Consider the following 103,639-nt stretch of genomic DNA (forward strand, 5'->3'; position numbering starts at 1 on the left):
CGCGAACAGGACCAGGACCGCGCGGCTATGAAGCGCTGGGCATGTCGCAGTCGGCCGTGTCCCGCCTGGAGAAGCGCGGTACGGGTACCTACAGCACGAGCGCCCTGGCTGCGGCGGCTGCACACCTGGAGATCCCGCCGTCACTCGTCGGTCTCTCCAGCGGCCTCCCCCAGGAGCATGCGAGAGACGACGACGATATGCACCGAAGAACCGTCCTCGGCGGCCTCGCGCACGCCGGGGCCGCGCGGAACGCGGAGAGGGGCACGAACCATCGGTTCGTGCCCCTCTTTCGGCTTCGTTCCGGGGACGTGCCACAGCCGCGACGGCTCCCCCTCCGTGCCGCCGCGGCCCCGTCGAATGAGGTTCAGGCTTTCTCGGAACCCGCGTGGTTCTCCTGCGTCTTGAGGAGGTCCTTCGGCGTGCTGCCGGCGTGGTTTTCCAGAGTCGTGATGTCTTCGCTCACGCTGCCGGCATGGTTCTCCAGCGGCTTGACGGAGCCGCTGCCGTTGCCCGGGCTGCCGGCGTGGTTCTCCTGCGTGGTCGCGGCACCGGTCTTCGGCTTCAGTGCGTCGCTCATGCCTGTCAACTCCCAGAGATTTTGCTTGTGTGGTCGGCGATGCCCGTCCGGCTGCTCCCCCGTGGGCTGCCGGACGGGCATGTCAGGGCCGTTCACCCTAGCGGTGTGGTCCCCCGTACGATCCGCCTGCCCCCCGACGCGACGGATCGATGGAGTTAAGACTGACGAGTGGCGATAAACGTTCGATGAACGCCGCCGGTTCTCTGCCGGTTCCGGTGCCTCAGGCGGCGTTGACCGGGGTGAGCAGGGCCCGGACCTTGTCGGCTTCCGCAGCCCCGAACTGTTCGTGAATGGCGAGCGCTTCGGTCCAGCATGCATGCGCCCGGTCGATCTGGCCGAGACGTTCGAGGGCGTGTCCCAGGGTGATCAGAACATTGCCCCGCATCCATTCGCCTCCGATGACACGGAGAGCCAGTGCCTGCTCCGCGTGCTGAGCCGCCCGCGCGGGGCGCTTGTCGGCCAGGTGCGCCTCCGCCATCCGGAAATGGGTCGAACCCTCCCAGAGCCGTTGACGGTTGCCCTGGAACACGCGCAGTGCCTCGTCGAGTTCCTCCAGGGCCTCCGCCGACCTTCCGGCCTGGGTGAGCGCGATGCCCAGCGCGAACCGGCCGTTGGCCGTGCGGAGGCTGAGTCCCATTCCGTCGAAGATGGCTGTGCCCTGCTGGGCGAGCTCGACCGCGCTGGCCGTGCGGTTCATGTTCACGTGGATGCGTGAGAGATTGCACAACGCGGATGCCTCGCCGACCAGATTCCCGTCCGCGCGGTAGTTGTCTATCGCCTCCTGCAGGAACTTCTCGCCCTCCTCGTGCCGCTCCTGGTAGAACGCGATGATGCCTCGGTCGTTGGGCGCCCAGCATGCGGGGATCGGGTCCTTGGTGCTCTTGGCCAGATCCATGGCGTGCCGGGCTTCCTCGTCGGCCAGCGTGAAACGGCCGGAGACGAGATAGACAGTGGACAGCGAGGCGCGGGCCCGTGCCTCGGAGCGGGGGTCGGCGGCGGCCATCGCCGCGTCGCGGAGGGCTACGCCGGTGGTCTCGTACTGGCGGGAGTTCGCGCCCGACTCTGCAAGGTCCTTTGCCGCGCAGAGCAGGTCCACGGCGCGCTGCAGCATTCCGCTCGACGCGCTCTGATGGGCGCAGGCGAGCAGCGAATCGGCCTCGCTGTACAGCCAGTCCACCGCCTCGTGCCCGTCGGTGAATTCGATTCCGGGGTGCTCGGTGGCCACCAGGTGGGCGACGGCGCGATCCCCCGGCCGCTCCAGCGCGTACACCCCCGCCGCCGTCGCCAGGTAGAAGTCCAGCAGCCGCGACAGCGCCGCCTCCCGCTCCTCCGGGGGCTCCTCGTCGCGTTCGGCGCACGAACGCGCGTAGAGGCGCACGAGGTCGTGGTAGCGGTAGCGGCCGGGGGCGGCCGACTCCAGGAGGCTGGTGTCGACCAGGGCCTCCAGGAGGTCCTCCACCGCGTGGGCCTCCAGGTTCAGCAGCGCTGCCGCCGCGGCCAGAGAGATGTCCGGGCCGTCGGCCAGTCCCAGCAGGCGGAACGCCCGGGCCTGGGCGGGCTCCAGCTGCCCGTAGCCGAGTTCGAAGGTGGCCTTCACCGCGAGGTCCCCGGCCTGGAGTTCGTCCAGGCGGCGGCGTTCGTCGGCGAGCCGGGCGGCGAGGGCGGAGACCGTCCAGGTGCGGCGGGCGGCGAGGCGGGAGGCGGCGATGCGGATGGCCAGCGGGAGGAAGCCGCAGGCGGCGACCACGTCGAGGGCGGCCTCGCGTTCGGAGTTGATGCGCTCCTCGCCGACGATGCGGGTAAAGAGCTGGAGCGCCTCCTCCGGGGACATCACGTCCAGGTCGACCAGGTGGGCGCCGGCCAGGTCGACCAGTCGGACGCGGCTGGTGACCAGTGCCGCGCAGCCCGCGGTGCCGGGGAGGAGTGGGCGCACCTGGGCGGCGTCGTGGGCGTTGTCGAGGAGGACCAGGATGCGGCGGCCGTCGAGCGTGGAGCGGTAGAGCGCGGCGCGTTCGTCCAGCGAGTCGGGGATGGCCGAGTCCGCCGTGCCCAGGGCGCGCAGGAACACGCCGAGGACCGTCTCCGGTTCGGCGGCGCGGGCGCCCGCGCCCTGGAGGTCCACGTACAGCTGGCCGTCCGGGAAGTGCTGGCGTGCCTGGTGGGCGACGTGTACGGCGAGGGTCGTCTTGCCGACGCCGCCGATGCCGGCCAGCGCGGAGACGGCCATGACCGAGCCCTCGGCGGTCGCCAGCCGCTCGCCCAGTTCGCGGACGAAGGAGGCGCGGCCGGTGAAGTCCGGGACAGTGGCCGGGAGCTGGGCCGGGCGCACCGGCACGGGGGCCGGGACCGGTTCGTCGGCCGGGCGGGCCAGTTCCTCGTCGGCCTGCAGGATGCGCTGCTGGAGCTGGGAGAGTTCGGGGCGCGGGTCGACGCCCAGTTCGTCGGCGAGCAGCCGGCGGGTGTCCGCGTACACCGCGAGCGCCTCCGCCTGACGGCCGCTGCGGTACAGGGCGACCATGAGGAGTTCGCGCAGCCGCTCGCGCAGCGGGTGCGCGGCCGTGAGCGCGGTCAGTTCGGAGACCGCCTCCGCGTGGCAGCCGAGGTCCAGGTCCAGATCCAGCCGGGCCTCGGTGAGCTGGAGCCGCCATTCCTCCAGGCGGGTGCGCTGGTTCTCGGCGTACGGGCCGGGCACGGAGGCCAGTGCCTCGCCGTCCCACAGGCCGAGCGCCTTGTCGAGCAGGTCACGGGCCTGGGCACGGTCGCCGCCGGCGCGGGCCTTCTCCGCCCCGGCCGCCAGTTCCTGAGCCACGGTCAGGTCGACGGCGTCGTGAGTGGTGCGGATTGCGTATCCGCCGGCGTCGCTGACGAGCGTCTGCTGGTCGAGGACCTTGCGGAGCCGGGAGGCGTACGTGCGTACGGCGGCGAGCGCCTGCGAGGGCGGATCCTCGCCCCAGATGGCGTCGATGAGTTCGGCGGCGGTGGCCGTACGGCCGGCCCGCAACAGCAGGGCGGTCAGCAGGGCGCGCTGCTGCGGGGAACCGGACGGCAGGGCCTCGCCGCCCCGCCACGCCCGTACCGGACCGAGGACGGAGAAGCGCAGACCGCCGTCGTCGTCGGCGGCGGACCGCTGTCGCGGAGCGCGTTGCTCCGGAACCCGCGCTCGCGGTCCGTTGTCACGGTCCATTGCCGCCTCCTTGTCCTTGCTCGCCTTGCCGGTCCTGCCGATCGTGCCGGTGTGCCGTCCCGGACCGCCCGCCGTCCCATGTTCCGGTCCGGGGCGCATCCGGATTGCCGCGTACCGCTGGTATCGCGCTCAACAGTCTGCCTTGTCACGGGCGGGGACGTCAGCAGTGGGTGACGCTCTGCACAAGCCCTCGACAACGATCGCAGAACGGGGACCGGTCGAGATAGCTGACGGTTCGTCAGATCGACGCTACCGTGGTGTGCATGGAGACCTTCCCGAAGATCATCTCGGTGGACGACCACACGGTGGAGCCCCCTCATGTCTGGCGGGACCGGCTCCCGTCCAAGTACCTCGACCGTGCTCCCAGGATCGTCCGCGCGCCGCTCAAGGAAATGACCTTCATGGGTGGAAAGTTCGCGCCTGTGATGGGTGCCGAGGGGGACGACGGCCCGATCGGCGACTGGTGGGTGTACGAGGACCTGCACCGGCCGCTCACCCGGCTGGACACCGCGGTCGGCTACGACCGGGACGAGATCAAGCTGGAGATCATCACGTACGAGCAGATGCGTCCGGGGTCGTTCTCGGTGCCGGACCGGCTCGCCGACATGGACGCCAACCACGTCCAGTCCGCCCTCTGTTTCCCCACATTTCCCCGCTTCTGCGGCCAGACCTTCACCGAAGCGAAGGACCGGGAACTGGGCCTGCTCGGCGTGCGCGCGTACAACGACTGGATGGTGGAGGAGTGGTGCGGGCCCGAGGCGCGCGGCCGGCTCGTCCCGCTCACGCTGATCCCGCTCTGGGACGCGGAGCTGGCCGCGGACGAGGTCCGGCGCAACGCGGCACGCGGGGTGCGCGCGGTGGCGTTCTCCGAGATACCCCCGCATCTCGGGCTGCCGTCCATTCACACGGATGAGTGGGACCCGTTCCTGCGCGCCTGTGACGAGACGGGGACGGTGATCGCGATGCACATCGGCTCGTCCTCGCGGATGCCGTCCACCTCGGCCGACGCCCCGCCCGCCGTCGGTTCCACCATCACCTTCGCCAACTGTTGCTTCTCGATGGTCGACTGGCTGATGAGCGGCAAGTTCGAGCGGTTCCCCAACCTCCGGATCATGTACGCGGAGGGGCAGATCGGCTGGATCCCGTACATCCTGGAACGCGCCGACGTGGTCTGGGAGGAGAACCGGGCCTGGGGCGGCGTCGCCGACAAGGTCCGCCGCCCGCCGTCGGAGCTGTTCGCGGACCACGTTTATGGCTGCTTCTTCGACGACGCCTTCGGGCTCAGGAACCTGGACTCGATCGGCGTCGGGAACGTGCTGTACGAGACGGACTACCCGCACTCCGACTCCACCTGGCCCAGGTCCCGCGAGGTCGGCGAGGCGCAGATGGGGCATCTGGCCGCCGACGTGGTGGAACGAATCGTCCGCCGCAACGCGATCGAGCTGCTGGGGCTGACGGACGAGGGGCTGTGGGCCGGGCCGGGAGGGCGTTAGCGGTACGAGGAGAAACGCCGGAGGGGCACAGGAGGCGGCCGAGGCGCGAAGAGGGCGTGACAACCCGGAGCGCGGGCGTCCGGAGCGTGGGCGTCCGGCATACGGGCGCCCTGGACACGAGGTGTCGGGGCGGCGAGGCGTCACCTCCGCCGCCCCGCTGCCCCGCCGCCGCGGGACCTGAAGCGGGCCCGGCCCCCGAGGCGTACCGGGCCGACGCGAGGCCGGGCCCGCGGTGCGCCAGGCCCTGGGGCCCACCGGCACGGCCGGGCCCCGCCGCGCGTCAGGCCCTCGCGATCGGCTCCTGGAGTTCGGTCACCCACGCGTCCCGGTCCTCGGGGCACTCCAGGTTGACCTCGCGGGCGTACCCCGCCGACCGGTAGCCGTTGGCGTCGATCCAGCGCGCCAGGGTCTGTGCCGTGGACAGCACGTCGTCCATCGATCCGCGGTGGACCACGGTGGCCGCCTCGACCGGGGGCAGCTCCACCACCGTGATCCCGGTGTCGCCGATCGGCCCCGGCGGGGCGGAGACCGCCACCCCCGCGTGTACGACGACCGCGCCGCCGCCGTCCGGAGCGGCCTCGTAGTGCGCGATCCCGGGGCCGCTCGGGCTGACGCCCGCCGCCGCCAGCAGCGGGAAGAGCCGGTCGTACAGCGGCCCGATCACCGGAGAGATGTCCTCCGGCCCGTAGCCCGCCGCGACACCGGTCAACTCGGCCACCCGCACCGCGGGCACCTTCCGTACCACCACATCGTCCACGGACATGCGTCCCTCGCTCTCGATCGACCGGAGTCTCGCCTCGACCCGTGCCAGCCGTGCCGCCGTCGCCGCCATGGCTTCCTCCAGTTCCGCCCGCCGCAGTCGCAGCATTCCGCGCAGCTCCTCCGTGCTCACCCGCTCGTCGAGGACGGCGCGCACCTGCTGGAGCGTGAAGCCGAGATCCTTCAGGGCGATGACGCGGTTGAGACGGGCGAGCTGGGCGGCGGTGTAGAAGCGGTACCCGGTGGCGGGGTCGGTCCGGTCGGGGCGCAGGAGCCCGATGGCGTCGTAGTGGCGCAGCATCCGGGCCGACACCTGCCCGTACCTGGCGAAGTCTCCGATGGTGAACATGATGTCTCCCAGTGCAGGGCTTCACACGGTGTCAAGGTCAAGTGCGGTTCGCCGCCCGGGTGGGACGCCGGCCGGTGGGATTCGCCGCAAGCACGAGTCCGTTCACGCAGGCGGGTCCGTTCGCGGGGCGGGTCCGTTCGCGGGGCGGGTCCGTTTCACGGGGCGGGTCCGTTTCACGGGGCGGGTTTGTCGCGCGGCGGAGGATTCCGACGCGAAAAGGCAGGAGCTCTGTTCCCCGGTGAGACGGGGAACAGAGCTCCTTGGGTACTGCTAGTCGGCCGCGATCGGCCGACCCGGGCAACTAGGCCGGGGTGACGTTCTCAGCCTGCGGGCCCTTCGGACCCTGGGTGACGTCGAAGTTCACGACCTGGTTCTCCTCGAGGGAGCGGAACCCGGACGCGTTGATCGCGGAGTAGTGGACGAAGACATCCGGGCCGCCGCCGTCCTGGGCGATGAAGCCGAAGCCCTTTTCAGCGTTGAACCACTTGACGGTTCCGGTAGCCATAAGCCCTCCTTGGGCCAAAGGGTTGCCCTGCTCCAGAACCTGCAAAGAAGTCTGAAAACTACAAAAGCCTGCGGGTCACATGCTCCGCAGGCTCTGTACTGCAAGGGAAACCAAACTGCAACTTGCGTCGAGCCTAGCACGCAGCGTGTACGGAAGGGTAGAGGGAAAGATCACTTCACTCGGATGTTTCATTGCTGTGCGGATGAGCTGATGAAGTGCGCGTCCGGGAGGGTGACGCGCAGGCGTCCCCGAGGCGTCTCGGGAGCGTCTTCGGAGGCAACTTCGGGGGTGACTTCGGGGGGCGCGGCCGAGGCGGCGACTTCAAGAGGCGCGAAGGGGCCCCGGAGCGCTTCCGGAGCGCTTTCGGGGCGGTTCCGGGGTGCTTTCGGGGTGCTTTCGGGGTGGTTCCGGCGCGCGCCGGGGCGGGGACCGGGTCGTGCCGCGCACCCGGTGCCCCTCGGGCGGCGTCTCGGGTCTAGCCTCGCGGCGTGGACAATTCAACCGTTTCAACCGCCGTGCGCGACGACCGTCGCAGTCGGCCGCGCGTCGGTCACATCCAGTTCCTGAACTGTCTCCCTCTCTACTGGGGCCTGGCCAGGACCGGGACCCTGCTCGACCTGGAGCTGTCGAAGGACACCCCCGAGAAGCTCAGCGAGCAGCTGATCCGGGGCGATCTGGACATCGGCCCGGTCACGCTGGTCGAGTTCCTGCGCAATGCCGACGACCTGGTCGCCTTCCCCGACATCGCGGTGGGCTGCGACGGACCCGTCATGTCGTGCGTGATCGTGTCGCAGGTGCCGCTGGAGCAGCTGGACCGGGCCCGGGTGGCACTCGGTTCGACCTCGCGGACCTCCGTGCGGCTGGCCCGGCTGCTGCTCGCCGAACGGTACGGGGTCAGCCCGGACTACTACACCTGCCCGCCGGACCTCGGCGTGATGATGCAGGAGGCGGACGCCGCCGTGCTGATCGGCGACGCCGCGCTCCGGGCCAACCTGCACGACGCCCCCCGTCTCGGCCTCCAGGTCCACGACCTGGGGCAGATGTGGAAGGACTGGACCGGGCTGCCGTTCGTCTTCGCGGTCTGGGCGGCCCGCAAGGACTTCCTCGCCGGCGAGCCCGACCAGGTGCGCAAGGTGCACGAGGCGTTCCTGGCCTCGCGGGACGTCTCCCTGGAGGAGGTCACCAAGGTCGCGGAGCAGGCGGCGCGCTGGGAGGCGTTCGACGCGCGGACGCTGGAGCGGTACTTCACCACCCTGGACTTCCGCTTCGGCCCCGAGCAGCTCGCGGGTGTGGCGGAGTTCGCGCGCCGGGTCGGCCCCACGACCGGGTTCCCGGCCGATGTGAAGGTCGAGCTGCTCGGCGGCTGACCGGACGGGATGGGGCGCGGGAAGGGGCGCTTGGGAAGGGGGCCGGGCGGCACCGCGGACGGATGCCGTGCGCGACGGCGCGGAATGGGTTCGAGAAAGTGGATGAATCTCGAACTTTCGGGGCGGAAAAATCTCTATGCCGTTCTCGTCGGCCTCTCCCGTTCTTCTCCGCGCCTTCTCCTCGCCGGCTATCGGTTCGGGTTAATACGCGGCGAATAGCCGATTCCTGGAAGCTGTCCGGACACAGTCGCGGTTCTACGCCGGAATCGCTCGCGTGAACGACGTATTCACGCCTTTTGTTGTGTCGAAAGCCGTTCTTCGTTCCCTTGGGAGCGAAATCGGCGGATGGTTTCCTCTGGGAACCGATGACCTTCGCCGCCTAGGCTTCGACCGGAGATCCGGCCGTACACAGGGGGAGTCACGTATATGCAGCCGCTGGAAGCCGGCGAACCGCTGACCATCGGTGCCTACCGATTGCTCGGCAGGCTCGGTGCGGGCGGCATGGGCCGGGTGTATCTGGGGCGCAGCGCCGGGGGCCGCACCGTCGCGGTCAAGGTCGTGCATCCCCACTTCGCCCTCGACGAACAGTTCCGGGCCCGCTTCCGGCGGGAGGTGGACGCGGCCCGGCGCATCGGCGCGCAGTGGACGGCGCCGGTGCTGGACGCCGACCCGGATGCTCCCATTCCGTGGGTCGCCACCGGCTATGTGGCCGGCCCGCCGCTGTCCACCGCGATCATCGAGCACGGGCCGCTGCCCGAGCACGCGGTGCGGACCCTGGGCGCCGGGCTCGCGGAGGCGCTGGCCGCGGTCCACGGACTGGGGCTCGTCCACCGCGACGTGAAGCCGTCCAACGTGCTGCTCGCCCTCGACGGCCCCCGGCTGATCGACTTCGGGATCGCCCACGCCGTCGGCGCCACCTCCTCCCTCACCTCCACCGGGGTCTCCGTCGGCTCGCCCGGCTACATGGCGCCGGAACAGATCAGGGGCACGGAGGACATCTCGGGGGCGGTCGACGTCTTCTCGCTCGGCGCGGTGCTCGCCTACGCGGCGACCGGCAGCGCCCCCTTCCTGGGCGACTCGTCCGCCGTACTGCTCTACAAGGTCGTGCACGAGGAGCCCGAACTGGGGGAGTTGGAGGGCGAACTGAGGGAGGTCGTCGCCGGGTGCCTGGAGAAGTACCCGGAGGACCGGCCGACCCCCATGGAACTGGCCCGTCGGCTGGCGCCGGGCGGGGCCGAGGGGCTGGTGGCGGGAGGCTGGCTGCCCGGTCCGCTGGTGCGCCAGGTGAGCCGGGCGGCGGTGGCGCTGCTGGACCTGGAGCCGCAGGACGCCCCGGCGCAGTCGGGCCCGGTGCCGTTCAGCGCGGCGTCCTGGGGCTCGGGCGCCGCGAATGCCGCGGACGCCTCGGACGGCGGGCGCGGCGCGCGGGGCGGGCCCGGCGGGGAAGGCGCGGGAGGCGTGTACGGCGGGCGCGGCTCGAAGGGCGCGGGAGGCGTGTACGGCCCGCCGGGCGAGCCGTCTTCGCCCTCGTCCTCGTCCCCGTTCCCGTCATCGTCCCCCGCCCCGGATGCGTACGAACCGACCCGGCCGCCCTTCTGGACCGCGACCGCCGCGGACGGCTCCGCGGCGCGCGGCCCCGCGCGGCCGGACACGCCCGGAGCCCCGGGGCTGCCGGGGCAGCGGACGCCGGACCCCCGGTTCTCCGTCACCGTCGGCGCGGAATCCGGCCCGTCGCGGTCCGACGGCCACCGCGGCCGACGGCTCAGCTGCACCGTGGCCCTCGCCGTGGCGGGCGCGCTGGCCGCGGTCACCGTCGGCGGCGCGTTCCTCTTGGACCTGATGCCGGGCGGGGGCGGCCGGGACGCCGCCGAGCACGGCGTGGGCGCCACCCCCTCCACCCGGCCCTCGAACCCCCCGGCGTCCGAAACGGACCCGGGCCAGGGCGGCACCGAACAGGTCACCGAGGTGCCGAAGGCGTTCGTCGGCACCTGGAGCGGCCCGCTCACCGAGAAGACCACCGGGCAGCCGCACGGCACGCTCACGGCCGTGTTCACCGAGGGCCGGAAGGGCACGGACGTGGTCCGCATGACCACCAAGGTCTCCGCCCTCGGGCTGTCCGTCCGCTGCAACAGCGTCGCCGCCCTCACCTCCGGCACCGACGAGGAACTCGTCCTCCACGAACGCTCCGACCCGGACCGCCCCGACGACCGCGCCTTCTGCACCTCCACCGAGACCGACGTGCACTTCACGCGGAACGCGGACGGCACCCTGCGCTTCAGGTCCGAGGAGAGGGGCGCCGGGCTCCCGTACGGCACGCTCACCCGGTCCGGCGGCTGACGCCGACAAGCGCTGGCGTACGCTGAACCGGTCCGTGGATCCGTTGAAAATCCGCCGAAAATCCGCCGAAAGGTGACAAGCCCGGTGACCGAGAAGGCCGCTCTCCAGCCCATCCTCGACCGCGCCGCCGAAGGCGGCCGGATCACTCCGGAGGAGGCCCTCGACCTCTACCGGTCGGCGCCGCTGCACGCGCTGGGGGCCGCCGCCGACGCCGCACGCCGCCGCCGTTACGCCGGTACGGAGCACATCGCGACGTACATCATCGAGCGCAACATCAACTACACCAACGTGTGCGTCACGGCCTGCCGGTTCTGCGCCTTCTACGCGGCGCCCAAGGACACCGCCAAGGGCTGGACCCGCGACCTCGACGACATCCTGCGCCGCTGCGCGGAGACCGTCGAACTGGGCGGCACGCAGATCATGTTCCAGGGCGGGCACCACCCGGACTACGGCGTCGAGTACTACGAGAAGCACTTCTCCGCGATCAAGGAGGCATTCCCGCAGCTGGTCATCCACTCGCTGGGCGCCTCCGAGGTCGAGCACATGGCCCGGATCTCCAAGGTGTCCGTCGAGGAGGCCGTCCAGCGGATCCACGCGGCCGGCCTCGACTCCTTCGCGGGCGCGGGCGCCGAACTGCTGCCCGCCCGCCCGCGCAAGGCGATCGCCCCGCTCAAGGAGTCCGGCGAGCGCTGGCTGGAGATCATGGAGATCGCGCACGGCCTCGGTGTCCAGTCCACCTCCACCATGCTGATGGGCACCGGCGAGACCAACGCCGAGCGCATCGAGCACCTGCGGATGATCCGTGACGTGCAGGACCGTACGGGCGGCTTCCGCGCCTTCATCCCGTACACGTACCAGCCGGAGAACAACCACCTGAAGGGGCGGACGCAGGCGACGCTCTTCGAGTACCTGCGGATGATCGCCATCGCCCGCGTCTTCCTCGACAACGTCGCGCACATCCAGGGCTCCTGGCTGACCACCGGCAAGGAGGTCGGCCAGCTGTCGCTGCACTACGGCGCCGACGACCTCGGCTCGATCATGCTGGAGGAGAACGTCGTCTCCTCGGCCGGTGCCAAGCACCGCTCCAACCGCCTGGAGATCATCGATCTGATCCGCAAGGCCGACCGGGTGCCCGCGCAGCGCTCCACCACCTACGAGCACCTCGTCGTCCACGACGACCCGGCGAACGACCCGGTCGACGACCGCGTCGTCTCGCACATCTCGTCCACCGCGATCGAGGGGGGCACGGCGCACCCCGAGCTGAAGCTCCTGGACGCCAACTGAGGCCGCTTTGCTGACTGTTCACGCCGCGCCACTGGTCCTTCCGGTCGGCGCGGCGCCCGTCGCGCGGGGCGCGGTCGCCGTGGACCGCGACCGGATCGTGGCCCTCGGACCGTACGACGAGGTCGTCGCCGCCCACCCGGCGGCCCGGGTCCGCACCTGGCCGGGCGTCATCACACCGGGGCTGCGGCAGTGGCACGGGCTGTGGCTGCTCACCCGCTGCTACCACCCCGACCCGCGGGAGGCGGACGCACTCGGCGACCAGCCGCTGTGGGGCGAGGAGTTCGAGCGGCTGGCCGCCGGGATGGACGCGACGCGCCGGGCGGGCAGCGTACGGCGCGGGCTGCAGCAGATGCTGCGGTACGGCACGACGCACCTCGCGGGCCGCTTCCACGACCCCGCCGTCCGCACCGCCGTGGCCCGCTCGGGTCTGACGGAGATCTCGCCCGCCGGCGCCCCGGGCATCCTGGTCGGCGAACCGAGCCTGGACCCGTTCGTGGAGGGGTACGACCTGCCCGGTTCCGTGCACGGCCCGCTCACCGTCGGCTCCCGCGCCGACCTCGCGGTCTTCGACGTACCCGATGAGGCGGCGCTGTGCGCGGCGGGGGCGGGGCGGTGCGTGGCCACGGTGCTGGGCGGGCGGCTGGTGCACCGGCGGCGTTAGGGCCTGTCTGGAGTTGTGATCTGGGCTCGCGGGGCGTGGCACACACGCTCGCCGCGTTGCCGAAATGCCCTGGTAGCTCCGCTACGAGGGCCTTCCGGCGTCTTGCGATCGCACGCACCACGCCCCGCTCCCTGATCCGGATCACAACTCCAGACAGGCCCTGGGGCGTGCTTCGAAAGTCCCGTCCGGCCCGGGGCGTCCGCGCTGTCACGCGACGGACGGGCCGCGCAGGTACGTGCCCGCGGACGTGTACGGCCACGCGTTGGCGACGCACCCCTTCAGCCCGTCGATCTGCTGCATCATCGCGGGCGCAGGGCGTCCCGGCCCCGGGCAGGTCTCATGGCCGTGGCCCAGCCAGTGGCCGACCTCGTGGTTGATGATCAGCGCCCGGTACTCGGCCAGCGGGCCGTCGAACTGCGGCGATCCCCGCATCCATCGCTTCAGGTTCACCACGACCGTGGCGCCGACGCGGCAGTTGACCTCGCCGTGGGTGTTCAGCCCGTACGCTCCGCAGAGCCGGTCGACGGTGTCCGGTGTCGCGATCCGGATCACCAGACCGGCGGTGCCCGAGTCGACCTGCTGGAACGCGTCGTGCCCCGTGCGGGTCCAGCCGCGCGGGTCGGCGAACACCTCGGAGACCGCGGTCGCGGCGGGACGCGTGGCCAGACCGGTGCCCCGCTCCACCTCGACGCGGTAGCGGTGGACGGTGCCGGTGCCGTGGCTGCCGGTGTGCACCGGGGCAGCGGTGACGAACTCACCGGAGCCGTGCACGGGCACGGACCCGGACGAGCTCCGGGACTCGTCCGACCGCTTTCCCGACTCGGGCTTCTTCCGCGCCGTGCGCCTGTTCCCGACGTCGGTACCGGCGTCGTCGGCCGAGGCGGAGCGGCGCGGACCGCCGGGCGTGGAACGGGAGCCGGGCTCGATGTCCGGTCCCGGGGACGACGACCCCGCCACCCGGTCCGACGATTCGCCCGTCGACGCCGACGCCCCTTCACCGCCACCCCACGGCCCCCATACCAAGGCCCCGCAGAGCAGCAGCGCACCCGGCACCAGCACGGCGCCCGTCACCCGTATCCGGGTCCTCCGGCGGCGGGCCCGCCGGACCGCACCACGGCCGCGGCCACGCGCCCGGCGGCCCCGCTCTTCACCCACCATGGCCGGACTCCTGCTTCGGTTCCATCGGGAATGCTTCGGCGTAGCGCACCAGGCGCAGGAATCGGGGGTCCCGTGCGACGTGGAGCAGCTGTTCGGCGGTGACCGGCGCCGAGACCATGGCGGAGTCGTCGACGTCCGCCGAGAGGACGACGGTGCTGTCCTCGAACGTGAAGTCGACGCCGACGCCGACGATGTCCTTCCCGCCCTTCGAGGTCCTGGTCGCGGTGACGACGCGGGCCGCGATCCCGTCCCGCAGGGCCGCCTCCTCGCACCGGTACTTCGTCTTCGAGTCGTACGGGCAAGGCTTCCGCGGGTCATCGGTGGGGCGTACGGAGAAGACGACGGGGAAGACATGGCCCCCGGACCCGCCCTGGTACCGGCTGACGGCCAGGTCGACCGGGCGTACCGTACCGAACGCCGGGGGCAGCAGCTCGTCCAGCACGGCAGCCGCCTGCTGCTGGAACTCCTCCTGCCGCTCGCGCTCGGGCGCGGACAGGTCGGCCATGGACGACTCGCCCGGAGTGGGCTGGATGTGGACGGGCGCACGTGACGGCCCGGTGTGCGAGGGGGTCGGCATCGGGAAGCCGGGCGTGGGGCTGGTGGATGCGGGGGAGGGGGTCCCGTGACTCATGCCCGGTACGGGCGAGGACGCCCCGACCTGGGCGGTGTCCCCGCCGGCGCCGGCGCCCGTGCCCCAGGAGGGCAGCGTCGCGCCGAGCACCCCGAGCGCCACCACTCCCATCACCCCGCCGCCGATCGCCGCCCGCGCCCTGGCGCGGCGTCTGCGGCCCGCGGCCAGGGCGACCGGCACCAGGTCCGGCAGCGGAGGCGCCCCCTCGGCAGCCTCCGCCATGGCCTCCCTGATCAGTCGTTCCTCGGTCTCCTGTGGCGCGCTTTCCGGAAACATGTCCATGACGTTCTCCTCAGCTGCGGGTGGTGTAGAGGTGCGGGTCGCCCAGCCGCGTACGCAGCGTGGCGAGCGAGCGTGAGCACTGGCTCTTGACGGTGGACTCGCTGCAGCGCAGCAGCTCGGCGACTGTCCGCACGCCCAGGTCCTCCCAGTAGCGCAGGACGACCATCGCCCGGGCGCGGGGCGGCAGTTCGGCGAGCGCGGTCAGCAGCGTCACCGTCAGCTCGGGGCCCACCGAGGGGGCCGGGGCATCGACAAGGCTGTGGGCCAGGAAGTCGCGGAGCCGGCGCCGGCGCTCGGCGAGATACGTCCGGGTGAGGACGGTGCGCGCATAGGCGGCCAGATCGTCGGCCACGCTCGCCCGGTGCCAGTACTGGAACAGCTTGGCCAGCGTCGTCTGAGTCAGGTCGCGGGCGCTCTCCGCATCGCCGCACAGCAGATATGCGGTCCGGTACAGACGCCGTTGGTACACCCGGGCGAACTCCTCGAATCCGGTGGAGTCCCGGCTGCCGTCTGCGGTCATCTGTCCCCCTCTCCGGGATCTCGGTGGTCCATCACCCCTGTACTGAGTGGTGGCGCGGCCAAAAGGTTGAAGACGAGTTCGGGAATGTTCCGGCGCGGCGCACGACCGGCGCGAGGTGCCGCGGACCGGGCTGCTTGAATGGACGGGTGATCCGAGCTTCCCTGGACAAGCAGCCGCACGAAGTCGCCACGATGTTCGACGACGTGGCGGCCAACTACGACCTCACCAACGACGTGCTGTCCCTCGGCCAGGCCCGGCTCTGGCGCAAGGAGGTCGCGAAGGCGGTGCACGCCCGGCCCGCGGAGAAGATCCTGGACCTGGCGGCGGGCACGGCGACGTCCTCGCTGCCGTTCGCCGCGACCGGCGCGTACGTGGTGCCCTGCGACTTCTCCCTCGGCATGCTGCGGGAGGGGAAGCGGCGCCACTCGTGGCTGCCGTTCACCGCGGGCGACGCCACGAAGCTGCCGTTCCGCGACGAGGCCTTCGACGCCGTGACGATCTCCTTCGGGCTGCGCAACGTCCAGGACACGGACGCGGCGCTGCGCGAGCTGTACCGGGTGACGAAGCCGGGCGGCCGGGTGGTGATCTGCGAGTTCTCGCAGCCGACGTGGACGCCGTTCCGCACGGTGTACACCGAGTACCTGATGCGGGCGCTGCCGCCGGTCGCGCGCGCGGTGTCGTCCAACCCGGAGGCGTACGTGTACCTCGCCGAGTCCATCCGCGCCTGGCCCGACCAGCCGGGGCTCGCGGCGAAGCTCCAGCGGGCCGGCTGGTCGAAGGTCGCCTGGCGCAACCTCACCGGTGGCGTGGTGGCCCTGCACCGGGGCGTGCGCGCGTAGGGCGTGCTTCGAAAGTAGCGTCGTCCGCCCGGTCCTTGTGTGCCGGGTCTTCGGAAGGGGGCGTTCCGCACGGCCCCCCTGGACCGGCCCCCTGGACCGGCCCCCCTGGACCGGCCCCCGGGACCGGTCGTCCGGCCTGCCCCTTCGGAACCGGCCCCGGCCCCGGCCCCGATCGAGGAGCCCTCCGGGAGCCGGGCGAGGGCCCCCCATAGACTGCATGGGACAGGTGCCGCGCGGCACGCGCTTTCGAGCCTCCGGGAGATCCGACCGTGACCGAGCCCCTCTCCGAGCACAGCGCGGACGTGATCGTCGTCGGGGCAGGCCCGGCCGGTTCCACCACCGCGTACTACCTCGCCAAGGCCGGGCTGGACGTCCTGCTGCTGGAGAAGACGGCCTTCCCCCGCGAGAAGGTCTGCGGCGACGGCCTCACCCCGCGCGCCACCAAGCAGCTCGCCGCCATGGGCATCGACATCTCCGAAGAGGCCGGCTGGCTGCGCAACAAGGGCCTGCGCATCATCGGCGGCGGCATGCGCCTCCAGCTCGACTGGCCGGAGCTCGCCTCCTACCCGAACTACGGACTGGTCCGCAAGCGCGACGACTTCGACGAGCAGCTGGCCCGGCAGGCGCAGAAGGCGGGCGCGCGGCTGCACGAGCGCTGCAACGTCGGCGCCCCGGTCATCGACGACCGCACCGGCCGCATCACCGGCGTCCACGCCAAGCTCGGCGAGGAGAAGACCCCGGTCACCTTCCACGCCCCGCTCGTCGTCGCCGCCGACGGCAACTCCTCCCGGCTGTCGCTCGCCATGGGCCTGCACCGCCGCGAGGACCGCCCGATGGGCGTCGCCGTGCGCACGTACTTCACCTCGCCCCGGCACGACGACGACTACCTGGAGTCCTGGCTGGAGCTGTGGGACCGGCGAGGTCCGCAGGACCGGCTGCTGCCCGGTTACGGCTGGATCTTCGGCATGGGCGACGGCACGTCCAACGTCGGTCTCGGCATCCTCAACTCCTCATCCGCGTTCAAGGAACTCGACTGGCGCGAGGTCCTGAAGGCGTGGTGCGCCTCGATGCCGGAGGACTGGGGCTTCACCCCGGAGAACATGACGGACCCGATCCGCGGCGCCGCCCTGCCGATGGCGTTCAACCGCCAGCCGCACTACACCCGCGGCCTGTTGCTCGTCGGCGACGCGGGCGGCATGGTCAACCCGTTCAACGGCGAGGGCATCGCGTACGCCATGGAGTCGGGCCAGATCGCCGCCGACGTCATCGTCCAGGCGCATGCCCGTACCACCCCGGCCCAGCGCGAACTGGCCCTCACCAACTATCCGAAGGTGCTCAAGGAGACCTACGGCGGCTACTACACGCTGGGCCGCGCCTTCGTGAAGCTGATCGGCAACCCGAAGGTGATGAAGGTCGCCACCCAGCGCGGTCTGACGCACCCGCTGCTGATGAAGTTCACGCTGAAGATGCTCGCCAACCTGACCGACCCGACGGGCGGCGACGCCATGGACCGGATCATCAACGGCCTCTCCAAGGTGGCCCCGAGGGCCTGATCCGCCGCCCCCGGTCCTCCCCGGCCTCTCTCCTCCCTCCCCGGCCCTTCCCGCCCGCCCGCTTCCCGTGGCCGCCGGGCAGGCTCCGGAACCCCGGTCAGGCTCTGGCCGGGGTGGTCTGCGGTGCCGCGGGCGAGGTGCTCGCCCTCCTGCTCGCCTTCATCACCTGAGGCCGCTCCTGGCGCCGGCCCCCGCCTTCACGCGGTCGTCCTCCGTCTGCGGCAGCGGCCGTTCGGCGTCCGTCTCCGTGTGCCGTTCGACGCCGGAGTCCTTGGGGGCCAGGTGTGCCCGTCCCTTGCGGTACCAGCGCGGCGTGAGCGAGCCCAGCCGGCGGGCGAGGGCGGTCTCGTAACGGGGCTGGAGCAGCAGGACGAGCCCCAGCGCGCACACGCACGTGACGCCGTACAGGATCCACGACTTGGCGCCGCGGGCGGAGAACGCCACGATCCCGAACGAGAACAGCGCCGACCAGAAGTACATGAGCAGCACGGCCCGCCGGTGCGAGTGGCCGAGCTGGAGCAGCCGGTGGTGGAGATGGCCCTTGTCGGCGGCGAACGGCGACTTCCCGTTCCACGTGCGCCGGACGACCGCGAGCACGAGGTCGGCGATGGGCAGCGCGATCACGGACAGCGGCAGCAGCAGCGGAATGTAGACCGGCACCATCGCGGCCGACCCGGCCGTGCCGTCGACCGACTGGTTGAGGAGGCTCGGGTCGACCTCGCCCGTGACCGAGACCGCGCAGCCCGCGATCAGCAGCCCGAGCAGCATGGAGCCCGAGTCGCCCATGAAGATGCGCGCCGGGTGCGAGTTGTGGACCAGGAATCCGAGGCACATGCCCGCGAGGATCGCGGAGATCAGGGTGGTGGAGGCGGCCGACTCGATCCCGTAGCCGTACCAGAGCCGGTACGCGTACAGGAAGAACGCCGTCGCCGCGATGCCGACCGTGCCGGCGGACAGCCCGTCGAGTCCGTCGACGAAGTTGACCGCGTTGATGGTGACCAGGATCAGACCCACGGTCAGCAGCGTGCCCTGCCAGTCGGCGAGGTAGAACCCGTCGGTGCCCGGCACCGGGAGCCAGAGGATCGTCAGGCCCTGGAACACCATCACCCCGGCGGCGAGCACCTGCCCGCCGAGCTTGACCAGCGAGTCCAGCTCCCACTTGTCGTCCAGGACGCCCAGCAGCCAGATGATCGTGGCACCGGACAGCAGCGCCCGGGGCGTCGAGCTCTGGGTGAAGATCTCCTCCATGTACGGCAGATGGGAGCCCACCAGATAACCCGTCAGCAGCCCGCCGAACATGGCGATCCCGCCGAGACGCGGAGTGGGCTCGCGGTGGACGTCGCGCGCCCGGATCTCCGGCATCGCGCCGATCGCGATGGCGAACTTCCGCACCGGGCTGGTCAGAAGATGGGTCACCGCCGCCGTGATGAACAGCATGAGCAAGTAGTCCCGCACGGGCGGCCTCACATCCCGGCCCGTCGGGCCGATTCCTGAACAGCTTCTTCCGGTTCCGCTTCTCCGGGGCTGCTGCTCAGGGTTGGGACGGGCCGATCGGCGAGTCCGATGCGCGGCGGCACTGGATCCTGGCTCCGGATCCCGGTCGAGGCCCCTCGCTGCGCCCCGGCGAGCCTAACCCATGCGTATTCCGGAATCGCGGGGTGCCCGGCGGGGATGGCCGGATGCAGAACCTCCGCGGGCGGCGGCCGGACGGCCGGTGCGGGGCGAGCCGACGGGCTCGCCGGGCCCGGTGGGGTGGTCGGCTCCGACGGGTGGCGACGCGCGGTGACCCCGGCGTCATGCCGTACGCCGGGAGCAACCCTGCTCCTGGGCGTACGGGGCCGTCGCATACGAGAGCCCCTGTCCGGAGGGAGAAAAGGGGCAGGGGCTCTCGTATGACGGCGGAGCGTACTAACGGACGAAGTGGTCGAACTCGCCCGCCTTGACGCCCTGGACGAGCGCGGCGAACTCGTCACGGCCCGTCCGGGTGACCACGCGCGGGTCGTCGCTCTCGCGCAACAGGATCTCCCCGGCGTGCCGTGCGACCTCGACGCACTGCTCTCCGCCGCCGCCGGAGAAAGACGACTTCTGCCAGCTGATCTGAGTGTCCATGGCGCGGATTATCACAGGTCGCGAGCGAGGTGGTGAATGAAGCTGCGCGACTCCTCGGGGTCGAGACCGGCCTGTTCCGCGAAGTCGAGCTGCACGCGATACCGGTTCAGATCGGCCACGGCGTCCAGCTGGCCCCCGCCGAACGGGGCATCGATGTGGACGGTGTCCAGCTGCGGCGTCACACCGCCCGCGTACAGCACGGTCTGCGTCGCCTCGACGAACTGCTCGCTGGCGAACGGGATCACACGCAGGGTCACCGCAGGCCGGTCCGCCGCCTCCAGGAGGCGTTCCAGCTGGGCACGCGCCACCTTGCGGCCGCCTATCCGCATGCGCAGTCCGGCCTCGTGGATGACGACGTCGAACTTCGGCGGCACCTCGCGGTCGAGCACGGTCTGTCTGCGCATCCGGTGCTCGACCCGCGCCTCGACCTCGTCCTCGGGCAGCTTGGGAAGGACACCTCCGAAGAGCGCCCGCGCATACTCCGGGGTCTGAAGCAGCCCGGGTGCCATCACGGGCTGGAGGCAGCGCATGTAACGGGCGTGGTGCTCCAGCTCCGCGATGTTCAGGAAGCCGGGCGCCAGCACACCGCGGTACTCGTCCCACCAGAACTGTCCCCGGTGCTCCCGCGCGATGGCGCACAGCGCGTCGGTCAACGCGGAGTCGTCGCACGAGTAGAAGCTCGCCAGGCGGCGGATCCGGTCCTCGCTCACGCCGATGCGGCCCGCCTCGATATGGCTGATCTTCGCCTGATCGGTGGAGATCAGCCCGGCGGCCTCGCGCGCGGTCATGCCTGCCTGCTCGCGCAGCTTTCTCAACTCGCGGCCCAGGCGCACCTGTCGTGCGGTGGGGTTGTCCCTCGGTGGCATGTCACCTTCCTCTGATCGCGCACAGTCTCGCGCGGTGCGGACGGTCCGGTCCACCCGGTCGTGCGAGGCGCTGACGACAAGCCTGCTCCGGGGTACTCATGTGCCTCAGAGTTCGTGCGCCGATGCCGCCCGGCAGCCGTCGTGGTGCGAAGTGCCGTCCTGAGCGGGCGAGTTGGAGGGGCGGGGGGTCAGGACCACCACTGCGGAAGGGTGAGCAGCAGGCCCAGTCCCGCCATCAGGGCGGCCATGGCGAGATTGACGGTCCGGTTCTCCCAGAGCACGGCCACGAACTCGCGGATGGTGGCGCTCGGCCAGAAGTACCGGGCGGTGGGGGAGCCCAGCACCTGTCCGCGTACTCCCTCCCGGCGGGCGGTCATCGCGGCGCGGAACGCGTGAAAGTTGTTGGTGACCACCACACAGGTGTAGTCCGGCTTCTCCGCCTCCATGATCATGCGGCTGAAACGGAGGTTCTCCTCCGTGTCGCGGGAGTGCTCCTCGGTGAGCACGTGGGCCGCGGGCGCGCCGTTCCCGACCAGCCATCCGGCCATGGCCGTGGCCTCCGGCACCTTCTCGTCCGGTCCCTGGCCGCCGGACGTGAGCAGCCGTGGCGCCCGCCCGCCGCGTGCCACCTGCCGGTCGTGGATCCGCAGCCCTTCGCGCAGGCGCGAGGCCAGCAACGGGGAGACCCGCTCACCGCCGAGCAGCCCCGACCCCAGCATCACCACGAAATCCACGTCCCCGCGCACGACGATCCGGCCGTAGAGGAAGGCGTAGCCGAGAAAGCAGACGAAGAGGAAGGAGACGTAGGCGCAGAGCATGAGCAGGATCGCCAGAACAAGTGATGTGAGGGCCGAGGGATTACGGCCCAGGACGTTCAGTACGAAGTACAGGGCGATGATCGCCAGCCCGGTCAGCAGGGACAGGAGGTTGCCGGGGCTGCGCCCTTCCTTGCGCACCATCGTCAGGCCGTTCGCGATCAGGAACGCCGACAGGACGAGGCTGGCGAACGCGGGAAGGACGAGGTACAGCATCAGCAGCACCCCGGCGTGCTCCGGCCGGCTCAGCAGCAGACCGGCCCCGGCGCTGATGACGGTCAGCCCCAGGAGCACGGCATTGCGGAACATCCTGCGGTCCTGGCGCACGCTGATCGCAAAGGCGGAGAGAAACACCAGAGCGGGGACGAAGCTGAGCATGACGCTGATCATAGGCATTTCCGCCCTGCCGGATCGGGGTCCAGGGCGGGGCCCCGATCCCGGCACAGGACGCCGCTCCGGCCGAAGGCGGCTCGGGCGGACCCGGGCGCCGGCGGTGCACCGGGCCTTGACGAAGGAGGCGACGGACGGCGGCGGAGCCGGTCGCGCCCAGAGCCTGTCGGGTGACCTTCGATCGGAGAGCGGGCGCGGCTTGGTGCGTGCGGTTCCAAGGCGCCGGGATGGCCTCGTAGTGGGGCTACGAGGGCATCCCGGCAATGCCGGAAGAGTGCGTGCCAGGGCGTGGCCGCCCGGTCAGAGGTCGCCGGACAGGCTCTCAGGGCGCGAGGCCCTTGCCCCCTGCCTTTGCCGTGAGAGCCCGGGCGCCGTCACGGCGGACACCCGCATGAACGGGTCCCGTGCGGAACCATCGCACGTCGACGGCTCCCGGGATGCTCTTCTCCCGCACGAGGAGCAGTCCTGACAGCACCATCAGCACCCAGACCACCGGACCCAGCGGATTTCCGGGGGACATGAACCCCTGAGCCGCGAGCCCGAGGAGCCCGCAGGAGGAAAGCACGGCCGCGAGAACGACCCTGTGGAGACTCGTGCGCGGCGTCCTGCCGGGCCCGCGGCGGATCTCGAACCGGCCGAAGAGTCCGGTGAAGCATCCCAGGAAGATCCCCGCCACGCCGACCCACACCGGAGCCCCGGCGAACCACATCGGGCTGCCGGGCGTCGGTGATGCGAAACCGAGCCCGACGACCGAGATTCCCGCGGTGACCACGAGCGCCGGCATGTGCCAGAGGTACAAGGTCATGAAACGGGCCCCGCACCACCGCAGGACAGTGACGGCGAACGGCCGTTCAGCGAGCCGCGTCATCACAGGCTTGAGCGTCAGCCACAGTCCGAGTTGGCCGATCGTCAGCGACAGCATCAGCGCGGTCGGAGGGCTCATGTTGGAGACGGGGGCGCCGGGCATCCCGATCATGGACGCCGGGTAGGGCCCGAGGAGAACAGCGGTCGCGGTGAGTCCGAAGCCGACGACGGCCAGACCCGACGATTTCCAACCGGTCCACATGCGCAGGCCGCCGTCGGCATAGTGGAATCCGAATTGATGGGCCGCCAGCCAAACGAACAAGGCATTCAGGTAGCCGATCGCAGGGCTGACCTCGAAGCGCAATACGTCGACGGCCAGGGAACAGGCGGCGAGAATTCCGATCACGCGCCATCCATGCCGGTGATACAGCTTGAACATGACCGGAGTGGCTGCGATGACAAGCAGGTAGACGGCGAGGAACCAAAGCAGCTGACCGGCGATCTTTCCGGCTATCAGCACCGGCTGAACAGGCACACCTTCACTCACCAGCACATGGGGCAACAGCAGCCATACGGCCGCCAACGGGACGACCGGCGCCAGGAGGCGGGCGATCCTGCTCCGGAGCCAGTCGCGCACCGAGTCCACGGATCGGAACGAGAAGAAATTGGCGGCTCCGCCGGCGAAGAACACCATGGGCATGACCTGTGTCAGCCAGGTGAGAATCCACCATCCAGGACTGGCGAGGGCATTCCCGGTGCTCAAATGCCCATGCTCATAGGAAAGGACCGGCATCAGCCAGTGCTGGGAAATGACAGCAAGCACACACAGCGCTCGGATGATGTCTATGAATGAGTCGCGACCGTGACTTGATGAATGAGCTCGCGTCGACTGCATTCAATTATTGTGTGATCAGCGGCGGATACGCACAGTAAAGAGGGCACCCGAATCCTTCCGGGGGTCAGCACCGGGTGCCGTGGTGGGGTCTTCCCCACCGGGGCCTGCCCACCCGTGATGCCCGGTGCGGTCACGGCCGGGCCGGAGGCGGGGGAGGGGGAGGGGCCGACCCGCTCATGGCGAAGGGCCGTCGCCCCGGGCAAGGAGGGGAGCGACGGCCCTTCGCACGTATCGCGCTTGTGAATCAGAGAACGCGGATCGCGCCGGACGGCGGGTCGTACGAAAGGGGGCGCTGCACCACGCCGGTGCTGGAGTTCTGCGCGCCGACGAACTCGCCGCCGCCCACGTACACCGCGACGTGGTACGCGCTGCCCGCGCCGCCCCAGTACAGGATGTCGCCCGGCTGAAGGTTGCTCAGGGAGACCTGGGTGCCGGCGGTGGACTGGGCCTGCGAGATGCGCGGCAGGTCGACGCCCACCGTGCGGAACGCGGCCTGGACGAGGCCGGAGCAGTCCCACGAGTTGGGGCCGGTGCCACCGGACACGTACGCGTCGCCGACCTGGGCCTTCACGAAGGAGACGACGGACGCGGCGGAACCGGTCGCGCTCGACGAGGAGGAGGAAGAGGAGGAGGACGAGGACGAGGAGGCGACGGCCATGCTCGCGGGGGAACCGCCGGTGGGCGCGCTGAGCGTGGTACGGGCCTGGGTGCGCGAGGCGCGCAGCGCGGCCTCGGCCTTCGCCTTGGCGGCGGCCTCCGCCTTCTTCTTGGCCTCGGCCTTGCGGACCGCCTCGGCCTTGGCCTTCTTGGCGGCCTTCGCGGCGGAGGCCGCGGCCTCGTCCTGCTGGGCCTGCGTCCGAAGGTTCTGGGCGACCTGCTCGGTCGCCTGGGCGGAGGCGGCGACGGCGGTGGAGAGGCCGTCGGTGATGGTGGGCATCTCGATCGTCCGGGCCACCGGCTCGGCCTGGGCCGGACCGGCCGCGCCCGCGACCGCGATGGTGCTGAGGACGCCACCGGCAACTCCGGCGCGCAGCGCCGTCTTCGGCGCGCTGCGGCGGGGCTTCCGGTGGCTGGGTATGTGAGCGGTGTGGGACATGAGTACTAGCGCTATCAGGGCGTCGGGGCTCCCATCAAGAAACGTGTGTTGCGACACAATTACGTTCGGAATCTCTGAATCCGCTTTCCGGTGAGCCTTATTGACGCCGTAACGGACAAAACGGGCACGCCTGATCACCGCTGTGATCACGGACTTTCGCTAATTCGTCCGAAATGCCCGCCACTTACCATCCACTCGTACTGGTGGCCAAGCCCGCTTTCCTTGGGGTGGCTGGTGAGTGGTGCAGGTCACATCCCGATCGCCGCGTGCGGGGCATGCGCGATCCACGCGGGCGATCCGTGCGGGGGTTGTGCGGGTGATCGCGTGGACGGTCGTGCGAACCGCACGTGCGGCGAGGTGGTGCGCGGGGGTGTGCGGAGGGTTCGGGGCGACGCCGGCCGAGGGGTGCGCGGGCGGCCCGGGGAAGTGGTCGCGCGGGATCTGCCGCGAGCGCCCGGCCGGCTCACGGGCGCTGCGCGCCCCGCGTCCGGAAGATCGTGAATGTGTGCACACGTCCACTTCGCTCCGCACGGGCCCCCTCGCACGGGTGAGTCCGGAGTGGGATGGATGCCCATATCATGCATCGCTGTCCATTGCCAATTTGCATGCAGAGGCGTTCCATTGTTAATGGAACAACGCTTTGACCAGCGATGACAGCACCAGATGTCACATCTCGTAACGGCACTGCCGCTTTGAGTGAAAAGATCGGCCCTCATCCGGCTTCATGATCGTTCGCCTGGTGGTGGAGATCACAAACTCCGTCTACTACCCCGTGTCGCAGATCACAGGACGGCGGGCATAGGATGCGGGGCAGTCGGGCTTGTGAACTGCCTCACATGTGCACGATCTTGATGGGGTGGCGAGCCGGAAACGCCCGATGCGGTCCAACGGTCAAGGACGACTGGAAGGAGCGAGGAGCGTGAATGCCTACGCGCCCATCCTCGTGCTCGGCGCCCTCGGGGCAGGGTTTGCGATCTTCTCCGTGGTCATGGCCACGCTTATCGGCCCCAGGCGATACAACCGGGCGAAGCTCGAAGCGTACGAGTGCGGGATCGAACCCACCCCCACTCCGGCCGGCGGCGGCCGCTTCCCCATCAAGTACTACCTGACGGCGATGCTCTTCATCGTCTTCGACATCGAGATCGTCTTCCTCTATCCCTGGGCGGTCACCTTCGACGCGCTGGGGATCTTCGGGCTCGTGGAGATGCTGCTCTTCGTGCTCACCGTCTTCGTCGCCTACGCGTACGTATGGCGTCGCGGCGGCCTGGAATGGGACTGAGGGGCTGAGGGGCACACCATGGGACTCGAAGAGAAGCTGCCCAGCGGCTTCATGCTGACCACCGTCGAACAGGCCGCGGGATGGGTGCGGAAGTCCTCCGTCTTCCCCGCCACGTTCGGTCTCGCCTGCTGCGCCATCGAGATGATGACGACCGGTGCGGGGCGCTACGACCTGGCCCGATTCGGGATGGAGGTCTTCCGTGGATCTCCGCGCCAGGCGGATCTGATGATCGTGGCGGGACGGGTCAGCCAGAAGATGGCGCCCGTCCTGCGGCAGGTCTACGACCAGATGCCCAACCCCAAGTGGGTGATCTCCATGGGGGTTTGCGCCTCATCGGGCGGAATGTTCAACAATTATGCCATTGTTCAGGGTGTTGATCATATTGTGCCGGTTGACATCTATTTGCCCGGTTGTCCGCCGCGGCCCGAGATGCTGATGGACGCGATCCTCAAGCTCCACCAGAAGATCCAGAACACCAAGCTCGGGGTCAACGCGGAGGAGGCCGCCCGCGAGGCGGAGGACGCGGCGCTCAAGGCCCTTCCCCTGATCGAGATGAAGGGGCTGCTGCGATGAGCGAGAACCACGGCCACGAGCGCGGCGGCGCGGACGGCCTGCCCGCACCGCGCGACGAGAGCGGCGAGGTCATCGGCGTACGCAGGGGCATGTTCGGTGCGAACAACGGCGGCGACACCTCCGGCTACGGCGGCCTCGTCCGCACCGTGGCGCTTCCCGGCGCCTCGTCCCGCCCCTACGGCGGCTGGTTCGACGAAGTGGCCGACGAACTCGAAGGGGCCCTGGAGGAGCAGGACCTGCTGCCCGCCAACGCCATCGAGAAGACCGTCGTCGACCGCGGCGAACTCACCTTCCACATCGCCCGCGAACACCTCGTCCGGGTGGCCCGCACGCTGCGCGACGACCCGGCGCTCCGTTTCGAGCTGTGCACCGGCGTGAGCGGCGTCCACTTCCTCGGCGACAAGGGCCGCGAGCTGCACGCCGTCTACCACCTGCGCTCGATCACCCACGGCCGGCTGATCCGCCTGGAGGTGTCGGCCCCGGACAGCGACCCGCACATCCCGTCGCTCGTCACGGTCTACCCGACCAACGACTGGCACGAGCGCGAGGCGTACGACTTCTTCGGGCTCGTCTTCGACGGGCACCCCGCCCTCACCCGGATCATGATGCCGGACGACTGGCAGGGCTTCCCGCAGCGCAAGGACTACCCGCTCGGCGGCATCGCCGTCGAGTACAAGGGCGCCCAGATCCCGGCTCCGGACCAGCGGAGGTCGTACTCCTGATGTCTACTCCCCACGCGACACCCCCCGGGACGCCCCTGTCGGACGCCCGTGCCACCACCGAGGGGACCGTGTACACGGTCACCGGCGGCGACTGGGACGAGATCGCCGAGTCCGCGGTCAAGTCCGACGACGAACGCATCATCGTCAACATGGGCCCCCAGCACCCGTCCACGCACGGGGTGCTGCGGCTGATCCTGGAGATCGACGGCGAGACCGTCACCGAGGCCCGCTGCGGCATCGGCTACCTCCACACCGGCATCGAGAAGAACCTCGAATTCCGGAACTGGACCCAGGGCACCACGTTCGTGACGCGCATGGACTACCTGACGCCGTTCTTCAACGAGGCGGCCTACTGCCTCGGCGTCGAGAAGCTCCTCGGCATCGAGGACCAGATCCCCGACCGGGCCACCGTCCTGCGCGTGCTCCTGATGGAACTCAACCGGATCTCCTCGCACCTGGTGTGCATCGCCACCGGCGGCATGGAGCTCGGTGCCACCACGATCATGATCTACGGGTTCCGCGACCGCGAACTCGTCCTCGACCTCTTCGAGCTGATCACCGGCCTGCGCATGAACCACGCGTTCATCCGGCCCGGCGGACTCGCCCAGGACCTGCCGCCCGGCGCGATCGACCAGCTCCGCGAGTTCGTGAAGACCATGAAGAGGAACCTGCCGGAGTACGACAAGCTCGCCACCGGCAACCCCATCTTCAAGGCCCGCATGCAGGACGTCGGTTACCTCGACCTGACCGGCTGCATGGCACTCGGCGCCACCGGCCCGATCCTGCGCTCCGCCGGACTCCCGCACGACCTGCGCAAGACGGATCCGTACTGCGGATACGAGACGTACGAGTTCGACGTCCCCACCGCCGACAGCTGCGACGCCTACGGCCGCTTCCTCATCCGCCTGGAGGAGATGCGCCAGTCGCTGCGGATCGTCGAGCAGTGCATCGACCGGCTCGAACCCGGACCGGTCATGGTCGCCGACAAGAAGATCGCCTGGCCCGCACAGCTCGCGCTCGGCCCCGACGGGCTCGGCAACTCGCTCGACCACATCAGGAAGATCATGGGCACCTCCATGGAGGCCCTGATCCACCACTTCAAGCTGGTGACCGAGGGCTTCCGCGTCCCCGCCGGGCAGACGTACACCGCCGTCGAATCGCCCAAGGGCGAACTCGGCGTGCACGTCGTCTCCGACGGCGGCACCCGCCCCTACCGGGTCCACTTCCGCGATCCGTCCTTCACCAACCTCCAGGCCATGGCGGCGATGTGCGAGGGCGGCCAGGTCGCCGACGTCATCGTCGCCGTCGCGTCCATCGACCCCGTGATGGGAGGCGTCGACCGGTGACCGAAGCACGCCAGGAAATCAGTCTGGGGATGCCACAGCTCCCCGCCCCCGCCTACCCCGACGAGGTACGCGCCAGGCTGGAGGCGGACGCGAAGGAGGTGATCGCCCGCTACCCCGGCAGCCGGTCCGCACTGCTGCCGCTGCTGCACCTCGTGCAGGCGGAGGAGGGCTACGTCTCCCGCACCGGCATGGCGTTCTGCGCCGAGACGCTCGGCCTGACCACCGCCGAGGTCACCGCCGTCGCCACCTTCTACACCATGTACCGGCGCGGGCCGAGCGGCGACTACCAGGTCGGTGTCTGCACCAACACCCTGTGCGCGGTGATGGGCGGCGACGCGATCTTCGAGCGGCTGGTGGAGCACCTCGGCGTCGGAAACGGCGGGCCCGATATGACAACTGCGGACGGCAAGGTCACCCTCGAACACATCGAGTGCAACGCCGCCTGCGACTTCGCCCCCGTGGTGATGGTCAACTGGGAGTTCTTCGACAACCAGACGCCCGAGAGCGCGACCCGCCTGGTCGACGACCTCATCGCCGGGCGCGGTGCCGAACCCACCAGGGGCGCGCCCCTGTGCACGTACAAGGAGACCGCCCGCATCCTGGCCGGCTTCCCCGACGAACGCCCCGGCGCCGTCGAGGCGTCCGGCGGCGCCGGGCCCGCCTCGCTCGCCGGGCTCCGGCTCGCCCGGGGCGAGGAACCGCACCCGCGCGTCGTCGCCCCCCGCGGCGAGAGCCCACACGGTGACCAGCCGCACGACCCGTCGCCGTCCGAGCACCTCGGCTCCCACGACGCACCGCAGCCGACCTCGGCCTCCGACCCGGACCACCCGGCAGGCCCCACGGCCGAGGAGGGAGCGTGATGACGTTGGCCACCCAGCTCAGCGACAACGGCAGCGGCGGCGGGGGAGACCCCGAGAAGCTGCTCGCCCCCGTCCTCTCCGCTTTCTGGGACGAACCGCGCTCCTGGACCCTGGAGACCTACCGGCGCCACGGCGGCTACGAAGGGCTGCGCAAGGCCCTCGCCATGTCCCCGGACGACCTCATCGCGTACGTGAAGGAATCCGGACTGCGCGGACGCGGCGGGGCCGGCTTCCCCACCGGCATGAAGTGGCAGTTCATCCCGCAGGGCGACGGCAAACCCCACTACCTCGTCGTCAACGCCGACGAGTCGGAACCCGGCACCTGCAAGGACATCCCGCTCCTCTTCGCCAACCCGCACGCCCTCATCGAGGGCATCGTGATCGCCTGTTACGCGATCCGTTCCGCGCACGCCTTCATCTACCTGCGCGGTGAGGTCGTCCCCGTACTGCGGCGGTTGCACGAGGCCGTGCGCGAGGCGTACGCGGCGGGATACCTCGGCAAGGACGCCCTCGGCCCCGGGCTCGACCTGGAACTCACCGTCCACGCGGGCGCGGGCGCGTACATCTGCGGCGAGGAGACCGCCCTGCTCGACTCGCTCGAAGGACGGCGCGGCCAGCCCCGGCTGCGCCCCCCCTTCCCCGCGATCGCCGGTCTCTACGCCTGCCCCACCGTGGTGAACAACGTCGAGTCCATCGCCTCGGTTCCCGCGATCCTGAACAACGGCAAGGACTGGTTCACCTCCATGGGGACCGAGAAGTCTCCGGGCTTCACGCTGTACTCGCTCAGCGGACACGTCGCGAGCCCCGGACAGTACGAGGCTCCGCTCGGCATCACGCTGCGCCAGCTGCTCGACATGAGCGGCGGCATGCGCCCCGGGCACCGGCTGAAGTTCTGGACCCCCGGCGGCTCCTCCACCCCGATGTTCACCGACGAACACCTCGACGTACCGCTCGACTACGAGGGCGTCGGCGCCGCCGGGTCCATGCTCGGCACCAAGGCGCTCCAGTGCTTCGACGAGACGACCTGCGTGGTGCGGGCCGTCACCCGCTGGACCGAGTTCTACGCCCACGAGTCCTGCGGAAAGTGCACGCCCTGCCGCGAAGGGACGTACTGGCTCGTCCAGTTGCTCCGCGACATCGAAGCGGGCAAGGGCCGGGCGGACGACCTCGACAAGCTGAACGACATCGCCGACAACATCAACGGCAAGTCCTTCTGCGCCCTCGGCGACGGCGCCGCCTCGCCGATCTTCTCCTCGCTGAAGTACTTCCGCGAGGAGTACGAGCAGCACATCACGGGCAAGGGCTGCCCCTTCGATCCCGCCAGGTCGACCGCCTGGGCCGACGACAAGACCGCTCACCAGGGGGTGAACGCATGACCGTCACCACGGGCGCGCCCACCGGGGGCGGCGAGGCGGCCGTCCCGCCCGAGGACCTCGTCACACTGACGATCGACGGCATCGAGATCAGCGTGCCCAAGGGCACCCTGGTCATCCGCGCCGCCGAACTCCTCGGCATCGAGATCCCGCGCTTCTGCGACCACCCGCTCCTCGACCCGGCCGGCGCCTGTCGGCAGTGCATCGTCGAGGTCGAGGGCCAGCGCAAGCCGATGGCGTCCTGCACCATCACCTGCACCGACGGCATGGTGGTGCACACCCAGCTCACCTCGCCCGTCGCGGAGAAGGCGCAGAAGGGTGTGATGGAGCTGCTGCTCATCAACCACCCGCTGGACTGCCCGGTATGCGACAAGGGCGGCGAGTGCCCGCTGCAGAACCAGGCGATGTCGCACGGCGACGCCGAATCCCGCTTCGACGGGAAGAAGCGGACGTACGAGAAGCCCGTCCCGATCTCCACCCAGGTGCTGCTGGACCGCGAGCGGTGCGTGCTCTGCGCCCGCTGCACCCGGTTCTCCAACCAGGTGGCGGGCGACCCCATGATCGAGCTGATCGAACGCGGTGCGCTCCAGCAGGTCGGCACGGGGGAGGGCGACCCGTTCGAGTCGTACTTCTCCGGGAACACCATCCAGATCTGCCCGGTCGGGGCGCTGACCTCGGCCGCGTACCGGTTCCGCTCCCGCCCCTTCGACCTGGTGTCGTCGCCGTCGGTGTGCGAGCACTGTGCGGGCGGCTGCGCCACCCGCACCGACCACCGGCGCGGCAAGGTCATGCGGCGGCTCGCCGCCGACGACCCCGAGGTCAACGAGGAGTGGATCTGCGACAAGGGCCGCTTCGCCTTCCGCTACGCGCAGCAGCGCGACCGGCTCACCACCCCGCTGGTGCGCAGCGCCGACGGGGTGCTGGAACCGGCGAGCTGGCCCGAGGCCCTGGCCGCCGCGGCCACCGGGCTCGCCGCCTCGCGCGGCCGGGCGGGCGTCCTGGCCGGCGGCCGGCTGACCGTCGAGGACGCGTACGCCTACGGCAAGTTCGCCCGGGTCGTCCTCGACACCAACGACGTCGACTTCCGGGCCCGCGCGCACAGCGGCGAGGAGGCCGACTTCCTGGCCGCCCGCGTCGCCGGACGCGGCCGGGACCTGGACCGCACCGGCGTCACGTACGCCTCGCTGGAGAAGGCCCCGGCGGTGCTGCTCGTCGGCTTCGAGGCGGAGGAGGAGTCGCCCGGCGTCTTCCTGCGGCTGCGCAAGGCGATGCGCAAGCACGGCCAGCGCACCTGGTCCATCGCCTCGCACGCCACCCGCGGCCTCACGAAGGCGGGCGGCACGCTGCTGCCGGCCGCGCCCGGCACCGAGACCGAGTGGCTGGACGCCCTCGCGGGCGGTGTCGGACTCGACGGCGACGGGGCCGCGGCGGCCGAGGCGCTGCGCGGCGACGGGGCCGTGATCGTGGTCGGCGAACGGCTGGCCGCCGTGCCGGGCGGGCTGACCGCCGCGGTGCGGGCCGCGACGGCGACCGGGGCGAAGCTGGTGTGGATCCCGCGCCGGGCCGGTGAGCGCGGCGCGATCGAGGCGGGCCTGCTGCCGTCGCTGCTGCCCGGCGGGCGCCCCGCGACCGACCCGCGGGCCCGGGACGAGGTGGCGGCCGTGTGGGGCGTCGCCGAGCTGCCCTCCGGCTTCGGCCGCGACACCGGCCAGATCCTTCAGGCCGCGGCCACCGGCGAACTGGGTGCGCTGCTCGTCGCCGGGGTCGAACCGGCCGATCTGCCGGACCCGGCGCGGGCCCTGGAGGCCCTGGACGGGGTCGGCTTCCTGGTCTCGCTGGAGCTGCGGCCGAGCGAGGTCACCGAGCGGGCCGACGTGGTCCTGCCGGTCGCCGCGGTCGCCGAGAAGACCGGGACCTTCCTCGACTGGGAGGGCAGGGCCCGGCCGTTCGAGGCGGCGCTGAAGCCCGAGCAGATGACGCGGACGCTCCCGCCGGCCGACGCCCGGGTGCTGCACATGCTGGCCGACGCGATGGGCACCCCGCTCGCGCTGCCGGACCTGAGGTCCGTACGCCGCGAGCTGGACCGGCTCGGCGGCTGGAGCGGCGCACATGCCGAGGACCCGGACGAGCCGAACCGGCCGCTGCCCCGGCCCGGTGACGGCGAGGCGGTCCTGGCGGGCCACCGGATGCTGCTCGACCTGGGCCGGCTCCAGGAGGGCGACGACGCGCTGGCCGGCACCCGGCACGCCTCGGTCGCCCGGCTCTCCGCCGCCACCGCCGCCGAGACCGGCGTCGAGGACGGCGACCTGCTGGCCGTGAGCGGCCCGGCGGGCCGCGTCGAACTCCCGTTGAAGATCACCGACATGCCGGACCGGGTGGTCTGGGTGCCGCTGAACTCCGTCGGGCGGGGCGCCTGGGCCGACACCGGCGCCCGGCCCGGCGGCCTGGTCCGGATCGGCCCCGCCGCACCGGGCACCGACCACACCACACCGGAGGTGGGGGAGTGACTGCCTTCGCTCAACTGGCCGCGGCACCGCACGAACCCGTGCTCGCCGCCGAGAACCTGTCGATGTTCGGCACCGACCCGTGGTGGCTGGTCGTCGTCAAGGCGGTGTTCTGCTTCGCGTTCCTGATGGTGACCGTGCTGTTCTCCATCGTGTGGGAGCGCAAGGTCGTCGCCTGGATGCAGCTGCGCATCGGCCCCAACCGGAACGGGCCCTGGGGCATGCTCCAGTCGCTCGCCGACGGCGTGAAGCTGATGCTGAAGGAAGACGTCGTCGTCAAGCGCGCCGACAAGATCGTGTACGTGCTCGCGCCGATCGTCGCCGCCATCCCGGCGTTCATGGCGATCGCCGTGATCCCCTTCGGCCCGCCCGGCAACGAGGTCTCGATCTTCGGGCAGCGCACGGCGATGCAGCTCACCGACCTGCCGATCGCGATGCTCTACATCCTCGCGGTCGCCTCGGTCGGGATCTACGGCATCGTGCTGGCCGGCTGGTCCTCCGGTTCGACGTACCCGCTCCTCGGCGGGCTGCGCTCCTGCGCCCAGATGATCAGTTACGAGATCGCCATGGGCGCCGCGTTCGCCTCGGTCTTCCTCTACTCCGGGTCGATGTCGACCTCGAAGATCGTTGAGGCGCAGCAGGAGCGCTGGTTCATCCTGCTGCTGCCGGTGTCGTTCCTCATCTACATCGTCACGATGGTCGGCGAGACCAACCGGGCCCCGTTCGACATGCCGGAGTCCGAGGGCGACCTGGTCGGCGGGTTCAACACCGAGTACTCGTCGATCAAGTTCGCGATGTTCATGCTCGCCGAGTACGTGAACATGGTGACCGTCTCCGCGGTCTCCACCACCCTGTTCCTCGGCGGCTGGCGGGCCCCGTGGCCCATCAGCACCTTCTGGGAGGGCGCGAACCACGGCTGGTGGCCGATGCTCTGGTTCGTCCTCAAGGTCCAGCTGCTGCTGTTCTTCTTCATCTGGCTGCGCGGCACGCTGCCCCGGGTCCGCTACGACCAGCTGATGAAGCTCGGCTGGAAGGTCCTGATCCCGGTGTCCGTGGTCTGGCTGATGCTGGTCGCCACCGTGCGGGCGCTGCGCAACGACGGCTACGACTTCACGCGGATCGTCCTGTACGTGGCCGGGGCCGTGATCGCGGTCCTGCTGCTCTCCTTCGTCGCGGACGTCTTCCGCGACAAGAAGGGCCGGGCCGAGGCGGCGAAGGCCGGGCCGGAGCCCGAGTTCGACCCGATGGCGGGCGGATTCCCGGTGCCGCCGCTGCCCGGACAGACCCTGCCGCCGGTGCCGCGCCGCAGGCCGCGGGGCGAACGGCAGCTCGTTGTCAGTGGCGGAACGGATACTGAGAGTGACGGAGATTCGAGTGACGGAAAGGAGGCTGACGGTGTCTGAGTCGAAGGAGCCCTCGGGGGAGAAGTTCCAGAACCCCGTCGCCGGCTTCGGCGTGACCTTCAAGGCCATGTTCAAGAAGCGGCTGACGGAGCAGTATCCGGAGACGCGGAAGGTGACGGCGCCGCGCTTCCACGGCCGGCATCAGCTCAACCGTCACCCGGACGGCCTGGAGAAGTGCGTCGGCTGCGAGCTGTGCGCCTGGGCCTGCCCGGCGGACGCCATCTACGTGGAGGGCGCGGACAACACGGACGAGGAGCGCTACTCCCCGGGCGAGCGCTACGGCCGCGTCTACCAGATCAACTACGCGCGCTGCATCCTGTGCGGGCTGTGCATCGAGGCGTGCCCGACCCGGGCGCTCACGATGACCAACGAGTTCGAGCTCGCCAACACCTCCCGCGCGAGCCTCATCTACACCAAGGACGAGCTGCTCGCGGGCCTGGAGGAGGGCATGGTCGACACCCCGCACGCGATCTACCCGGGGATGGACGAGCAGGACTACTACCGGGGCCTGGTCACCGAGGCCGCGCCGGGCACGGTGCGTCAGACCGCCGTCTCCAAGGGCGAGAAGCCCATCGACGAGGCGTCCGGGACGAGCGGCGACCGTGAGAACGACGGCTCGGCGCGGGAGGTGGACGCATGATGCTCCTGGCCGCGGCGGCCTCGCAGACCTCGACCGGTGAGGCCGTCCAGTTCTGGCTGCTGGGCATCGTCGCCGTGATCGGCGCGCTGTCCACCGTACTGATGAGAAAAGCCGTGCACAGCGCGCTGAGCCTCGCCGGGACCATGATCGTCCTGGCGGTGTTCTATCTCGCCAACGGCGCCTACTTCCTCGGCGTCGTCCAGATCGTCGTCTACACCGGCGCGATCATGATGCTGTTCCTCTTCGTCGTCATGCTCGTCGGCGTCACGGCCGCCGACTCGCTGAAGGAGACCATCAAGGGGCAGCGCTGGCTGGCCGCGGCCTGCGGGATCGGCTTCGGCGTCCTGCTGATCGCGGGCATCGGCAACGCCTCGCTGAACAGCTTCAACGGGCTCGGCGCGGCCAACTCCGCGCACGGCGGGAACGTCGAGGGGCTGGCCGCCCTCATCTTCACCAAGTACGTCTTCGCCTTCGAGATCACCGGCGCCCTGCTGATCACGGCGACGGTCGGCGCGATGGTGCTCACCCACCGGGAGCGCGCCGAACGCGCCCGCACCCAGCGGGAGTTGTCCGAGGCCCGGGTGCGCGGCGGGGCGCAGTTGCCGCCGCTGCCCGCCCCCGGCGTCTACGCCCGGCACAACGCCGTGGACATCCCGGGTCTGCTCCCGGACGGTACCCCGGCCGAGCTCACCGTCATGCGGACCCTGCGCGAACGCGGCCAGATCCGCGATGTTTCGGGCGAATCCCTGGAGCAGCTCAGGGCACTGGAGCAGCGCTCCGAGGAGCGGCTCGGCCGCGGGGGCGAGGGCCGCGGCGGTGAGTCGCGCGGACGGAACAACGACGGCAGCGACAACGAAACAGAGGAGGTCGCCAAGTGAATCCGGTCAACTACCTCTATCTCGCGGCCCTGTTGTTCACCATCGGCGCGTCCGGGGTGCTGATCCGGCGGAACGCGATCGTGCTGTTCATGTGCGTGGAGCTGATGCTCAACGCCTGCAACCTCGCGCTGGTGACCTTCTCCCGGATGCACGGCAACCTCGACGGCCAGATCATCGCGTTCTTCACGATGGTCGTCGCCGCCGCCGAGGTCGTGGTGGGGCTCGCGATCATCGTGTCGGTGTTCCGTTCCCGCCACTCGGCCTCGGTCGACGACGCCGGCCTGATGAAGCTGTAAGGGGACGTTGAATCGTGGAGAACCTGATTGCGCTGCTCGTCGCGGCGCCTCTGCTCGGAGCGGCGGTCCTGCTCTGCGGCGGCCGACGACTCGACCGCTCCGGACACTGGATCGGCACCCTGCTCGCCGCCGTGTCCTTCGTCATCGGCGCGGTGCTCTTCACCGACATGCTGGGGCGGGCCGCCGACGAACGGGCCCTGCACCAGAAGCTGTTCAGCTGGATCCCGGTCGAGGGCTTCCGGGCCGACGTGGCCTTCCAGCTCGACCAGCTGTCGATGACCTTCGTGCTGCTGATCACCGGCGTCGGCACCCTGATCCACCTCTACTCGATCGGCTACATGGCGCACGACGAGCGCCGGCGCCGCTTCTTCGCCTATCTGAACCTGTTCCTCGCGGCGATGCTGCTGCTGGTCCTCGCCGACAACTACCTGCTGCTGTACGCCGGCTGGGAAGGCGTCGGCCTGGCGTCGTACCTGCTGATCGGCTTCTGGCAGCACAAGCCCAGCGCGGCCACCGCCGCCAAGAAGGCGTTCCTGGTCAACCGGGTCGGCGACATGGGCCTGTCGATCGCGATCATGCTGATGTTCACCACCTTCGGCACGTTCGCGTTCGGGCCCGTCCTGGCGGCGACGGGGGAGACCGGTGAGGGCAAGCTGACGGCGATCGGCCTGATGCTGCTGCTCGCCGCCTGCGGCAAGTCGGCCCAGGTGCCGCTCCAGTCCTGGCTCGGCGACGCGATGGAGGGCCCGACCCCGGTCTCCGCGCTCATCCACGCCGCGACCATGGTGACCGCGGGCGTCTACCTCATCGTCCGCTCGGCCGCGATCTTCGACGCCGCGCCCGACGCGCAACTGGTCGTGGTGATCGTCGGCGCGGTCACGCTCCTGTTCGGTGCGATCGTCGGTTGCGCCAAGGACGACATCAAGAAGGCCCTCGCCGGTTCGACGATGTCGCAGATCGGCTACATGGTGCTCGCCGCGGGTCTCGGCCCGATCGGCTACGTCTTCGCGATCATGCACCTGGTGACGCACGGCTTCTTCAAGGCCGGGCTCTTCCTCGGCGCCGGTTCCGTCATGCACGGCATGAACGACGAGGTCGACATGCGCAGGTACGGCGGCCTGCGCAAGCACATGCCGGTCACCTTCGTCACCTTCGGCCTCGGCTATCTGGCGATCATCGGCTTCCCCGGACTGTCCGGCTTCTTCTCCAAGGACAAGATCATCGAGGCGGCCTTCGCGAAGGGCGGCGCCGAGGGCTGGATCCTCGGCTCGGTCGCCCTGCTCGGCGCCGCGATCACCGCGTTCTACATGACGCGCGTGATGCTGCTGACCTTCTTCGGCGAGAAGCGCTGGCAGCCGGACGCGGACGGAAACGAGCCGCACCCGCACGAGTCCCCCAGGTCGATGACCATCCCCATGATCGTCCTGGCCTTCGGGTCGGTCTTCGCGGGCGGCCTGTTCTCCGTCGGCGACCGCTTCCTGAAGTGGCTGGAACCGGTCACCGGACACAGCCACGGAAACGCCCCGGTCAGTGCCACGACCGTCACGACGGCCACCATGGTGGTGCTCGCCGTCGGCGTCGCCATCGCCTGGGCGATGTACGGGCGCAGGCCGGTCCCGGTCACCGCCCCGCGCGGCTCGCTGCTCACCCGGGCGGCCCGCCGCGACCTGCTCCAGGACGACTTCAACCACGTGGTCCTGGTCCGCGGCGGCGAGCACCTCACCCGCTCCCTGGTGTACGTCGACCACACCCTGGTCGACGGCGTCGTCAACGGCACGGCCGCCACGATGGGCGGGCTCTCCGGCCGGCTGCGCAAGCTGCAGAACGGCTACGCCCGCTCCTACGCGGTCTCGATGTTCGGCGGTACGGCGATCCTCATCGCCGCGACCCTGCTGATGAGGGCGGTCTGATCACCATGTCCTTTCCCCTCCTGACAGCGACGGCGGCGCTCCCGGCGATCGGCGCGATCGCCACCGCCGCCGTCCCGGCCGCCCGGCGCACCGCCGCCAAATGGACGGCGCTGGTGTTCTCGCTGGCCACGCTCGTCCTGGCGGGCGTCGCGCTCGCCCGGTTCGAGCCCGGCGGCGACCGCTACCAGCTCACCGAATCGCACGCCTGGATCAAGGACTTCGGCGTCCGGTACGAACTGGGCGTGGACGGCATCGGGGTGGCGCTCATCGGGCTCACCGCCCTGCTCATCCCCTTCATCGTCCTGGCGGGCTGGCACGACGCCGACCCCCTGGTGACCAAGTCCTCGCGCTGGCGCCCCACCCAGGGCTTCTTCGCCCTGATCCTGATGGTCGAGGCGATGGTGATCCTCTCCTTCGAGGCCACCGACGTCTTCCTCTTCTACGTCCTCTTCGAGGCCATGCTCATCCCGATGTACTTCCTCATCGGCGGCTTCGGGGACCGGGCGCACACGGGCAGCGACGAGAACGCGGCGGCGCAGCGCTCGTACGCGGCGGTGAAGTTCCTTCTCTACAACCTGGTCGGCGGGCTGATCATGCTGGCCGCCGTGATCGGGCTGTACGTGGTCGCGGGGACGTTCTCGCTCTCCGAGATCGCCGAGGCCCGTGCCAATGGCTCGTTCTCCATGGCGACGAGCACGGAGCGCTGGCTGTTCCTCGGGTTCTTCTTCGCCTTCGCGGTGAAGGCCCCGCTGTGGCCGCTGCACACCTGGCTGCCCAACGCGATGGGCGAGGCGACCGCCCCGGTCGCCGTCCTGATCACCGCGGTCGTCGACAAGGTCGGCACGTTCGCGATGCTCCGCTTCTGCCTCCAGCTCTTCCCGGAGGCCAGCAAGTGGGCGACGCCGGTGATCGTCGTCCTGGCCCTGGTCAGCATCGTGTACGGGGCGCTGCTCGCCGTCGGCCAGCGCGACATCAAGCGGCTGATCGCCTACGCGTCGATCTCGCACTTCGGCTTCATCGTCCTGGGCATCTTCGCGATGACCAGCCAGGGCCAGTCCGGCGCCACGCTCTACATGGTCAACCACGGGATCTCGACCGCCGCGCTGATGCTGGTGGCGGGCTTCCTGATCACCCGGCGCGGTTCGCGGCTCATCGCCGACTACGGCGGCGTGCAGAAGGTGGCGCCCGTCCTGGCCGGCACGTTCCTGATCGGCTCTCTGGCCACCCTGTCGCTGCCCGGGCTCGCCCCGTTCGTCAGCGAGTTCCTGGTCCTGGTCGGCGCGTTCAGCGCGTACCCGGCGGCGGGCATCATCGCCACGACCGGCATCGTGCTCGCCGCGCTCTACGTCCTCGTCCTCTACCAGCGGACGATGACCGGCCCGGTGAAGGCGGAGGTCAAGGGCATGGCGGACCTCAAGGTCCGGGAGATGGCGGTGGTCCTGCCGCTGATCGCGCTGCTGCTGTTCCTGGGCGTCTACCCGAAGCCGCTGACCGAGATCGTCAACCCGGCGGTGCAGCACACCATGTCGGACGTCCAGAAGAAGGACCCCCAGCCTGAGGTGGAGGCCGCCAAGTGAGCGCAACAGCTGTCCACAGCCTGTGGGCGACGGCGGGCGGGGTGACGTCGGCCGCCCCGGGCGAGAAGTTCCAGGCACCCGTCATCGAGTACACCCAGCTCATGCCGGTCCTGATCGTGATCGGCGCGGCCGTCGTCGGCGTGCTCGTCGAGGCGTTCGTGCCGCGCCGGTCCCGCTACTACACACAGGTCTTCCTGACCGTCGTCGCCCTCGCCGCCTCCTTCGCCGCGATCATCGGCCTCGCGGCCGGGGGACACGGCACGACGAAGGCGGGCATCGTGGCGATGGGCGCCATCGCGATCGACGGCCCGACGCTGTTCCTGCAGGGCACCATCCTGCTGACCGCGCTGGTCGCCGTCTTCACCTTCGCCGAGCGCCGGCTCGACCCCTCCTCGCACGGCAACCTGGTGGACTCCTTCGCCGCGCAGGCCGCGTCGGTCCCCGGCAGCGACAGCGAGAAGGCCGCGGTCCGGGCCGGGTTCACCACCACCGAGGTCTTCCCCCTGGTCCTCTTCTCGGTGGCGGGCATGCTGGTCTTCCCGGCGGCCAACGACCTGCTGACGCTGTTCGTGGCCCTGGAGGTCTTCTCCCTCCCGCTCTACCTGCTGTGCGCCGTCGCCCGCCGCAAGCGGCTGATGTCGCAGGAGGCGGCGGTGAAGTACTTCCTGCTCGGCGCCTTCTCGTCGGCGTTCCTGCTGTTCGGGATCGCCCTGCTCTACGGGTACGCGGGCTCCGTCTCGTACGCCGGGATCGCGCACGTGGTCGACGGATCCGTCACGAAGGTCGACCCGGCGCTCGCCGCCACCATGGGCAACGACGCGCTGCTGCTGATCGGCGGCGCGATGATCCTGACCGGTCTGCTCTTCAAGGTCGGCGCCGTCCCGTTCCACATGTGGACCCCGGACGTCTACCAGGGCGCACCGACCCCGGTCACCGGGTTCATGGCCGCGGCCACGAAGGTCGCCGCGTTCGGCGCGCTGCTGCGTCTGCTGTACGTGGTGCTGCCGGGCCTCACCTGGGACTGGCGGCCGGTCATGTGGGCCGTCGCGATCGTCACGATGCTGGGCGGTGCGATCGTCGCCATCACCCAGACCGACATCAAGCGGCTGCTCGCCTACTCGTCGATCGCGCACGCCGGGTTCATCCTCGCCGGTGTCATCGCGGCCACCCCGGACGGCGTCTCGTCGGTCCTCTTCTACCTGGGCGCGTACTCCTTCGTGACGGTCGGTGCGTTCGCCGTCGTCACCCTGGTGCGCGACGCGGGCGGCGAGGCGACGCACCTGTCGAAGTGGGCGGGGCTCGGACGCCGCTCCCCGCTGGTCGCGGCGGTCTTCGCGGTGTTCCTGCTGGCCTTCGCCGGCATCCCGCTCACCTCCGGGTTCGCCGGGAAGTTCGCCGTGTTCAAGGCAGCGGCGGACGGAGGCGCGGGCGGGCTGGTCGTGGTCGGTGTGATCTCGTCGGCGATCGCCGCGTTCTTCTACATCCGGGTCATCGTGCTGATGTTCTTCAGCGAGCCGAAGGCGGACGGCCCGACGGTCGCCGTCCCGTCCCCGCTGACGATGACGACGATCGCGGTCGGCGTCGCGGTCACGCTGGTGCTGGGCCTGGCCCCGCAGTACTTCCTGGACCTGGCGAGCCAGGCGGGGGTCTTCGTGAGGTAGCGCACACGCGCACGGCCGGCACCCCCGGCCGGGACGGCGCCGGACGGGCCCGAGAAGTCAAGCCCGTCCGGCGTTGTCGTACGCGGCGCCTATCGTGGCAGGGAGCGGTGGCGGCACGACGCGTACGGCACCGGGGCCAGGCGGATGAGCACGACGGGCGGGACCATGGATGTGACCGAGAGCGAAGCACGGCGGACCCTGCACCGCGTGTTCGGGTACGAGGTGTTCCGCGGCGAGCAGGAAGCCGTCGTCGACCACGTGGTGGCGGGCGGCGACGCCGTCGTGCTCATGCCGACCGGTGGCGGGAAGTCCCTGTGCTACCAGATCCCGGCCCTGGTCAGGTCGGGTACGGGCGTGGTCGTCTCCCCGCTGATCGCCCTGATGCAGGACCAGGTCGACGCCTTGCGGGCGCTGGGCGTGCGGGCCGGTTTCATCAACTCCACGCAGGACTTCGACGAGCGCCGCTCGATGGAGGCGCAGTTCCTCGCGGGCGAGCTGGACGTGCTCTACCTGGCCCCGGAGCGCCTCCGGCTGGACTCCACGCTGGGCCTGCTCGCGCGGGGCGAGATCTCCGTCTTCGCGATCGACGAGGCGCACTGCGTCGCCCAGTGGGGCCACGACTTCCGCCCCGACTACCTGGCCCTCTCGGTCCTCGGGGAGCGCTGGCCCGACGTCCCGCGGATCGCCCTGACGGCCACTGCGACGAACGCCACGCACGAGGAGATCACCCGGCGCCTGGGCATGCCCGACGCCAAGCACTTCGTCGCCAGTTTCGACCGGCCCAACATCCAGTACCGGATCGTGTCCAAGGCCGATCCGAAGAAGCAACTGCTGTCCTTCCTCAAGGAGGAGCACGCCGGGGACGCGGGCATCGTCTACTGCCTGTCGCGCAACGCGACCGAGAAGACCGCCGAGTACCTGTGCCGCAACGGCATCGAGGCCGTCCCGTACCACGCGGGTCTGGACGCGGGCACGCGCGCCGCGCACCAGTCCCGGTTCCTGCGCGAGGAGGGCCTGGTCGTCGTCGCGACCATCGCCTTCGGCATGGGCATCGACAAGCCGGACGTCCGTTTCGTCGCCCACCTCGACCTGCCGAAGTCGGTCGAGGGCTACTACCAGGAGACCGGCCGCGCGGGCCGCGACGGGCTGCCGTCCACGGCGTGGATGGCCTACGGGCTCCAGGACGTCGTCCAGCAGCGCAAGCTCATCCAGGGCGGCGAGGGCGACGAGGCTTTCCGCCGCCGCGCCGCCTCCCACCTCGACGCGATGCTGGCCCTGTGCGAGACGGCCGCGTGCCGTCGTGGCCAACTGCTGCGGTACTTCGGCCAGGAGCCCGGCGCCGCGGCCTGCGGCAACTGCGACACCTGCCTCACCCCGCCCGAGACCTGGGACGGCACGGTGGCCGCGCAGAAGCTGCTGTCGACGGTGGTACGGCTGAAGCGGGAGCGCGGGCAGAAGTTCGGCGCGGGCCAGATCACCGACATCCTGCTCGGCCGCAAGACCGCGAAGATCATCCAGTTCGACCACGACCAGCTCTCGGTCTTCGGTATCGGCGGCGAACTGTCCGAGGCCGAATGGCGGGGCGTCGTACGGCAGTTGCTCGCCCAGGGCCTGATCACGGTCGAAGGCGAGTACGGCACGCTGGTGCTGACGGAGGAGAGCGGCGCGGTCCTCGGGGGGCAGCGCCAGGTGCCGCTGCGCAAGGAGGCGGCGAAGCCCGCCTCGCGTTCCGGCTCCGCGAAGGGCGAACGCAAGGCGAAGTCCTCGCAGGCCGCCGCCGAGCTGGCGCCGGAGGCCGTCCCCGTCTTCGAGGCGCTCCGGGCCTGGCGCGGGGGCCGGGCGAAGGAGCAGGGCGTCCCGGCGTACGTCATCTTCCACGACGCGACGCTGCGCGAGATCGCGACGGTGCGGCCGGACTCGGTCGCCGCGCTCGGCGGCATCAGCGGCCTGGGCGAGAAGAAGCTGGCGACGTACGGGGAGGGGGTGCTGGAGGTGCTGGCGGAGTTCACGGACGCGGCGGACCCGGCGGGCGAGCCGGACGCGGCGGGGGAGCCGGATGTGGCGGCAGGGCCGCGGCAGGACGTGTTCCCGCAGGCCGGTCCGGCGGCGGAGCCGGGACCCGCGACGGCGTCCGGCCCGGCCGCGCCCGCCTCAGCCCCGGCCCCGGTCTCCCCGGCTCCGGCCGCTCCCGCGCGGGCCGCTTCGACTCCGGCCGCTTCGGCCGCGCACGACGACCCGGGATTCGACTGGGACGAGGAGCCGCCGCCCGAGTACGAGTGAGCCGGACGGGGCGGTGGCGCCGGGGCTACTCCGGGGCCGCAGCCCGGCGGCGAGCGGTGATGGCGGTGAGATCCAGGTCGACGGGGAAGGGGACCGAGACCTTCATGCGGTCGTGGAAGATTCCGGTGGAGGTGTAGGCGTAGACCCCGGTCGACGGCTCCAGTTCGAAGACGTAGACCACCGCCCTGCCGTCCTGGTTCTCCACTCGCCAGTAGTGGGGGATACGCGCTCGTGCGTACTTCACGGGTTTGGTCTCCCGGTCCCGGGTCAGGGACTCCTCGGACACGACCTCGATGGCGAGTCGCACGGACGCGGCCGGGAAACGTGTCTGGCTCGGATCCTGGACGATCTCGCCGTCCACGACGATCACATCGGGTTCGGGCCGGTTGTAGCGGTCGATGTCGATGGTGAACTCGCGCACGACCTCCAGACCGGAAGGCGCCAGTGACTCAAGCTGCCAGTTGAAGAAGTCAACTGCCCGAGAATGGAACAGGGTCTGCGGACTCACGAAAACAAGACTCCCGTCGATCAGCTCCGTGTGCGGAGGCAGATTCGGGAGTGTGTCCAGGTCATCGGCGGTCCAGCCGCCCACGGGCGGAACCGCCCACCTCGGCTCGTTGGCCTCGGGTTCGACGCTCATCAGGGCTCCCATGCACGGAGTCTCGCGGGTCTGTCCAGCGTATCGATCAGAAACCCATTCGGGACCGCGCGAACGAATGAACCCATTGGTAGACGTTGACGGCCGGGACCCTCGCGAGGGTCCCGGCCGTCAACGCGTACGTCACACCGACGGAACGATCCGCCCCGTCACCTCGCCGAGGCCCACCCGGGTGCCGTCCGGTCCCGGGGCCCAGGCCGTCATCGTGACCGTGTCGCCGTCCTCCAGGAACGTCCGCTTGCCGTCGGGGAGGTCCAGAGGGTCGCGGCCGTTCCAGGTCAGCTCCAGGAGCGAGCCGCGCAGGCCGGGCTCGGCGCCGCTGACCGTGCCCGAGCCGTACAGGTCGCCGGTGCGCAGCGACGCGCCGTTCACCGTCATCTGGGCCAGCATCTGGGCCGGGGTCCAGTACATGGTGGCGAACGGCGGCTCGGAGACGGTCTGCCCGTTGATCGCGACGGAGATCCGCAGGTCCAGCCCGCCGTCCCGCTCCTCGCCGCCGTCCTCCAGATAGGGGAGGAGCGGGAAGTCCCGGGCGGGGGGCGCGGTCCAGGCCGCCTCCAGGGCCTCCAGCGGGGTCACCCACGCCGACACGGATGTGGCGAAGGACTTGCCGAGGAACGGGCCGAGCGGCACGTACTCCCACGCCTGGATGTCCCGCGCCGACCAGTCGTTGAGCAGCGAGAGCCCGAAGACGTGCTCGCGGAAGTCGCCGAGCGGGACCGGGCGGCCCTGCTCGGAGCCGACGCCGACGACGAACCCGACCTCGGCCTCGATGTCCAGCTTGACGGACGGGCCGAAGACCGGGGCCGCGTCGGTGGGCGCCTTGCGCTGGCCGGACGGGCGCACCACGTCCGTTCCGGAGACCACGACGGTGCCGGACCGGCCGTGGTAGCCGATCGGGAGGTGCTTCCAGTTGGGCGTCAGCGGGTCGCCGTTCGGCCGGAAGATCTTCCCGACGTTGGTGGCGTGGTGCTCGCTCGCGTAGAAGTCGACGTAGTCCGCGACCCGGTACGGGAGGTGCAGCGTGACGGACTCGACGGGGTGCAGCAGCGGTTCGATGTCCGGGCGGTGCGCCGGGACCGTCACCCACGCGGTCAGGGCCCGTCGGACGTCCCGCCAGGCGGTGCGGCCCGCGGCCAGCAGCACGGTCAGGTCCGGCTGGGCGAGAAGGCGCGCGTAGGGGGAGCCGAGCGCGTGTGCGGCGGCCCCGGCGTCCAGCACGTGGTCGCCGACGCGGACGCCGACCCGGCGGTCCTCGGGGTGGCCGGGAGTGGAGAACACACCGTACGGAAGGTTGTGCGGGCCGAAGGGGTCGCCCTCGGCCAGATCGAGCGGGCTGCTCTGCTCGGGCATGTGTTGCCGCCTCGCTTTCCAGGTCGCTTGCGGGACACGTTACGTCGGCGCCGCCGCCCGTGGGAGTGTCCCGAGCGTGTCCCAACTGTCCGCGAGGACCGGAAAGTTCCGCCGTGCCCCGGGGTACGGGACACGGCGGAAGCTGTCGCCGGCGGCGCCGGGCCCGTGCACTCGGCAGCGCCCGTGCGCTCGGCAGGGCCCGTGCACTCGGCAGCGCCCGTGCGCTCGGCAGGGCCCGTGCGCTCAGCCGGCCGTGCGCGGGATCCGCTTCTCCCAGGTGCGGTGGAAGACGACCTCGCCGCCGTCCCGGCACACCACCTCGTCGGACGTGATGAAGTCGGTGGCGTCCGCGCTGATCTCGGAGCGGGTCTCGATCCGCACGTCCCAGGCCATCTCGGGCCGGTGCAGCCGGATCGACCAGTCGGAACGGGTGCGCGCCGAGAGCGGGTCGTCCTCCTGGATCGTGTACGTCTCCAGGGCGTCCTCGGTGAACTCCAGACCGTCCGGGTAGACGCGGGTGCCGCCGTAGCGCGGGTCGACCTCCAGCCGCCACTCGCCCGTGGCGATGTCGCGCACCACCAGGCGCTCGGGGCGCTGCTGCCCGTCCAGCTGCACCGGCTGGACGACGCCCAGCGGCGGGGACTGTTCCGGTTCCTCGAACCGGATCTCCGGGTCCTCGGTGTGCCGGCGCACTGGCAGTTCGAGGAAGCTGCCGTCGGCGTCCAGGGTGAAGCCCACCGACCCCGGCTGCGGCCAGATCCACGGCCAGTACGCGGAGGAGACCGCGAGCCTGATCCGGTGGCCGGGCGGGAAGGTGTGGCCGATGCCGTTCAGCTCGAAGCCCACGTCCTCGGTCGCCCCGGCCGGCCACTCCACCGCGCGGTCGCGGCCCTGCCGGGCGGAGAGGTTGAGCGCGCCGCGGGTGACCAGCGTGGACGAGCCGTCCGGGGCCACGTCGCAGAGCCGGGCGATCGCCTGCCCGCGCGGCGCGTCCATGCGCAGGCGCAGCCTCACCCGCGGCCGGCCCAGGATCTCGATCGGGGCGTCCTCGACCGGGAACTCGAAGCACACCGACGCGGCGTCCTCGTCGCGCTGGTCCGGCGGCAGGTCGGCGTCGTTGCCGAACGGGAAGAACCGTCCCGCGTCCAGCCCGGTGCGCTGCGGCGAGTCGACGATCCGCGGGCCGCCCCGGAGGGCGTAGGCGACGGTCGACACGTTCGGGGACGGCCAGACGCCGTCGCCGACCCAGCGGCCCGGCAGCGTCTCGTACGTGGTGGCGGGCCGGTGCGACTGGCTGATCCAGGACCGCAGCAGCGGCTCGGCCATGACACCGGTGTCCTCGCCCTTGAGGTGCTGGTCCCACCAGCGCAGCGTCTCCTGGAGGAAGCCGATCGCCGGTCCGGGCGGCAGCCCCCGGTCCGGGTACTGGTGCGACCAGGGGCCGATCAGCCCGCGCACCCGGTCCTGCGGCAGGTGCTCGACCAGCCGCAGCACGGTGTCGCGGTACGGGTCGTGCCAGCCGCCCACCGCGAGGACGGGCGCCCGGATCGCGGAGTAGTCCTCGCAGACGCTGCCGTGCTTCCAGTAGTCGTCGCGGGTCTGGTGCGCCAGCCAGGTGTGGATGAACGGCTCGACGCCCTCCAGCCGCTTCAGCCACATGTCCTTCCAGCCCTCGCCGACCTGCGCCGGGTCCGGGGGCCGGCAGACGAAGGCCAGCATGGTCGCCGCCCAGGCGTGCATGTCGACGCCGAGGACCGAGCCGCCCATGTAGTGCACGTCGTTGTCATAGCGGTCGTCGGTCGAGCAGACGGTGACGACCGCCTTCAGCGGCTCGGGGGCCAGGGCGGCGATCTGGAGCGAGTTGAACCCGCCCCAGGAGATGCCGAACATGCCGACCCGGCCGGAGCACCACTCCTGCTGGGCCAGCCAGTGGACGACGGCGACGCCGTCGGCCAGCTCCTTCGCGTCGTACTCGTCGCCCGGCATCCCCTCGCTGTTGCCGTGGCCGCGCACGTCCACCCGGACGGAGGCGTAGCCGTGGCCCGCGTACCAGGGGTGGCGCTGCCAGTCGCGCGGGGCCGTCCAGTCGCTCAGCCGGTACGGCAGGTATTCGAGGAGCGCGGGGACCGGCTCGTCGGTGACCGGCCGCCAGATCCGGGCGTAGAGCCGGGTGCCGTCCGGCAGCGGGATATGGACGTCCTCATGGGTGGTGTCGTACGGGAACGTGGTGCGGATGTGCATGGCGGTACCTCGGTCGACGGGGCGCGTGGCGCGTCGGTGGACGGGGGCGCGCGTGGTCTGTGCGTCGGCGCGCGGGGCGCGTGCGGTGGTCAGCGGACGGGGTGCATGGTGCGCCTGAGCCAGGGGGCGGCGGCGATGACGGCCACCCCGGCCACCACCGCGATCGCGCCGTTGACACCGAAGTAGGCGGGGGTGGAGACCTCGCCGTACAACTTCACGACCTGGGCCTGGATGCCGTTGGCCAGGGCCAGCGAGAGGAACCAGAGCGCCATCGTCTGACCGGAGAACGCCTTGGGTGCGAGTTTCGTGGTCGCCGACATGCCGGAGGTCTCCAGCAGGATGTCGCCGAGCCCGAGCAGCAGGTACGAGCCGACGATCCACCAGGCGGCCATCCGGTACGTGTCGCCGGAGTGGCCGGACGTCGGCAGCACCATCACCAGGAACGACAGCCCGCCGAGGATCACGCCTATCGCGATCTTGTTGGAGGCGTGCGGCTGGCGGGGCCCCATCCGGGCCCAGACGGTGGCGACCACCGGGGCGAGCGCGACCTCGAACGCGCCGAGCGCGGAGGCGTACCAGCCGGCCGGGAAGTGGAAGCCCAGGATCTCGGTACGCGCGTTGGTCGACGCGAGCAGCATCATCGTCGAGTACGCCTGGAAGAGGATGAAGTTGAACACGACGGAGGCCAGGAACAGCACCACGTACGGGCGCAGCCTGCCGCGCTCCTCGGCGGTGACCCGCGGGCTGCGGAACATCACCACGAAGTACACGACCGGGGCGATCACCGAGACGAGGGTGAGCACGTCGACGAACCGGCCCATGGTGAGCCAACCCGCCAGGGACAGCGCGGTGGCGAGGGCGGCGACGACGACCGCGCCGGCCGCGATCAGCCGTACGGCGCGCCGCATGGCCTGCGGCGCCAGCGCGAATTCGGCGCCGTGCTTTCGGCCGATCAGGTGACGCCGGCCCAGCACGTACTGGATCAGGCCGAGCGTCATGCCGATGGCGGCGGCGGAGAAACCCCAGTGCCAGCTCGCGTGGTCGCCGAGCCAGCCGGTGACCAGCGGGCCCAGGAACGCGCCGATGTTGATGCCCATGTAGTACAGGGCGAACCCGGCGTCCCGGCGCTCGTCGTCGGTGCGGTACAGCTTGCCGACCATGGACGCCACATTGGGCTTGAGCAGACCCGTCCCGGCGCTGATCAGACCGAGGCCGGTCCAGGTCATGGCGTCGGAGGGCACCGCCATGGCGTAATGCCCGCAGGCGATGAGGATCCCGCCGTACAGCACGGCCCGGTACGAGCCGAGAATCCGGTCGGCCAGCCAGCCGCCGGCCACGGAGACCAGGTAGACCAGGGTGCCGTAGGCGGCCGAGACGGACGCCGCCGTGCCCGCCTCCATGCCCATGCCGCCCCGGGCGACGGTGTCCGCGAAGTACAGGACCAGGATCGCCTGCATGCCCAGGAACGAGAATCGCTCCCAGACCTCCAGGCCGGAGAGTGTCATCAGCCCCCGTGGCTGGCCGAAAAAGGCATGGTCGCCGCTGGGCGGGGACTGAGTCGGTTCGGTATCGGTTGTCGTGCGAGACAAAGGGAGTACTCCTGATCGTATGAGCTGATCTCGAACATACCGGCGGTGGCGGGAAGCCGCCCACGTTGATCCAAAGGGGACCGGATACGCTGAGTTGAGTGATGGCAGCGACACATCGACATTCCGTGTGATCGTCAGCAGACAGGAGATCCCCTCGTGACCGTCGTCGGGCCGTTCGGACTGAGCGTGCGGGACCACGCTCTTGAGGCCGATGTCCAGGCCGGATTGGCTGCTGTCGAGTCCGGGCTGCTCGATGCCACCAAGAGCGGCGTGCCCTTCATCACGGAGGCCGCGCAGCATCTCGTACGTGCCGGGGGCAAGCGTTTCCGGCCACTACTGGCGATGCTCGCCTCCCAGTTCGGGGACCCGGACGCGCCGGGCGTGGTGCCCGCCGCCGTCGTCGTGGAGCTGACCCATCTCGCGACGCTCTACCACGACGACGTGATGGACGAGGCGGACGTGCGGCGCGGCGTCGACAGCGCCAACAGCCGCTGGGGCAATTCGGTGGCCGTGCTGACCGGCGACTTCCTCTTCGCCCGTGCCTCGCACATACTGGCCGACCTCGGACCGGAGGCCGTGCGCATCCAGGCGCAGGCGTTCGAGCGGCTGGTCACCGGCCAGATCCTGGAGACCGCGGGCCCGGACGGCCGCGACCCGGTGGAGCACTACCTGGACGTGATGCGCGGCAAGACCGGCTCGCTGATCGCCGTGGCCTGCCGGTTCGGTGCGCTGATGGCCGGTGCGGACGAGCCGGCCGTCGACATCCTCACCCAGTACGGGGAGCGGCTCGGCGTGGCCTTCCAGCTCGCCGACGACGTGCTCGACATCGCCTCCGACTCCCACGAGTCCGGCAAGACCCCCGGAACCGACCTGCGCGAGGGCATCCCCACCCTGCCGGTGCTCCATCTGCGGGCCCGGGCGGAGGCCGAGGGCAGGCCGGAGGACCTGGAGCTGGTCGAACTCCTCGACGGCGACCTGGGCGACGACGCCCGGCACGCCGAGGTGCTGCGCAGGCTGCGCGCCCACCCGGCGCTGGAGCAGGCCCGGCGGGACACCGTCCGGTACGCGGAGGAGGCACGCCGCACGCTGGCCCCGCTGCCCGACTGCTATGCGAAGGCCGCGCTGGCGGAGATGTGCGACGCGGTGGTGCACCGCGCGGGCTGATGGCCGGGATGTGACAGGGCGCGCGACGGGGTGATGCACCGAGCGCCAGGACCACTGCCTGTACCGGGGCGCGGGCCGAGCGCCGGGGCACGGCCTTCCCCGTGCCGAGCGCCGTGGCGCACCGCGCGCCCGCGGGCGCGTATGTCTTTGGTCATTGACTGCCCCTACGGGGTCGGGCGGGGTCGGTGCGAGCCCTGTCATACCGAAGAGGTAGGCGGAGTTGCTTCCACGGGCTGACGCCTTCGCGCCGTCGATTTGGTCGGATGGAGCACATCCACTCCTGAACGAATCGGGTGAGAATGGCGGCGCGGAGTGGACGCGTGCATCCGGACGGAAGCCGCCGATCACGGAGGTAGGGCATACATGGCACCGAACGACAACGCCGCGACCGAGGGCGGGGCGGCGGACACCACGGTCCGCCGCAAGGCGGCACGCTACATCGTCCCGGTCGCGGTGGCGGGGGTGGCGGCCGCGACGATCGGGCTGGTCCCGGCACTCGCGAGCACGGGTGACCCCGATCTGCCGGAGATCACCGCACAGCAGCTCATCGAGAAGATCGCCGCGTCGGACACCCAGCAGCTCTCCGGCACGGTGCGGATCAGCACGGACCTCGGCCTTCCCTCGCTCGGCGGCCTGGCCGGCTCCTTCGCCCAGGGCGGCGGGACCGGCGGCAAGGGCGGTTCGAGCGCCGATCCGCAGGAGAAGCTGACGGAGCTGGCGTCCGGCACGCACACCCTGCGGATCGCCGCCGACGGCCCCGACCGGCAGCGGGTCTCCATCCTGGAGGACGCGGCGGAGTACAGCCTGATCCGCAACGGCGACGAGGTCTGGGCGTACGACAGCGGCAGCAACCAGGCGTACCACGCCGAGGAGAAGCGCGGCGCGGCGGACGGGAAGGGCGCCGCGGGCGAGCACGGGCGTCGGGCCCCGGCTCCCGGTTCCACCGTGCCGACCACGCCGAAGGCGCTCGCCGAGGAGGTCCTGAAGGCGGCCGGCCCCACCACATCGGTGACGGTCGACGGCACGGCACGGGTCGCCGGGCGGGACGCGTACAAGCTGGTCGTCAAGCCGAAGCAGAGCGGTTCCACGGTCGGCTCGGTCACGGTCGCGGTCGACGCGAAGAACGGCGTGCCGCTCAAGTTCACCCTGCTGCCGAGCGGCGGCGGCAAGGCCGTCGTCGACGCCGGGTTCACTCAGGTCGACTTCGCGAAGCCGGCCGCCTCCTCGTTCACGTTCACCCCGCCCAAGGGCACCGAGGTGACCGAGGCGGACGACGCGAAGGCGCAGCGGAAGGCCGACGGGCCCCTGGGCCTCGGCATCCTCCCGGGCGCCGGCGTACCCGGTGCCGGTGCCGAGGGCACCGACGGGATCGAGGGCGCCGAGGGGTTCAAGGAGCCGAAGGTCATCGGTGAGGGCTGGAACGCGATCGCCGAGATCAGCGTTCCCGGCGGCACCGGGCTTCCTTCGAAGGCGTCGGGCGACGACATGCCGCCCGAGGCGCAGCAGTTCCTGGACGCGCTGGGCGACAAGGTCTCCGGCAAGTTCGGCTCGGGCACGGTCTTCAAGACCCGCCTGGTCAACGCGCTGATGACCGAGAACGGCAAGGTGTACGTCGGCGCGGTCACGCCGGCCGCCCTGGTCGAGGCGGCCAACGGCGCCTCCTGAGAGCCTGTCGGGTGGCCTCGGACCGGAAAGCGGACGCGGCTTGGTGCGTGTGATGCCAAGGCGCCTATATGTCCTGGTAGCGGCGCTACCGGGGCATATGGGCAACGCCGGAAGCGTGCGTGCCAGGGCGTGGCCGCCCGGTCAGAGGTCACCCGACAGTCTCTGAGCCGCGGGGCGCGGCGCGCCGCCCCCGTCGTCGTTCACCGTTCACCCGCCCCGTCGTACGCTCCGTACGGCGGGGCGGTCCTTCCGTACGGGCCCGTTCGCACATCCGGGGCCGTCCGGTCCCGGTCCGCCGGTCCCGGTCGGCCCGACCGAGGGGAGCACGCATGACACGGCCCGGAAACACGCCCGAGCCGGGCCCGGTCATCGAGACACGGGGCCTCACCAAGCGCTACGGCGGCGGCAGGCCCGCCGTCGACGGCCTCGACCTCGCCGTCCCCGCGGGCAGCGTCTTCGGCTTCCTCGGTCCGAACGGCTCCGGCAAGACCACGACGATCCGGATGCTGATGGGCCTGATCGAGCCGACGTCCGGCACCGCCCAGGTGCTCGGCCGGGCCATGCCGGGCGCGGCCCGTACGGTGCTTCCGCAGGTCGGGGCGCTGATCGAGGGGCCCGCGCTGTACGGCTTCCTGAGCGGCCGGGACAATCTGCTGCGCTACGACTCCGCCGACCCGACCGCCGATCCGCGCACCCGCAGGGCCCGGGTCGGACAGGCCCTGGACCGGGTCGGGCTGGCCCCGGCGGCGGGGAAGAAGGCCAGGGCGTACTCGCTCGGCATGAAACAGCGCCTCGGTCTCGCGGCCGCCCTGCTCCGGCCGCGCCGTCTGCTCGTCCTCGACGAGCCGACCAACGGCCTCGACCCGCAGGGCATGCGCGAGATCCGCACCCTGGTCAGGGAACTGGCGGCGGACGGCACCACGGTCTTCCTCTCCTCCCACCTCCTGGACGAGATCGAGCAGGTCTGCACGCACGCCGCGGTGATGGCCGGCGGGCGGCTGGTCACGCAGGGCCCGGTCGCGGAGCTGGCGGCGGGTGCCCGGGGCCGGCTGGCCGTCACGAGCCCCGACCCGGACGAGGCCGCCCGTGTCCTGAAGGAACGGGCCCTCACCGGCATCGCCGTCGACGGCGAGCGGGTGAGCGCCGACGCGCCGCCGGGGGACGTCGAACTCGCGGACCTCAACGCGGCGCTGGTGCGTGCCGGTGTGCGCGTGCGGTCGTTCGGCGTCGAACGGGCGTCGCTGGAGGACGCCTTCGTCGCACTCACCGGAGAGGGATTCGATGTCGTGGGCTGAAACAGGAACCGTACGCGCCGGAGCGGCAGAGGCCACCGGAGCGGCAGAGGCCACCGGAGCGGGTGAGGCCGCCGGGGTCGGGGAGACCACCGGGGTGAACGGGACCACCGGGACGACCGGGGCGGCGAACGGGGCGGGCGGAGCCACCGGGGCGAACGGGGCGCGCGGGCGGCTGTGGACGCTCGGACTCCTCCGTTCCGAACTGACCATCACCTTCCGCCGATGGCGCACCCTGGCCCTGCTCGGGGTGCTGGCCGCCGTTCCCGTACTGATCGGGATCGCGGTGCGAATCGAGACCGGCCACGGTTCCTCACCCGGGCCGGGCGACGGCGCGGGAGGGCCCGCGTTCCTCTCCCAGGTCACCAACAACGGCCTCTTCCTGGTCTTCGCCGCCCTCGCCGTGACGCTCCCGGTCTTCCTGCCGATGGCCGTCGGGGTCGTCGCGGGCGACTCGGTCGCCGGGGAGGCGGGCGCGGGCACGCTGCGCTATCTGCTGGTCGCCCCGGCGGGCCGGACCCGCCTGCTGCTGACGAAATACGCCTCCGTCCTCGCGTTCTGCCTGGTCGCGACCCTGGTCGTGGCGCTCTCGGCACTCGCCACGGGTGCCCTGCTCTTCCCCGTCGGCGATGTCACCACCATCTCGGGGACCCGGATCGGCTTCGGCGAGGGGCTCCTGAGGGCGGGGCTGATCGCGTTGGCGGTCGCGGCCTCGCTGGTCGGTTTCGCGGCGCTCGGGGTGTTCGTGTCGACCCTCACCGGCAGCGGAATCGCGGCCATGGCCACGACCGTGGGCCTGCTGATCACCGTGCAGATCGTCGACACGATCCCGCAGTTGAGCGGCATCCATCCGTATCTCTTCCCGCACTACTGGATGTCGTACGCCGACCTGCTGCGCGCACCCGTCTACTGGGACGAGTTGGTCAAGAACCTGGGCCTTCAGGGCTTGTACGCGGTGGTGTTCGGCTCGGCGGCCTGGGCCCGTTTCACGGCGAAGGACGTCACGTCCTGACGCATGGTGCGTCGAGTGCGCGTCATGGGTCACAGAACACCGCCCCGCGCCGTCGGCCGGGCGAGCCGTCCCCCGATCGGCTCGTCGCGGCGCGAACGGTGCGAACGGTGCGAACAGCGGGAACGATGCGACACGGCACGTTCCGTTTCCGCCTCAGCATTGTTCGACTTGTGGCGACGGGCTGTCAACAAGGGCGGGTGCGAACGCACCTATGCTCACCGAATGATCACATCGCCGAGTTCACTGCGTCGCAGCGAGAGATCACGACGGGCGATCCTGGAAGCCGCGCTCGAACTGTGCACGGAGAAGGGGTACGGCCGTGTCACCATCGAGGCGATCGCGGCCAGAGCGGGTGTCAGCAAGAAGACGATCTATCGCTGGTGGCCCGCGAAGAGCGCGGTGATCCTGGAGGCGTTCACCGACGCCCTGGTCGGCACCACGCCGTTCGTCGACACCGGGGACATCGCCGCCGACCTGCGGGAGAACCTGATGGGAGCGGTGCGGCTGCTGTCCACGCCGCCCTTCGGCCCCGCGTACGCCGGGATACTGTCCGAGGTCCATCACGACGACGCCCTGGCGGAGACGGTCAGGGCGAAGCTGGTCGACCCCCGCTTCGAGGAGGCGGTCGCCCGTCTGCGCCGCGCCCAGGCGCAGGGCCAGATCCCGGCCGACGCCGATCTGCCGCTGGCGGTGGAGATGCTGTACGCGCCGGTGTACTGCCGCCATGTGCTGCGCAAGCCGGTGCCGGACGAGGAGACGGTCGCGGCCCTGGTCACGCAGGTGCTGCGGGCGTTGGGGGCGCGGGCGCCGGAGGGGGTCCGGGTGCCGGAAGGCGTCGGGATACCGGAGGGCGTCGGCTGCCCGCAGACCACCGGGCCCCGGTAGTCCAGCCCGGCGAGGAGCCGCCGTACGCCGGGCACCGGCCGTTCGGTGGCCACGAGGTGCCGGGCCCCGGCGCGGGTGCGGGGACAGGGCCCCGGGCGCGGGCCCCGGCGCCCGCCCCGGGGGCCGGGGCCGGTGAAACCGTCCGCTCGCGGAAACCGCTTACCCTGGTTACATGACCGTGACCGAGCCGGCGAAGGAGCCCTCGGGACTGGTTCTCCATACGCCGGAGGGCCGTCCCTACCGCTTCGATCCCGGCGCCCTGTGCCTGGAACTGCTGCCCACCGGCGGGTGCGCGCGGTATGCGGCGTACGAGGGGCTGCGCGCCCCTGCCGACCTGGTGCGCTGGGCGGGCGAATGCCGGCTGCCGGGCGGGCTGTCGCCGGAGGTGAGCCCGGAGGAACTGCGCCGGGCGCACGCGCTGCGCGCCGCTCTGTGGGAGCTGGCGGCCGCCCGCGCGCACGGCCGTCCGCTCGACCCGGGCGCGCTCGCCACGGTCAATGCGGCGGCGTCCGAACCGCCGCTCGTCCCTCGTGTCGACGCCGCGTCCGGCGCCTTCGCGTGGGCCCCGGGCGCGACCGGAACGGCCCTGCTGTCGACCGTGGCGCGGGACGCCGTGGAGCTGTTCACCGGCCCGTACGCCGACCGCGTGCGCGAATGCGGATCGGATCGTTGTGCGTTGGTCTTCGTCGACACCTCGCGCCCGGGCCGACGGCGCTGGTGCGCGATGGAGCGCTGCGGAAACCTCCACAAGGTACGCGCCCACCGCGCCCGGCACGCCACCACCGGCTGAGCGGCCGCGTCGGCGCCGTGCCCGGCCGAGCGGCACGGCTCCCCGGCCGCGTCGGCGCCGTGCCTGGCCGAGCGGCACGGCTCCCCGGCCGAGCGGCTGTGGTGCGCCCGGTGATCGCGCCCGGACCCCTGACCGACCGGACGGCCGCCGGCCGCTTCCACGCCCCGGCCCAGCCGGGGCGCCGCTCAGCCCCGGTCGCCGCGACGCGTCGTGCGGAGGCCGCCGCCCCCGACGGCCCAGGCGACGGCCAGGAGACCGGTCGTGGTGAACGCGAGACCCGCGTGGGAGAGCCCGGGGCGACCGGCTCCCGAGGTGCTCGGCACCAGGAGGCCCCCGTCCCTGGCCACGGACGCCGGGAAGCTCGGGACCCCGGAGCTTCGCGGGGCCTCCCCGGCGCCCGCCGCGAGCACGACGGTGCTCATCGGGCCGTCGGTGTACGCGGCGGCGAAGAGGGCGCGCGCGGGGTCGGCGACGAGCGCGGGCGCGGGGACGCGTGTGGGCGCCGGGGAGGCTGTCCGGTTCCCCGGCGTCCGGGCGTGGTGCGAACGGCCGTCCTGGAGGCGGGGCCCCGGACCGCCCGGTTCGCGGCCGGACGGCCGGGCCCGCTCCGTGCCGTCGGCCGCGTGTGCCGTGGGCGAGGCTTGGCCGACGAGGAACGACAGCGTGGACAGGGTCGCGACGACGGTACGCAGGAGCACGCGGACGGCCCCGGACATGCGCGTGGATCGGCTCATGGCATGTCAGAAGAATATAAACGGCTGGTAGTTCAGCGATGCCTCACCGTGACGCCTCCAAAGCCCGCCTGAATGCCGTACGGAACACTGTGCGGAATGCAGTAGGCCCGCCCCCGGCGGTGTCAGGCGTCCGGTCCGGCGCCGACGACGCGGTCCAGGTAGTCGCCGACGGCACGGCCGTCCTCCGCGGGCGCGATCAGCCCGATGTGGTTGTCCGGACGCACCAGGACGAGGGTGTCCCGTTCGATGCCGTACGCCGAACGGGCGTGGCCCGCCACGTCGTTCAGGCCGTGCCGTGCCCCCGCGTCGACCCCGGTCGCCCGCAGCAGGTCGCCGTGGTCCGCCTCCGCCGCGCGCAGCGCCTGCGCCGTACCGGGACCGAAGCCCAGCAGGGTGAAGTGCGGCCCGGCGAACACCTCGAAGAGGCGCGTCGGCGCACCCGTCGCGATGTCGAGGCAGGGGGCGTCCGGGGCCCGGTCGCCCGCCCGCGGGCCGGAGGCCGGTTCGGTGGCCGGTCCGGTGACCGGGTCCACGGGGGAGTGCGCGGGGCGGCGGGTGTCGTGGGAGAGCGGGCTCCAGGGGTAGCCGCCGTCCGGTCCCAGGCCCATGGTCTCCGGGGTGACCACCGCGTCCAGGCCGCCGCCCGGTTCCTCGATCGCGTCGAGCACGGTCCGCAACCGCTCGGCCGTCAGGCCCAGCGTCCACGCGGCCACCGGCAGCCGCTCCTCCTCGTACGTGTCCAGCAGACCGGGGGCCGCCCGCCCGGCGACGACCAGGGCGAGCTTCCAGCCCAGGTTGAACGCGTCCTGGATCCCGGTGTTCATGCCCAGCCCGCCCGCGATGGGATGCACGTGCGCGGCGTCCCCCGCCAGCAGTGCCCGGCCCACCCGGTAGCGGTCGGCCATGCGCTCGTTGACCCGGTACGTGGACAGCAGCTCGGCCCGCGACATGCGGTCGCCCGGCAGTCCGGTGTGCTTGGTCAGGAGGCGGCGGAAGCTCTCCAGCGAGGGCGGTACGGGGGTGCCCGCCGCGTCCCGCTCCGGACCCGCCTGGAACCACCAGCCCGACTCTGTGCCCGGGATCGGGCACAGCATCACGGCGCCGTCCTCGTCGAACCACTGGTGCCAGACGCCGCGGTCGAGGCCGTCCACCGTGACGTCCCCGCAGACCATCGCCTGATCCTCGGACGTCCTCCCCTCGAACGTGACGCCCAGCATCTTGCGCACCGGGCTGTGGCCGCCGTCGCAGCCCACCACGTAACGCGCCCCGATGTTCCGGCCGTCGGCGAGCTCGACGGTCACCGAGTCGGCGTGCCGGGTCAGCCCGACCGCCTCCGACCCGAGTTCCACACGGACGCCGTACTCCGCGAGGCGGTCGCGGAGGATCTCCTCCAGCCGCCACTGGGCGATGAGCCACGGACGGTCGTACGGGGTGCCGGGCGCCGGTCGCGACGCCCCGTACGGGTCGGTGTCGGCGACCGGCAGCCCGTTCCGGTACGTGCGCATCGGCAGTGGCGCCGAACCGGCCGCCAGCACCCGGTCCACCACCCCCAGGTCCGCCAGCACCTCCAGGGAGCGGGGATTGGGGCCCTTCGCCCGTGAACTGCGCGGGAAGTCCGGCGACTTGTCGATGATGCGTACGCCGACGGAACGGCGGGCCAGATCGCAGGCGAGGGTCAGGCCGGTCGGGCCCGAACCGATGATCAGTACCTGGGTGACGGGTGCGGCTGGGGGCACGCGGGCTCCTCGGTCAGGCGTTCGTGGACGCGTTCGCGGACAACGCCCAGCAAAACGTAACCGAGTTAAAAAAGCAACCGGGTAACCTTTGTGTTACCCGGTCATGGTGCCGGGGTCGTGGCGGAGGGCGGGGCGGGGTCCCCGGCCGGCGGCGGGGCCGACGGGGAGGGCTGCGCCGTCGTCCGCGCCAGGGTCCGGGCCGCCTCGGCCCTCGTCCGCCGCGCCGTCCGGAGCGCGTCCCATGTCAGCAGGGTGAGGGCCAGCCAGACCAGGGCGAACCCGGCCCATCGCTCCGGCGGCATCTCCTCGTGGAAGTACAGGATGCCCAGCACGAACTGGAACACCGGCGCCAGGTACTGCAACAGGCCCAGTGTGGACAGCGGCACGCGGATCGCCGCCGCCCCGAACAGGACGAGCGGTGTGGCCGTGACGACACCGGTCGCGGCCAGCAGCGCCGCGTGGCCGGGCCCCTCGGAGCCGAACGTCGACTCGCCGCGCGCGCCCAGCCAGAGCAGATAGCCGAGGGCGGGCAGGAACAGCACGGCGGTCTCGGCGGCGAGCGATTCCAGCCCGCCCATGGCGACCTTCTTCTTCACCAGGCCGTAGATCGCGAAAGAGAACGCCAGCGCCAGCGAGATCCACGGCGGCCGCCCGTACCCGATCGCCAGCACCAGCACCGCCGCCGCGCCGGTCCCCACCGCGACCCACTGCGCGGGGCGCAGCCGCTCGCCCAGCAGCAGGACGCCCATGGCGATGGTGACCAGCGGGTTGATGAAGTAGCCCAGTGACGCCTCGACGACCTGACCGTTGTTCACGGCCCAGATGTAGAGGCCCCAGTTGACCGTGATCACGGCCGCCGCGGCCGTGATCAGGCCGAGCTTCCGCGGCTGCCGTATCAGCTCGCCCATCCAGGACCAGCGGCGCAGCACCAACAGCGCGATGCCGACGACCCCGAGGGACCAGACCATGCGGTGGGCGAGGATCTCGATCGCGCCCGCAGGCTTCAGCAGCGGCCAGAACAGCGGGACAACGCCCCACAGTCCGTAGGCGCCGATGCCGGACAGCAGTCCGGCCCGTTGTTCGTTCGTTCCCTTCGTGGACCCCGCGGACCCTATGGACCCCACCGACCTCACGGCTCCTCCCGGCATGTCTGGGTCGGGCGCTGCGCCGACCGCACGACGGTATCGCCGCCGGACGCCCTGCGTCATGACCGTATGACGATACGGCCATGACGCAGGGGTCTCCGCCCGGTGGGTGGGGTTACGCCCCGGCCCCGGCGTCCGTCCCGGCGACCGCCGCGCTGTCCGTTCCGGCGACCGCCGCGGCGACCGCCGCGGCGATCGTCTCGGCGAGAGGCGTCGTCGGGCGACCGATCAGCCCTGACACCGAGGGCGGCGAGCGGGGCCGCCTTCTCCTCGCTCCGGACGACGACGGCGACCCGGGAGGCGAACGGGCTCGCCGCCCTCTCCCCGCGCCCCGGCCGCTCCGCACGGTCGTCGTTCGTCAGTCCGGCTGGGGTGCGCGCCCTTCCTCCAACCGCCGCAGCGCCCACGACACGTCGAACGGCAGGATCGTCACCGCCACGTGCGGCAGCCGCGCCAGGGTCTTCGCCATCTGCTCGCCCGTGCCCCGGTGCAGCAGCTTGCCCAGTACATTGCGGTACGTCCGCCGGGGCACCAGCACCGTCAGCCAGGTCTGCCCGTCCTCCGTCGTGCGGGAGGCGAGCTGCAGCATCGCGTGCCGCAGCCGCCGGTCCGGGCACGCCACCAGCTCCAGCGGCACGGAGGTGGCGGACGTCGCTCCCCACCGGGTGGCCAGCCGCCGGCCGTACGCCTCGTCGATCGCGAAATGCACCGCCCGGATCTCGTCCGGGTGCAGCTCACGGGCGTATCGCAGCGCCTTCAGCGTCGCCAGGTCCAGCGACTCGACGAGGACCAGGACCAGATGGCGGCGGTACCGCTCCCGGCCGATGCCCGGGGGCGGGAAGTTCTGCAACGCGGCCGCCTCGCGCCGGTACTCGCGGTTGATCCGCATCAACGCCCACACGCCCAGCGGGAAGACGACCACGACCAGCCAGGCGCCCTCGGTGAACTTGGTGATCGCGAAGATCAGCACCACCGCGGCCGAGACGCCCGCGGCCAGGACGTTGACGGCGATCTTCAGCCGCCGGTACGGCTCGCGACGACGCAGGTGGTACGCGGCGAGCCCGGACCCGGCCATGGCGAACGCGGTGAACACGCCGATCGCGTACAGCGCCACCAACCGGTCCACGCTGGCGCCGGTGACCAGCAGCAGCGCGAGCGAGACCACGGCCAGCGAGATGATGCCGTTGGAGAACGCCAGCCGGTGCCCGCGCCGGGTCAGCTGCCGGGGCAGGAAGCGGTCCTTGGCGACGAAACTGGCGAGGTACGGGAAGCCGGTGAACGGGGTGTTGGCGCCGGTGTACAGCACCAGTGCGGTCGCCAGCTGCACGAAGACCAGCCCGGCCGTGCCCAGCGGGCCGTCGCCGAAGGCCAGATGGGCCTCCTGCGCGATGACGGTCGGCGTGCCGTCCACGTACGGCACGGCATGGGTGAAGTGCGCCATCGTGGACACCCCCAGCACCAGGACGCCCAGGATCAGGCTCATGGCGATCAGGGTGCGGCGGGCGTTACGGCCCTGCGGTTGGCGGAAGGTGGAGATGCCGTTGGAGATCGCCTCCAGCCCGGTCAGCGACGAACCCCCGTTGGCGAACGAGCGCAGCACGATGAAGAGCGAGGCCCCGTACAGCCAGCCGTCGCCCGGGGTGCCGACCGGCACCACGCCCTCGGCGCTCAGATCTGCGTGCGGCAGTCCGCCCGTGAGCCCGCGCACCGTCCCGACCAGCAGGATCAGACCGACCGCCGACATGAAGAGATAGGCGGGCAGCGCGAAGGCCCGGCCCGCCTCCCGGACCCCGCGCAGGTTTCCGTACGCCAGGATCACGATCACGGTGGCGGACACCGGCAGTTGGAGGTGGTCCAGGCCGGTGAAGTCGTTGCCGACCAGATGCGCGAGCGAGATCAGGGCGTTGGTGCCGGCCGAGACCTGTACGGCGACGGTGACGATGTAGTCGACGAGCAGGGCCACGGCGGCGATCTGCGCCACGTCCGGCCCGAAGTTCTCCCGCGCGACGACGTACGAACCACCCGCGCGGGTGTAGATCATCACGACATCGCTGTAACAGAGCGTCAGCAGCACCAGGACGAACAGGATCGCACTGGTCACCGGCATGAGCAGGGTGAACGCGGCCGCGCCGACGACGGGCACGAGGACCCGGAGCATCTCCTCGGAGCCGTACGCGGACGAACTGATGCAGTCGGAGGCGAGCACCCCGAGCGCCGTCCGGTTGTTCAGCTTCTCCTCGCTGATGCGCTCGGTGGTGAGCGGCCGGCCGAGCAGACGCCGCTTGATGCGGTACGCGGGACGGTCGAACGTGGGACGGTCGTAGGCCGGACGGTCCGAGGTCATGGCCACATGGTGGGGGCCCGGACGCCGGTCCACCGGTACGCAAACGCCGGACGGGCCGGAATTTCAGCCCGTCCGGCGGTCGCGGACGCTCATGACCGGCAGTCAGCCGACGACGGTCCAGGTGTCGTTGCCCGCGAGGAGCGCGGAGAGGTCCCCCTTGCCGTGTCGTTCGACGGCGGCGTCGAGCTGTTCGGCCATCTGCGTGTCGTAGACCGGCCGGTCGACGCTGCGCAGCACCCCGATGGGGGTCTGGTGCAGGGTGTCGGCGTCGGCCAGCCGGGAGAGCGCGAAGGCGGTGGTCGGGGACGCGGCATGCGCGTCGTGGACCAGGACGCGGTCCCGGTTGCCGTCCGTCACCTCGACGACCTCCAGATCCCCGGTGGCGGGGTCGCGGACGACGCCCTTGGAGTCGTCTGCGCCGAAGAGGATGGGCCGGCCGTGTTCGAGGCGGATCACGGCGTCCTGGGCGCGGTCCTTGTCCTTGAGGGCTTCGAAGGCGCCGTCGTTGAAGATGTTGCAGTTCTGGTAGATCTCCACCAGCGCGGTGCCGGGGTGGTCCGCCGCGGCGCGCAGCACGCTCGTGAGGTGCTTGCGGTCGGAGTCGATGGTGCGGGCGACGAACGAAGCCTCCGCGCCCAGGGCCAGCGACACCGGGTTGAACGGGGTGTCGAGGGAGCCCATCGGCGTCGACTTGGTGATCTTGCCGGTCTCGGAGGTGGGGGAGTACTGGCCCTTGGTCAGCCCGTAGATCCGGTTGTTGAAGAGGAGGATCTTGAGGTTGACGTTGCGCCGCAGGGCGTGGATGAGGTGGTTGCCGCCGATGGAGAGGGCGTCGCCGTCGCCGGTGACGACCCAGACGGACAGGTCGCGGCGGGAGGTCGCGAGTCCGGTGGCGATGGCGGGGGCGCGGCCGTGGATGGAGTGCATCCCGTAGGTGTTCATGTAGTACGGGAAGCGGGAGGAGCAGCCGATGCCGGAGACGAAGACGATGTTCTCCTTGGCCAGGCCCAGCTCGGGCATGAAGCCCTGGACGGCGGCGAGGACGGCGTAGTCGCCGCAGCCGGGGCACCAGCGCACTTCCTGGTCGGACTTGAAGTCCTTCATGGACTGCTTGGCCTCGGCCTTGGGCACCAGTTGGAGGAGGTGGTTGGTGTCAGGCATCGATGGCCTCCTTGAGGGCCGTCGCGAGCTGTTCGGCCTTGAACGGCATTCCGTTGACCTGGGTGTGGCTGCGGGCGTCGACGAGGTACTTGGCCCGGACGAGGGTGGCGAGCTGGCCGAGGTTCATCTCGGGCACGATCACCTTGTCGTAGCGGGCCAGGACCTCGCCGAGGTTGTGGGGGAAGGGGTTGAGGTGGCGCAGGTGGGCCTGGGCGATGGGGTGGCCCTCGGTGCGCAGGCGGCGGACGGCGGCGGTGATGGGGCCGTAGGTGGAGCCCCAGCCCAGGACCAGGGTGCGCGCGCCGTCCGGGTCGTCGACCTCGACGTCGGGGACATGGATGCCCGCGGTCTTGGCCTGGCGGGTGCGGACCATGTGGTCGTGGTTGGCGGGGTCGTAGGAGATGTTGCCGGTGCCGTCCTGTTTCTCGATGCCGCCGATGCGGTGTTCGAGACCGGGGGTGCCGGGCACCGCCCAGGGCCGGGCCAGGGTCTGCTCGTCGCGTTTGTAGGGCCAGAAGACCTCGGTGCCGTCGGCCAGGGTGTGGTTGGGGCCGGTGGCGAACCGGACCCGCAGGTCGGGGAGCTCATCGGGTTCGGGGATCTTCCACGGCTCGGACCCGTTGGCGAGGTAGCCGTCGGAGAGGAGGAAGACGGGGGTGCGGTAGGTCAGGGCGATCCGGGCGGCGTCCAGGGCGGCGTCGAAGCAGTCCGCCGGGGTGCGCGGGGCCACGACCGGTACCGGGGCCTCGCCGTTGCGGCCGTACATGGCCTGGAGGAGGTCGGCCTGCTCGGTCTTGGTCGGCAGGCCGGTCGACGGCCCGCCGCGCTGGATGTCCACGATCACCAGCGGCAGCTCCAGGGACACCGCGAGGCCGATGGTCTCCGACTTCAGCGCCACACCGGGGCCGGAGGTGGTGGTCACGGCCAGTGAGCCGCCGAACGCGGCGCCGAGGGCGGCGCCGATGCCGGCGATCTCGTCCTCGGCCTGGAAGGTGCGCACACCGAAGTTCTTGTGCTTGCTCAGCTCGTGGAGGATGTCGGAGGCCGGGGTGATCGGGTACGAGCCCAGGTAGAGCGGCAGATCCGCCTGCCGGGCCGCGGCGATCAGCCCGTACGACAGGGCCAGGTTTCCCGAGATGTTGCGGTACGTACCCGCCGGGAACGCGCGGGTGGCGGGCGCGACCTCGTAGGAGACGGCGAAGTCCTCGGTGGTCTCGCCGAAGTTCCAGCCCGCCCGGAACGCGGCCACGTTCGCCTCCGCGATCTGCGGCTTCTTCGCGAACTTGGCCCGCAGGAAAGCTTCGGTGTTCTCGGTCGGGCGGTGGTACATCCAGGAGAGCAGGCCCAGGGCGAACATGTTCTTGGAGCGTTCGGCCTCCTTGCGGGAGAGCCCGAACTCCTTGAGCGCCTCGATGGTGAGCGTGGTCAGCGGCACCGGGTGGACGCTGTAGCCGTCCAGCGAGCCGTCCTCCAGGGGGTTGCTGTCGTAGCCGACCTTCGCCATCGGGCGCTTGGTGAACTCGTCGGTGTTGACGATGATCTCGGCGCCGCGCGGCACGTCCTCGATGTTCGCCTTCAGCGCGGCCGGATTCATCGCGACGAGGACGTTCGGGGCGTCGCCGGGGGTGAGGATGTCGTGGTCCGCGAAGTGGAGCTGGAACGACGAGACGCCCGGCAGGGTCCCGGCAGGAGCCCGGATCTCGGCGGGGAAGTTCGGCAGCGTCGACAGATCGTTCCCGAACGATGCCGTCTCCGACGTGAAACGGTCACCCGTGAGCTGCATACCGTCACCCGAGTCACCCGCGAACCGGATGATCACACGATCGAGGCGACGGACTTCCTTGTCCCCGGCGCCCGCGTGACCGGTGCCGGTGGCACGCTGCTCCCCGACGAGCGGCTCGTCGGCCTCATCGGCCTGTCCGGCTGGGCTACTGACCTGGCTGGTCACTGAACTGGACCTCCCTCACGGCGGCTCGGGACCGGTCGGCCCGCCGACGGTCCCGAGGCCCACCCTACGACGGTAAGGGTCGCCTTCCCTGGACCGGTCACATGGTGAACATGGTCATGAGACGCGATTCCGTGCCGTTTTGTCATGTTTCGCGAACCCCCCAAATCGTTCGACGAAGACGCTGTGCGTTCATTCTTTGGTTGTAGGACCCCCGCTGGCGGGACTCCTGCCCGGGGGGCGGTGAATCCCGCCCCGATGCGACGAATACCTGACAGAGTGTCAGCCCATCAGGAGTTCAGATAGGTCAGCACGGCCAGCACCCGGCGGTGATCCCCCTCACTGGGGGACAGGCCCAGCTTCAGGAAGATGTTGCTGACGTGCTTCTCCACGGCCCCGTCGCTCACCACCAGCTGCCTGGCCACCGCGGAGTTCGTGCGTCCCTCGGCCATCAGACCGAGCACCTCCCGCTCGCGCGGCGTCAGCCCGGCCAGGACGTCCTGCTTGCGGCTCCGGCCCAGCAGCTGCGCCACCACCTCCGGGTCCAGCGCCGTGCCGCCCCGCGCCACCCGGACCACCGCGTCCACGAACTCGCGGACCTCCGCGACACGGTCCTTGAGCAGATAACCGACACCTCGGCTGGAACCGGCCAGCAGCTCGGTCGCGTACCGCTCCTCGACATACTGCGAGAGGACCAGGACCCCGATTCCCGGGTACTCCTTGCGCAGCCGCACGGCCGCCCGGACCCCCTCGTCCGTGTGGGTCGGCGGCATCCGTACGTCGGCGACCACCACGTCGGGCAGCGCGTCCTGACCGGCGAGATCGCGCACCGTCTTGATCAACGCCTCGGCGTCGCCCACACCCGCGACGACCTCGTGCCCGAGATCGGTCAGCAGCCGGGTGAGCCCTTCGCGGAGCAGCACCGAATCCTCGGCGATGACCACCCGCACCCTGTCCTCCACCATGACTTCCTGTTCCCCCACTGATCGCCGGTCCCGCACGTCGCCGTCGGTCCCGTGCTCTCTTCGCCGGTCCCGCACATCGCCTGCCGGTTCCGTACCGCCTGCCGGTCCCGCGCCGTTCGCGGGCCGGTCCGTACGGCGTTCAGCATCCCAGTATCGCCGTGCTCGGTATTCGCCGTGTTCGCGGTTTCGTGCGCCCGGCCGCCTCACAGGCTTGATTTCAGGCCCGCACGGCGGCCGGGAGCAGGGGATGCGAAGGCCGTGGTGCGGGAGCACGGGATACGGAGGGGCGTACGACGGGATTGCTCCCCAGGTCGTCAGGACGGGATACGGAGGGCGTGCGCGGGGGCACGGCGTGCGGAGGCCCGTGGCGCGGGGGGTGTGCGCCACGGGCCTCCGCACGCGGGCCGCTGTCGCCCCCAGGCCACTGGTGCGTGCGGACCGCTACGAACGGATTCAGCCACGCCAGGGCAGCTCGGCCGTGATCCGCGTCGGACCGCCCGCGGGTGAGTCCACGACGAGCACCCCGTCCACCGCGTCCAGCCGTTCGGCCAGACCGGCGAGCCCGCTGCCCGAGGAGGGATCGGCGCCGCCGCGGCCGTCGTCGGTGACCTGGAGCATCAGGCGGTTCCCGGCCCGCCACACGTCGACGGACGCGGAGCGGGCGCCGCTGTGCTTGCTGATGTTCTGCAGCAGCTCCGACACGGTGAAGTAGGCGATGCCCTCGATGGCCTGGGCGGGCCGGGACGCCAGGTCGACCTCCACGGTGACGGGGACGGTGCAGCGGGAGGCGATGGAGGAGAGTGCGGCGTCGAGTCCGCGGTCGGTGAGGACGGCGGGGTGGATGCCTCGGGCGAGGTCGCGGAGTTCTTGGAGGGCGGTTTTCACTTCGCCGTGGGCTTCGTCGACCATGCGGGCGGCGGCCTGGGGGTCGTGGGTGAGTTTTTCCTTGGCGAGGCCGAGGTCCATGGCGAGGGCGACGAGGCGGGCCTGTGCGCCGTCGTGGAGGTCGCGTTCGATGCGGCGCAGGTCGGCGGCGGCGGTGTCCACGACCACCCCCCGGTCCGACTCCAGCTCGCTGACGCGGGTGGCCAGCCGGGACGGACCGAGCAGCCCCGCCACCATCAGCCGGTCCACACTCGCCAGACCGCGGATGAGCCACGGCGTGAACAGGACGAGGACCAGACCGCACACACTCGTCGCGGCCAGTTCGAAGGGGGAGTCGAGGTAGACCTGGTGCTGGTCGTCGCCGTACAGCTGGATGCCGACGGTACCCGCGTACCTTGGGAACACCCACTGCCACAGCGGGTAGGTGAAGACGGCCCACCCGGTCACCCAGAACGCCAGCGAGACGGTACCGGCGAATATCGCCCACGGGAGGTGCAGCAGCATGTAGAGCAGGTGGCGCCAGGACGCCCCGCTCTTGAGGACCGCGCCGACCCAGGACATCAGGCTGCCGGTCTTGCCACGCACCGGCTCCGGGTCCGCGACGTCCAGGTGCAGCAGGCCGCGCGCCCGGACTCGCTCGAACGCGCCGAAGCCCCGGCACATGGCCAGCGCGCCGGCGAGGATCGGCACCCCGAGGAAGGTGATCAGCGTTCCGATCCCCGCAGCCGTGAAACCGACCGCGAAGGCGAACAGGACCGGGCTGATCAGCAGGCTCAGCGACAGATGGCCGAGCTCCCGCAGCGTCCTGCCCTCGAAGGGCGCGCGCAGCACCGGGGGCAGGAAGTGCCGCACCGGGGCGTGGTCCCCGAAGCCGGCTCCGGACCGCTGGTGGTCCCTGGAGTCAGGTCCGTATGCCGTGGCCATGGATGGTGTCCGTTTCTTCTCGTTCTGCTCGGCGGTCTGCGGTCTGCGGTCTGCGGTCTGCGGTCTGGGGTCTGGGGTCTGCGGTCTGGGGCCGGGGGCCGGGGGCCTGCCGGGGTTGGCGTATTCGGGCGGTCCGCCGGGGTGGCAGGCCGGCGGCACAGGCGCTCGTGGCCGTGGTTCCGGTGGCTGTGGTCGTTCTCGTGGCCGTAGTCCAAGAGTGCTGGGCCGAGGGCGCGCCCACCATGAGGGCGGTATCCCTCTTCGGACGGGGGTTTTCCCCACCCCCGAGGGATGCCGGCCATGACGGCGCGGAGGACCGGCCCCGTGGTGACCGGTCCTCCGTGTCGCCTCCGACCATGGGCGCGCAGGGAGCGCGCCGTGAACGCGCCGAGGGCGCCCGGCGCATTCACCCGAGCCCGGACGCGTTCAGACGAGTTCAAGTGCGTTCAGACGAGTTCAATGCGTTCAGGCGCGTTCAGGCGCGTTCAGGCGCGCTCGGCGGACGCTGCCGCGCCGCCCCGGCCGCGACCACCCCGGCCCTGCTCCTCTTCACGGTTCCGCCAGGGCAGCTCCGCGGTGACCGTCGTGGGGCCGCCCACCGGTGAGTCGAGGACGAACAGCCCGTCGACGGCGCCCAGCCGTTCGGCCAGCCCGGCCATGCCCGTACCGCCGTCCAGCCGCGCGCCGCCGCGGCCGTCGTCGGTGACCTGGAGCATGAGCCGCTTCCCGGCCCGCCACACCTCGACCGACGCCGTTCGGGCCCCGCTGTGCTTGCTGATGTTCTGCAGCAGCTCCGAGACCGTGAAGTAGGCGATGCCCTCGATCGCCGCCGCCGGGCGCGCGGGCAGATCCACCGAGACCGTGACGGGGACGGTGCAGCGGGAGGCGATGGAGGAGAGTGCGGCGTCGAGTCCGCGGTCGGTGAGGACGGCGGGGTGGATGCCTCGGGCGAGGTCGCGGAGTTCTTGGAGGGCGGTTTTCACTTCGCCGTGGGCTTCGTCGACCATGCGGGCGGCGGCCTGGGGGTCGTGGGTGAGTTTTTCCTTGGCGAGGCCGAGGTCCATGGCGAGGGCGACGAGGCGGGCCTGTGCGCCGTCGTGGAGGTCGCGTTCGATGCGGCGCAGGTCGGCGGCGGCGGTGTCCACGACCACCCCCCGGTCCGACTCCAGCTCCGCGATCCGCCGCTCCAGCTCGTCCGAGGGCGACAGCAGCCCGCGGGCCATCATCCGGTCCGCGTTGGTGAGGAACCGCGTGATGAAGGGGAGCGCCGGCCACAGCAGGAAGAAGCTCACACACGTCACGACGAAGGTGAGCACCCCCCAAGGCAGCCGGATGAAGGAGTACAGCACCGCCCGCCAGCCCACCGGATCCTTGAGGCTCGACCACAGCCACGGGAAGAACCCCTGTTCCGTGCGGGACAGCACCACCGGGCTGGGCTCGTCGATGTGCACCCCGAGCATCGCCCGCGCCCGGGCCCGCTCGGCCCTGCCGATCAGTCGCGCCCCGTGCAGACCGGCGGCGAGCAGCGGCAGCCCGACCACCGTGACCGAGAACCCCACACCGACCCCGATCATGAACACCGCGTAAACAAATCCGGCCACGGTCATGGGGAGGTTCGCCAGGAGGTACGCGATCTCCTTCCACGTCCACCGGTCGAGGGCGAGGCGGGCGGGCGGCGGAACATCGTCGGCGGGCACCAGGGGGCTCATGGTCATGCCCCCAGCCTGCCGGGCGGGGGCCGCGCATGCCATGGGGCTCATGGGTGGCGTGAAGTAGGGATAACCCCACCCGTTCTCCGACGCGGCTGCTCACCTCCCTTCAGGGCGTGTTTCGAAGGTCCCGTCCGGCCCGCGACGCCTGGCACGACGCCTCGCCACGTTGTCGGGGGCGTCCGCGTACGCCCCCCGTACGAGGACGACCATCCGCCTTGCGGCGCACCGCACCGGACGCCGCGGGCCCCGCCCTTCGGGCGGACGACGGGACTTTCGAAACACGCCCTGGCAGGGCCTAGACTCCCGTGCGTACAAACTGCGCGCGACCGCGTACAGCATCGCCGAACGGATCGATCGAGGGAGCGAGGGACGGACGTGGCGGATCTGCCGGAACCGACCGTTCTCGCGTCGGACTACTTCCACGGCTACGCGGTGGTCGGAATGCTCGCCGTGATCGGCGTGCTCTTCGTCGCCGTCGCATTCGGTGCCGGGCGGCTGCTGCGCCCCGTGGTGCCCACCCCGGAAAAGCTCCTGACGTACGAGTGCGGCGTGGACCCGGTGGGTGAAGGATGGGCGCATACGCAGGTCCGTTATTACGTGTATGCCTTCCTGTACGTCGTCTTCGCCGTCGACTCGATCTTCCTGTTTCCCTGGGCGACCGTGTTCGCCGCTCCCGGATACGGGGCGACGACCCTGGTGGAGATGTTCATCTTCCTCGGCTTCCTGGCCGTAGGACTGCTCTACGCATGGAAGAAGGGCGTCCTCGAATGGACGTGACGAGCCCGCCGCCCCCCGAGCACCGGCCCGGAGCAGGTCCGGGAACGGAAGCGGAGCCCGGGACGGGCGTGGTGCCGGCCGACGACGCGACGGGGACCGAACCGCGGCCCGTCCCCACTTTCCTGCCGGAGCCCAAGCGGCTCGGCGTCCTGTCCAGGCTCGCGCCCGAGCCGATGAAGGTGGTCCTGAACTGGGGCCGCCGCTACAGCCTGTGGGTCTTCAACTTCGGGCTCGCCTGCTGCGCCATCGAGTTCATCGCCGCCTCCATGGCCCGGCACGACTTCATCCGGCTCGGTGTGATCCCGTTCGCCCCGGGCCCCCGCCAGGCCGACCTCATGATCGTCTCCGGCACGGTGACGGACAAGATGGCCCCGGCCGTGAAGCGGCTGTACGAGCAGATGCCCGAGCCGAAATACGTCATCTCCTTCGGAGCCTGCTCCAACTGCGGCGGCCCGTACTGGGACTCGTACTCCGTGACGAAGGGGGTCGACCAGATCATTCCGGTCGACGTCTACGTCCCCGGTTGCCCGCCCCGGCCCGAGGCACTGCTCCAGGGCATCCTCAAGCTCCAGGAGAAGATCGCCCGCGAGTCGCTGGGCGAGCGGTACGCGACGGGCGGCGGCCGTCCCTCCACCGCCGCGCTGCGCAGTGGCCTGGTCACCGCCCCGCCGGTGCCGGGGGAGGAGCGGAAGTGACCGGAGGAACGGAGAACCACGACCACGAGGGCCGCGCCCCGGAGAACCGTGAAGCCGGCGAGGAGCACGTGGTCCCCGAGAACCGTGAGGGCGGCGAGGAGCGCGTGGCTCCCGAGAACCGTGAGGACGGCGAGGAACGCGCGGTACCCGGGCGGGACGCGTACGACCCCACCGCCTACGACCGGCTTCCGGACGCCGCCGCCGAGCTCTTCGGCGAGGGCGCGACGGCCGAGCTCGCGTACGACCTGCTGACCGTCGACGTGCCCGCGGCCTCCTGGACCACCGCCCTGGAAACGGCCCGCGACCGGCTGGGCTGCAGCTACTTCGACTGGCTGAGCGCGGTCGACGAGGCGGGCACCGGCTTCCGGGTGTGCGCCCACGTCGCGGCCCTGGCACCGGGCGCGGTCCGGCGGCTCCTCGTCCGTACGACCGTTCCGCACGACGCCGCGTCGCTCCCCACGGCCGTCCACGTCTACGCGGGCGCCGCCTGGCACGAGCGCGAGACGCACGAGATGTTCGGCATCGGCTTCGAGGGCCACCCCCACCTGGTGCCGCTGCTGCTGCCCGAGGGGTTCGAGGGCCACCCGCTGCGCAAGGACTTCGTCCTGGCCGCCCGCGTCGCCAAGGCGTGGCCGGGCGCGAAGGAGCCGGGCGAGTCGGAGCACGGCGGCCCGAAGCGGCGCACGATGCTGCCGCCCGGCGTCCCCGACCCGAACGAGTGGGGTCCGTTGAAGGGCCAGCTCCCGCCCGCCCCGTCCCGCCCCGCCCGCGCCGCGCGCGCGGCGGGCGACCGTCCCGTACGGCGTACCCGCAGCGCGAGCGAGGGCTCGGCCAGTCGGCCGGCGGCAGGCGCGTCGGAGACGCCGCCGGACGGGACGACCGGGGCGGCCGAGGCCACGTCCGCGCCCGCCGCACGCCCGCGCCGTACGCGCAGCGCGTCCCAGGGTTCCGCCAGCCAACGACAGGCCGCCGCCGAGCCGGGCACGACCGCCCCGCCCGCGGCGCCCGCCCGGGACACGGCCCCGAAACCGACGACCGGCCCGGCCCCGACCGATTCGGCCCCGGCTCCCACCGCCCCGGCAGCCCCGACCGGCCCGGCCGCCCCGAAGCCGAGGGCCGGGAGCGGCGACGCGCCCTGGCACCACGCCCGCCCCGCCTTCGACGCACCCGGAACCACGCCGGAGTCCGCTCCTGGAAGCACCCCGGGACCGGACTCCGCCACGTCGCCGGACTCCGCCACGTCGCCGGACTCCGCCACGTCGCCGGACTCCGCCACGTCGCCCGGCACCGACGCGTCGCCCGGCACCGACGCGTCGCCCGACTCCACCCCGCCCGAAGCCCCTGGCACCGCGCCCGAAAGCCCCGAAAGCCCCGAAACCCCCGACCGTCCCGACGGAGGCGATACCGCGTGAACGACGTACTCGACGTCGCCCTCCGTCTCGTCATCGTCTTCGCCGCGTTCATGGTTCTCCCGCTCGTCGTGGGTCAGACCGAGCACAAGGTGATGGCCCATATGCAGGGCCGGCTCGGACCCATGTACGCGGGCGGCTTCCACGGCTGGGCCCAGCTCGTCGCGGACGGCGTGAAGTTCGCGCAGAAGGAGGACGTCGTACCGGCCGATGCCGACCGCCGCGTCTTCCAGCTCGCACCGGCCGTCGCGCTGCTCCCGTACCTCCTCGTCCTCGTCGCCCTTCCGATCGGTCCCGGCGAGGGCGCGGTCGGGCAGGTCGTCGACGCGGGCATCTTCTTCGTGCTCGCCGTGATGGGCGTCGGCGTGCTCGGCTCGCTGATGGCCGGCTGGGCCTCGGCCAACAAGTTCTCCCTCCTCGGCGGACTGCGTACGGCCGCCCAGCTGCTCGCGTACGAACTGCCGATGCTGCTCGCCGCCGCCTCCGTCGCGATGGCCGCCGGGACCGTCTCCCTCCCGGGCATCCTCGACGCCTTCGAGTGGTGGTGGCTGCCCTGGCAGATCACCGGCGCGCTGGTCTTCTTCGTGGCCGGACTGGCCGAGCTCCAGCGCCCGCCCTTCGACATGCCGGTCGCCGACTCGGAGATCATCTTCGGCGCGTACACCGAGTACACCGGGCTGCGCTTCGCGCTGTTCCTGCTCGCCGAATACGCGGGCATCGTCGTGCTGTGCGGACTGACCACCGTGCTCTTCCTCGGTGGCTGGCACGGTCCGTTCGGCGCCGACGGGCTCGGCTGGTTCTGGACGCTCCTCAAGACCGCGGTCCTCGCCTTCGTCGTCATCTGGCTGCGGGTGAGCTACCCCCGGCTCCGCGAGGACCAGCTCCAGAAGCTCGCCTGGACCGCGCTCATCCCGCTCGCTCTCGCGCAGATCGCGCTCACCGGCATCGTGAAGGTGGCGATGAACTGATGGCCGTTCCCGGCTCCGGCCTGGCCAAGGGCCTGGCCGTCACCCTGCGGACGATGACGCGGAAGAACGTCACCGCGCAGTACCCGGACGTCCAGCCCGAACTGCCGCCGCGGTCCCGCGGCGTGATCGCGCTGTTCGAGGAGAACTGCACGGTCTGCATGCTCTGCGCCCGCGAGTGCCCGGACTGGTGCATCTACATCGATTCCCACAAGGAGACGGTGCCGGCTGCCGCCCCCGGCGGACGCGAGCGCAGCCGCAACGTCCTCGACCGCTTCGCGATCGACTTCTCGCTCTGCATGTACTGCGGCATCTGCATCGAGGTGTGCCCCTTCGACGCCCTCTTCTGGTCGCCGGAGTTCGAGTACGCCGAGACGGACATCCTCGAACTCACCCACGAGCGCGACAAGCTCCGCGAGTGGATGTGGACGGTGCCCGAACCGCCCGCGCTCGACCCGGCCGCAGAGGAACCGAAGGAGATCGCCGCCGCCCGCAAGACGGCGGAGAAACTCCAGGCCCAGCGCGCCAGGGAGGCGCAGGCGGCCCAGCAGGCCACCGAGGCCCAGCAGACCGCCGGGCCCCGACGGACCGCCGGGACGCGGCAGGCCACCGAGGCCCAGCGGGCAGCCCACAAGGACCGGACGGACCAGAAGGACCAGCAGGACCAGCAGGAACAGAAGGAACAGAAGGAAGAAGAGGGGGAGGCGTGACACTCGCAGCCATCGCGGCGCAGTCCGCCGCCGGAGCCGCCCAGTCCCTCCCTTCCGTCCCCTCCGCACCCTCCGGCTTCCTCTCCCCGACCGGCGTCGAGATCGCCTTCGTGCTCGTCGGCATCGCCACCCTCGGCGCCGCCCTCGTCACCGTCACGACCAGGCAGCTGGTGCACGCCGCCCTCTGGCTCGTCGTGGCCCTCGGCGGACTCGCCGTCGAGTACCTCCTGCTCACCGCCGAGTTCATCGCCTGGGTGCAGGTACTGATCTATGTCGGTTCCGTGGTCGTCCTCCTCCTCTTCGGGCTGATGCTCACCAAGGCGCCCATCGGCCGCTCCCCGGACGCCGACTCCGGCAACCGCCGGGTGGCCCTCGGCGTCGCGGCGGCCGCCGCGGGCACGCTCGTCTGGATCGTCGTCGACGCCTTCCGCACCACCTGGATCGAGCTCGAAGGACCCGTCGGCGGCTCCACGGAAGTGACCGGTGCGTCCCTCTTCCGGCACTGGGTGCTGCCGTTCGAGGCGCTCTCCGTCCTGCTGCTCGCCGCCCTCGTCGGCGCCGTCGTCCTGTCCCGCAAGCACGGTAAGGAGCAGAGCTGATGCACCTCGCCTATCCCGCCGTGCTCGCCGTCCTCCTCTTCTGCACCGGGCTGTACGGGGTGCTCGCCCGCCGCAACGCGATCCTGGTGCTGATGTCCGTCGAGCTGATGCTCAACGCCGTCAACCTGAACCTGGTCGCCTTCGACGTCTGGCTCCGCGACACCCTCCACGCCGGACAGGCCCTCACCCTCTTCACCATCGCCGTAGCGGCGGCGGAGATCGGCATCGGCCTGGCCATCGTCCTCGCCGTGTACCGCAACCGGGGCACCTCGGACATCGACCGTCTCCGCGACACCGCCGAGACCGACGCCGCCGAGACGCTCCCCGACGAGCCGCTCACCGGCATCGACGGGAACCACGACACCGCAGACCAGGCCGCTGCTCCGGCAGGGAAGGCACAGAAGGCAGAGGCCACTCCGTGACCACCACGACCCTCGCCGTCCTCGTCCCCCTCCTTCCGTTCCTGGGCGCCGCGGGCGGTCTGCTCACCGGACGCATCGCGCCGGGCTTCGTACGCCCCCTCGCCGTACTGCCCACCCTCACCGCCTTCCTGCTCGCCGTCGTCGTCGCCTCGCGCCAGGCCGGCGGGCCGGCCGTCGACGCGGCGACCCGGCTCACCCCCACCGGGTCCGTGCCGATCGACCTCGCCCTGCACCTCGACGGCTTCGCGGTCCTCGTCGCCGTCCTGGTCGGGCTCGTCGCGACGTGCGTGCAGATCTACTCGACCGCCTACCTGCGCGACGACCCCCGCTACCCCTCGTACACCGCCCTCGTCTCCCTCTTCACCTCCGCGATGCTCCTCGTCGTCTACTCCGGCGACCTGATGGTGCTCCTGGTCGGCTGGGAGATCATGGGCATCTGCTCGTACTTCCTCGTCGGCCACTACTGGGAGACGCCCGAGGCCCGCGCCGCCTCCCTCAAGGCGTTCCTGGTCACCAAGCTCGGCGACGTCCCCTTCCTGATCGGACTGTTCGCGCTCGCCGCCGACACCGGCTCGTTCCGCATCACCCGCATCCTGGGCGCCGTCGCGAACGGCGGCCTCGACCACCCCACCCTCATCGCCCTGCTGCTCCTCGCGGGCGTCGCCGGGAAATCCGCGCAGTTCCCCCTCCACACCTGGCTGCCCGACGCGATGGCCGGCCCCACCCCCGTCTCCGCGCTGATCCACGCCGCGACGATGGTCGCCGCCGGCATCTACTTCGTGGCCAGGCTCCTTCCCGTCTTCGCCCAGTCCGGCGCGGCCCTCGTCGTCCTCGCCGTGATGGCCGCGGTCACGATGACCGGCTCCGCCCTCGCCGCCCTCGCCCAGGACGACATCAAACGCGTCCTCGCTTACTCGACCATCGGACAGCTCGGCTACATGGCCGGGGCCCTGGCCGTCGGCGACCGCGGCGCCGCCGTCTTCCACCTCCTCTCGCACGGCGCGTTCAAGGCCGTCCTCTTCCTCGCGGCGGGTGTCGTCATCCACGCCGCCGGGACCAACTCACTGGCCGCCATGTCCCGCATGGGCGGCCTGGCGAAGCGCATCCCGGACGCCTACTGGACGATGACCGTCGCCCTCCTCGCGCTCGCTGCCATCCCGCCGTTCTCCGGCTTCTTCTCCAAGGAAGCCGTTCTCGTCGCCGCCGAGCACACCGCGCTCGGGGACCGGCACGTCGCCCCGTCCGCCGCAGGCTGGACCGTCCTCGTCGCCGGACTGCTCACCGCGGCCCTCACCGCCGCGTACGCCACCCGCCTCTGGCTCCTCGCCTTCCGCGGCCGCGGCGCCGAGGCCCCCGACCACGGCCGCCAGCCCGTCGCGATGACCACCGTCCTGTGGGTCCTCGCCGTCCCCACCATCGCCTTCGGGCTGACTGTCGGCGCGATCGGCGACTGGTTCGACGGCCACGGCCTCACCCCCTCCCTCACCACCGCCGTCCTCTCCACGGGCATCGGACTCGTCGGCGGCCTCGTCACCTACGGCGCCTGGCGCCACACCTCGGCACTCGCCGCCCGGACCGCCGTCGGCACCGTCGCCCCCCATCCCGACGCCGAACCCGCCCTCGTCGAGGCCGAGGCGCTGACCGCGCACACTGCCGCCTACGGCACCGCCGGGGACGCCCCCGACCCGGCCGACCCGGGCCGCCTCCTGCTCGGCCCGCTCCACCGCCACGCCGCCACCGGCTTCCACCTCGACGCCCTTTACACGGCCCTGTTCGTCCGCCCCGTGCGGGCCGCCGCCGGCCTGGTCCGGTTCCTGGACCGCGAGGTCGTCGACACCTACGTACGCGGCTCCGGCACCGGAGCGCGCTGGCTCGGCGCCGCCGTACGCCGCGCCCAGACCGGCAACGTGCAGACCTACCTCAGCGCACTGCTCGCCGGTTCCCTGGTCCTGACGATCGCCGCCGTCGTCTTCGCCAACGTCAACGCCGGGTCGTGAGCCGTGATCGATATCAGTGAATCCGTGATGCAGTTCCTTCTCGCGTTCGTCGTCCTCGCCCCGCTCGTCGGCGCCGTGGCCGCTCTGCTGCCCGCCCCGCCCGGACTGAAGGGCACCGGCCCCGACCAGGCCGTGCTCCGCCACGGCGTGACCGTCACCGGGGCGGTCCTCGCCGCCACGCTCCTCCTCGCCGCGGGCTTCGACCACGACCATCCGTCGAAGATGCAGGCCACGACCGACATCAGCTGGATCCCGGCGCTCCACGTCCGCATCCACCTGGGCATCGACGGCATCTCGCTCCCCCTCCTCGTACTGACCGCGCTGCTGACCTTCCTCTGCGCCCTGTACAGCTACTTCAAGATGCCTGCGGGCCCCTCCCCGAAGGCGTTCGTCGCTCTCGTCCTCGCCCTGGAATCCGGCACCCTCGCGACCTTCGCCGTTCTCGACCTGGTGCTGTTCTTCCTGGCGTTCGAGATGGTGCTCATCCCCATGTACTTCCTGATCGCCCGCTGGGGCGGTGCGGGCAGGCAGGCCGCCGCCTGGAAGTTCATCCTCTACACCGTCCTCGGCTCGGTGATCATGCTGCTGGGCCTGCTCCTCATCGGGCTGAAGAGCGGCACCTTCGACATGGTGGCACTCGCCACTGACAACGGCCGTGGGCTCACCACGTCCGTGCAGGTCATCGCCGTTCTGGCGATCGGGATCGGGCTCGCCGTGAAGACCCCGATGTGGCCGCTGCACAGCTGGCTCCCCGACGCCCACACCGCCGCCCCGACCGTCGGCTCGGTGCTGCTCGCGGGTGTCCTGCTGAAGATGGGCACGTACGGCTTCGTCCGCATCCTGCTCCCCGCCGCCCCCGACGGCATGCAGACCTTCGCGCCCTACCTCGCCGCCTTCGCGGTGGTCGGCATCGTCTACGGATCGCTCGCCTGCCTGGCGCTGGCCCGCCCCGGATCCAAGGGCGACCTCAAGCGGCTGATCGCGTACTCCTCCGTCGGACACATGGGCTTCGTGCTCCTCGGCATCGCGAGCATGACCCCCACCGGCGTCAACGGCGCGCTCTTCGCCAACATCGCCCACGGCCTCATCACCGGCCTGCTGTTCTTCCTCGTCGGTGCCGTCAAGGACCGCTGCGGCACCGCCGACCTCGACACCCTCTCCGGCGCCACCGGGGCCGCGCTCTACGGCCGGGCGCCGCGTCTCGGCGGTCTCCTCGCCTTCGCCGCGATCGCCTCCCTCGGCCTGCCCGGCCTCGCCGGGTTCTGGGGCGAGATGCTCGCCCTGTTCGGCTCCTTCGACCCCGCCGACGGACTCAGCCGCCCCGCCTTCCTCACCTTCATGGCGATCGCCGCGTTCGGCACCCTGCTCACCGCCGCGTACATGCTGATCGTCGTACGCCGCGTCTGCATGGGCGACACCGGTGCGAAGCGGGAGGAACCGCGACTCACCGACGTCCAGGCGTACGAGTTCGCCACCTGGACCCCGCTCGTCGCCCTCACCGTCCTCGCCGGCCTGTGGCCCGCCGTCCTCCTCGGCCTCACCGATCCGGCCGTGCAGAAGCTCCTCGCAGGAGGCAAGTCGTGACCACAGCCGCCGCCCTGAGCGCCCTCCCGCGCGTCGTCACCACCGCGCCCGACACCGCTCCCGGCCTCGCCGCCGCCGCGACCCACGGCGGCGGTCTCGTCACCACGGCTGCCGACAGCACCACCAGCCTCGTCCAGTCCGTCGACTGGCTCGCGATCGCGCCCCCCCTCGTCGTCGCGGCTGCCGCCCTGGCGGTCCTGGTCGCCGACCTCTTCCTGCCCAGGGAGCGCAAGCCGGTCCTCGGCCTGATCACCCTCGCCGGACTCGTCGCAGCCCTCGCCCTCCTCGTCCCGCTGCGGGACGGCGACCGCTCCACCTTCTGCCTCACCCCGGCCGCCACCGGCACCGGCGCCACCGGAGCCTGCAGCTACACCGCCGACCACTTCGCCCTCGTCATCCAGGCCCTCGTCCTCGTCGGCGCCCTGCTCACCGCCCTGCTCTCGCTCGACGACACCCGAAGGCTCCCGGCCGGCGAGTTCTGGTTCCTGCTGCTGTCCTCCGCCGCCGGCGCCGTGCTGCTGCCCGCCGCCCGCGACCTCGCCACCCTCGTCATCGCCCTCGAAGTCGCCTCGCTGCCCGCCTTCGCCCTCGTCGGCCTCAAGCGCGGAGACCGCCGGTCCTCCGAGGCCGCACTGAAGTTCTTCCTGTCCTCCGTCGTCGCCACCGCCGTCATGCTCCTCGGCGTCAGCTTCGTGTACGCGGCCACCGGCACCCTCCACCTCACGGAACTCGCCACCCGGCTCGACGACGTACCCGGACAGCTCGGCACCCTCGCCGAGACCGGCGTCGTCCTCACCCTCGTCGGCTTCGCCTTCAAGACGGCCGCCGCGCCCTTCCACTTCTGGGTCCCCGACACCTACGTCGGTGCCCCCCTGCCGGTCGCCGCCTATCTCTCGGTCGTCGGCAAGGCGGCCGGCTTCTCCGGCCTCATCCTCGTCGCCGTGATCGGCTTCCCGGCGTACGCCGACGTCTGGGGACCGGCCCTCGCCGTCCTCGCCGCCCTCACCATGACCATCGGCAATGTCGCCGCCCTGCGCCAGAACGCCGACCGCGCCCGCAGCGCCGTACGCCTGCTCGCCTGGTCGTCCGTCGGCCAGGCCGGCTACCTCCTGGTGCCGATCGCCGCCGCCGCGTACGCCAGCGACCGGCACATCGGTTCCACCGTCGCGTACGCCCTCATGTACGCCGTCGTGAACCTCGGCGCGTTCGCGGTCGCCGCGCTCGTCGCCCGTACCCACCCCGGGAACCGGCTCTCCGACTACCGCAGCCTCTGCGCCGACCGCCCCCTCGCCGCCCTCGCGCTGGCCTTCTTCCTGCTCTGCCTGGCCGGTCTGCCGCCCGGCATCATCGGCCTCTTCGCCAAGGTCACGGTCTTCTCCGCCGCCGTCGACGCGGGACTCGGCTGGCTCGCCGTCGTCATGGCCGTCAACGTAGTGATCGCGTTGTACTACTACCTGCGGTGGACGGCGGCGCTCTTCCGCGCCCCGGAGCGGACAGCGGACGCCCCGGACCCGTCCGCCGGAAGGACGCCGGCCGCGAGCCCGGCCGCACCCGCCCCCACCGGCCACCATGTCCCGGTCCCCGTCACTCTCGCGATCGCCCTCACCGCAGTCGCGGGCATCGTGCTCTCCGGAGTCCCGCAGACCATCCTGGAATTCGCCGCCGTAGGTCTCTTCTGACATACCCGGGATCGGTTTGCCCGGGACGGTCCGCACACGGCAAGGTCTAGTGCCATGACCGGTGAGGTTCACCGGCTCGCGGCGTCCGGCAAACCTTCCCGGTCACAGAACTAAGGCCGCACATCGCGACAACACACCCAGGTCCCAGAGGGAGCAAAAGCAGTGCTGAACGGGTTCAAGGACTTCATCCTGCGCGGAAACATCATCTCCATGGCCATCGGTCTGGCCGTCGGATCCGCGTTCACCGCCGTCGTCACCGGATTCAGCACCGCGTTCATCACCCCGCTGATCGGCCTCGCCACCGGTTCGGTCGGCGACTTCAGCTCCGCGGAGTTCGCGATCGAGGGCACGGTCTTCCCGTACGGGAAGTTCCTGGCCGCCGCCATCGCCTTCCTGATCACCGCCGCGGTGCTCTACTTCGGCGTCGTCGTACCCATGACGAAGGTCCAGAACCGTTTCTCCAAGGCCGACGAGAAGGTCGACGTCAAGGCCGCCGTCCGCGACTGCCCGCGCTGCTACACCGAGATCCCGGCCATCGCCTCCCGCTGCGCCCACTGCACCAGCGAGATCGAGCCGGACCCCGAGGCCCTCGCGGTCGCCGGGTTCCCCGCCCAGCGCTGAGCCGCCCGGCCACGGCTCCCGGACACGGCACGGCCCCCGCCCCGGGGCGGGGTACGGACACGGGCGACGGGGGCGCGCACGGCCCCGTCACCCGTACGGCGCAGCGCCCCCCGGGCCGGGCGTCCCGGCCCTGCCCCGCCCCGCGGCGGCACGCACAAGGGAACTAGCTCACCTCGCCTGGCGTTGACCCGTACGGGAGGCTCCACTGAGGGAGTGGAGACCACCGAGCAAAGGGTTCCCCTGCTGCACCACTTGGAGGGCGTACCGTGCACCGCCGGCACAACGGGCTGAGGACCGCCGTACTTCTCGGCGGTCTCTCCGCGCTCATCATCGTCATCGGAAGCTTCTTCGGACGTACGGGCCTGATCGTCGCGCTCTTCGTGGCCGTCGGTACCAACGCCTACGCGTACTGGAACAGCGACAAGCTGGCACTGAAGGCCATGCGCGCCCGCCCCGTGAGCGAGTTCGAGGCGCCGGGGCTGTACCGCATGGTCCGCGAGCTCTCGACGGCCGCCCGGCAGCCCATGCCCCGGCTCTACATCTCCCCGACCCAGGCCCCCAACGCCTTCGCCACCGGCCGAAACCCGCGCAACGCGGCGGTCTGCTGCACCGAGGGCATCCTCCAGATCCTCGACGAGAGAGAGCTGCGCGGCGTCCTCGGGCACGAGCTGAGCCATGTCTACAACCGCGACATCCTGATCTCGTCCGTCGCCGGGGCGCTCGCCTCCGTCGTCATGTTCCTGGTCAACTTCGCCTGGCTGGTCCCGGCGGGCCGGTCCGACGACGACGAGGGCCCCGGCATTCTCGGCATGCTGCTGATCATGATCCTCGGCCCGCTCGCCGCCTCCGTCATCCAGCTGGCCGTGAGCCGCTCCCGCGAGTACGAGGCGGACGCCTCGGGCGCCCAGCTCACCGGCGACCCGCTGGCCCTCGCCGGTGCCCTGCGGAAGCTCGACGCGGGGACGAAGCAGCTCCCGCTGCCTCCCGAGCCGAGGATCGGGACCGCGAGCCACATGATGATCGCCAACCCCTTCCGCCCCGGTCAGAGCATGTCCAAGCTGTTCTCGACGCACCCGCCGATGGCGGAGCGCATCGCCCGCCTGGAACAGATGGCGGGCCGCCGCCCGTGAGGCCGTCGGTCCCGCTCACCGGCCCCGGGACGCCCGAGGCGCTCCGCGCGAACCGCCTCCGTTCCCTTCCCGCTTCCGTGTCCGTACGGACCGCTACCGCGCCCCGAACCTCTCGTCGGTCGGGACCACCTCGCGCCCCAGCGGCATGAGGGAGATCGGGATCAGCTTCAGGTTCGCCCAGCCGAACGGGATGCCGATGATCGACACGAACAGCGGGATGCTTGTCAGCAGGTGTCCGAGCGCCAGCCACCACCCGGCGAAGACCAGCCAGATGACGTTGCCGACGCACGAGGGCGCCCCCGCGTCGGGCCGGTCCACGGTGGTCCGCCCGAACGGCCACAGGACGTAGCCCGCGATCCTCAGGGACGCGATGCCGAACGGGATCGTCACGATCAGCACGAAGCAGATGATCGCGGCCACCAGATATCCGAGGGCCATCCAGAACCCGCAGAACACCACCCACAGGACGTTCAGGATCAGTTGCAGCAGCTTCATGTTTCCCAGCCTTCCACGCGTTTCGCCCGGTAGCGCCCTTCGCCGCCGGTCTCGGCCGACGGCCCGGACCACCGCTCCGGCCGATTGTCAGTGCCGTCACTCACCATGAACGCATGATGGACATCGAGCAGTTGCTGGCGGCCGTGGAGAAGACCGCGCGCACCGGGCCGCGCTGGGCGGCGTACCCCCTTCCGGCTCCCCTGTCCGCCGAGGGCGTCGAGCGGGCCGAGGCCGCCCTGGGCTTCCCTCTGCCACCGCTGCTGACCGCGCTGTACACCCGGACGGCCAACGGCGGCTTCGGGCCTGCGTACGGATTCCTGCCGCTGATCGGCGACCGGACGCCGGACGGGAAGGAGTCCGCCGTCGCGCACTACCTCGCCCTGCGCCGGGGCGACACGGAGGAGGGGGAGTGGGTGTGGCCGGAGGGCGTGCTGCCGATATGCAGCCTGGGCTGTGGGATGTACTCCTGCGTGGACTGCCGCAGCGAGCGCACCACGGTCCTGCTCTTCGAGCCGAACGCCGGTGTGCCGGAGCTCGCCTGGTACGTGGACAAGCCCGACCTCGCCCAGTGGCTGCACGCCTGGCTGGACGGCACCGCGTGGCACTGCGAGGACGCGGAGGACGAGGAGGCCGACATGGAGCCCTGGCCCGACTTCGGCGCCCGCATACGACCCGTGGCCGCCGGCGCCGTGTCTGCCGGCGCCGGGAGGGCCACTCGCCCCTGACGCTCCTCGGGCCGTCCGACCCTTGGTCCGTCCGCTCCTCGGGCCCCGCGGATCGCCCGGACTATCCGGAATGCCCGGAGGGGCCGCGGGAATCGAGTCCCGTCTCGCGCAGGGTCAGGTTGAGCCGGCCATGGCTCAGTCCCGACGCGGGATCGGCCGTCCCGGGAACGATCCTCGGTACGCCGTGGAAGGCGAAGCGCGACGGCCCGCCGAAGACGAACAGGTCGCCGGAGGCCAACTCCACGTCCGTGTAGGGCTTTCCCCGGTTCTCCGTGTTCCCGAAGCGGAAGACGCAGGTGGCGCCGATGCTGAGCGACACCACCGGGGCACCGGACCGTTCCTCCTTGTCCTGGTGCATGCCCATCCGTGCCGCGTCGTCGTAGAAGTTGACGAGGGCCGCGTCCGGCGCGTACGCCCGCGTGGGGCTCTCGTCCCCGTACGCCGCCACCAGCGCCTCCCGGCCCAGCTCCGCGAGCCAGTCGGGGAACGTGGCGACCCGTGCGCCGTTCACGTCGTCGGCCGTGCGCGAGTAGTGGTACGGCTGCCAGTGCCAGCCCAGGCAGACCGTCCGCACCGACATCGCGCCGCCGCCCGGCAGCACCGTGTGCCGCAGCGGCACCGGCCCTCGCGCCCACTCCCGGCAGGCGGCCACCAGCTCCCGCCGGCGCGCGGGCGACAGCCACTCCGGCACGTGCACGGCCCCCGGCGCCACGGCGGCCCGCGGTCTGGGAAAGAGCCCGGACATGTCAGCGCACCGCCAGGGCGCCTTCAAGCCTCAGCAGCCGTTCCTTGCGCTCCACGCCGCCCGCGTAGCCGCGCAGGGCCCCGTCCGCGCCGATCACCCGATGGCACGGCCGTACGACCAGCAGCGGGTTGCGGCCGATCGCCGTGCCCACGGCCCGCACACCCGCCCCGGACGCCCCGACGCACTCGGCGACCTGCCCGTACGACACGGTCTCCCCGTACGGGACGGTGTCGAGCGCGGCCCATACCCGGCGCTGGAAGTCCGTGCCCGCGCCGTCGGCGTGGACGAGGTCGAAACGGGTCAGCCGCCCCGCGAAGTACTCCCGCAGCTGTGCGGCGACCCCCTCGAAGGCGTCCGGCGCGCGGACCCAGTCGGCCCGGACGACCGCGGCGCCCTTCTGGCCGGGCAGGGAGAGCGAGGCGAGCGCGACCCCTCCGGCCGCGTCGGCGGTCTCCTCTCCGACCAGCAGCAGTTCACCCAGCGGGCTGTCGACCGTCGCGTACATGGTCATGGCTCGTCCTCTCCGCGCCTGTCGTGCCGGAGGCGACAGGACCACCGTCCGGCACACACCAGTGTGCGTCCCCGGCCACATCGCGACCGGCGGTATTCGGACATCGCGTCGGACCAGGAACTCCGCGAGCAGGCCCCGGGTCGTGTTGGTCCGCGGATCGGGCATCGCGTAGCGCCAGAAGTCCAGCACCGTCCCGGTATCCGCGCTTCGGAAGACCTCACCGCCCGAGAGCGGCGTCGGTTCGGCCGGGGCGTGCCGGCCGCCGGGGGTGGTGGACTCGGAGGCCCCAGCCTGGCATGTGGCCGGGGCTCGATGCGGCCGAACAGCCGGACAGCGACGGTCGGGGAGTGCGCGCAGGGGGCGGCGCCCGGAGTTCTCCGTGCCGCCCCGACGCGCCCTCCCCGACCGGGAAGCAGACGCTGAGAACCGGCGCCTTCGCAGGTGATGACCCTGCTCCGGCAGCGGTTTCGCCAGGGCGTGTTTCGAAAGTCCCGTCCGGCCCGCGGCGCCTGGTGCGGCACCTCGCCGCGTTGTCGGAACGCCCGCATACATCCAGTATGCGGACGCCCCTCCGCCTTGCGATGCACCACATCCGACGCCGCGCGCTGGTCCACCACGGATTACGGGACAGCCCTTAGCGGTAGTTCGCGAACTGGATCGCGAAGTCGAGGTCCTTGCCCTTCAGCAGGGCCTGGACTGCCTGGAGGTCGTCCCGGCTCTTCGAGCTGACCCGCAGCTCGTCGCCCTGGACCTGAGCCTTGACGCCCTTCGGGCCCTCGTCGCGGATGATCTTCGCCACCTTCTTCGCGTTCTCCTGGGAGATGCCCTCCTGGATCGAGGCGGTGATCTTGTACTCCTTGCCGGACAGCTGCGGCTCGCCCGCGTCCAGCGCCTTGAGCGAGATCCCGCGCTTGATCAGCTTGGACTGGAAGATGTCGAGGATCGCCTTGACCCGCTCCTCGCCGTTCGCCGACATCAGGATCTTCTCGCCGGACCAGGCGATCGAGGCGTCGGTGCCCTTGAAGTCGTAACGCTGCGAGATTTCCTTGGCGGCCTGGTTGAGGGCGTTGTCGACCTCCTGCCGCTCGACCTTCGAGACGATGTCGAAACTGGAGTCGGCCATGACGTGTGGCTCCTTGGATCGGGGTGCTGGGAAACGGGATGCGTACGGGGGCGGTCGCGGGCCTTCCGGCCCCGTCCCGCCGGTCAAAGCCTAGCCATCCGCACCCGATCGAGCCGCTGATCAATCCGGTGGCGGAGCACCCCCGGGCATCGGGTATCGTTTACGTCGTTGCCAGGGAGCACCGCCGAAAAGCGGTTCTCGAAGGTGACGATCCCCGGCGGTGTGCCCGAGCGGCCAAAGGGAGCAGACTGTAAATCTGCCGGCTTCGCCTTCCCAGGTTCGAATCCTGGCGCCGCCACAGGAAAAGGCCCCTGTTCACAAGACAGGGGCCTTCTTCGTTTCCGTGGTCCGTCGGCCTGTGCGGCGGGCCTGCTGCCGAGGTCGTGAGCATGAAACCCGTATCCCCGTCCGTATCCGCACCCGTACTGGTCAGCGCCTGTCTGCGCGGTGTGCCGTGCCGCTTCGACGGCCGGGGCAAGGCGTCCGACGCGGTGACCGAGGCCATCGGGGACCGCCGGCCGGTGTCCTTCTGCCCGGAGGTGGCCGCCGGACTGTCCACCCCGCGCCGCCCCGCCGAGATCGTCGGTGGCGACGGGCACGACGTGCTGGAGGGCCGCGCCCGCGTCGTCGACGACACCGGGCACGACGTGACACGGGAGTTCGTGGACGGCGCGGAACGCGCGCTGGAGGTCGCGCGCGGGGCCGGGTGCGACGAGGCGCTGCTGATGAGCCGCAGCCCCTCCTGCGGGCGCGGCACGGTCTACGACGGCACGTTCACGGGTCGGCTCCGCGAGGGCGACGGCGTCACCGCCGCGCTGCTGGAGCGCCACGGCATCACGGTCCGCCCGGCCCCGCGCGACTGAGGGCGGCCCCGGCCCGCGTGGCCCGGAGCGCTGTACGCGGGCGCCGCCGGTTCGCGCGGCCCGGGGCGCGGTACGCGGTTCTCGCCGATGCCACGGACGACGGCGGGGCCGGCCGGGGCAGCCGGGGTCAGTTGCCCGCCACGTCCTTGACCGCGACCGCCACCGGCACGTTCCCCGAGACGAGTTCCAGCGTCAGCCCCGCCGTCGCCGGGGTCTCCAGCAGCTCCAGCAGCGCCGCCGCCACGTCGTCGCGCGGCACCGGTCCGCGGCCGGTCGAGACGGCCAGACGGACCAGCCCCGTGCCCGCCTCGTTCGTCAGCCTGCCGGGGCGCAGGATCGTCCAGTCCAGCGCGGTCCTGGAGTGCACGTACGCGTCCGCGGCTCCCTTCGCCCGCAGGTACGCGTCGAAGACCTCGTCGCCCGGGTGATCGGGATCGGCGCCCATCGACGAGACCACGACCAGGCGTCGTACCCCCGCCCGTTCGGCCGCGTCCGCGAGCAGCACCGCCGCGCCGCGGTCCACCGTTTCCTTGCGCGGCGCGCCGCTGTCCGGGCCCGCGCCGGCCGCGAAGACCGCCGCGTCGGCGCCACGCAGCACCGCCGCCACGTCGTCCACGGAGGCCGACTCCAGGTCCAGGACGACCGGTTCGGCGCCCGCCGCCCGGAGGTCCGCGCTCTGTCCCGGATCACGGATGACGCCGACCGCCTCGTACCCGCGCGCGGCGAGCAGCCGCTCCAGCCGCAGCGCGATCTGACCATGTCCACCTGCGATGACAATGCGCATGTTCCCGACCGTACGCCGCCACGGGCCGCCGTGCTCAGGGCCCGCCGAACGGATCCGGCCGACCCTGGCGCGGCAGGCCGAGGGCGACGACGGTCTCCGAGTCGCAGTACTCGCGCACGGCGCTCGTCCGCGCCACCACCCGGCCGCGGTGCACCACGATCCGGCTGTACGCGAGCGACAGCACGCCCGAGAGCTGTTCCCCGCGCACGGCGAGCAGTTCGGCCGGGAACCCCGCCTCGACCCGGACCTCGGGCAGGCCCATCGCCTTCCTGGCGGTCGAGGAGACCGCCCGGTACGCCTCGTCGGGCCGCAGTCCGCTCTGCGAGGACAGCAGATAGGCGGCCTCCAGCGGGTCCCCGCGGCCCACCGGGTTCGTGATGTCCCGCAGCGCCCCGCTGCCCGCCGCGATCCGTACCCCGGCGGCGCGCAACAGCCCCACGGGCGCGGTGCCCCGGCCCTCCACTCCGCCGCAGCCGCCCTGGGGGAGGCAGATCACCGTCACCCCGGCCGCGGCGAGCTGGTCCGCGGCCCGCGTCGCGGACTGCGAGGGGAGCCGGGCCAGACCGGCGCACGGACCGACGGAGACACCGGACCGTACTCCGCCCGCCACGGCGGCCAGCCGTCCGAGCCGGGCCGGGTCGTCACCGTCCGTGTGCAGGTCGACGGGGCAGCCGTGCTCGGCGGCGATCTCCAGCACGGCCTCCGCGTACCCCGCCGGGTCCGGGTCGAGGTCGGGGCAGCCACCTACCGCGCACGCCCCCATCTTCACCGCGTCGCGCAGCATGGCCAGGTTGTCGGCGCCCGCGACGCCGGTGAGCAGCCGGGGCACGGCGACCGGCGCGAGTTCGACGAGCCCGCACAGCGAGTCCCGGGCGCGCAGCACGGCGTCGAGCGAGGCGAGGCCCTGGACCGAGCCGATCCGTACGTGCGCACGCAGCGCGGTGGCACCGTGCCCGAGCTGCAGCAGCGCGGCTTCGGTGGCCCGGCGCTGGATGTCCTGGGGCCGGTGCGAGACGGGGCCCGGGATGCCGGGGCCCGTGCCGTCGGCGGTGAGCGCGGTGTCGCTGTGGGCGTGGGGTTCGACGGGGGCCGGGAGCAGCAGATGGCCGCGCAGGTCCACCCGGGCGCCGGGGACGGCCAGGCTGCCCGCGGTGCCGACGGCCTCGATACGGCCGCCGCCGAGCCGTACGTCCACGACACGGCCGTCGGTGAGGCGGGCGCCGCAGAGCACCAGGGGGGTCGTCCCGGTGGTCGTGGCGGTGTCGGGGCCGTCGGTCGCGTCGGCCGGGTCGTCGGCGTGGTCGTCGGACGGCCGCGGATGGCTCTCGGGCATCGCGCTCCTGGAACGGGAAGTCGCTGGCAGGGGGTGCGAGGGGTGCAAAGGGCTGGGAGGCGGGAGGGAAGAAGGGCGACTGGAAAGCGCGGAAGGTCACGCAGAGTGAGTCGAGCCTAGGGGCGTGTTCGGCCCGGTTCGAGGAGGAGCGAAATAGTCGTACCGGTGTGGCTCCGGGGGCGTAGGGGCCGAGGGCGGACGTCCGGGGCGGCATCGGCGTACCGGGGCGAGCCGGAGGGACCGCCGTGGCCCACGGGGTGGGTGATGGCATCGCCGGGGCCGCGGAAGAACCGGTCGGCGCCGCCGGGAACGGGTGGTGGTGGCCGCGGGTGCGTGCGCACCGGGGCGGAACGTCCGGGGCCCGTGTGGCGGCCGAGGCGCTGTTCAGGCGGCCGGGAAGCGGGAGCGGAGCGGACGACGGGCGGGCGGACCGGCCGCTCGGAGCGGGGCGCTCAAACCGATTTGGGCAACCGGCGACCGAGCGTGTAATGTCTTCCTCGCTCGCCCCAATAGCTCAGTCGGTAGAGCGTCTCCATGGTAAGGAGAAGGTCTGCGGTTCGATTCCGCATTGGGGCTCTGGTGATCGGGAATCCCCGCTTCGGCGGGGGGATCCGTCATCAAAGCGGTGTAGCTCAGTCGGTAGAGCAAGCGGCTCATAATCGCTGTGTCACCGGTTCAAGTCCGGTCACCGCTACTCACGGTAGCCGATTGCGGGGTCGGTCCTTCGATCGGCTACTCTTTTTTGCGTTCATCCGTCCATCTGTCCGTCAAGGAGCACTCACGTGGCTGCCACCGACGTCCGCCCGAAGATCACGCTGGCCTGCGTGGAGTGCAAGGAGCGGAACTACATCACCAAGAAGAACCGGCGCAACAACCCGGACCGTCTTGAGATGAAGAAGCACTGCCCGCGCTGCAACTCCCACACCGCGCACCGCGAAACGCGCTGAATCAGGCTCGTACACGAGGCCGTCCCCGATGGGGGCGGCCTCGTGTCGTTGTATGGGGCTGTTGTTTCGGCCTTTTTCATCTCTCAGCAGGAGGTAGCGAGCTCATGGCGCTCGACCAGTCCTTCGTGGGGCGGACCTATCCGCCCACCCCGCCGTACGAGGTCGGCCGCGAGAAGATCCGCGAGTTCGCCGAGGCGGTGGGCGATGCCAATCCGGTGTACGTCGACCCCGAGGCCGCCAAGGCGCTCGGCCACAGCGACGTGATCGCGCCGCCGACGTTCGTCTTCTCGATCACCTTCAAGGCCGCCGGGCAGGTGGTACAGGATCCGCAGCTGGGCCTGGACTACAGCCGAGTGGTGCACGGCGACCAGAAGTTCGCCTACATGCGCCCCGTGCGGGCGGGGGACCGGCTGACGGTCACCTCGACGATCGAGGGCATCAAGTCCCTGGCGGGCAACGACGTCCTGGACATCCGCGGCGAGGTCCACGACGCGTCCGGTGAGCACGTGGTGACCGCGTGGACGAAGCTGGTGGCGCGCGCCGCCGAGGAGGCGTGATGACGGCGAGGATCGGATACGAGTCGGTCGAGGTCGGTATGGAACTGCCCGCGCAGTCCTTCCCGGTGACCCGGGCGACGCTGGTTCAGTACGCGGGCGCTTCCGGGGACTTCAACCCGATCCACTGGAACGAGAAGTTCGCCCGCGAGGTCGGACTGCCGGACGTGATCGCGCACGGCATGTTCACCATGGCCGAGGCGATCCGCGTGGTCACGGACTGGGTGGGCGACCCGGGGGCGGTCGTCGAGTACGGGGTCCGGTTCACCAAGCCGGTCGTCGTGCCGAACGACGACGAGGGCGCCCTGATCGAGGTCGGCGCCAAGGTGGCCGCCCTGCTCGACGACAAGCGGGTGCGGGTGGACCTGACGGCCATGAGCGAGGGCAAGAAGGTGCTGGGCATGGCCCGGGCCGTGGTGCAGCTCGCCTGAGGCGGCGAGCGGACCTGCGAACGCGGAGACCTGCGGGCGCGGACCTGCGGGCGCGGACCGGAGAGGCGGTGGCGCCGGCCGCCCTCGTCGCGCTGCTGATCCCGGGGCGCGGCAAGGCCCCGGCCGCCGAGGCCGCGGCGGCCGACGAAGCGGTGGGGGAGCGCGTCCCCGCCGCCTGAGCGCGGCCCTCGCGTTCCCTCCGGGACCCGGCCCCGGCCGCTTCGGTCCGCGGCCCCGCCCGAGCGGTGGGGTCACGGACCGGGGCGCACCCGGAGACGCGCACCCGGGCCGTCCACGGGCGGACCGTACTCTTGTCCCCGTGCAGGAACTCCACGACGCCCCCCTCGCCCCGCTGACCACCTTCCGTCTCGGTGGTCCCGCCTCCCGCCTCCTCACGGCGACGACCGACGCCGAGGTGATCGAGGCTGTGCGCGAGGCCGACGACACCGGCACTCCGCTCCTCGTCATCGGCGGCGGCAGCAACCTGGTCATCGGCGACAAGGGCTTCGACGGCACCGCCCTGCGCATCGCGACCCAGGGCTTCGCCCTGGACGGCACCGCGCTGGAGCTGGCCGCCGGGGAGATCTGGACGGACGCGGTCGCCCGCACCGTCGAAGCCGGTCTCGCGGGCATCGAGTGCCTGGCCGGAATCCCGGGCTCCGCCGGGGCGACGCCGATCCAGAACGTCGGCGCCTACGGCCAGGAGGTGGCGTCCACGATCACGGAGGTCGTGGCCTACGACCGGCAGGCCCGCGAAACAGTCACCCTCATCAACGCCGAATGCGCGTTCTCATACCGGCACAGCCGCTTCAAGGCCGAACCCGACCGCTTCGTGGTGCTCCGTGTCCGTTTCGAGCTGGAGGACGCGGGCGGCCTGTCCGCGCCCCTGAAGTACGCCGAGACGGCCCGCGCCATGGGTGTCGAACAGGGCGAGCGCGTGCCCGCCTCCGCCGCCCGCGACACCGTGCTCAAGCTCCGCGCGGGCAAGGGCATGGTGCTGGACCCCGAGGACCATGACTCCTGGTCGGCCGGTTCCTTCTTCACCAACCCGATCCTGGAGGCGGCCCAGTACGAGGCGTTCCTCGTTCGCGTCCGGGACCGGCTCGGCCCCGACGCGAAGCCCCCCGCCTTCCCCGCGGGCGAGGGTCGCGTCAAGACCTCCGCGGCCTGGCTCATCGACAGGGCCGGCTTCACCAAGGGCTACGGCACCGGACCGGCCCGCATCTCCACCAAGCACACCCTCGCGCTCACCAACCGGGGCGGCGCCACCACCGAGGACCTCCTCGCGCTCGCCCGCGAGGTCGTCGCCGGGGTCCACGAGGCGTTCGGCGTCACGCTCGTCAACGAACCCGTCACGGTCGGCGTGAGCCTGTAGGACGCGTACGGCGGACGTGCGGGCCCCGGACGGTACACCGGACCCGGCGCACAGCCCCGGCGCGCGGGGGCTCCTCAGTACGCCACCCCCACGCCCCGCCGCACCGCGGCCGGGTCGTCGACCAGGGCCGGCATCGCGTGGGCCACGTCGGCCCGCGAGATGGGCCGGCCGCCGCGCGGACCGCCGCCGACGACCGTCCGGTACGTGCCCGTCAGCGGGCCGTCGGTGAGCTTCGGCGGCCGTACCGACGTCCAGTTCGTCGCGCTCTCGGCCGGCGCGGCCTCCATGCGCGCCAGGTCCGCGTGGACCTCCTTGAGGACCGCCCCCACCACCCTGCGGACCAGCCGGTCCACCAGCGGGTCGTCGGACGGGCGCGGGCCGACCGGGGCCGCGCCGACCACGACCAGCCGGCGCGTCCCCTCGGCCTCCATCGCCCGCAGCACGGACCGGGTCAGCCGTTCCGCCACGCCGTCGGCCCTCCGCCCGCGCGAGCCGAGCCCGGAGAGCACCGCGTCCCGGCCCGCCACCATTTCGCACGGCGCCTCCGGATCCTCCGGCCGCGCCACCGTGCGGACGCTCACCCCGGGAGGCGGTACGGGCAGCCGTGCCGGATCGCGCACCACCGCCGTCACCTCGTGGCCCGCCACCACCGCCTGGCGGACGATCTCCCGGCCGACGCCGCCCGTCGCACCGAACACCGTGATCCTCATGACGCACCTCCCGGGAAGTGAACACCCGCTCGCGCGCATCCGCGTGCCGGGTGCGCGGCCGGACGGATCCGCGCGGCGCCCGCGGCTCAGAGCTCCATCCCAGGACATCCCGGCGCCTTGGAATCGCACGCACCAAGCCGCGTCCGCTTTCCGATCGAAGGCCATCCGGCAGGCTCTCAGCCGACAGGCTTCGCCAGCCAGTCGTCGATGCCCGCCAGCAGCTCCGTGCGGACCGGGGCCGGCGCGGCGGAGCCGCGTACCGACTGCCGGGCCAGCTCCGCGAGCTCCTCGTCGGTGAACGCGTGATGGTGCCGTACGAGGTCGTACTGGGCGGCCAGCCGGGAGCCGAAGAGCAGCGGGTCGTCCGCGCCCAGCGCCATCGGCACCCCGGCGTCGAACAGAGTCCGCAGGGGGACATCGGCGGGCTTCTCGTAGACGCCCAGCGCCACGTTCGACGCCGGGCACACCTCGCAGGTCACCCCGCTCTCCGCCAGCCGGCGCAGCAGCCGGGGGTCCTCGGCGGCCCGGACGCCGTGCCCGATCCGGGAGGCGTCCAGGTCGTCCAGGCAGTCCCGCACACTGGCGGGGCCCGACAGCTCGCCGCCGTGCGGGGCGGCCAGCAGACCGCCGTCCCGGGCGATGGCGAAGGCCCGGTCGAAGTCCCGGGCCATGCCCCGGCGCTCGTCGTTGGAGAGCCCGAAGCCGACCACGCCCCGGTCCGCGTACCGCACCGCGAGCCGGGCCAGCGTCCGGGCGTCCAGCGGGTGCTTCATCCGGTTCGCCGCGATCACCACCCGGATCGGCAGACCGGTCTCCCGCGAGGCGGCGTCCACCGCGTCCAGGATGATCTCGATCGCCGGGATCAGTCCGCCCAGCAGCGGGGCGTACGAGGTGGGGTCGACCTGTATCTCCAGCCAGCCGGAACCGTCGGCGACGTCCTCCTGGGCCGTCTCGCGCACCAGCCGCCGGATGTCCTCGGGGGCCCTCAGACAGGAGCGGGCGATGTCGTAGAGCCGCTGGAAGCGGAACCAGCCCCGTTCGTCCGTGGCCCGCAGCCGGGGCGGTTCTCCGCCGGTCAGGGCCTCAGGCAGGCGCACGCCGTACTTGTCGGCGAGTTCGAGCAGGGTCGTGGGCCGCATCGACCCGGTGAAATGCAGGTGCAGGTGGGCCTTGGGCAACAGCCGTACATCACGCTCCATCCCAGGATCTTGTCGCACACGCGGGGTCCGGCGGTAGCCGCTTTGCCAATCCGGGGTTGCGTACGAACAAACAAGCGACCCCCGGCCGGAGCCGGGGGTCGGTGACGGAATTCCAGCATTCAGCGCTGCTACGCCTTGGCCTCCGCCAGGAGCTTCTGGAGCCGCGAGACGCCCTCGACGAGGTCGTCGTCGCCCAGGGCGTACGAAAGGCGCAGGTAACCCGGCGTGCCGAACGCCTCGCCCGGCACGACCGCGACCTCGGCCTCGTCCAGGATGAGCGCCGCCAGCTCGACCGAGGTGGCCGGGCGCCTGCCGCGGATCTCCTTGCCGAGCAGCCCCTTCACCGAGGGGTACGCGTAGAACGCGCCCTCGGGCTCCGGGCACAGCACGCCGTCGATCTCGTTGAGCATCCGGACGATGGTCCGGCGGCGCCGGTCGAAGGCGGTGCGCATCTCGGCGACCGCGTCCAGGTCCCCGGAGACGGCGGCCAGTGCGGCCACCTGGGCGACGTTGGAGACGTTGGACGTGGCGTGCGACTGGAGGTTGGTCGCGGCCTTGACGACGTCCTTCGGGCCGATGAGCCAGCCCACCCGCCAGCCGGTCATCGCGTACGTCTTGGCGACACCGTTGACCACGACGCACTTGTCGCGCAGCTCGGGCACGATCGCCGGCAGCGAGGTGAACTTCGCGTCGCCGTAGACCAGGTGCTCGTAGATCTCGTCGGTCAGCACCCACAGGCCGTGCTCGACGGCCCAGCGGCCGATCGCCTCGGCCTCGGCCTCGGCGTACACGGCGCCGGTCGGGTTGGAGGGCGAGACGAAGAGGACCACCTTGGTCCTCTCCGTGCGGGCCGCCTCCAGCTGCTCCACGGAGACCCGGTAGCCGGTGGTCTCGTCGGCCACGACCTCCACCGGGACGCCGCCGGCCAGCCGGATCGACTCGGGGTAGGTGGTCCAGTACGGGGCCGGGACGATGACCTCGTCGCCCGGGTCGAGGACCGCGGCGAACGCCTCGTAGATGGCCTGCTTGCCGCCGTTGGTCACGAGGATCTGGGAGGCGTCGACCTCGTAGCCGGAGTCGCGCAGCGTCTTCTCCGCGATCGCGGCCTTGAGCTCGGGGAGCCCGCCCGCCGGGGTGTAGCGGTGGTACTTCGGGTTGCGGCAGGCCTCGACGGCTGCCTCGACGATGTAGCCGGGGGTCGGGAAGTCGGGCTCGCCGGCGCCGAAGCCGATCACCGGACGGCCGGCGGCCTTGAGGGCCTTGGCCTTGGCGTCGACGGCGAGGGTGGCGGACTCGGAGATCGCGCCGACGCGGGCGGAGACCCGGCGCTCGGACGGAGAAGTTGCAGCGCTCATGGCCTCCATGGTCCCAGACCGCCGGGCCCGGCGGCGCGAGGGTTTCGGGGAGCGGACAGGATCCCGAAGGCGTCCGGACGGCCCGCGAACGACATGCGGCGGGGGATGCCGCGAGCTAACTGTTCGACGCCGGGCCGCCGAACACGTACACTCACCTGTCGTTGGCCTTCACCGGCCGAATCGCTTCCCCTCCCGGAGCACCCGGGAAGATGCGGTAGGTTGGTGGAAACCACAAAGGGTCGTAGCTCAATTGGTAGAGCACTGGTCTCCAAAACCAGCGGTTGGGGGTTCAAGTCCCTCCGGCCCTGCTACACACTTCTTCGCCAGGAAGTGTGCGCATGTACGTACTTCAATGCACCGCCGTGCGGCTCCACCGGGCGCGGCACGGCCACGACCCGGAATCAGGTGAGAAGCGTGACGGACGCCGTGGGCTCCATCGACATGCCTGATGCCGAGGATGAAGTACCCGAGTCGAAGAAGAAGACCCGGAAGGGCGGCAAGCGCGGAAAGAAGGGCCCCCTGGGGCGCCTCGCGCTGTTCTACCGCCAGATCATCGCCGAGTTGCGCAAGGTCGTCTGGCCGACTCGTTCCCAGTTGACGACGTACACCACTGTGGTGATCGCATTCGTCGTCGTCATGATCGGCCTCGTGACCGTGATTGACTTCGGATTCCAGCGGGTCATCAAGTACGTCTTCGGCTGATCCCGCGGAGGGCGCCTCATGGGCGCCCCTTTCGCATGTTCCACCCATATGTAGCCAGGAAGAAGCAGCCACCGTGTCTGACCCGAACCTGAACGACGCCGTCGAGCCGACGGCGGGCGCCTTCGAGTCCGCCGAGGACGAGCTCGACATCGTCGAGGCGGCGGATGCCGAGGAGCCGGACCAGGCCGAAGCTGCCGACGCCGCCGCAGGGGAGCCTGCCGAGCAGGCCGCCCTGCACATCGAGGACGACGCCGCAGCCGACGCGGATTCCGACGACGACGAGAGCGATGCCGAGGAGGCCGCTCCGGTCGACCCCGTCGCAGCCCTGCGCGAGGAACTCCGCGGCCTGCCCGGCGAGTGGTACGTCATCCACACGTACGCCGGTTACGAGAAGCGCGTGAAGGCCAACCTGGAGCAGCGCGCCGTCTCGCTGAACGTCGAGGACTTCATCTACCAGGCCGAGGTGCCCGAGGAAGAGATCGTCCAGATCAAGAACGGCGAGCGCAAGAACGTCCGCCAGAACAAGCTCCCGGGCTACGTCCTGGTCCGCATGGACCTGACGAACGAGTCCTGGGGCGTCGTACGCAACACCCCCGGTGTCACCGGCTTCGTGGGCAACGCCTACGACCCGTACCCGCTGACCCTGGACGAGATCGTCAAGATGCTCGCCCCGGAGGCGGAGGAGAAGGCCGCCCGCGAGGCCGCGGAGGCCGAGGGCAAGCCGGCGCCGGCCCGCAAGGTCGAGGTGCAGGTGCTCGACTTCGAGGTGGGCGACTCGGTCACCGTCACCGACGGCCCGTTCGCCACGCTCCAGGCGACGATCAACGAGATCAACGCCGACTCGAAGAAGGTCAAGGGTCTCGTCGAGATCTTCGGCCGCGAGACCCCGGTCGAGCTCAGCTTCGACCAGATCCAGAAGAACTAAGCCGGATCATGGGCTAAAGATGCCCCCACCTGCGGGTTTCCCGAAGGTGGGGGCATCGCTCATGCGGCGTGGGCCGTCTGTGGGCCGTCATCCGTCCGACCGGCGGCCTCGTACATGTCATCAACGGCAAGCCGGGTGCGGCTCTCGCTGCTCGGCATCAGGTGCGTGTACGTCCGGAGAGTGAACCCCGGGTCGCCGTGCCCCAGGTACTGGCTCAGGGCCCTGATGTTCTCCCCGGCGTCCAGCAGCACGGAGGCGTAGAAGTGCCTCAGCGCGTGCATGCCGTCTTCACGGGAGGCCCTGGCCCGCTCGCCATGCAAGGGGACGGGGAGGACGCCAGCGGCCACGAGAGCGGGTTTCCAGGCGTGGGAGTTGAAGTCGTTCCGGCGGCACGCCCCACCATCGTGGCTGGTGAAGATCAGGCGTTTGGTCACCTTCGGTCCGTCCGGCTTGAGCCACGGGAGGGTGACGTTCGCCGAGGGGAAGACCGCCATGTGGGCCGTGAGCGCACGGCCGACGTACTGGGGGAGAGGTACGTCACGTACCTTGCCGCCCTTCGGCGGGGCGAAGACCCGGTGGCCGTCCACGAGCTTCACCTGAAACCCGACGTGCAGCCATCCTGTGGCGAACCCCACTTCGTCTGCCGGCAGGCCGAAGATCTCGCCCTGTCGAAGACCGCACCCGCCACCGACGTCGACCATCGCGCGGAAGCGCTCGGGGAGGGCCGACCGCACAGCGAAGACGCGCCCGGAGTCCCACGGCCGTACCCTGCCGGGCGCGGGCTTGGGCGCCTTGACCGATGCCGCACGGCAGGGGTTCCGCTGGATCACCCGGTCGTCCACGGCCGCGGTGAAGACGGCGGACACGTTCTTGAAGATCTCCCGCCGGTACGTGGCACCGGCCACGGTGTTTTCCAGCGCCCGCGTCCACTCCCGGATGTGCTCCGGCTGGAACGCCCCGAGGGGCCGCGAGCCAATGTGCGGGAAGGCGTGGAGCCGTAGCCGCATCTCGACGGCCGAGCGGGTCACAGGGTCGGTCGTCTGGGCGGCGATCCACCGTTCCGCGTACTGCTGGAAGGTGGTGCGGCTGGTCTTGGGGTCGATGTACTCGCCTCGGGACATGTCGGCCTCGATGTGGGTGAGCCACTGTTCGGCGAGGCGCTTCTGACGGTCAGGGAAGCTCTTGGACTTCTCGGTTCCGTCGGGGCCGATGTAGCGGGCGCGGTAGCGCATGCCGGTGCCGTGACGGTTGGTCTTGACCCGGCTCTCCTTGCCGTTGGCGTCGGTCTCGGTCTTGTACCAGCGGTCTTGGATGTGGCCAGCCATGTGGGGCTGTGTCCTTTCGGTTCGTGGTGCGTGCCCTTGTCAGGGAGGGAGGCAAGGGGGGTGCCGCGGAAATGGCTGTGGAGGGGGTTTCGGAGTGGTTGAGGGATGCGCCTCCCTGCCTCCCTGGATGAGGGTTTGTGCTGGTCACCGGCAGGGAGGCACCCCAGGGAGGCGGTTAGGGAGTTCTCCCTGACTCCCTGGGGCGACGGGGGCCGCCTCCCTGGGCGTTTCGCCTCGGTAGGCGGGTCTTGGCGTGGGGGTCCAGACCCCCTTTACCGGCCTTACCTCGCAGGTCAGAGGCCGCTACCTCCCCCTCTACCGGGGTAAAGGGCCCCCTCTACCGGCGGGCGCCGGGTGGGGCCGCTGTCGGCGGCCGGTTCGGGCGGTGGATCAGGCCCGGGGTAGAGGGGGAGGGCTTTACCGCGCGGTGCCGCGCGCGAGTCGGGTTCGTGCCGCGCGGTGCGCGGTTCATGCCGCGTCGTGGGCGGTCTGCTGATCGATCCAGTCGCGGACGGCGGCGGGGTCGTAGCGGACGTGGCGGCCGACGCGGAAGCCGGGCGGGCCGATGCGGTGCTTGCGCCAGCGGTAGACGGTTTCGATCGGAACGGCGAGCAGTACGGCGATGTCTTCGGGGGTGAGGTAGCGGTCCGGGAGTCCGGCGCGGAGGATCGATCGGGGGTCGGTCAACTTGGGTGGGGGCGTGTTCATGCCGCCAGTCCTTCCATCTCGTACTGCTCGGATCGGGTCGGTTGATCGAGGGCAGGTGCGGGGTCGGTGTTCACGGGCGGCGGGTCGGTGTTCACGCGGCGGCTCCGGATGTTCACGGCGACCGGGTCGGTGTTCACCGGGCCGATGGGGTGTTCACGCGGCGGCCCTTCCACAGCCGGACGGTGCGGGGTGACCGCGTGGGTGTCCGCGCGGGAACGGTGTACGCGCAGGTCACCCCCCAACTGTTCAAGCGATCGGGTGACCGCACGGGTGGCCGTGTGGTGGGCGTGGGCAAGTCGGGCTAACAGGCGCCCGACCGGCCGGGGCGGACGGAGTGAGGGCCTGGCCGGTGCACGGGGTGAACATGCCACCGGGGTCGGTGAACGCGAGGTGGAAACCGTGAACGTCCGCCTCGCCCACCGGGGGCGTTCACGGTTTCCACCCGTTGGAAGGGCACGGCTACCACTCCGCCCGCAGGGTGCGTGTCCACGTGCCGCCCGGTCCGGGCGGCGGGGTCGCCCCGAGAACGTGCCCGCCACCGTCCAGCCGGACCAGGAGCGGGGACGGCTGGTGGGTGTCGGCGCGCATGAGGTCGAAGCAGAACCGGCGACGGCGGCGGTCCGGCAGCGCCTGCCGGCAGAGCCAGTCACGGCCCGGCGTGACGGCCGTGACGCCCGGCTGCGACGACCCGGGGGCGTCGGGGCTGACCTGCGTGACTCCCCGCGTCACAGGGGTGGTGAACTCGTCCGTCATGGCCCGGCCGAGTCGCACGAGGGTTTCGAGGGGGACCAGGGCGGCACCCTGCCTGATCGCCCGGGAAACCAGCAACGGCGCCCGCCGCGCGGTGAGCGCGTCCGTCTGATGGTGGCGGTGGGCGGGCGACAGGTACAGGGCCACGGCCGCTTCCCCCACCGTCAGCGGCCGGGAGCGGGCCCCGGCGTACCAGAACGACAGGGCCAGCCGGTAGGCGAACCTCCGGCAGTCCACGACCTCGTGGAACTCGTCCGAGGGCAGGCCCTCGAAGGTCTCGCGGACCTCCGCGATCCTGGCCCGACCGAGTTCGGTGACGGCGGCCTGCAAGGCCGCATACAGGGTGTCGGTGCTCGGGACCGGCACGGCGAGTTCGTCAGCCGCGGCCTCGAAGAGCGCGGCGGCCACCTCGTTCACGTCCAGTTCCAGGCCCGCCACGGGGACGGTGGGGAACTCCTCACCGTCCCGGCGCCGCTCCCGCCGCACCAAAGGCACGGCGGGAGCGGCCGGGACCGCCACGCGGGCATACAGCGCGCCGATCGGGCCCAAAGAATTCATCGGACGCCCGCCCCGGCCATGGCGGCACGGTGGACCATGCAGTGCTGGCTGTACGAGGCGCCGGGGTCCCAGTCAACGATGATCTCGACCAGGCCGGTCCCGCCGCACGCGCACTCGCCGTCGACCTGCGCGGCCGTGTTCCGGGCGATCGCAGTCTTGCTCATGCCGTCGAAGCACTTGCTCGTAGCCGTCGCCTGCTCAGCGATCCGAAGACGCCGACCGTCGGGGAAACGCTCCTCGTGCCGGGCCTGCACATCCGACGTGACCAGGCCGCCCACGGCCAGCATGAAATGCCCGTTGTACAGCTCCGCACGACGGCGCAACTCCTCAGCGCCGAGCCGCGAAGCACCCTGCACGATCCACTCACGGACCTGGTCCTTCGTGCCGTAACGGCGACGCGTCGGCATGTCCGACGCGTACAGCGCCACCGTCCGCTCACTGCCCGTCATGTCGGGGACCGAAGGAACGACCCCGGTCGTGACCTGTTCGGCACGCCGTTCCGCGACGATTCCAGGCATCATGGTTGTACCCCTTTCGGGTCGGGGAGCGGCGGCTTGACTTGGCGGTTTGGGCGCCGCTCCCTGCGTGTACCAAGCCCGTTTTAGGCATGGCGGTGCCCCTGGGCAGGGGCGTAGGATTTCCTGCATCACTTCTCATGAGAAGTGATGCACTGAAGGTAGACGGACTTCACGCCGCCCGTCAACGGCTTCTCATGAGAAGTGCCGTTAAGCTGTTCCCATGCCAAGCCACAGCCGCGCCGCCACCGCACCGCGCATTCACGAGATCGCATCTGACCTGCGGGCTCGCATCGATGCAGGCGAGTTCCCGCCGGGCAGCAAGCTGCCGAGTACCCGGGAGCTTGCCGAGCAGTACGTCATCAGTGCACAAGCCATCGCCCGAGTGGTCGCCCTGCTCAAGGGGGATGGGTTGGTCGAGGGTCGCCAGGGTGCCGGGGTATTCGTTCGCACGTGGCGCCCCCTGGTCTACCGGCCTCAGAGCGAGTTTCGCCGGAAGCCTCCGACCGTCGACATCTTCACGAACCTCCTGGAATCGGAGGGACGGGACGGGAGTCAAACGATCGAGGTGGAGACGTGCCTACCCAGTGAACCCATCCGTAGGCGGCTCCAGCTTGCGGAAGGGGAACTCGTGGCCGTGCGTCGAAGGACGAGTTACGTCGACGGTCAAGAGCCCTTTGCCACCGACGATTCTTACGTTGCCCTGGACCTCGTCGAAGGGTCCGAGTGGATGACTGAGGGAAGCGTGGAACGCGGAACCAACCAGGTGCTTGCAGAGCTGGGCTTCAGGCTGGTGGAAGCACTGGATGAGATCTACGTCAGGATGCCGAAGCCCGAAGAGGCGGAACGCCTCAACCTCCGTGCCGGCACTCCGATTGCCGAACTGATCACCACCGGTCATGACCGCAACGGCCGCCCTGTTCAGGTGACCTCTTGCATTCTGCCAGGAGACCGCCACGTCGTGGTGTACGAGCGAACCGCACCAGAGGAGGGGGGCGAATGATCGTCCTGCCCGCGAAGCCGGAGGATGTGCCCCGACTGGTTCGTTTCCGGGTAGATACAGCGGCCTGGCTCACGTCACTGGGCACCGATCAGTGGTCCACCCCGTTCCCGGCAGAACACGTTGCGGCGAGCGTGAACGCCGGAGAAGTCTTTCTCGTCAAGGAACGCGAAGAGGGCGAAGCGGTAGCGACCGTAACGCTTGATCACAACATCGACCCTGAGATTTGGGACCTCTGGACGCCGGAAGAGCGGGAAGAGCCCGCCCTGTACGTTCACAAGCTCACCGTCGATCGCCGCTACGGGGGGCGCGGACTGGGTGGCCGACTTCTTGACTGGGCAGGGGACCGTGCTGCCCGACAGGGGGCGCGGTGGCTGCGGCTCGATGCTTGGACATCGAATGTCAGGCTGCACCGGTACTACCTCCAGCAGGGCTTCAGGCACGTGCGAACCACTGCCGATCCTGACGAGGTGTCCGGCTGGCTCGCTCAGCGGCCCGCGCGCCTTGCGGAGCACGGCTTTGATGACCGCACGGCCCCCGTGCTGCGGTCGCTGCCACGCTGAGAGCGTCGGGCTCGTATTGCTCTGAGTCGTGACTCATCAAGGCTCAGCAGCATTGTCCGCGACGAGACCCGTCCTGGCCCCGGGCCTCCTGGTGTCGCGGGGCGCGATGCTGCGACTTGGTTCTAGCGAAAGGTGTCGTCCCTCCGGGAATGCCAGGGGAGGGCCGAACGGTCGGCGTTCTCCGAGGCCCTGCTAGGCGCTAGTTCCCTGGTCAGGGCGCTGCTGGCTGCTAGCGGCCCTGCTAGACCTAGCAACCGCTGCTGCTAGGTCTAGCAGGGGCGCTCAGAGGCGCGTTCATCAGGGAAGGGCAAGGCGGACCGCCTACGGCGGGCGACCTCCGGGCGCCTCGACGGGCGAGAGCTCCCGTCGTACGGCGACTGCGGTACGACCTTCCAAGGGGGTACCTGGCGCAAGGGGTGGGGAAGCGACCGTAGCCCCGTGCGGCGGCACCTGTCCGAGGCGCGCGTTTCTGCGTCACCGCGTCATCTGCGTCACTTATAGGGTCTGAGCTGCGGTTTTGTGGTGACGCAGAGGTGTCGGAGTGCGTCATTGGTGACGCAGGCGTACGTCATCGGTGACGCGCGTGGTGACGCAGGTGACGCAGGATGACGCAGACGAAACCGCTCTGCGTCACCGCTGTTTCAGCAGGTCAGAGGCCGTTTCGGGCCGTCTGGTGACGCGGTGACGCAGACTTTCCTTACTTAGGAAAAAAGAAGAGGGTTTCTGTAGTAGTCCGGTGAGCCTCAACACGTGAACGCCGAACAACAAGAGGAGCACGCTGCGCCCGGGGGGGTGCCCCTATCTGTTTCGTCAACCCTGACGGGTCTGATTCATAGGGGTTCGCGCTGGTTTCCGGGAACGTCCCGCGAAGCGGGATGT

91 protein-coding genes and 4 tRNA genes are annotated in these 103,639 nt (G+C 71.1%); 54 read left to right on the plus strand and 41 right to left on the minus strand.

Going from position 1 to position 103,639, the window contains the following annotated elements; genetic code table 11:
* Positions 1 to 364: 364 nt before the first annotated feature.
* Positions 365 to 577: a hypothetical protein gene (locus ACFYXM_RS15780; RefSeq protein WP_389289656.1), complete on the minus strand. Its 213-nt coding sequence runs from the start codon at positions 575 to 577 to the stop codon at positions 365 to 367.
* A 220-nt stretch (positions 578 to 797) separates the two neighbouring features.
* A complete protein-coding gene (locus tag ACFYXM_RS15785) occupies positions 798 to 3,761 on the minus strand; it encodes a BTAD domain-containing putative transcriptional regulator (protein WP_389289657.1) in 2,964 nt (987 codons plus the stop codon).
* A 263-nt stretch (positions 3,762 to 4,024) separates the two neighbouring features.
* On the opposite strand from ACFYXM_RS15785, the gene ACFYXM_RS15790 reads away from it, so the two are divergent.
* Entirely contained in the window at positions 4,025 to 5,254 is a 1,230-nt protein-coding gene (locus tag ACFYXM_RS15790) for an amidohydrolase family protein (RefSeq protein WP_073785461.1), read from the plus strand.
* 280 nt (positions 5,255 to 5,534) lie between these two features.
* On the opposite strand, the gene ACFYXM_RS15795 is transcribed toward ACFYXM_RS15790, so the two are convergent.
* Positions 5,535 to 6,362, minus strand: coding sequence for a MerR family transcriptional regulator (locus tag ACFYXM_RS15795; protein ID WP_389289659.1), 828 nt, complete (start codon positions 6,360 to 6,362; stop codon positions 5,535 to 5,537).
* Positions 6,363 to 6,663: 301 nt separating this feature from the next.
* Complete coding sequence (locus ACFYXM_RS15800) at positions 6,664 to 6,867, minus strand: cold-shock protein (RefSeq protein ID WP_003967102.1); 204 nt, start codon at positions 6,865 to 6,867, stop codon at positions 6,664 to 6,666.
* Positions 6,868 to 7,355: 488 nt separating this feature from the next.
* Here ACFYXM_RS15800 and ACFYXM_RS15805 point away from each other — a divergent pair, with 488 nt between their 5' ends.
* The 4 genes from ACFYXM_RS15805 to ACFYXM_RS15820 all read left to right on the plus strand — a co-directional run bounded on the left by ACFYXM_RS15805 (position 7,356) and on the right by ACFYXM_RS15820 (position 12,516).
* Positions 7,356 to 8,234: a menaquinone biosynthetic enzyme MqnA/MqnD family protein gene (locus tag ACFYXM_RS15805; protein ID WP_389289660.1), complete on the plus strand. Its 879-nt coding sequence runs from the start codon at positions 7,356 to 7,358 to the stop codon at positions 8,232 to 8,234.
* A gap of 426 nt (positions 8,235 to 8,660) precedes the next feature.
* Positions 8,661 to 10,571 (plus strand): serine/threonine-protein kinase, encoded by a 1,911-nt coding sequence (locus ACFYXM_RS15810; RefSeq protein WP_389289662.1) that lies wholly within the window; start codon positions 8,661 to 8,663, stop codon positions 10,569 to 10,571.
* A gap of 84 nt (positions 10,572 to 10,655) precedes the next feature.
* Positions 10,656 to 11,855 carry a cyclic dehypoxanthinyl futalosine synthase gene (gene mqnC / locus ACFYXM_RS15815; RefSeq protein WP_389289664.1) on the plus strand — a complete coding sequence of 400 codons (1,200 nt, stop codon included), beginning with the start codon at positions 10,656 to 10,658 and terminating at the stop codon, positions 11,853 to 11,855.
* A 7-nt stretch (positions 11,856 to 11,862) separates the two neighbouring features.
* Positions 11,863 to 12,516 carry a hypothetical protein gene (locus ACFYXM_RS15820; RefSeq protein WP_389289666.1) on the plus strand — a complete coding sequence of 218 codons (654 nt, stop codon included), beginning with the start codon at positions 11,863 to 11,865 and terminating at the stop codon, positions 12,514 to 12,516.
* Between the two features lie 207 nt (positions 12,517 to 12,723).
* On the opposite strand, the gene ACFYXM_RS15825 is transcribed toward ACFYXM_RS15820, so the two are convergent.
* From ACFYXM_RS15825 to ACFYXM_RS15835, 3 genes are read right to left on the minus strand one after another with little or no spacing between them, the layout of a single operon-like run.
* A complete protein-coding gene (locus tag ACFYXM_RS15825; protein ID WP_389289668.1) occupies positions 12,724 to 13,674 on the minus strand; it encodes a DUF3152 domain-containing protein in 951 nt (316 codons plus the stop codon).
* Positions 13,664 to 14,587: a hypothetical protein gene (locus ACFYXM_RS15830; RefSeq protein WP_389289670.1), complete on the minus strand. Its 924-nt coding sequence runs from the start codon at positions 14,585 to 14,587 to the stop codon at positions 13,664 to 13,666. Before ACFYXM_RS15830 ends, ACFYXM_RS15825 begins: the two co-directional genes overlap by 11 nt.
* Before the next feature lie 10 nt (positions 14,588 to 14,597).
* Positions 14,598 to 15,107, minus strand: coding sequence for a SigE family RNA polymerase sigma factor (locus ACFYXM_RS15835; protein WP_389289672.1), 510 nt, complete (start codon positions 15,105 to 15,107; stop codon positions 14,598 to 14,600).
* A gap of 146 nt (positions 15,108 to 15,253) precedes the next feature.
* Between ACFYXM_RS15835 and ACFYXM_RS15840 the strand changes: the two genes are divergently transcribed.
* Together ACFYXM_RS15840 and ACFYXM_RS15845 are read left to right on the plus strand one after the other, a co-directional pair.
* Positions 15,254 to 15,946: a demethylmenaquinone methyltransferase gene (locus ACFYXM_RS15840; protein WP_389289673.1), complete on the plus strand. Its 693-nt coding sequence runs from the start codon at positions 15,254 to 15,256 to the stop codon at positions 15,944 to 15,946.
* Positions 15,947 to 16,215: 269 nt separating this feature from the next.
* On the plus strand, positions 16,216 to 17,499 hold the full coding sequence (locus ACFYXM_RS15845; RefSeq protein WP_389289674.1) for a geranylgeranyl reductase family protein: 1,284 nt from the start codon (positions 16,216 to 16,218) through the stop codon (positions 17,497 to 17,499).
* A 162-nt stretch (positions 17,500 to 17,661) separates the two neighbouring features.
* Here ACFYXM_RS15845 and ACFYXM_RS15850 read toward each other — a convergent pair whose 3' ends face one another.
* From ACFYXM_RS15850 to ACFYXM_RS15875, 6 genes are all read right to left on the minus strand, one after another.
* Positions 17,662 to 18,954, minus strand: coding sequence for an MraY family glycosyltransferase (locus tag ACFYXM_RS15850; protein WP_389289676.1), 1,293 nt, complete (start codon positions 18,952 to 18,954; stop codon positions 17,662 to 17,664).
* Positions 18,955 to 19,407: 453 nt separating this feature from the next.
* Positions 19,408 to 19,608, minus strand: a complete 201-nt coding sequence (locus ACFYXM_RS15855; protein WP_389289678.1) for a DUF397 domain-containing protein — start codon at positions 19,606 to 19,608, stop codon at positions 19,408 to 19,410.
* Between the two features lie 11 nt (positions 19,609 to 19,619).
* Positions 19,620 to 20,474, minus strand: coding sequence for a helix-turn-helix domain-containing protein (locus ACFYXM_RS15860; RefSeq protein WP_389289679.1), 855 nt, complete (start codon positions 20,472 to 20,474; stop codon positions 19,620 to 19,622).
* 188 nt (positions 20,475 to 20,662) lie between these two features.
* On the minus strand, positions 20,663 to 21,667 hold the full coding sequence (locus ACFYXM_RS15865) for an ElyC/SanA/YdcF family protein (protein WP_389289681.1): 1,005 nt from the start codon (positions 21,665 to 21,667) through the stop codon (positions 20,663 to 20,665).
* Positions 21,668 to 22,001: 334 nt separating this feature from the next.
* A complete protein-coding gene (locus ACFYXM_RS15870; protein WP_389289682.1) occupies positions 22,002 to 23,378 on the minus strand; it encodes an acyltransferase in 1,377 nt (458 codons plus the stop codon).
* A 244-nt stretch (positions 23,379 to 23,622) separates the two neighbouring features.
* Positions 23,623 to 24,474 (minus strand): C40 family peptidase, encoded by an 852-nt coding sequence (locus tag ACFYXM_RS15875; protein WP_389289684.1) that lies wholly within the window; start codon positions 24,472 to 24,474, stop codon positions 23,623 to 23,625.
* Between the two features lie 919 nt (positions 24,475 to 25,393).
* On the opposite strand from ACFYXM_RS15875, the gene ACFYXM_RS15880 reads away from it, so the two are divergent.
* The 15 genes from ACFYXM_RS15880 (at position 25,394) to recQ (ending at position 43,776) form a co-directional block, all read left to right on the plus strand.
* A complete protein-coding gene (locus ACFYXM_RS15880; protein ID WP_031093067.1) occupies positions 25,394 to 25,753 on the plus strand; it encodes an NADH-quinone oxidoreductase subunit A in 360 nt (119 codons plus the stop codon).
* 18 nt (positions 25,754 to 25,771) lie between these two features.
* Complete coding sequence (locus ACFYXM_RS15885) at positions 25,772 to 26,326, plus strand: NADH-quinone oxidoreductase subunit B family protein (protein WP_351517720.1); 555 nt, start codon at positions 25,772 to 25,774, stop codon at positions 26,324 to 26,326.
* Positions 26,323 to 27,048 (plus strand): NADH-quinone oxidoreductase subunit C, encoded by a 726-nt coding sequence (locus tag ACFYXM_RS15890; protein ID WP_389289687.1) that lies wholly within the window; start codon positions 26,323 to 26,325, stop codon positions 27,046 to 27,048. Before ACFYXM_RS15885 ends, ACFYXM_RS15890 begins: the two co-directional genes overlap by 4 nt.
* The gene (locus ACFYXM_RS15895) at positions 27,048 to 28,394 is read left to right on the plus strand and encodes an NADH-quinone oxidoreductase subunit D (RefSeq protein ID WP_389289688.1); all 1,347 of its coding nucleotides are present in this window, start codon (positions 27,048 to 27,050) and stop codon (positions 28,392 to 28,394) included. The genes ACFYXM_RS15890 and ACFYXM_RS15895 overlap by 1 nt, the downstream gene beginning before the upstream one ends.
* Positions 28,395 to 28,423: 29 nt before the next feature.
* Entirely contained in the window at positions 28,424 to 29,254 is an 831-nt protein-coding gene (nuoE, locus tag ACFYXM_RS15900) for an NADH-quinone oxidoreductase subunit NuoE (RefSeq protein WP_389289690.1), read from the plus strand.
* Entirely contained in the window at positions 29,254 to 30,630 is a 1,377-nt protein-coding gene (gene nuoF / locus ACFYXM_RS15905) for an NADH-quinone oxidoreductase subunit NuoF (RefSeq protein ID WP_389289692.1), read from the plus strand. Before nuoE ends, nuoF begins: the two co-directional genes overlap by 1 nt.
* Positions 30,627 to 33,134, plus strand: coding sequence for an NADH-quinone oxidoreductase subunit G (locus tag ACFYXM_RS15910; RefSeq protein ID WP_389289694.1), 2,508 nt, complete (start codon positions 30,627 to 30,629; stop codon positions 33,132 to 33,134). Before nuoF ends, ACFYXM_RS15910 begins: the two co-directional genes overlap by 4 nt.
* Positions 33,131 to 34,534 carry an NADH-quinone oxidoreductase subunit NuoH gene (gene nuoH / locus ACFYXM_RS15915; RefSeq protein ID WP_389289695.1) on the plus strand — a complete coding sequence of 468 codons (1,404 nt, stop codon included), beginning with the start codon at positions 33,131 to 33,133 and terminating at the stop codon, positions 34,532 to 34,534. The genes ACFYXM_RS15910 and nuoH overlap by 4 nt, the downstream gene beginning before the upstream one ends.
* Entirely contained in the window at positions 34,527 to 35,174 is a 648-nt protein-coding gene (gene nuoI, locus ACFYXM_RS15920) for an NADH-quinone oxidoreductase subunit NuoI (RefSeq protein ID WP_389289696.1), read from the plus strand. The genes nuoH and nuoI overlap by 8 nt, the downstream gene beginning before the upstream one ends.
* On the plus strand, positions 35,174 to 36,052 hold the full coding sequence (locus ACFYXM_RS15925; protein WP_389289809.1) for an NADH-quinone oxidoreductase subunit J: 879 nt from the start codon (positions 35,174 to 35,176) through the stop codon (positions 36,050 to 36,052). Before nuoI ends, ACFYXM_RS15925 begins: the two co-directional genes overlap by 1 nt.
* Positions 36,049 to 36,348 carry an NADH-quinone oxidoreductase subunit NuoK gene (gene nuoK / locus ACFYXM_RS15930; protein ID WP_362021207.1) on the plus strand — a complete coding sequence of 100 codons (300 nt, stop codon included), beginning with the start codon at positions 36,049 to 36,051 and terminating at the stop codon, positions 36,346 to 36,348. Before ACFYXM_RS15925 ends, nuoK (ACFYXM_RS15930) begins: the two co-directional genes overlap by 4 nt.
* Positions 36,349 to 36,362: 14 nt before the next feature.
* Entirely contained in the window at positions 36,363 to 38,258 is a 1,896-nt protein-coding gene (gene nuoL / locus ACFYXM_RS15935; RefSeq protein WP_389289697.1) for an NADH-quinone oxidoreductase subunit L, read from the plus strand.
* Positions 38,259 to 38,263: 5 nt separating this feature from the next.
* Complete coding sequence (locus ACFYXM_RS15940; RefSeq protein ID WP_389289699.1) at positions 38,264 to 39,835, plus strand: NADH-quinone oxidoreductase subunit M; 1,572 nt, start codon at positions 38,264 to 38,266, stop codon at positions 39,833 to 39,835.
* Positions 39,832 to 41,496, plus strand: coding sequence for an NADH-quinone oxidoreductase subunit NuoN (gene nuoN, locus ACFYXM_RS15945; protein ID WP_389289701.1), 1,665 nt, complete (start codon positions 39,832 to 39,834; stop codon positions 41,494 to 41,496). The genes ACFYXM_RS15940 and nuoN overlap by 4 nt, the downstream gene beginning before the upstream one ends.
* 165 nt (positions 41,497 to 41,661) lie before the next feature.
* A complete protein-coding gene (recQ, locus tag ACFYXM_RS15950) occupies positions 41,662 to 43,776 on the plus strand; it encodes a DNA helicase RecQ (protein ID WP_389289703.1) in 2,115 nt (704 codons plus the stop codon).
* A 25-nt stretch (positions 43,777 to 43,801) separates the two neighbouring features.
* Here the strand turns inward: recQ and ACFYXM_RS15955 are convergent, their stop codons facing one another.
* From ACFYXM_RS15955 to ACFYXM_RS15970, 4 genes are all read right to left on the minus strand, one after another.
* The gene (locus ACFYXM_RS15955) at positions 43,802 to 44,416 is read right to left on the minus strand and encodes a Uma2 family endonuclease (RefSeq protein ID WP_389289705.1); all 615 of its coding nucleotides are present in this window, start codon (positions 44,414 to 44,416) and stop codon (positions 43,802 to 43,804) included.
* 141 nt (positions 44,417 to 44,557) lie between these two features.
* The gene (gene fahA, locus ACFYXM_RS15960; RefSeq protein ID WP_389289707.1) at positions 44,558 to 45,787 is read right to left on the minus strand and encodes a fumarylacetoacetase; all 1,230 of its coding nucleotides are present in this window, start codon (positions 45,785 to 45,787) and stop codon (positions 44,558 to 44,560) included.
* 243 nt (positions 45,788 to 46,030) lie between these two features.
* Complete coding sequence (locus tag ACFYXM_RS15965; protein ID WP_389289709.1) at positions 46,031 to 48,028, minus strand: CocE/NonD family hydrolase; 1,998 nt, start codon at positions 48,026 to 48,028, stop codon at positions 46,031 to 46,033.
* 89 nt (positions 48,029 to 48,117) lie between these two features.
* On the minus strand, positions 48,118 to 49,617 hold the full coding sequence (locus ACFYXM_RS15970) for a peptide MFS transporter (protein ID WP_389289711.1): 1,500 nt from the start codon (positions 49,615 to 49,617) through the stop codon (positions 48,118 to 48,120).
* A gap of 156 nt (positions 49,618 to 49,773) precedes the next feature.
* Here ACFYXM_RS15970 and ACFYXM_RS15975 point away from each other — a divergent pair, with 156 nt between their 5' ends.
* The 6 genes from ACFYXM_RS15975 (at position 49,774) to ACFYXM_RS16000 (ending at position 56,425) form a co-directional block, all read left to right on the plus strand.
* Positions 49,774 to 50,781 carry a polyprenyl synthetase family protein gene (locus ACFYXM_RS15975; RefSeq protein WP_389289713.1) on the plus strand — a complete coding sequence of 336 codons (1,008 nt, stop codon included), beginning with the start codon at positions 49,774 to 49,776 and terminating at the stop codon, positions 50,779 to 50,781.
* Positions 50,782 to 51,144: 363 nt separating this feature from the next.
* Positions 51,145 to 52,446, plus strand: a complete 1,302-nt coding sequence (locus ACFYXM_RS15980; protein ID WP_389289715.1) for an outer membrane lipoprotein carrier protein LolA — start codon at positions 51,145 to 51,147, stop codon at positions 52,444 to 52,446.
* 329 nt (positions 52,447 to 52,775) lie between these two features.
* Positions 52,776 to 53,741, plus strand: coding sequence for an ABC transporter ATP-binding protein (locus ACFYXM_RS15985; RefSeq protein WP_389289717.1), 966 nt, complete (start codon positions 52,776 to 52,778; stop codon positions 53,739 to 53,741).
* Complete coding sequence (locus tag ACFYXM_RS15990) at positions 53,728 to 54,750, plus strand: ABC transporter permease (protein WP_389289718.1); 1,023 nt, start codon at positions 53,728 to 53,730, stop codon at positions 54,748 to 54,750. Before ACFYXM_RS15985 ends, ACFYXM_RS15990 begins: the two co-directional genes overlap by 14 nt.
* Positions 54,751 to 54,972: 222 nt before the next feature.
* The gene (locus ACFYXM_RS15995; protein WP_389289719.1) at positions 54,973 to 55,635 is read left to right on the plus strand and encodes a TetR/AcrR family transcriptional regulator; all 663 of its coding nucleotides are present in this window, start codon (positions 54,973 to 54,975) and stop codon (positions 55,633 to 55,635) included.
* A 172-nt stretch (positions 55,636 to 55,807) separates the two neighbouring features.
* A complete protein-coding gene (locus ACFYXM_RS16000) occupies positions 55,808 to 56,425 on the plus strand; it encodes a CGNR zinc finger domain-containing protein (protein WP_389289721.1) in 618 nt (205 codons plus the stop codon).
* A gap of 185 nt (positions 56,426 to 56,610) precedes the next feature.
* On the opposite strand, the gene ACFYXM_RS16005 is transcribed toward ACFYXM_RS16000, so the two are convergent.
* The 10 genes from ACFYXM_RS16005 to ACFYXM_RS16050 all read right to left on the minus strand — a co-directional run bounded on the left by ACFYXM_RS16005 (position 56,611) and on the right by ACFYXM_RS16050 (position 69,979).
* Positions 56,611 to 57,159, minus strand: coding sequence for a hypothetical protein (locus ACFYXM_RS16005; RefSeq protein ID WP_389289723.1), 549 nt, complete (start codon positions 57,157 to 57,159; stop codon positions 56,611 to 56,613).
* A gap of 122 nt (positions 57,160 to 57,281) precedes the next feature.
* Positions 57,282 to 58,895, minus strand: a complete 1,614-nt coding sequence (locus ACFYXM_RS16010; protein ID WP_389289725.1) for an FAD-dependent monooxygenase — start codon at positions 58,893 to 58,895, stop codon at positions 57,282 to 57,284.
* Between the two features lie 101 nt (positions 58,896 to 58,996).
* Positions 58,997 to 60,043, minus strand: coding sequence for an EamA family transporter RarD (gene rarD / locus ACFYXM_RS16015; RefSeq protein WP_389289726.1), 1,047 nt, complete (start codon positions 60,041 to 60,043; stop codon positions 58,997 to 58,999).
* A 112-nt stretch (positions 60,044 to 60,155) separates the two neighbouring features.
* Complete coding sequence (locus tag ACFYXM_RS16020; RefSeq protein WP_389289728.1) at positions 60,156 to 60,281, minus strand: hypothetical protein; 126 nt, start codon at positions 60,279 to 60,281, stop codon at positions 60,156 to 60,158.
* A gap of 117 nt (positions 60,282 to 60,398) precedes the next feature.
* Positions 60,399 to 62,384, minus strand: a complete 1,986-nt coding sequence (locus ACFYXM_RS16025) for an APC family permease (protein ID WP_389289730.1) — start codon at positions 62,382 to 62,384, stop codon at positions 60,399 to 60,401.
* A 102-nt stretch (positions 62,385 to 62,486) separates the two neighbouring features.
* A complete protein-coding gene (locus ACFYXM_RS16030; RefSeq protein ID WP_389289732.1) occupies positions 62,487 to 63,545 on the minus strand; it encodes a 2-oxoacid:ferredoxin oxidoreductase subunit beta in 1,059 nt (352 codons plus the stop codon).
* The gene (locus ACFYXM_RS16035) at positions 63,538 to 65,493 is read right to left on the minus strand and encodes a 2-oxoacid:acceptor oxidoreductase subunit alpha (RefSeq protein WP_389289733.1); all 1,956 of its coding nucleotides are present in this window, start codon (positions 65,491 to 65,493) and stop codon (positions 63,538 to 63,540) included. The genes ACFYXM_RS16030 and ACFYXM_RS16035 overlap by 8 nt, the downstream gene beginning before the upstream one ends.
* 287 nt (positions 65,494 to 65,780) lie before the next feature.
* Positions 65,781 to 66,455: a LuxR C-terminal-related transcriptional regulator gene (locus tag ACFYXM_RS16040; protein WP_389289735.1), complete on the minus strand. Its 675-nt coding sequence runs from the start codon at positions 66,453 to 66,455 to the stop codon at positions 65,781 to 65,783.
* A gap of 453 nt (positions 66,456 to 66,908) precedes the next feature.
* Positions 66,909 to 68,264, minus strand: coding sequence for a sensor histidine kinase (locus ACFYXM_RS16045; protein WP_389289736.1), 1,356 nt, complete (start codon positions 68,262 to 68,264; stop codon positions 66,909 to 66,911).
* A 485-nt stretch (positions 68,265 to 68,749) separates the two neighbouring features.
* Positions 68,750 to 69,979 (minus strand): sensor histidine kinase, encoded by a 1,230-nt coding sequence (locus tag ACFYXM_RS16050; RefSeq protein WP_389289738.1) that lies wholly within the window; start codon positions 69,977 to 69,979, stop codon positions 68,750 to 68,752.
* A 372-nt stretch (positions 69,980 to 70,351) separates the two neighbouring features.
* Between ACFYXM_RS16050 and ACFYXM_RS16055 the strand changes: the two genes are divergently transcribed.
* The 12 genes from ACFYXM_RS16055 to htpX all read left to right on the plus strand — a co-directional run bounded on the left by ACFYXM_RS16055 (position 70,352) and on the right by htpX (position 82,564).
* Positions 70,352 to 70,753, plus strand: a complete 402-nt coding sequence (locus tag ACFYXM_RS16055; RefSeq protein ID WP_389289740.1) for an NADH-quinone oxidoreductase subunit A — start codon at positions 70,352 to 70,354, stop codon at positions 70,751 to 70,753.
* Complete coding sequence (locus ACFYXM_RS16060; protein WP_389289742.1) at positions 70,744 to 71,448, plus strand: NADH-quinone oxidoreductase subunit B; 705 nt, start codon at positions 70,744 to 70,746, stop codon at positions 71,446 to 71,448. Before ACFYXM_RS16055 ends, ACFYXM_RS16060 begins: the two co-directional genes overlap by 10 nt.
* Complete coding sequence (locus ACFYXM_RS16065; RefSeq protein ID WP_389289743.1) at positions 71,445 to 72,860, plus strand: NADH-quinone oxidoreductase subunit C; 1,416 nt, start codon at positions 71,445 to 71,447, stop codon at positions 72,858 to 72,860. Before ACFYXM_RS16060 ends, ACFYXM_RS16065 begins: the two co-directional genes overlap by 4 nt.
* Complete coding sequence (locus ACFYXM_RS16070; protein ID WP_389289745.1) at positions 72,857 to 73,825, plus strand: NADH-quinone oxidoreductase subunit H; 969 nt, start codon at positions 72,857 to 72,859, stop codon at positions 73,823 to 73,825. Before ACFYXM_RS16065 ends, ACFYXM_RS16070 begins: the two co-directional genes overlap by 4 nt.
* Positions 73,822 to 74,532: a NuoI/complex I 23 kDa subunit family protein gene (locus tag ACFYXM_RS16075; RefSeq protein WP_389289811.1), complete on the plus strand. Its 711-nt coding sequence runs from the start codon at positions 73,822 to 73,824 to the stop codon at positions 74,530 to 74,532. The genes ACFYXM_RS16070 and ACFYXM_RS16075 overlap by 4 nt, the downstream gene beginning before the upstream one ends.
* Positions 74,533 to 74,543: 11 nt before the next feature.
* Positions 74,544 to 75,131 (plus strand): NADH-quinone oxidoreductase subunit J, encoded by a 588-nt coding sequence (locus ACFYXM_RS16080; protein WP_389289813.1) that lies wholly within the window; start codon positions 74,544 to 74,546, stop codon positions 75,129 to 75,131.
* A complete protein-coding gene (nuoK, locus tag ACFYXM_RS16085) occupies positions 75,131 to 75,553 on the plus strand; it encodes an NADH-quinone oxidoreductase subunit NuoK (RefSeq protein ID WP_389289746.1) in 423 nt (140 codons plus the stop codon). Before ACFYXM_RS16080 ends, nuoK (ACFYXM_RS16085) begins: the two co-directional genes overlap by 1 nt.
* On the plus strand, positions 75,550 to 77,550 hold the full coding sequence (locus ACFYXM_RS16090; protein WP_389289748.1) for an NADH-quinone oxidoreductase subunit L: 2,001 nt from the start codon (positions 75,550 to 75,552) through the stop codon (positions 77,548 to 77,550). The genes nuoK (ACFYXM_RS16085) and ACFYXM_RS16090 overlap by 4 nt, the downstream gene beginning before the upstream one ends.
* A gap of 27 nt (positions 77,551 to 77,577) precedes the next feature.
* On the plus strand, positions 77,578 to 79,134 hold the full coding sequence (locus tag ACFYXM_RS16095) for a NuoM family protein (RefSeq protein ID WP_389289750.1): 1,557 nt from the start codon (positions 77,578 to 77,580) through the stop codon (positions 79,132 to 79,134).
* Between the two features lie 155 nt (positions 79,135 to 79,289).
* Positions 79,290 to 80,813, plus strand: coding sequence for an NADH-quinone oxidoreductase subunit N (locus ACFYXM_RS16100; RefSeq protein ID WP_389289815.1), 1,524 nt, complete (start codon positions 79,290 to 79,292; stop codon positions 80,811 to 80,813).
* 162 nt (positions 80,814 to 80,975) lie between these two features.
* Positions 80,976 to 81,434: an MscL family protein gene (locus ACFYXM_RS16105; RefSeq protein WP_389289752.1), complete on the plus strand. Its 459-nt coding sequence runs from the start codon at positions 80,976 to 80,978 to the stop codon at positions 81,432 to 81,434.
* Between the two features lie 266 nt (positions 81,435 to 81,700).
* The gene (gene htpX, locus ACFYXM_RS16110; protein ID WP_389289753.1) at positions 81,701 to 82,564 is read left to right on the plus strand and encodes a zinc metalloprotease HtpX; all 864 of its coding nucleotides are present in this window, start codon (positions 81,701 to 81,703) and stop codon (positions 82,562 to 82,564) included.
* Positions 82,565 to 82,657: 93 nt separating this feature from the next.
* Here htpX and ACFYXM_RS16115 read toward each other — a convergent pair whose 3' ends face one another.
* Entirely contained in the window at positions 82,658 to 83,059 is a 402-nt protein-coding gene (locus tag ACFYXM_RS16115; RefSeq protein ID WP_389289755.1) for a YccF domain-containing protein, read from the minus strand.
* Positions 83,060 to 83,172: 113 nt separating this feature from the next.
* Here ACFYXM_RS16115 and ACFYXM_RS16120 point away from each other — a divergent pair, with 113 nt between their 5' ends.
* Entirely contained in the window at positions 83,173 to 83,784 is a 612-nt protein-coding gene (locus tag ACFYXM_RS16120; protein ID WP_389289757.1) for an SMI1/KNR4 family protein, read from the plus strand.
* Between the two features lie 61 nt (positions 83,785 to 83,845).
* Here the strand turns inward: ACFYXM_RS16120 and ACFYXM_RS16125 are convergent, their stop codons facing one another.
* From ACFYXM_RS16125 to ACFYXM_RS16135, 3 genes are all read right to left on the minus strand, one after another.
* Positions 83,846 to 84,529 (minus strand): alpha-ketoglutarate-dependent dioxygenase AlkB family protein, encoded by a 684-nt coding sequence (locus ACFYXM_RS16125; protein ID WP_389289758.1) that lies wholly within the window; start codon positions 84,527 to 84,529, stop codon positions 83,846 to 83,848.
* 1 nt (position 84,530) lies between these two features.
* Entirely contained in the window at positions 84,531 to 85,040 is a 510-nt protein-coding gene (locus tag ACFYXM_RS16130) for a methylated-DNA--[protein]-cysteine S-methyltransferase (RefSeq protein WP_389289760.1), read from the minus strand.
* Positions 85,041 to 85,674: 634 nt separating this feature from the next.
* Positions 85,675 to 86,163, minus strand: a complete 489-nt coding sequence (locus tag ACFYXM_RS16135) for a YajQ family cyclic di-GMP-binding protein (RefSeq protein WP_362021097.1) — start codon at positions 86,161 to 86,163, stop codon at positions 85,675 to 85,677.
* Between the two features lie 216 nt (positions 86,164 to 86,379).
* Between ACFYXM_RS16135 and ACFYXM_RS16140 the strand changes: the two genes are divergently transcribed.
* Positions 86,380 to 86,461: transfer RNA gene (locus ACFYXM_RS16140), tRNA-Tyr, on the plus strand.
* Between the two features lie 91 nt (positions 86,462 to 86,552).
* The gene (locus ACFYXM_RS16145; RefSeq protein WP_389289762.1) at positions 86,553 to 87,026 is read left to right on the plus strand and encodes a DUF523 domain-containing protein; all 474 of its coding nucleotides are present in this window, start codon (positions 86,553 to 86,555) and stop codon (positions 87,024 to 87,026) included.
* Between the two features lie 127 nt (positions 87,027 to 87,153).
* Here ACFYXM_RS16145 and ACFYXM_RS16150 read toward each other — a convergent pair whose 3' ends face one another.
* Both ACFYXM_RS16150 and ACFYXM_RS16155 read right to left on the minus strand, forming a co-directional pair.
* A complete protein-coding gene (locus ACFYXM_RS16150; RefSeq protein ID WP_389289764.1) occupies positions 87,154 to 87,810 on the minus strand; it encodes an SDR family oxidoreductase in 657 nt (218 codons plus the stop codon).
* A 34-nt stretch (positions 87,811 to 87,844) separates the two neighbouring features.
* Positions 87,845 to 89,143: an amidohydrolase family protein gene (locus ACFYXM_RS16155; protein WP_389289765.1), complete on the minus strand. Its 1,299-nt coding sequence runs from the start codon at positions 89,141 to 89,143 to the stop codon at positions 87,845 to 87,847.
* 503 nt (positions 89,144 to 89,646) lie between these two features.
* Here ACFYXM_RS16155 and ACFYXM_RS16160 point away from each other — a divergent pair.
* The 6 genes from ACFYXM_RS16160 to ACFYXM_RS16185 all read left to right on the plus strand — a co-directional run bounded on the left by ACFYXM_RS16160 (position 89,647) and on the right by ACFYXM_RS16185 (position 92,450).
* A tRNA-Thr gene (locus ACFYXM_RS16160) sits at positions 89,647 to 89,719 on the plus strand.
* Between the two features lie 45 nt (positions 89,720 to 89,764).
* Positions 89,765 to 89,837: transfer RNA gene (locus ACFYXM_RS16165), tRNA-Met, on the plus strand.
* Between the two features lie 88 nt (positions 89,838 to 89,925).
* Positions 89,926 to 90,090, plus strand: a complete 165-nt coding sequence (gene rpmG, locus ACFYXM_RS16170; protein ID WP_003956487.1) for a 50S ribosomal protein L33 — start codon at positions 89,926 to 89,928, stop codon at positions 90,088 to 90,090.
* 104 nt (positions 90,091 to 90,194) lie between these two features.
* The gene (locus ACFYXM_RS16175; RefSeq protein WP_073786739.1) at positions 90,195 to 90,647 is read left to right on the plus strand and encodes a MaoC family dehydratase N-terminal domain-containing protein; all 453 of its coding nucleotides are present in this window, start codon (positions 90,195 to 90,197) and stop codon (positions 90,645 to 90,647) included.
* Entirely contained in the window at positions 90,647 to 91,075 is a 429-nt protein-coding gene (locus ACFYXM_RS16180; protein WP_389289768.1) for a MaoC family dehydratase, read from the plus strand. Before ACFYXM_RS16175 ends, ACFYXM_RS16180 begins: the two co-directional genes overlap by 1 nt.
* A gap of 319 nt (positions 91,076 to 91,394) precedes the next feature.
* Positions 91,395 to 92,450, plus strand: a complete 1,056-nt coding sequence (locus tag ACFYXM_RS16185) for a UDP-N-acetylmuramate dehydrogenase (protein WP_389289770.1) — start codon at positions 91,395 to 91,397, stop codon at positions 92,448 to 92,450.
* A 74-nt stretch (positions 92,451 to 92,524) separates the two neighbouring features.
* Here the strand turns inward: ACFYXM_RS16185 and ACFYXM_RS16190 are convergent, their stop codons facing one another.
* The 3 genes from ACFYXM_RS16190 to ACFYXM_RS16200 form a co-directional block, all read right to left on the minus strand.
* A complete protein-coding gene (locus tag ACFYXM_RS16190) occupies positions 92,525 to 93,160 on the minus strand; it encodes an NAD(P)-dependent oxidoreductase (protein ID WP_389289772.1) in 636 nt (211 codons plus the stop codon).
* Positions 93,161 to 93,336: 176 nt separating this feature from the next.
* Positions 93,337 to 94,359: an adenosine deaminase gene (locus ACFYXM_RS16195; protein ID WP_389289774.1), complete on the minus strand. Its 1,023-nt coding sequence runs from the start codon at positions 94,357 to 94,359 to the stop codon at positions 93,337 to 93,339.
* Between the two features lie 128 nt (positions 94,360 to 94,487).
* Positions 94,488 to 95,714, minus strand: coding sequence for a pyridoxal phosphate-dependent aminotransferase (locus tag ACFYXM_RS16200; protein ID WP_389289776.1), 1,227 nt, complete (start codon positions 95,712 to 95,714; stop codon positions 94,488 to 94,490).
* Between the two features lie 235 nt (positions 95,715 to 95,949).
* Here ACFYXM_RS16200 and ACFYXM_RS16205 point away from each other — a divergent pair.
* The 3 genes from ACFYXM_RS16205 (at position 95,950) to nusG (ending at position 97,341) form a co-directional block, all read left to right on the plus strand.
* Positions 95,950 to 96,022 (plus strand) — tRNA-Trp (locus tag ACFYXM_RS16205).
* Between the two features lie 106 nt (positions 96,023 to 96,128).
* A complete protein-coding gene (secE, locus tag ACFYXM_RS16210) occupies positions 96,129 to 96,416 on the plus strand; it encodes a preprotein translocase subunit SecE (RefSeq protein WP_073786747.1) in 288 nt (95 codons plus the stop codon).
* 73 nt (positions 96,417 to 96,489) lie between these two features.
* Positions 96,490 to 97,341 carry a transcription termination/antitermination protein NusG gene (gene nusG / locus ACFYXM_RS16215; RefSeq protein ID WP_073786748.1) on the plus strand — a complete coding sequence of 284 codons (852 nt, stop codon included), beginning with the start codon at positions 96,490 to 96,492 and terminating at the stop codon, positions 97,339 to 97,341.
* 59 nt (positions 97,342 to 97,400) lie between these two features.
* Here nusG and xerC read toward each other — a convergent pair whose 3' ends face one another.
* From xerC to ACFYXM_RS16240, 5 genes are all read right to left on the minus strand, one after another.
* Entirely contained in the window at positions 97,401 to 98,666 is a 1,266-nt protein-coding gene (gene xerC, locus ACFYXM_RS16220; RefSeq protein ID WP_389289778.1) for a tyrosine recombinase XerC, read from the minus strand.
* A gap of 468 nt (positions 98,667 to 99,134) precedes the next feature.
* Positions 99,135 to 99,374, minus strand: a complete 240-nt coding sequence (locus ACFYXM_RS16225) for a helix-turn-helix domain-containing protein (RefSeq protein ID WP_389289780.1) — start codon at positions 99,372 to 99,374, stop codon at positions 99,135 to 99,137.
* Positions 99,371 to 99,547, minus strand: coding sequence for a hypothetical protein (locus ACFYXM_RS16230; RefSeq protein ID WP_389289782.1), 177 nt, complete (start codon positions 99,545 to 99,547; stop codon positions 99,371 to 99,373). The genes ACFYXM_RS16225 and ACFYXM_RS16230 overlap by 4 nt, the downstream gene beginning before the upstream one ends.
* 286 nt (positions 99,548 to 99,833) lie before the next feature.
* Entirely contained in the window at positions 99,834 to 100,682 is an 849-nt protein-coding gene (locus ACFYXM_RS16235; RefSeq protein WP_389289784.1) for a hypothetical protein, read from the minus strand.
* Complete coding sequence (locus ACFYXM_RS16240) at positions 100,679 to 101,203, minus strand: hypothetical protein (protein WP_389289786.1); 525 nt, start codon at positions 101,201 to 101,203, stop codon at positions 100,679 to 100,681. The genes ACFYXM_RS16235 and ACFYXM_RS16240 overlap by 4 nt, the downstream gene beginning before the upstream one ends.
* A 217-nt stretch (positions 101,204 to 101,420) precedes the next feature.
* Here ACFYXM_RS16240 and ACFYXM_RS16245 point away from each other — a divergent pair, with 217 nt between their 5' ends.
* Together ACFYXM_RS16245 and ACFYXM_RS16250 are read left to right on the plus strand one after the other, a co-directional pair.
* Positions 101,421 to 102,200 carry a GntR family transcriptional regulator gene (locus tag ACFYXM_RS16245; protein WP_389289788.1) on the plus strand — a complete coding sequence of 260 codons (780 nt, stop codon included), beginning with the start codon at positions 101,421 to 101,423 and terminating at the stop codon, positions 102,198 to 102,200.
* Positions 102,197 to 102,760: a GNAT family N-acetyltransferase gene (locus tag ACFYXM_RS16250; RefSeq protein ID WP_389289789.1), complete on the plus strand. Its 564-nt coding sequence runs from the start codon at positions 102,197 to 102,199 to the stop codon at positions 102,758 to 102,760. The genes ACFYXM_RS16245 and ACFYXM_RS16250 overlap by 4 nt, the downstream gene beginning before the upstream one ends.
* Positions 102,761 to 103,639 lie beyond the last annotated feature (879 nt).

It is taken from the genome of Streptomyces sp. NPDC002476, from assembly GCF_042889785.1.
Lineage (GTDB): Bacteria > Actinomycetota > Actinomycetes > Streptomycetales > Streptomycetaceae > Streptomyces.

Bases quoted from the DNA above. Each gene is read 5' to 3' on its own strand.
- ACFYXM_RS15780 (WP_389289656.1), bottom strand. From the start codon at position 577: ATGAGCGACGCACTGAAGCCGAAGACCGGTGCCGCGACCACGCAGGAG.
- ACFYXM_RS15785 (WP_389289657.1), bottom strand. From the start codon at position 3,761: ATGGACCGTGACAACGGACCGCGAGCGCGGGTTCCGGAGCAACGCGCT.
- ACFYXM_RS15790 (WP_073785461.1), top strand. From the start codon at position 4,025: ATGGAGACCTTCCCGAAGATCATCTCGGTGGACGACCACACGGTGGAG.
- ACFYXM_RS15795 (WP_389289659.1), bottom strand. From the start codon at position 6,362: ATGTTCACCATCGGAGACTTCGCCAGGTACGGGCAGGTGTCGGCCCGG.
- ACFYXM_RS15800 (WP_003967102.1), bottom strand. From the start codon at position 6,867: ATGGCTACCGGAACCGTCAAGTGGTTCAACGCTGAAAAGGGCTTCGGC.
- ACFYXM_RS15810 (WP_389289662.1), top strand. From the start codon at position 8,661: ATGCAGCCGCTGGAAGCCGGCGAACCGCTGACCATCGGTGCCTACCGA.
- ACFYXM_RS15825 (WP_389289668.1), bottom strand. From the start codon at position 13,674: ATGGTGGGTGAAGAGCGGGGCCGCCGGGCGCGTGGCCGCGGCCGTGGT.
- ACFYXM_RS15830 (WP_389289670.1), bottom strand. From the start codon at position 14,587: ATGGACATGTTTCCGGAAAGCGCGCCACAGGAGACCGAGGAACGACTG.
- ACFYXM_RS15835 (WP_389289672.1), bottom strand. From the start codon at position 15,107: ATGACCGCAGACGGCAGCCGGGACTCCACCGGATTCGAGGAGTTCGCC.
- ACFYXM_RS15855 (WP_389289678.1), bottom strand. From the start codon at position 19,608: ATGGACACTCAGATCAGCTGGCAGAAGTCGTCTTTCTCCGGCGGCGGC.
- ACFYXM_RS15860 (WP_389289679.1), bottom strand. From the start codon at position 20,474: ATGCCACCGAGGGACAACCCCACCGCACGACAGGTGCGCCTGGGCCGC.
- ACFYXM_RS15865 (WP_389289681.1), bottom strand. From the start codon at position 21,667: ATGCTCAGCTTCGTCCCCGCTCTGGTGTTTCTCTCCGCCTTTGCGATC.
- ACFYXM_RS15870 (WP_389289682.1), bottom strand. From the start codon at position 23,378: ATGCAGTCGACGCGAGCTCATTCATCAAGTCACGGTCGCGACTCATTC.
- ACFYXM_RS15875 (WP_389289684.1), bottom strand. From the start codon at position 24,474: ATGTCCCACACCGCTCACATACCCAGCCACCGGAAGCCCCGCCGCAGC.
- ACFYXM_RS15885 (WP_351517720.1), top strand. From the start codon at position 25,772: ATGGGACTCGAAGAGAAGCTGCCCAGCGGCTTCATGCTGACCACCGTC.
- ACFYXM_RS15890 (WP_389289687.1), top strand. From the start codon at position 26,323: ATGAGCGAGAACCACGGCCACGAGCGCGGCGGCGCGGACGGCCTGCCC.
- ACFYXM_RS15895 (WP_389289688.1), top strand. From the start codon at position 27,048: ATGTCTACTCCCCACGCGACACCCCCCGGGACGCCCCTGTCGGACGCC.
- nuoE (WP_389289690.1), top strand. From the start codon at position 28,424: ATGCCACAGCTCCCCGCCCCCGCCTACCCCGACGAGGTACGCGCCAGG.
- nuoF (WP_389289692.1), top strand. From the start codon at position 29,254: ATGACGTTGGCCACCCAGCTCAGCGACAACGGCAGCGGCGGCGGGGGA.
- ACFYXM_RS15910 (WP_389289694.1), top strand. From the start codon at position 30,627: ATGACCGTCACCACGGGCGCGCCCACCGGGGGCGGCGAGGCGGCCGTC.
- ACFYXM_RS15925 (WP_389289809.1), top strand. From the start codon at position 35,174: ATGCTCCTGGCCGCGGCGGCCTCGCAGACCTCGACCGGTGAGGCCGTC.
- ACFYXM_RS15940 (WP_389289699.1), top strand. From the start codon at position 38,264: ATGTCCTTTCCCCTCCTGACAGCGACGGCGGCGCTCCCGGCGATCGGC.
- recQ (WP_389289703.1), top strand. From the start codon at position 41,662: ATGGATGTGACCGAGAGCGAAGCACGGCGGACCCTGCACCGCGTGTTC.
- ACFYXM_RS15955 (WP_389289705.1), bottom strand. From the start codon at position 44,416: ATGAGCGTCGAACCCGAGGCCAACGAGCCGAGGTGGGCGGTTCCGCCC.
- fahA (WP_389289707.1), bottom strand. From the start codon at position 45,787: ATGCCCGAGCAGAGCAGCCCGCTCGATCTGGCCGAGGGCGACCCCTTC.
- ACFYXM_RS15965 (WP_389289709.1), bottom strand. From the start codon at position 48,028: ATGCACATCCGCACCACGTTCCCGTACGACACCACCCATGAGGACGTC.
- ACFYXM_RS15980 (WP_389289715.1), top strand. From the start codon at position 51,145: ATGGCACCGAACGACAACGCCGCGACCGAGGGCGGGGCGGCGGACACC.
- ACFYXM_RS15985 (WP_389289717.1), top strand. From the start codon at position 52,776: ATGACACGGCCCGGAAACACGCCCGAGCCGGGCCCGGTCATCGAGACA.
- ACFYXM_RS15990 (WP_389289718.1), top strand. From the start codon at position 53,728: ATGTCGTGGGCTGAAACAGGAACCGTACGCGCCGGAGCGGCAGAGGCC.
- ACFYXM_RS15995 (WP_389289719.1), top strand. From the start codon at position 54,973: ATGATCACATCGCCGAGTTCACTGCGTCGCAGCGAGAGATCACGACGG.
- ACFYXM_RS16000 (WP_389289721.1), top strand. From the start codon at position 55,808: ATGACCGTGACCGAGCCGGCGAAGGAGCCCTCGGGACTGGTTCTCCAT.
- ACFYXM_RS16005 (WP_389289723.1), bottom strand. From the start codon at position 57,159: ATGAGCCGATCCACGCGCATGTCCGGGGCCGTCCGCGTGCTCCTGCGT.
- rarD (WP_389289726.1), bottom strand. From the start codon at position 60,043: ATGCCGGGAGGAGCCGTGAGGTCGGTGGGGTCCATAGGGTCCGCGGGG.
- ACFYXM_RS16025 (WP_389289730.1), bottom strand. From the start codon at position 62,384: ATGACCTCGGACCGTCCGGCCTACGACCGTCCCACGTTCGACCGTCCC.
- ACFYXM_RS16030 (WP_389289732.1), bottom strand. From the start codon at position 63,545: ATGCCTGACACCAACCACCTCCTCCAACTGGTGCCCAAGGCCGAGGCC.
- ACFYXM_RS16040 (WP_389289735.1), bottom strand. From the start codon at position 66,455: ATGGTGGAGGACAGGGTGCGGGTGGTCATCGCCGAGGATTCGGTGCTG.
- ACFYXM_RS16045 (WP_389289736.1), bottom strand. From the start codon at position 68,264: ATGGCCACGGCATACGGACCTGACTCCAGGGACCACCAGCGGTCCGGA.
- ACFYXM_RS16050 (WP_389289738.1), bottom strand. From the start codon at position 69,979: ATGACCATGAGCCCCCTGGTGCCCGCCGACGATGTTCCGCCGCCCGCC.
- ACFYXM_RS16060 (WP_389289742.1), top strand. From the start codon at position 70,744: ATGGACGTGACGAGCCCGCCGCCCCCCGAGCACCGGCCCGGAGCAGGT.
- nuoK (WP_389289746.1), top strand. From the start codon at position 75,131: ATGCACCTCGCCTATCCCGCCGTGCTCGCCGTCCTCCTCTTCTGCACC.
- ACFYXM_RS16095 (WP_389289750.1), top strand. From the start codon at position 77,578: ATGCAGTTCCTTCTCGCGTTCGTCGTCCTCGCCCCGCTCGTCGGCGCC.
- ACFYXM_RS16115 (WP_389289755.1), bottom strand. From the start codon at position 83,059: ATGAAGCTGCTGCAACTGATCCTGAACGTCCTGTGGGTGGTGTTCTGC.
- ACFYXM_RS16120 (WP_389289757.1), top strand. From the start codon at position 83,173: ATGATGGACATCGAGCAGTTGCTGGCGGCCGTGGAGAAGACCGCGCGC.
- ACFYXM_RS16125 (WP_389289758.1), bottom strand. From the start codon at position 84,529: ATGTCCGGGCTCTTTCCCAGACCGCGGGCCGCCGTGGCGCCGGGGGCC.
- ACFYXM_RS16130 (WP_389289760.1), bottom strand. From the start codon at position 85,040: ATGACCATGTACGCGACGGTCGACAGCCCGCTGGGTGAACTGCTGCTG.
- ACFYXM_RS16135 (WP_362021097.1), bottom strand. From the start codon at position 86,163: ATGGCCGACTCCAGTTTCGACATCGTCTCGAAGGTCGAGCGGCAGGAG.
- ACFYXM_RS16145 (WP_389289762.1), top strand. From the start codon at position 86,553: ATGAAACCCGTATCCCCGTCCGTATCCGCACCCGTACTGGTCAGCGCC.
- ACFYXM_RS16150 (WP_389289764.1), bottom strand. From the start codon at position 87,810: ATGCGCATTGTCATCGCAGGTGGACATGGTCAGATCGCGCTGCGGCTG.
- ACFYXM_RS16155 (WP_389289765.1), bottom strand. From the start codon at position 89,143: ATGCCCGAGAGCCATCCGCGGCCGTCCGACGACCACGCCGACGACCCG.
- ACFYXM_RS16175 (WP_073786739.1), top strand. From the start codon at position 90,195: ATGGCGCTCGACCAGTCCTTCGTGGGGCGGACCTATCCGCCCACCCCG.
- ACFYXM_RS16180 (WP_389289768.1), top strand. From the start codon at position 90,647: ATGACGGCGAGGATCGGATACGAGTCGGTCGAGGTCGGTATGGAACTG.
- ACFYXM_RS16190 (WP_389289772.1), bottom strand. From the start codon at position 93,160: ATGAGGATCACGGTGTTCGGTGCGACGGGCGGCGTCGGCCGGGAGATC.
- ACFYXM_RS16195 (WP_389289774.1), bottom strand. From the start codon at position 94,359: ATGGAGCGTGATGTACGGCTGTTGCCCAAGGCCCACCTGCACCTGCAT.
- ACFYXM_RS16200 (WP_389289776.1), bottom strand. From the start codon at position 95,714: ATGAGCGCTGCAACTTCTCCGTCCGAGCGCCGGGTCTCCGCCCGCGTC.
- xerC (WP_389289778.1), bottom strand. From the start codon at position 98,666: ATGGCTGGCCACATCCAAGACCGCTGGTACAAGACCGAGACCGACGCC.
- ACFYXM_RS16225 (WP_389289780.1), bottom strand. From the start codon at position 99,374: ATGAACACGCCCCCACCCAAGTTGACCGACCCCCGATCGATCCTCCGC.
- ACFYXM_RS16235 (WP_389289784.1), bottom strand. From the start codon at position 100,682: ATGAATTCTTTGGGCCCGATCGGCGCGCTGTATGCCCGCGTGGCGGTC.
- ACFYXM_RS16240 (WP_389289786.1), bottom strand. From the start codon at position 101,203: ATGATGCCTGGAATCGTCGCGGAACGGCGTGCCGAACAGGTCACGACC.
- ACFYXM_RS16245 (WP_389289788.1), top strand. From the start codon at position 101,421: ATGCCAAGCCACAGCCGCGCCGCCACCGCACCGCGCATTCACGAGATC.
- ACFYXM_RS16250 (WP_389289789.1), top strand. From the start codon at position 102,197: ATGATCGTCCTGCCCGCGAAGCCGGAGGATGTGCCCCGACTGGTTCGT.